101 protein-coding genes, 1 tRNA gene and 2 pseudogenes (2 of these 104 running past the window's edge) are annotated in these 115343 nt (G+C 73.1%); 31 read left to right on the plus strand and 73 right to left on the minus strand.

Annotation, left to right across the window (positions count from 1 at the left end):
* Together CO540_RS07060 and CO540_RS07065 are read left to right on the plus strand one after the other, a co-directional pair.
* Positions 1 to 751, plus strand: the 3' portion of a protein-coding gene (locus tag CO540_RS07060; protein WP_099161412.1) for a helix-turn-helix domain-containing protein. Its footprint begins 494 nt before the window's first position; only the last 751 of its 1245 coding nucleotides appear in the window; the start codon falls outside the window, past its left edge; it ends in the stop codon at positions 749 to 751.
* 12 nt (positions 752 to 763) lie between these two features.
* Positions 764 to 1645, plus strand: a complete 882-nt coding sequence (locus CO540_RS07065; protein ID WP_216642348.1) for a GNAT family N-acetyltransferase — start codon at positions 764 to 766, stop codon at positions 1643 to 1645.
* Between the two features lie 52 nt (positions 1646 to 1697).
* Here CO540_RS07065 and CO540_RS07070 read toward each other — a convergent pair whose 3' ends face one another.
* Positions 1698 to 2975, minus strand: coding sequence for an amino acid deaminase (locus tag CO540_RS07070; protein WP_091576575.1), 1278 nt, complete (start codon positions 2973 to 2975; stop codon positions 1698 to 1700).
* A 269-nt stretch (positions 2976 to 3244) separates the two neighbouring features.
* Here CO540_RS07070 and CO540_RS07075 point away from each other — a divergent pair, with 269 nt between their 5' ends.
* Positions 3245 to 4156: a TauD/TfdA family dioxygenase gene (locus CO540_RS07075; protein ID WP_099161414.1), complete on the plus strand. Its 912-nt coding sequence runs from the start codon at positions 3245 to 3247 to the stop codon at positions 4154 to 4156.
* Positions 4157 to 4368: 212 nt separating this feature from the next.
* Here the strand turns inward: CO540_RS07075 and CO540_RS07080 are convergent, their stop codons facing one another.
* From CO540_RS07080 to CO540_RS07090, 3 genes are read right to left on the minus strand one after another with little or no spacing between them, the layout of a single operon-like run.
* Positions 4369 to 5313: a GNAT family N-acetyltransferase gene (locus CO540_RS07080; RefSeq protein WP_099161415.1), complete on the minus strand. Its 945-nt coding sequence runs from the start codon at positions 5311 to 5313 to the stop codon at positions 4369 to 4371.
* Positions 5314 to 5317: 4 nt separating this feature from the next.
* Positions 5318 to 6571 (minus strand): ATP-grasp domain-containing protein, encoded by a 1254-nt coding sequence (locus tag CO540_RS07085; RefSeq protein ID WP_099161416.1) that lies wholly within the window; start codon positions 6569 to 6571, stop codon positions 5318 to 5320.
* 40 nt (positions 6572 to 6611) lie between these two features.
* Complete coding sequence (locus CO540_RS07090) at positions 6612 to 7508, minus strand: TauD/TfdA family dioxygenase (RefSeq protein ID WP_216642349.1); 897 nt, start codon at positions 7506 to 7508, stop codon at positions 6612 to 6614.
* Positions 7509 to 7761: 253 nt separating this feature from the next.
* Here CO540_RS07090 and CO540_RS07095 point away from each other — a divergent pair, with 253 nt between their 5' ends.
* On the plus strand, positions 7762 to 9015 hold the full coding sequence (locus CO540_RS07095; protein WP_157779070.1) for an MFS transporter: 1254 nt from the start codon (positions 7762 to 7764) through the stop codon (positions 9013 to 9015).
* Positions 9016 to 9017: 2 nt separating this feature from the next.
* Entirely contained in the window at positions 9018 to 10265 is a 1248-nt protein-coding gene (locus CO540_RS07100; protein WP_099161419.1) for an ATP-grasp domain-containing protein, read from the plus strand.
* Positions 10266 to 10307: 42 nt separating this feature from the next.
* Here CO540_RS07100 and CO540_RS07105 read toward each other — a convergent pair whose 3' ends face one another.
* From CO540_RS07105 to CO540_RS07120, 4 genes are all read right to left on the minus strand, one after another.
* Positions 10308 to 12254, minus strand: coding sequence for a translation factor GTPase family protein (locus tag CO540_RS07105; RefSeq protein ID WP_253866523.1), 1947 nt, complete (start codon positions 12252 to 12254; stop codon positions 10308 to 10310).
* 179 nt (positions 12255 to 12433) lie between these two features.
* Positions 12434 to 13372, minus strand: a complete 939-nt coding sequence (locus CO540_RS07110; protein ID WP_157779072.1) for a hypothetical protein — start codon at positions 13370 to 13372, stop codon at positions 12434 to 12436.
* Between the two features lie 282 nt (positions 13373 to 13654).
* A complete protein-coding gene (locus CO540_RS07115; protein ID WP_099164637.1) occupies positions 13655 to 14290 on the minus strand; it encodes a M23 family metallopeptidase in 636 nt (211 codons plus the stop codon).
* A 137-nt stretch (positions 14291 to 14427) separates the two neighbouring features.
* Positions 14428 to 16089 (minus strand): right-handed parallel beta-helix repeat-containing protein, encoded by a 1662-nt coding sequence (locus CO540_RS07120; protein WP_253866525.1) that lies wholly within the window; start codon positions 16087 to 16089, stop codon positions 14428 to 14430.
* A 290-nt stretch (positions 16090 to 16379) separates the two neighbouring features.
* On the opposite strand from CO540_RS07120, the gene CO540_RS07125 reads away from it, so the two are divergent.
* Together CO540_RS07125 and CO540_RS07130 are read left to right on the plus strand one after the other, a co-directional pair.
* Positions 16380 to 16736: an SCP2 sterol-binding domain-containing protein gene (locus CO540_RS07125; RefSeq protein ID WP_099161422.1), complete on the plus strand. Its 357-nt coding sequence runs from the start codon at positions 16380 to 16382 to the stop codon at positions 16734 to 16736.
* Between the two features lie 5 nt (positions 16737 to 16741).
* The gene (locus tag CO540_RS07130) at positions 16742 to 18790 is read left to right on the plus strand and encodes a glycogen debranching N-terminal domain-containing protein (RefSeq protein ID WP_099161423.1); all 2049 of its coding nucleotides are present in this window, start codon (positions 16742 to 16744) and stop codon (positions 18788 to 18790) included.
* Between the two features lie 41 nt (positions 18791 to 18831).
* Here CO540_RS07130 and CO540_RS07135 read toward each other — a convergent pair whose 3' ends face one another.
* The 3 genes from CO540_RS07135 to CO540_RS07145 are packed head-to-tail and all read right to left on the minus strand — an operon-like array spanning position 18832 to position 20990.
* Entirely contained in the window at positions 18832 to 19035 is a 204-nt protein-coding gene (locus tag CO540_RS07135) for a helix-hairpin-helix domain-containing protein (RefSeq protein WP_253866706.1), read from the minus strand.
* Between the two features lie 36 nt (positions 19036 to 19071).
* Complete coding sequence (locus CO540_RS07140; RefSeq protein ID WP_099161424.1) at positions 19072 to 19740, minus strand: response regulator transcription factor; 669 nt, start codon at positions 19738 to 19740, stop codon at positions 19072 to 19074.
* Entirely contained in the window at positions 19737 to 20990 is a 1254-nt protein-coding gene (locus CO540_RS07145; protein ID WP_099161425.1) for a sensor histidine kinase, read from the minus strand. The genes CO540_RS07140 and CO540_RS07145 overlap by 4 nt, the downstream gene beginning before the upstream one ends.
* Before the next feature lie 187 nt (positions 20991 to 21177).
* Here CO540_RS07145 and CO540_RS07150 point away from each other — a divergent pair, with 187 nt between their 5' ends.
* Positions 21178 to 21852 carry an ABC transporter ATP-binding protein gene (locus CO540_RS07150; RefSeq protein WP_099161426.1) on the plus strand — a complete coding sequence of 225 codons (675 nt, stop codon included), beginning with the start codon at positions 21178 to 21180 and terminating at the stop codon, positions 21850 to 21852.
* The gene (locus CO540_RS07155) at positions 21849 to 24146 is read left to right on the plus strand and encodes an FtsX-like permease family protein (RefSeq protein ID WP_099161427.1); all 2298 of its coding nucleotides are present in this window, start codon (positions 21849 to 21851) and stop codon (positions 24144 to 24146) included. The genes CO540_RS07150 and CO540_RS07155 overlap by 4 nt, the downstream gene beginning before the upstream one ends.
* Before the next feature lie 36 nt (positions 24147 to 24182).
* Here CO540_RS07155 and CO540_RS07160 read toward each other — a convergent pair whose 3' ends face one another.
* Complete coding sequence (locus CO540_RS07160; RefSeq protein ID WP_099161428.1) at positions 24183 to 25652, minus strand: hypothetical protein; 1470 nt, start codon at positions 25650 to 25652, stop codon at positions 24183 to 24185.
* Positions 25653 to 25807: 155 nt separating this feature from the next.
* On the minus strand, positions 25808 to 26635 hold the full coding sequence (locus CO540_RS07165; protein ID WP_099161429.1) for an SAM-dependent methyltransferase: 828 nt from the start codon (positions 26633 to 26635) through the stop codon (positions 25808 to 25810).
* A gap of 100 nt (positions 26636 to 26735) precedes the next feature.
* On the opposite strand from CO540_RS07165, the gene CO540_RS07170 reads away from it, so the two are divergent.
* Together CO540_RS07170 and CO540_RS30825 are read left to right on the plus strand one after the other, a co-directional pair.
* Positions 26736 to 27185, plus strand: a complete 450-nt coding sequence (locus tag CO540_RS07170) for a DUF421 domain-containing protein (protein WP_253866527.1) — start codon at positions 26736 to 26738, stop codon at positions 27183 to 27185.
* Between the two features lie 73 nt (positions 27186 to 27258).
* Positions 27259 to 27391 (plus strand): annotated as a pseudogene (locus CO540_RS30825) (dehydrogenase); the annotation flags it as partial.
* Between the two features lie 151 nt (positions 27392 to 27542).
* Here the strand turns inward: CO540_RS30825 and CO540_RS07175 are convergent.
* A complete protein-coding gene (locus CO540_RS07175; RefSeq protein ID WP_099161431.1) occupies positions 27543 to 28556 on the minus strand; it encodes an SDR family oxidoreductase in 1014 nt (337 codons plus the stop codon).
* A gap of 151 nt (positions 28557 to 28707) precedes the next feature.
* Here CO540_RS07175 and CO540_RS07180 point away from each other — a divergent pair, with 151 nt between their 5' ends.
* Complete coding sequence (locus tag CO540_RS07180) at positions 28708 to 30465, plus strand: glycoside hydrolase family 15 protein (protein ID WP_099161432.1); 1758 nt, start codon at positions 28708 to 28710, stop codon at positions 30463 to 30465.
* Between the two features lie 6 nt (positions 30466 to 30471).
* Here the strand turns inward: CO540_RS07180 and CO540_RS07185 are convergent, their stop codons facing one another.
* From CO540_RS07185 to CO540_RS07295, 22 genes and pseudogenes are all read right to left on the minus strand, one after another.
* A complete protein-coding gene (locus CO540_RS07185) occupies positions 30472 to 30912 on the minus strand; it encodes a PPC domain-containing DNA-binding protein (protein WP_098745225.1) in 441 nt (146 codons plus the stop codon).
* Positions 30909 to 31277 carry a hypothetical protein gene (locus tag CO540_RS07190; protein ID WP_157779073.1) on the minus strand — a complete coding sequence of 123 codons (369 nt, stop codon included), beginning with the start codon at positions 31275 to 31277 and terminating at the stop codon, positions 30909 to 30911. The genes CO540_RS07185 and CO540_RS07190 overlap by 4 nt, the downstream gene beginning before the upstream one ends.
* A gap of 1 nt (position 31278) precedes the next feature.
* The gene (locus tag CO540_RS07195) at positions 31279 to 32367 is read right to left on the minus strand and encodes an enolase C-terminal domain-like protein (protein WP_099164640.1); all 1089 of its coding nucleotides are present in this window, start codon (positions 32365 to 32367) and stop codon (positions 31279 to 31281) included.
* On the minus strand, positions 32364 to 35441 hold the full coding sequence (locus CO540_RS07200; protein WP_099161434.1) for an FAD-binding and (Fe-S)-binding domain-containing protein: 3078 nt from the start codon (positions 35439 to 35441) through the stop codon (positions 32364 to 32366). The genes CO540_RS07195 and CO540_RS07200 overlap by 4 nt, the downstream gene beginning before the upstream one ends.
* Positions 35438 to 37204, minus strand: a complete 1767-nt coding sequence (locus tag CO540_RS07205; protein WP_099161435.1) for a thiamine pyrophosphate-dependent enzyme — start codon at positions 37202 to 37204, stop codon at positions 35438 to 35440. The genes CO540_RS07200 and CO540_RS07205 overlap by 4 nt, the downstream gene beginning before the upstream one ends.
* Before the next feature lie 152 nt (positions 37205 to 37356).
* Positions 37357 to 37848, minus strand: coding sequence for a DUF421 domain-containing protein (locus CO540_RS07210; RefSeq protein ID WP_099161436.1), 492 nt, complete (start codon positions 37846 to 37848; stop codon positions 37357 to 37359).
* Between the two features lie 15 nt (positions 37849 to 37863).
* On the minus strand, positions 37864 to 38046 hold the full coding sequence (locus CO540_RS07215; RefSeq protein ID WP_099161437.1) for a hypothetical protein: 183 nt from the start codon (positions 38044 to 38046) through the stop codon (positions 37864 to 37866).
* 55 nt (positions 38047 to 38101) lie between these two features.
* Positions 38102 to 39556: a potassium/proton antiporter gene (locus CO540_RS07220; protein ID WP_216642351.1), complete on the minus strand. Its 1455-nt coding sequence runs from the start codon at positions 39554 to 39556 to the stop codon at positions 38102 to 38104.
* A 95-nt stretch (positions 39557 to 39651) separates the two neighbouring features.
* On the minus strand, positions 39652 to 41055 hold the full coding sequence (locus CO540_RS07225) for an NADH-quinone oxidoreductase subunit N (RefSeq protein WP_099161439.1): 1404 nt from the start codon (positions 41053 to 41055) through the stop codon (positions 39652 to 39654).
* Entirely contained in the window at positions 41052 to 42533 is a 1482-nt protein-coding gene (locus CO540_RS07230; protein ID WP_099161440.1) for a NuoM family protein, read from the minus strand. The genes CO540_RS07225 and CO540_RS07230 overlap by 4 nt, the downstream gene beginning before the upstream one ends.
* A 3-nt stretch (positions 42534 to 42536) precedes the next feature.
* Complete coding sequence (locus tag CO540_RS07235; RefSeq protein WP_099161441.1) at positions 42537 to 44456, minus strand: proton-conducting transporter membrane subunit; 1920 nt, start codon at positions 44454 to 44456, stop codon at positions 42537 to 42539.
* Positions 44453 to 44746 carry an NADH-quinone oxidoreductase subunit NuoK gene (nuoK, locus tag CO540_RS07240; RefSeq protein ID WP_369700202.1) on the minus strand — a complete coding sequence of 98 codons (294 nt, stop codon included), beginning with the start codon at positions 44744 to 44746 and terminating at the stop codon, positions 44453 to 44455. Before nuoK ends, CO540_RS07235 begins: the two co-directional genes overlap by 4 nt.
* 8 nt (positions 44747 to 44754) lie before the next feature.
* Positions 44755 to 45276: an NADH-quinone oxidoreductase subunit J gene (locus CO540_RS07245; protein ID WP_099161442.1), complete on the minus strand. Its 522-nt coding sequence runs from the start codon at positions 45274 to 45276 to the stop codon at positions 44755 to 44757.
* Between the two features lies 1 nt (position 45277).
* On the minus strand, positions 45278 to 46159 hold the full coding sequence (locus CO540_RS07250) for an NADH-quinone oxidoreductase subunit H (RefSeq protein WP_099164641.1): 882 nt from the start codon (positions 46157 to 46159) through the stop codon (positions 45278 to 45280).
* Positions 46160 to 46197: 38 nt separating this feature from the next.
* The gene (locus CO540_RS07255; RefSeq protein ID WP_216642352.1) at positions 46198 to 47451 is read right to left on the minus strand and encodes a hypothetical protein; all 1254 of its coding nucleotides are present in this window, start codon (positions 47449 to 47451) and stop codon (positions 46198 to 46200) included.
* A complete protein-coding gene (locus CO540_RS07260) occupies positions 47442 to 47789 on the minus strand; it encodes an NADH-quinone oxidoreductase subunit A (protein WP_099161443.1) in 348 nt (115 codons plus the stop codon). Before CO540_RS07260 ends, CO540_RS07255 begins: the two co-directional genes overlap by 10 nt.
* 67 nt (positions 47790 to 47856) lie before the next feature.
* Positions 47857 to 49536: a cytochrome c oxidase subunit I gene (gene ctaD / locus CO540_RS07265; RefSeq protein ID WP_099161444.1), complete on the minus strand. Its 1680-nt coding sequence runs from the start codon at positions 49534 to 49536 to the stop codon at positions 47857 to 47859.
* A 188-nt stretch (positions 49537 to 49724) separates the two neighbouring features.
* Positions 49725 to 51299: an ANTAR domain-containing protein gene (locus CO540_RS07270; protein WP_099161445.1), complete on the minus strand. Its 1575-nt coding sequence runs from the start codon at positions 51297 to 51299 to the stop codon at positions 49725 to 49727.
* Between the two features lie 532 nt (positions 51300 to 51831).
* Positions 51832 to 52524: pseudogene (locus tag CO540_RS31290) on the minus strand (sigma-70 family RNA polymerase sigma factor); the annotation flags it as partial.
* A 221-nt stretch (positions 52525 to 52745) separates the two neighbouring features.
* Positions 52746 to 53960: a cation:proton antiporter gene (locus tag CO540_RS07285; protein ID WP_099161447.1), complete on the minus strand. Its 1215-nt coding sequence runs from the start codon at positions 53958 to 53960 to the stop codon at positions 52746 to 52748.
* A 49-nt stretch (positions 53961 to 54009) separates the two neighbouring features.
* The gene (locus CO540_RS07290) at positions 54010 to 54444 is read right to left on the minus strand and encodes a ChaB family protein (protein ID WP_253866531.1); all 435 of its coding nucleotides are present in this window, start codon (positions 54442 to 54444) and stop codon (positions 54010 to 54012) included.
* Positions 54445 to 54466: 22 nt separating this feature from the next.
* Positions 54467 to 54901 (minus strand): phage holin family protein, encoded by a 435-nt coding sequence (locus tag CO540_RS07295; protein ID WP_099161448.1) that lies wholly within the window; start codon positions 54899 to 54901, stop codon positions 54467 to 54469.
* Positions 54902 to 55040: 139 nt separating this feature from the next.
* Between CO540_RS07295 and CO540_RS07300 the strand changes: the two genes are divergently transcribed.
* Positions 55041 to 56327, plus strand: a complete 1287-nt coding sequence (locus CO540_RS07300; protein WP_157779075.1) for a low temperature requirement protein A — start codon at positions 55041 to 55043, stop codon at positions 56325 to 56327.
* Positions 56328 to 56492: 165 nt separating this feature from the next.
* A complete protein-coding gene (locus tag CO540_RS07305) occupies positions 56493 to 57173 on the plus strand; it encodes a hypothetical protein (protein ID WP_216642353.1) in 681 nt (226 codons plus the stop codon).
* A 241-nt stretch (positions 57174 to 57414) separates the two neighbouring features.
* Here the strand turns inward: CO540_RS07305 and CO540_RS07310 are convergent, their stop codons facing one another.
* Positions 57415 to 58254 carry a L,D-transpeptidase family protein gene (locus tag CO540_RS07310; protein WP_099161450.1) on the minus strand — a complete coding sequence of 280 codons (840 nt, stop codon included), beginning with the start codon at positions 58252 to 58254 and terminating at the stop codon, positions 57415 to 57417.
* A gap of 115 nt (positions 58255 to 58369) precedes the next feature.
* Between CO540_RS07310 and CO540_RS07315 the strand changes: the two genes are divergently transcribed.
* On the plus strand, positions 58370 to 59578 hold the full coding sequence (locus CO540_RS07315) for a DUF2254 domain-containing protein (RefSeq protein ID WP_157779076.1): 1209 nt from the start codon (positions 58370 to 58372) through the stop codon (positions 59576 to 59578).
* Between the two features lie 66 nt (positions 59579 to 59644).
* Entirely contained in the window at positions 59645 to 60040 is a 396-nt protein-coding gene (locus CO540_RS07320; RefSeq protein ID WP_099161452.1) for a DUF4190 domain-containing protein, read from the plus strand.
* A 3-nt stretch (positions 60041 to 60043) separates the two neighbouring features.
* On the opposite strand, the gene CO540_RS07325 is transcribed toward CO540_RS07320, so the two are convergent.
* From CO540_RS07325 to CO540_RS07335, 3 genes are read right to left on the minus strand one after another with little or no spacing between them, the layout of a single operon-like run.
* Positions 60044 to 60475 carry a hypothetical protein gene (locus tag CO540_RS07325; protein WP_157779077.1) on the minus strand — a complete coding sequence of 144 codons (432 nt, stop codon included), beginning with the start codon at positions 60473 to 60475 and terminating at the stop codon, positions 60044 to 60046.
* Positions 60472 to 60843, minus strand: coding sequence for a DUF1330 domain-containing protein (locus CO540_RS07330; protein ID WP_099164645.1), 372 nt, complete (start codon positions 60841 to 60843; stop codon positions 60472 to 60474). Before CO540_RS07330 ends, CO540_RS07325 begins: the two co-directional genes overlap by 4 nt.
* A gap of 29 nt (positions 60844 to 60872) precedes the next feature.
* The gene (locus tag CO540_RS07335) at positions 60873 to 61142 is read right to left on the minus strand and encodes a BON domain-containing protein (protein WP_099161454.1); all 270 of its coding nucleotides are present in this window, start codon (positions 61140 to 61142) and stop codon (positions 60873 to 60875) included.
* A gap of 228 nt (positions 61143 to 61370) precedes the next feature.
* Between CO540_RS07335 and CO540_RS31180 the strand changes: the two genes are divergently transcribed.
* A complete protein-coding gene (locus tag CO540_RS31180; RefSeq protein WP_099161455.1) occupies positions 61371 to 63089 on the plus strand; it encodes a serine/threonine-protein kinase in 1719 nt (572 codons plus the stop codon).
* A gap of 30 nt (positions 63090 to 63119) precedes the next feature.
* On the opposite strand, the gene CO540_RS07345 is transcribed toward CO540_RS31180, so the two are convergent.
* Both CO540_RS07345 and CO540_RS07350 read right to left on the minus strand, forming a co-directional pair.
* Positions 63120 to 64217, minus strand: a complete 1098-nt coding sequence (locus CO540_RS07345; protein ID WP_099161456.1) for a PP2C family protein-serine/threonine phosphatase — start codon at positions 64215 to 64217, stop codon at positions 63120 to 63122.
* Positions 64210 to 65013, minus strand: a complete 804-nt coding sequence (locus tag CO540_RS07350; protein ID WP_098746563.1) for a potassium channel family protein — start codon at positions 65011 to 65013, stop codon at positions 64210 to 64212. Before CO540_RS07350 ends, CO540_RS07345 begins: the two co-directional genes overlap by 8 nt.
* 14 nt (positions 65014 to 65027) lie before the next feature.
* Here CO540_RS07350 and CO540_RS07355 point away from each other — a divergent pair, with 14 nt between their 5' ends.
* The 3 genes from CO540_RS07355 (at position 65028) to CO540_RS07365 (ending at position 67411) form a co-directional block, all read left to right on the plus strand.
* Entirely contained in the window at positions 65028 to 65549 is a 522-nt protein-coding gene (locus CO540_RS07355) for a MarR family winged helix-turn-helix transcriptional regulator (RefSeq protein WP_099161457.1), read from the plus strand.
* 120 nt (positions 65550 to 65669) lie between these two features.
* On the plus strand, positions 65670 to 66116 hold the full coding sequence (locus CO540_RS07360) for a CBS domain-containing protein (RefSeq protein ID WP_091573785.1): 447 nt from the start codon (positions 65670 to 65672) through the stop codon (positions 66114 to 66116).
* A complete protein-coding gene (locus tag CO540_RS07365) occupies positions 66113 to 67411 on the plus strand; it encodes an ArsB/NhaD family transporter (RefSeq protein WP_099161458.1) in 1299 nt (432 codons plus the stop codon). Before CO540_RS07360 ends, CO540_RS07365 begins: the two co-directional genes overlap by 4 nt.
* On the opposite strand, the gene CO540_RS07370 is transcribed toward CO540_RS07365, so the two are convergent.
* Positions 67393 to 68718, minus strand: coding sequence for a sodium:proton antiporter (locus CO540_RS07370; RefSeq protein WP_253866533.1), 1326 nt, complete (start codon positions 68716 to 68718; stop codon positions 67393 to 67395). The two genes, CO540_RS07365 and CO540_RS07370, sit on opposite strands and share 19 nt — an antisense overlap.
* A 233-nt stretch (positions 68719 to 68951) precedes the next feature.
* On the opposite strand from CO540_RS07370, the gene CO540_RS07375 reads away from it, so the two are divergent.
* The 4 genes from CO540_RS07375 to CO540_RS07390 all read left to right on the plus strand — a co-directional run bounded on the left by CO540_RS07375 (position 68952) and on the right by CO540_RS07390 (position 73596).
* On the plus strand, positions 68952 to 70313 hold the full coding sequence (locus tag CO540_RS07375; protein WP_371682292.1) for a TrkH family potassium uptake protein: 1362 nt from the start codon (positions 68952 to 68954) through the stop codon (positions 70311 to 70313).
* Entirely contained in the window at positions 70306 to 70983 is a 678-nt protein-coding gene (locus tag CO540_RS07380; RefSeq protein ID WP_172967805.1) for a TrkA family potassium uptake protein, read from the plus strand. The genes CO540_RS07375 and CO540_RS07380 overlap by 8 nt, the downstream gene beginning before the upstream one ends.
* A gap of 124 nt (positions 70984 to 71107) precedes the next feature.
* On the plus strand, positions 71108 to 71995 hold the full coding sequence (locus CO540_RS07385) for an ABC transporter ATP-binding protein (RefSeq protein ID WP_099161460.1): 888 nt from the start codon (positions 71108 to 71110) through the stop codon (positions 71993 to 71995).
* Positions 71992 to 73596, plus strand: a complete 1605-nt coding sequence (locus tag CO540_RS07390; protein WP_099161461.1) for a polyketide antibiotic transporter — start codon at positions 71992 to 71994, stop codon at positions 73594 to 73596. The genes CO540_RS07385 and CO540_RS07390 overlap by 4 nt, the downstream gene beginning before the upstream one ends.
* A gap of 14 nt (positions 73597 to 73610) precedes the next feature.
* On the opposite strand, the gene CO540_RS07395 is transcribed toward CO540_RS07390, so the two are convergent.
* Complete coding sequence (locus CO540_RS07395) at positions 73611 to 74060, minus strand: GbsR/MarR family transcriptional regulator (protein WP_099164646.1); 450 nt, start codon at positions 74058 to 74060, stop codon at positions 73611 to 73613.
* An 82-nt stretch (positions 74061 to 74142) separates the two neighbouring features.
* Between CO540_RS07395 and CO540_RS07400 the strand changes: the two genes are divergently transcribed.
* Together CO540_RS07400 and CO540_RS07405 are read left to right on the plus strand one after the other, a co-directional pair.
* Positions 74143 to 75057 carry an ABC transporter ATP-binding protein gene (locus CO540_RS07400; protein WP_099161462.1) on the plus strand — a complete coding sequence of 305 codons (915 nt, stop codon included), beginning with the start codon at positions 74143 to 74145 and terminating at the stop codon, positions 75055 to 75057.
* Positions 75050 to 75838: an ABC transporter permease subunit gene (locus CO540_RS07405; RefSeq protein ID WP_099161463.1), complete on the plus strand. Its 789-nt coding sequence runs from the start codon at positions 75050 to 75052 to the stop codon at positions 75836 to 75838. The genes CO540_RS07400 and CO540_RS07405 overlap by 8 nt, the downstream gene beginning before the upstream one ends.
* A gap of 192 nt (positions 75839 to 76030) precedes the next feature.
* Here CO540_RS07405 and CO540_RS07410 read toward each other — a convergent pair whose 3' ends face one another.
* Complete coding sequence (locus CO540_RS07410) at positions 76031 to 76612, minus strand: type 1 glutamine amidotransferase domain-containing protein (RefSeq protein WP_099161464.1); 582 nt, start codon at positions 76610 to 76612, stop codon at positions 76031 to 76033.
* A gap of 229 nt (positions 76613 to 76841) precedes the next feature.
* Between CO540_RS07410 and CO540_RS07415 the strand changes: the two genes are divergently transcribed.
* The gene (locus CO540_RS07415) at positions 76842 to 77684 is read left to right on the plus strand and encodes an aldo/keto reductase (RefSeq protein WP_099161465.1); all 843 of its coding nucleotides are present in this window, start codon (positions 76842 to 76844) and stop codon (positions 77682 to 77684) included.
* Between the two features lie 143 nt (positions 77685 to 77827).
* On the opposite strand, the gene CO540_RS07420 is transcribed toward CO540_RS07415, so the two are convergent.
* From CO540_RS07420 to CO540_RS30840, 4 genes are all read right to left on the minus strand, one after another.
* Entirely contained in the window at positions 77828 to 78841 is a 1014-nt protein-coding gene (locus CO540_RS07420) for a mechanosensitive ion channel family protein (RefSeq protein ID WP_253866535.1), read from the minus strand.
* A gap of 72 nt (positions 78842 to 78913) precedes the next feature.
* The gene (locus CO540_RS07425) at positions 78914 to 79573 is read right to left on the minus strand and encodes a DUF1345 domain-containing protein (RefSeq protein WP_253866537.1); all 660 of its coding nucleotides are present in this window, start codon (positions 79571 to 79573) and stop codon (positions 78914 to 78916) included.
* 95 nt (positions 79574 to 79668) lie between these two features.
* Positions 79669 to 80844, minus strand: a complete 1176-nt coding sequence (locus CO540_RS07430; RefSeq protein WP_099161466.1) for a zinc-dependent alcohol dehydrogenase — start codon at positions 80842 to 80844, stop codon at positions 79669 to 79671.
* Complete coding sequence (locus CO540_RS30840; protein WP_253866539.1) at positions 80841 to 81743, minus strand: SRPBCC family protein; 903 nt, start codon at positions 81741 to 81743, stop codon at positions 80841 to 80843. The genes CO540_RS07430 and CO540_RS30840 overlap by 4 nt, the downstream gene beginning before the upstream one ends.
* 425 nt (positions 81744 to 82168) lie before the next feature.
* Between CO540_RS30840 and CO540_RS07440 the strand changes: the two genes are divergently transcribed.
* Entirely contained in the window at positions 82169 to 82969 is an 801-nt protein-coding gene (locus CO540_RS07440; protein WP_157779078.1) for a hypothetical protein, read from the plus strand.
* A gap of 772 nt (positions 82970 to 83741) precedes the next feature.
* Here the strand turns inward: CO540_RS07440 and CO540_RS07445 are convergent.
* Positions 83742 to 84416 (minus strand): GNAT family N-acetyltransferase, encoded by a 675-nt coding sequence (locus CO540_RS07445; RefSeq protein WP_099161468.1) that lies wholly within the window; start codon positions 84414 to 84416, stop codon positions 83742 to 83744.
* 559 nt (positions 84417 to 84975) lie between these two features.
* Here CO540_RS07445 and CO540_RS07450 point away from each other — a divergent pair.
* Positions 84976 to 85317 carry a hypothetical protein gene (locus CO540_RS07450; protein ID WP_157779079.1) on the plus strand — a complete coding sequence of 114 codons (342 nt, stop codon included), beginning with the start codon at positions 84976 to 84978 and terminating at the stop codon, positions 85315 to 85317.
* A gap of 464 nt (positions 85318 to 85781) precedes the next feature.
* The gene (locus CO540_RS07460) at positions 85782 to 86369 is read left to right on the plus strand and encodes a GIY-YIG nuclease family protein (protein WP_253866541.1); all 588 of its coding nucleotides are present in this window, start codon (positions 85782 to 85784) and stop codon (positions 86367 to 86369) included.
* 295 nt (positions 86370 to 86664) lie between these two features.
* Here the strand turns inward: CO540_RS07460 and CO540_RS07465 are convergent, their stop codons facing one another.
* The 15 genes from CO540_RS07465 to ald form a co-directional block, all read right to left on the minus strand.
* Positions 86665 to 87612, minus strand: coding sequence for a hypothetical protein (locus CO540_RS07465; protein WP_253866543.1), 948 nt, complete (start codon positions 87610 to 87612; stop codon positions 86665 to 86667).
* 144 nt (positions 87613 to 87756) lie between these two features.
* Positions 87757 to 89286: a tetratricopeptide repeat protein gene (locus CO540_RS07470; protein ID WP_099161473.1), complete on the minus strand. Its 1530-nt coding sequence runs from the start codon at positions 89284 to 89286 to the stop codon at positions 87757 to 87759.
* 328 nt (positions 89287 to 89614) lie between these two features.
* The gene (locus tag CO540_RS07475) at positions 89615 to 90199 is read right to left on the minus strand and encodes a hypothetical protein (RefSeq protein WP_099164650.1); all 585 of its coding nucleotides are present in this window, start codon (positions 90197 to 90199) and stop codon (positions 89615 to 89617) included.
* A 115-nt stretch (positions 90200 to 90314) separates the two neighbouring features.
* Entirely contained in the window at positions 90315 to 90773 is a 459-nt protein-coding gene (locus CO540_RS07480; RefSeq protein ID WP_099161474.1) for a hypothetical protein, read from the minus strand.
* Positions 90774 to 91221: 448 nt separating this feature from the next.
* On the minus strand, positions 91222 to 94053 hold the full coding sequence (locus CO540_RS30125; RefSeq protein ID WP_157779080.1) for a right-handed parallel beta-helix repeat-containing protein: 2832 nt from the start codon (positions 94051 to 94053) through the stop codon (positions 91222 to 91224).
* A complete protein-coding gene (locus CO540_RS07490) occupies positions 94050 to 95243 on the minus strand; it encodes a hypothetical protein (protein WP_157779081.1) in 1194 nt (397 codons plus the stop codon). The genes CO540_RS30125 and CO540_RS07490 overlap by 4 nt, the downstream gene beginning before the upstream one ends.
* Positions 95244 to 96081: 838 nt before the next feature.
* A tRNA-Pro gene (locus CO540_RS07500) sits at positions 96082 to 96155 on the minus strand.
* A 154-nt stretch (positions 96156 to 96309) separates the two neighbouring features.
* Positions 96310 to 97719, minus strand: coding sequence for a ribosome biogenesis GTPase Der (der, locus tag CO540_RS07505; protein WP_371682274.1), 1410 nt, complete (start codon positions 97717 to 97719; stop codon positions 96310 to 96312).
* Positions 97720 to 97765: 46 nt separating this feature from the next.
* Positions 97766 to 98446 (minus strand): (d)CMP kinase, encoded by a 681-nt coding sequence (gene cmk, locus CO540_RS07510; RefSeq protein ID WP_099161476.1) that lies wholly within the window; start codon positions 98444 to 98446, stop codon positions 97766 to 97768.
* Between the two features lie 174 nt (positions 98447 to 98620).
* Complete coding sequence (locus CO540_RS07515; RefSeq protein WP_091577834.1) at positions 98621 to 99391, minus strand: pseudouridine synthase; 771 nt, start codon at positions 99389 to 99391, stop codon at positions 98621 to 98623.
* Positions 99378 to 100397, minus strand: a complete 1020-nt coding sequence (gene scpB, locus CO540_RS07520; protein ID WP_099161477.1) for an SMC-Scp complex subunit ScpB — start codon at positions 100395 to 100397, stop codon at positions 99378 to 99380. The genes CO540_RS07515 and scpB overlap by 14 nt, the downstream gene beginning before the upstream one ends.
* 4 nt (positions 100398 to 100401) lie before the next feature.
* The gene (locus CO540_RS07525; protein ID WP_099161478.1) at positions 100402 to 101436 is read right to left on the minus strand and encodes a ScpA family protein; all 1035 of its coding nucleotides are present in this window, start codon (positions 101434 to 101436) and stop codon (positions 100402 to 100404) included.
* Positions 101437 to 101477: 41 nt separating this feature from the next.
* Positions 101478 to 102401 carry a ParA family protein gene (locus CO540_RS07530; RefSeq protein ID WP_013285595.1) on the minus strand — a complete coding sequence of 308 codons (924 nt, stop codon included), beginning with the start codon at positions 102399 to 102401 and terminating at the stop codon, positions 101478 to 101480.
* Positions 102402 to 102566: 165 nt separating this feature from the next.
* Positions 102567 to 103541, minus strand: coding sequence for a site-specific tyrosine recombinase XerD (locus CO540_RS07535; RefSeq protein ID WP_099161479.1), 975 nt, complete (start codon positions 103539 to 103541; stop codon positions 102567 to 102569).
* A gap of 11 nt (positions 103542 to 103552) precedes the next feature.
* The gene (gene ald / locus CO540_RS07540; protein WP_091577845.1) at positions 103553 to 104668 is read right to left on the minus strand and encodes an alanine dehydrogenase; all 1116 of its coding nucleotides are present in this window, start codon (positions 104666 to 104668) and stop codon (positions 103553 to 103555) included.
* 188 nt (positions 104669 to 104856) lie between these two features.
* Here ald and CO540_RS07545 point away from each other — a divergent pair, with 188 nt between their 5' ends.
* The gene (locus CO540_RS07545) at positions 104857 to 105210 is read left to right on the plus strand and encodes a TM2 domain-containing protein (protein WP_091577847.1); all 354 of its coding nucleotides are present in this window, start codon (positions 104857 to 104859) and stop codon (positions 105208 to 105210) included.
* Between the two features lie 83 nt (positions 105211 to 105293).
* Here the strand turns inward: CO540_RS07545 and CO540_RS07550 are convergent, their stop codons facing one another.
* The 8 genes from CO540_RS07550 to steA all read right to left on the minus strand — a co-directional run.
* A complete protein-coding gene (locus tag CO540_RS07550; protein WP_098745293.1) occupies positions 105294 to 105899 on the minus strand; it encodes an NUDIX domain-containing protein in 606 nt (201 codons plus the stop codon).
* Positions 105896 to 107626: a CTP synthase gene (locus CO540_RS07555; RefSeq protein ID WP_098745294.1), complete on the minus strand. Its 1731-nt coding sequence runs from the start codon at positions 107624 to 107626 to the stop codon at positions 105896 to 105898. The genes CO540_RS07550 and CO540_RS07555 overlap by 4 nt, the downstream gene beginning before the upstream one ends.
* A 307-nt stretch (positions 107627 to 107933) precedes the next feature.
* Entirely contained in the window at positions 107934 to 110411 is a 2478-nt protein-coding gene (locus CO540_RS07560; RefSeq protein WP_099161480.1) for a hypothetical protein, read from the minus strand.
* A complete protein-coding gene (locus CO540_RS07565; protein ID WP_099161481.1) occupies positions 110411 to 111544 on the minus strand; it encodes a glycosyltransferase family 4 protein in 1134 nt (377 codons plus the stop codon). Before CO540_RS07565 ends, CO540_RS07560 begins: the two co-directional genes overlap by 1 nt.
* Positions 111541 to 113238 carry a murein biosynthesis integral membrane protein MurJ gene (gene murJ / locus CO540_RS07570; protein ID WP_099161482.1) on the minus strand — a complete coding sequence of 566 codons (1698 nt, stop codon included), beginning with the start codon at positions 113236 to 113238 and terminating at the stop codon, positions 111541 to 111543. The genes CO540_RS07565 and murJ overlap by 4 nt, the downstream gene beginning before the upstream one ends.
* Position 113239: 1 nt before the next feature.
* Positions 113240 to 114103 carry a hypothetical protein gene (locus CO540_RS07575; protein ID WP_099161483.1) on the minus strand — a complete coding sequence of 288 codons (864 nt, stop codon included), beginning with the start codon at positions 114101 to 114103 and terminating at the stop codon, positions 113240 to 113242.
* Between the two features lie 61 nt (positions 114104 to 114164).
* Positions 114165 to 115106 carry a copper transporter gene (locus CO540_RS07580; RefSeq protein ID WP_099161484.1) on the minus strand — a complete coding sequence of 314 codons (942 nt, stop codon included), beginning with the start codon at positions 115104 to 115106 and terminating at the stop codon, positions 114165 to 114167.
* Positions 115107 to 115134: 28 nt separating this feature from the next.
* Positions 115135 to 115343 carry the 3' end of a putative cytokinetic ring protein SteA gene (steA, locus tag CO540_RS07585; RefSeq protein WP_099164652.1) on the minus strand. It continues 970 nt past the right edge of the window, so 209 of the gene's 1179 nt are visible here — the last part of the coding sequence; its start codon lies off the right edge, out of view; it ends in the stop codon at positions 115135 to 115137.

Consider the following 115343-nt stretch of genomic DNA (forward strand, 5'->3'; position numbering starts at 1 on the left):
GGCCCACGAGTACGCCCAGCGGGCCGTCACGCTCTCCACCGAGCTCGCGCTGCCGGACCGGACGGCCGCGCTGCACGTGCTGATCTCCACCGAGGCCGAGGCGGGCCGACTGGGCGAGGCACGCCGGCACGCCGACCTGCTGTGCGCCCTCACCGAGGGCACGCCGGGGACGGCGTACGTTGAGGCGTTGTGGGCGTCGGCGACGGTCAGCATGCGCCAGGGTGACCACCGCGCCTCGCAGGAGGTGCTGGAACGGGCGTTGCGGCTGCTGGACAGCCACGAGGATCTCAAGCTCTGGATGCGCCTGCGGTTCGCCGCCGCCTCCCTCTACCTGCAGAGCACGCCGGCCCAGGCCGCCGCGGCGCGGGCGCGCCTGGACGAGGTCGCCCCCGTGGTGGAGATGATCGGGTCCGAGCTGCACCACCAGGAGCTGCTCTCCCTGCGGGCCCACCTGGCGTTCGAGGAGGGGCGCTTCGCCGAGGCCCGGGAACTGGCCGGCCGGATCGACGACTCGGGCGGGCGCCTGTCCTTCCGGGACCAGTTGCGGATCGAGGTGCTGCGCGGCCGCCTGAGGATCGTCGAGGGCGACACCGAGGCCGGCATCGAGCACCTGCAACGGCTGGCGCAGAGCGCGACCGCCGCGCACAACCTGGAGCTGGCCGCGGAGACCTGGCGCAGCCTGGCCGAGACGCTGTCCGCTCCGGCCCGGCTGCGGGAGATGACGACGCGACCGCCGGCGAGCGCCGGCTAGGAGGGACGGAACGTGGCGCAGCCGTGGGTCAGGCCGATGCGGGTCGAGGACGTGCCGGCCGCCGAGCGCGCCTCGGCGGTGACCTTCCTGGAGGGCGACCGGCTCAGCCGCCGGGTGAGCGAACCGGAGGTCCGGCCCCGGTCCGCCGCGGTGGGCAAGCAGTGGATCGACCGGATGTCGTATCTGGTGGAAACCGATCCGGGTGGCTGTTGGGTGGCCGTGGACGGCGAGGACCTCGTCGGCTTCGCGATCTCCCAGAACCGGGGACGGGTCTGGTACCTGGCCACCTACGGCGTGCTGCCCGGACACCAGGGACACGGGCTGGGCCGGCGGCTGATGGACGCCGTCCTCGCCCACGCCGACGGCCGGCCGGGCCTGTTCTCCTCCACCGTGCACCCCGGGGCCACCCGTCGCTACCGGTTGGCGGGCTTCCTGCTGTATCCGCAGATGCGGATGGTGGGCACGGTGGACCGGTCCACACTCCCGGCGGTCCCCGGACTGAGCGAGGGGGACGGCATCGACATCGGATGGATGGATCGGCTCGACGAGAGCCGCCGCGGCGCCGGGCACGGCCCCGACCACGAGTACATGCTCCGACGGTTGCGGCTGGTGGTGTCGCGGCGGCCGGGCCGCCTCGGGTACGTCTACCTCGACGAGGAGACCGGGCAGCCGAAGCTGCTGGCGGCGCAGGACCCGCGGACGGCGTCCGCGCTGCTGTGGGAGGCGCTGGCCGCGTCGCGCGGGCCCACGCTCGTCAACTGCATCACGACCGCCAACCACTGGGCGGTCGACGTCGGGCTCGCCGCCCGGCTCGACCTCGGGCAGGAGGGCTACCTGGCGCTGCGCGGCCTGCCGGAGCCCGCGCCGTACCTGGCCAGCGGCCACTTCCTGTAGGAGGCCCGGCGGGGCGGCGACGCGTCGACACCGCCCCGCACCGGCCGGGTGGTCAGAAGTAGGTCCGGACGAAGTCGACCACGGTCTCCCCCCGTACCACCGGGATCAGCTGCCACTTGTCGAAGGCCGTGCACGGGTAGGACAGACCGAGCCGGACCCAGTCCCCCACCGCGAGCCCGTGCCCGGCGGCCAACGTGATGAAGGCGTGCTGGTCGTTGACCGCGCTGACGGTGCAGTCGGTCAGCTCCCGGATCTCGCCGTCGGCGCCGCGGACCAGCTGCGGCTCCGGCGGCCAGGCGTCGAACGACAGGTCCCGCTTGCCGGCGGTCAGCAGCGCCAGCCCGGGCTCCGGCAGCGAGGTCACCCGCGCCCACAGCTTCAGGGCGGGTCGCAGCGAACCGTTGCCGGCCTCTCCCCGGGAGAACGGGGACATCCACCGGTAGAAGCCGTCGTCGTGCGTGACGTAGCACCCGCTGCGCAGGACGGTGGTCACGGACATGCCCGGCCACGGGCCGGCGAACACGTCGGCGACCTGGTCGAAGAAGCAGCTCCCCCCGGCCGTGAGCAGGATCTCGTCGGTCTCGAACAGCCCCTCCCGGTGCAGCGCGACGGTCAGCTCCCGCATGCGGCGCAGGAACTCGTCGACGACCGAGACGCTGTGCGGGGAGGGATCGTTGACCAGCACGCCCTCGTAGCCGCCCACCCCGACCAGGCGGAGCAGCGGGCTGGCCGCCGCCGCGCGTGCCACCGCCGTCGCCTCGGCCGTCGAGCGCGCCCCGGCTCGGCCCGCCGTGCGGCCGACCTCCACCACGACGTCCACAGGCGCGGCGCCCACCTGCCGCAGCGAGTCCTCCATCCGGGCCACCCCCTCGACGGAGTCGACGAAGCAGGTGAACTCGAACCCGGGGTCGGCGGACCGTTCCTCGTCGACCCAGCGCAGCCCGGCCGGGTCCACCAACTCGTTGGCGAAGATGACCCGGGACACCCCGAACGCGCGGTACACCCGCAGCTGGGCCGTGTTGGCCGCGGTCAGGCCGTAGGCGCCCGCCTCGATCTGGCGCGCCCAGAGCTGCGGCGCCATCGTCGTCTTGGCGTGCGGGGCCAGCTGTACGCCCCGGTCGGCGCACCACTTCGCCATCGTGGTCAGGTTGTGACTCAGGGCGGCCTCGTCGAGCACCAGCACCGGCCCGAGGAATCCGTCCTCGAACAGGTTGAGCCCGCGCTCCGCCGCCTGCGCGACCGTGCACCCGTCCAGCGCCACCGGCAGCCCCTTGTATCTCCAGGTGATCGGCTCCTGCCGGATCGCCGCCACGGCCTCGGTATCGATCATCTCCAGCCCTCCCACGACACGGTTTGCCTTTGCCAGAGCTTGCCAGATGTGGCAAGTGCTCGCCAACACCGTGGCCGGCTCGGGATACGCCGGCCCGACACATCGTGCGCCTGCTGCGGATTCCGGCATTGCCAGCGATGGCAATAGTTGGCAATATGGGTCCCACGGCCGGCGGCATCGGGCGTGCGTCTCCCCACCCGCGGCGCGCCACGCACCGTCCCCAGCCCCGCACGGGCAGGCGCCGGCCCCGACGAGGAAGGGCAGGAACAGTGACTCAGACCATCGAGAACCCCACCGCGACCCGGGTCCGGATCCGGCAGGTGGCGGGCAACATCGGCGCCGAGATCCTCGGGGTCGACGCCGGGGCGCAGCTCAGCGACGAGGTGATCGGCGAGCTGCGGCAGGCCCTCCTGACCCACAAGGTCATCTTCCTTCGCGGGCAGGACCTGGGCTACGACCAGCTGGTGGCGTTCGGCAAGCGGTTCGGCACCCTCACCCTGGGCCACCCGATCTACGGGGGCCCCGAGGGCAAGCCGCTGCTGCGGGAGATGGACTCCCGCGGCGAGGGCACCCGCGCGAACTACTGGCACGCCGACTTCACCTACATGGACAACCCGCCGGCCTTCGCCTTCCTGCACAACGTGGTCTGCCCCGAGGTGGGCGGCGACACGATCTGGGCCAACACCGGGGCGGCGTACCGGGACCTGCCGGAGGGACTGCGCACGCTGGCCGACGGGCTGCGGGTCATCCACTCCAACGACTCGGACTTCACCGACGCCACCTACGACGGCGACGTACGGACCAAGTACCTCAAGAACCGGTTCGCGGCCGAGCACCCGGCCGTCCGGGTGCACCCGGAGACCGGCGAGCGCTGCCTGCTGCTGGGCGGGTTCGCCCGGGCGGTCAACGGCTACACCCCGCAGGCCGGTCGCGACCTGCTCCGGATCCTCACCGAGTACGCCACCAAGCCCGAGTACACGGTGCGGTGGAAGTGGCAGAAGGGCGACCTGGTGATCTGGGACAACCAGGCCACCCTGCACTACGCGATCAGGGACTACACCGAGCACCGCCGCGGTGAGCGGGTCACCGTCGCCGGCCCCACCACGGTGGGTGTCGACGGGGCTCCCGCCGTCACCCTGCAGGGCAACACCTCCGAGTTCGTGGCGGGCACGGGCATGTAGCCCTCGTCGGCGCGAGCGATCCCGTTCCCCGGTCGCACACCGGTCCACCGGTGCGCGACCGGGGAACGCGCGCGTTGCGCCCCGGTCGCGCCGCGCGCCCGCGACGGGGCGGCCACGATGGATGGTCGGCGCACAACGGCGACGGCTCCCGGCAGAAACCGGGAGCCGTCGCGTCGTGGGGTGGGGCCGAGGCCGTGCGGGTGCGGTGCCGCTCAGGCCGGCGGGACCGAGGCGACCCGCTCACCGGGCGGCACCACCGTCACCCCGTCCAGGAACGGCGCCGCCATCGGCTTCACGTCCACCGGCTCGGCGCTGATCACGTATCCGGTCAGCTGCCGCTCGTGCTGCCGGCCGGGGGCGTACCCGAGCATCAGCCCGGGCCCGCTCAGGTGCGCGCCGGTCAGGATCAGGTCGGCGAGGTCCCGGCCCTCCGGGTCGTGATTGTCCTGCGACGGCACCGGGTGGAAGCCCATCGCGACCTTGAACGGGAACAGGCCCGCCTTGGTCAGGTGGCCGTACAGGTTGGGCTCGTCGCCCAACGTCACCCACTTGAACCCCTTGTCGCGGGCGACCCGCATGGCCGCGAAGTAGAGGGTGCGGGCCAGGCTGGCCCGGCGCCACTCCTCGGTCACGGCGGAGAAACGGATACGGGCCATGTCCTCGTCCGGGCACTCACGGACCAGGCATCCGCCGGCGATCTCCTCGCCGTCCATCGCGAACACGCCGTAGTACTTGTCCGGGCCGTGCAGCATCGCGTCCCGGTACCGGCACGCGATGGTGATCCCGTACGTCATCTGCTCCACCCGGGAGCGGTAGAGGTCCAGGAACCGGTCGAGCAGCGACGCCGGCAACGTGTCGTGGACGGTCAGGGTGAGCGCCGCCTCGGCCCGGTGCCGGGCGCGACGGATGTCCTGACGCGGTTTGGTGGCCAGCCCGGCCAGGAACTCCTCCTCGCCCGGGCCGAGCTCGGCGCGCCACGACAGCAGCTCCGGTTTGTGGACGAAGCCGAGCCCGGTGAGTTCGGGCAGGAGGTCGGCGGGCGGGTCCGGCAGGCGCACCACGTCGATGTGCCGGTCGTCGCCGCGCCACGGCCGCAGCGCCAGCTCGTCCGGCTCCATCTCGGCGACGGCCAGCCCGTGGTGGTCACTGATGCGCACGGTCTCACCCCCTCGCCTCGGCCGGGACGGCCAGGTCGGCCTCCCCGGCCGACGTGGCGGCCACCTCGATGCGGTACCGGCGCGCCACCTCGGCGCACCGCTCGGACACCTGCGCCTCGGTCGCGGCCCGGATCAGCACGATCCCGGCGTAGATCGAGGAGTCCAACGGGCCGGCCAGGTGGTCGCCGACCTTCGTGGTGATCTCCGCGTACTCCACCCCGGGCGCGGCCCGCAGCTCGGCGGCGGTGCTGATCGCGGTGACGGTGCCGACCGGCCGGGGCAGCATGTACTGGATCATGTGGTCGGACCGGGCCGGCACGTCCAGGTCGACCGGGTCGCCGATGGACGTGGCGATGAGGGCGTCGGTGGTGTCCACGCCGTACTGGTGCTCCAGTTGCAGGGGGATCCCGCCGCCGGCGGTCCGGCAGGCGACCTCGCCGACCAGGTAGCCCCGCGCCGACTTGAGGATCTCCAGATGGGTGACGCCGTCGGGCAGCCCCAGCGCGGCGACCACCCGGTCGTGCAGGTCGCGGATGAGGCGGCCCTCGGGGTCGTCGTCCGGCAGGGTGTACGAGCCGATCACGCCGCCGAGGCTGTCGAGGACCGGGGCGAAGTACCGGGAGGCCGCGGCGAACACGGCCGTCCCGTCGACCACGACCCCGTCGCAGTGGAACTCGGTCTCGATGTCGACGAACTCCTCGGCCAGCATCGGGCTGTCCAGGTCGCCGAGCCGGGCCAGGACCTCGCCGTCCATGATCGACCGGGCGTGCGCGGCGTCCCGGACCACGAACACGTTCTCCGAGCCGCCGCCGAAGGCGGACTTGAGCACGTACGGCCAGCCCAGCTCGTCACCGACGGCGACGAGCTGGCCGACCGCGTTCACCCGGCGGAACGTCGCCACCGGCAGCCCGGCCGCGGCGACCTTCTGCTTCATCACGAACTTGTTGGAGAACGCGTTCGCCACGTCGAAGCTCGGCCCGGGAATGCCGAAGTAGGAGCGGACGAACCCGCCGGCCGGGACGCTCCACTCGGACGGGGCGACCACGTGGTCGAAGGGGTTGCGCTCCCGGATCCGCAGGGCGGCCTGACGGACCAGGTTCAGGTTCTCGATGGTGTCGACGACCTCCAGGTCGGTGCCCGCGTCGTACCAGTCGAGGTAGCCGGGCATGGAGATGACCGACAGCCGGATGTCGTCCCGCTCCTGCAGGGCGCGGGCGACGGCTTTGCGACCCGAGTTGATCAGTAGCACGTTCTTCATGTCGCAGCCTCTTCCTTCGCAGCGGACGTGGGCCCCGGCGTCAGCGCAGTCCGGCGCTGTACGCGGAGGTGTCGCCGGCGAGGGTGACGCTGGGCCGCCCGTCGACCCCGACCGGCGTCCGGCCGATGGTCGTCAGTCGCTCACCGCGTCGGCGCTCCCGGCCGTAGTCGTAGATCGCGTAGTGCATGGTCGCCTGGTTGTCCCAGATCACCAGGTCACCGACGCGCCACTGCCAGCGGACGGTCTGCTCGGGCCGGGTCACGTACTCCTGCAGCACCCGGATCAGGTCGCGGCCGGCGGCCGGGGCCATCCCCACGACGCTGCGGGCGAAGCCGCCGAGCAGCAGCGCGCGCTCACCGGTCTCCGGGTGCACCCGCACGGCCGGGTGCTCCGCTACGTAGGGGGTGGCCACGTAGTCGTCCCGGTGGTCGACGGTGTCGTCGGTGAAGTCGGAGTCGTTGCTGTGCACGACGCGCAGCTGGTCGGCGAGGACGCGCAGCGGCTCCGGCAGGGACTGGTACGCGGTGACGCAGTTCGCCCACATCGTGTCCCCACCCACCGGCGGAATGATCTTGGCGTGCAGGAGGCAGAAGGCGGGCGGCCGCTCGATGAACGTCAGGTCGGTGTGCCAGTGGTTGGCCTTGGTCCCGTGGGCCGAGTCCATCTCCCGCAGCGCGGGACGCCGCTCCGGCGCCGCGTAGATGGGGTGGCTCAGGGTCAGCTCACCGAGCCGCTCGGCGAACGCCCGCTGGGTGTCGTAGTCGAGCTTCTGGTCCCGCAGGAAGACCACCTTGTGCGCGAGCAGGGCGGCGCGGACCGCGGCGACGGCGTCGTCGCTGAGCGGTCCGCTGGTGTCGACGCCACCGATCTCGGCGCCGATGTTGCCCGCGAGCCGGGTGACGGTGACGGCCGGTGGGGCCACGAGGGTCTGCGCCACGGTACTGCCTCTCTCTCGGATGATCGTGCGCGTGGACGACCTCCCGACGCGCCGACGTTGCCAGATCCGGCAGCGCGGGGAACATTCCATCGCGCCATCATCGTGACCTCATTGCCAAGATTTGGCAAGGCGTGGCAACATGGCAGCGATCGGACAGCGCGCCGCCCCGAACCGACGAAGCTCGTCACCCCCGACCCGGCCCTGCCCGACACAGCGAGAGCCGCACCCCGGCCGCGACGGCGATGGGAAGATCATGAGAAAATTCTGGTTGTACACCGGAGCGACGGCCATCTCCATGGCCGGAAACACGTTCCTGTACCTGGCCGTGCCGTGGGCACTGCTCGAACACACCGGATCCGGCCTGCTCGCGGTCACGAGCATGGCCGCTCAGACCGCACCCTTCCTGCTCGCCCCGCTCCTCGGCGCGTTCATCGACCGGCACGACCGGCGCACCCTGTTCATCGCCGGCGAGATCGTCCAGTGCGCCGCCGTCGCGATGATCCCGCTGCTGCTCATGCTCCACCAGGTCGCCCTGGTCTTCGTCATGCTCGCCGTCATGGGCCTGGCCAAGGTCGTCTCGGACGTCGCCGGCGACTACGGCCTGATCCCCGCCCTCGTTCCTCGCGAGCGGCTCGACCAGGCCGCCAGCTGGTTCAACTCCGCGCAGCTCGTCGCCCGGTTCGCCGGCCCGGCACTGGCCGGCCTGACGATCGCCGCCGCCGGTGTCACCTGGGCCCTGCTCATCGACGCCGGCAGCTTCCTCGTCACCGCCGTCGCGGCCCTGTTCCTGCCCAGGGTGCGCACCGCCATCGAACAGCACGGCCCCACCATGCGCGAACAGATCCGCGCCGGGATCGCCTACTTCCGGGCCCGCCCCGACCTACGCCGGCTCACCGCCGCGGTGGCGCTCTACAACCTCGGCGCCGGCGCCGTCGAGCCCACCATCCTCACCATCGGCACCGACCACTGGAAGTGGTCCCCCGGCGCCCTCGGCATCGCCGTCTCCTTCGGCGCCGTCGCCGCCGCCGTCGGCTCCTGGGTCAGTCCCCTCGCGCCCCACGGCCCGCACCGCCGCCACCTGCGCGTGGGCGTGTGGCTCGGCGTCGCGGCCCTCGGCTCACTCGGCCTGCTGTTCGTCGCGCCCATCCTCGTCATCATCGCGTTCTGCCTGCTCTGCTTCGGTGAGGGCGGCGTCAACGCGACGACCATGGCCTACCGTCAGGCCGAGATCCCCGCCGAACTCTCCGGCCGGGTCAACGCCGTCATCCGCACGTTCATCACCGGGACCGTGCCGCTGTCGTCGCTCCTGCTCGGCCTCACCGTCGGCTTCACCGGCTCCTTCCTCGTCTTCCTCCCCGCCGCCGTCACCGCCGTGCTCGCCGTCGTCATCTGGACCACGTCGCCCACCCGCGCCAGCAGCGCGCCGGATCCGGCGCCCACACCCGGGCCCGTCCCCACCGAGACCCCGGCCATGGCTCACGCCGTGCCGCAGGAAGCGGCGCGGTGACCATGGCCGGCGTGCTGCTCGTCAACTCCAACTGCCGCACCGGGGCCCGGCTCCTGCAGGACCGCCCCGACGTCCGGCTCTCCGTCATCACCATCGAGAAGTACCGGCACTTCTACGACCCCGGCACCGACGTCGAACTCGTCGACTCGGTCGCCGACCTCACCGGGGTGCGGCTCGCCGCGCTGCGGATCCGCGAGCGGCACCCCTTCGACTGGGTCGTCGCGCCCTCCGAGTGGAGCGTCCAGGCCGGCGGCTACCTCCGCTCGTACCTGGGCCTGCCCGGCCCCGGATACGAAGTCGCCAACGCGTTCTCGAACAAGTTCGTGATGAAGCAGAAACTGGCTGCGGCCGGCCTGCCCGTCACCGCCTTCCGGCGCCTCGAGGCCCTCGGCGACACGGTCGAGGCCGCCCGCCACCTCGGCTGGCCCGTCGTCGTCAAACGCGTGTGCGGCGGCGGCGCCGGCTACGTCGTCGTCGTCCGCGACGCCGACCACCTGCGGGAGGTCTTCGCCGAGGACAGCCGCGCCGCCATGCGCACCGCGCCGTTCCCGCTCATGGCCGAGCGCCTGGTCGACATCGAAGCCGAATACCACTGCGACGGTGTCGTCGTCGACGGACAGGTCAGGTTCGCGGCGGTGTCCCGCTACTTCGCCCCCGTCCTCGACAGCGTCGGCGGCGTCATCGGCTCGTACACGCTGCCCGACCACGACCCCGAGGCACGCCTCATCGCCGACCTGCACACCCAGGTCGTCGACGCCCTCGGGCTGCACGACGGCGTCACCCACCTCGAGGTCCTCAAGAGCCCGAGCGGCTACCTCATCGGCGAGATCGCCTGCCGTCCCGGCGGCGGCGGCATCACCGACCAGATCCGCCACCAGTACGGCGTCGACCTGTGGGACACCTTCCTCGACCTCGCCACCGGCATCGGTGTCGACGTGGCCCGGGCGCCCCGCGACGATCACATGATCCAGTACATGCTGCCCCGGCCCGCCGGGACGGTCACCGCCATCACCAGCCGCGACGAGCTCCTCCGCCTCGACTGCGTCGTCGACGCCAGCATCACCACCCGCGTCGGCGACACCGTCCGCGGCCCGGTCGACTCCTCCACCTACGCCGGCGTCGTCGTCATGCGTGCCGCCACGGCGGGGGACATCGACCGCAGCATCGCCGCCGTCGACGCCGCCTTCCACATCGACGTCACCGACCCCGCCCGCACCACCGTCCCGGCCGGAGGCGGGCCCACGCCCTGACCGGCGGACGCCGGTCCGGGCACCCGCCGTCGCCGCGGCGACCTACCGCGGTACGGCGCGGAACCACGCCTCCCGGTCGCCCGGATCGGGTCCGCGCCGCGGCGCCGTCGGTGACTCCTCGGCCGTCACCGGCGCGTAGTGGTCGAAGGTGGTGCTCAGGACGGCCTCGCCACCGGTGAGGTCGGGCAGCGCGGCGACGACCTGTGGCACCCGCGCGGACGGCAGGGTGCCGCTCACCTCCAGGTACCCGCCGGCCAGTGTGGTGTCGTGGACGACCGCGCCCAACCGGCCCAGCAACGCCATCACCGTCTCCACGGCGCGCTGCGGAAGGTTGACGTCGAACCGCTCGACCGGCTGGCACACCCGGGTGCCCGCCCGCCGCAACGCCGCGGCGACCACGACCGGGGCGAGGTTGCGGAAGTCCGCCGCCACGCTCGACATGGACTTGGCGAACTTCTGGTGCGAACTGCTCTGTCGCGGCCAGTACCGGGAGGCGGTCATGGTGACCGTGCAGTCGGTGACCGGCCAGCCGTACCGGCCCTGCCGGAGGGCGGCCCGCACGCCCTCCTCGGTGGCGGCGACGAACGCCGGCGGCAGTCGGCCGGGCTCGACCCCCGGCCGGAACTCGATGCCGTGCCCGACCGGGGCCGCCTCGATCCGCAGACCCAACCCGGCCAGGTAGGGATTGCCGCGCTCGTTCGCCCGTTCCTCGGCGGTTCCGGTGCCGGCGACCCGTTCGATGCAGGCCGTCGACGTGCCGGAGAACCGCACCCGGACGCCGTAGCGGTCCGCCATGAGGGCGGCCAGCACCTCCTTCTGCACCTCGCCGTGCAGGCGGATCACCGCCTCCGCCTCCCGCTCGTCCAGACGCAGGTCGACCAGCGGGTCCTCGTCGGCCAGCTCGGCCAGCCCGGCGAACATCGCCAGGCGCTGCTCCGGTTCGACCGGCTCGACGACGGCCTGTCTGGTCGGGGGTGGGAACCGGTAGACGTGTCGCCGCGGCGGGTCCCCGATGTGCTGGCCGATCCGGGCCGACACGCCGCGCACCGCGGCGATCTGTCCGGCGGAGACCGAGGGACGCACCAGGACGCCGGCGGGCTCGATGACGGCGATCTGGGTCACCGTCTGCGGGCGGCTTCCGGCCAGCTGCACCCGATCCCGCACCTGCAGCCGCCCGGACCACAACCGCAGCCAGGCCCGCCGGCCGTGCCCGTCCCGATCCACGGCGAAGACCGTGCCCGCCAGCGGGCCGTCCCGCTCGGCACCGCGCGGCAGCAGGTCGGCGAGGAGGTTACACAGCTGCCGTACGCCGGCTCCGGTGATCGCCGAGCCGCACGCCACCGGGGTGAGCTCGGCGCGGCGTACCGCGCTCCGGATCGCCCGCCGGACGTCGCGGACGCGCACCGGCTCGTTCGTCAGCCACCGCGCTGCCACCGGGTCGTCGACCTCCGCCACCGCCTCGATCACCGGCTCGGCGTCGAGGCCCACGGCCCGCACCCGGGCCTCGGCACCACCCTGCCCGGTGACCGTGGTGAGCAGGACCGGACGTGCCCCGAGCCGCTGGCGCACCTGGGCCAGCACCCGGTCGACGTCGGCGCCGCGGCGGTCCACCTTGTTGAGGAACACCACCGTCGGCACACCGATGCGGCGCAGCGCCCGCCAGATGGCGACGGTCTGCGGCTGGACACCCTCCACACTCGACACCACGAGCACGGCGGCGTCGAGCACGGCCAGCGAGCGCTCGACCTCCGCGATGAAGTCGGGGTGGCCGGGGGTGTCCAGCAGGTTGATGCGCAGATCACCGATCGTGATGGACGTGACGGCCGCCCGGATGGTGATGCCGCGCCGGCGCTCCAACTCCATCGAGTCGGTCCGCGTCGTGCCGGCGTCGACGCTGCCCGGCCGGGACACGGCGCCGGCCTCGTAGAGCAGGCGTTCGGTCAGGCTGGTCTTGCCGGCGTCAACATGGGCGACGATTCCGAGGTTCACCAGGGCCAAGGCAGGACTCCACGGTCAGACGGTCAGGGGTCCGGAGCGTGGAAGCTGCTCGCACTGTCACTCCTCGTCGTGGTCGTCGTGGCCGAACTCGCGGCCCGCCCGGTACGGCGGCGAGCAGTCTCCAGGTTGGCACGACCGGCCCGCCGCCGCCACCGGAATCGGTCCCCGGGTCATCGCGCGGCGGCCACCCGGAGCGTGCGCCGCGCCGTCCTGAGCTCACCGGCGCTGGGCCAGGGGTAGATGGTGACGCGGTTGCCGAGCGCGGCCAGTCGGGCGGCGGCGCCGGGCAGGTCACCGGCGAGCCGCAGGACGTACGAGAAGCTGCACTCCGCCTGGACCCAACCGTGCACCGGCCGGTGGTCCGGGTGCCCGACCGAACGGGCCACGGCGCCGCGGATCTCGTGGAGCACGGCCGGCGACCGCAGGTGCGCGATGCCCGACTCGTACGCGAACTCCAGGTGGGCGTCGGCGACGGCCGCCGCGTTGAGCGATCCGGGCGGCGCTGTCTCGGCGCAGTGCCGGGCGAAGCCGAGCAACCGGTCCAGCGAGCCGCCCCACTTCGGACACAGCTGCTGGACGTGGGTGAGCTGGGCGAAGAACGGATCCGGCCGGGCCTTCGCGGCGCGCTCGTACCGACGGTTCGCCTCCGCCTGCCCCATCTCGAGACCCCGGGCGGTGCGCAGCCGCGCCGTCCACGCGGCGATGTTGCCCGGCTCCTCCGCGGTCACCTCGCCGAGCACCCGCTCGGCCTCGTGCAGGATCTGGTGGAAGGACGCGAACTGGCCGCGGCTGGTGTAGCGGGCGCGCGCCGACCCCCGGGCCTGCCACGCCATCCACACCAGCCGGGCGCCGAGCAGCGTTCCGGCCAGGGTGGACTCGGCCGGTCCGCCTCCCGCCACGCGCAGGAACGTCTCCACGCCCCTCGTCTCGGCGACCATCGCGGTGGCGACCGTCGGGTCGTCGTGCTCCGGCAAGCGGTCGAAGAAGGCGACGACGGCCGGCCAGTCCCTGGCGCGCAGCGCCCGCCGCAGCGGCGCCAGATCGGCGTAGTGGTCGACGAGGTCGTAGCTCGGCACCCCGAGCAGTGAAGGGATCTTGGGGAGACGCACGCCGGAGAGCATAGGAGCAGACGGCCTACCGCCGGGTACACCGATCGGGCCGGGAACCGGATCGAACCGAACCTCCGATCCGTCCCCGGACGTTCGGCCGGACCGCTGTCGCGACTGTCCGACGGCGGAACGACCCATCGAGATGTGGATGCCAGTGCGGAGCCCGCCCTCGGCTACGGCCTGAAGACGGCCGAAGGATTCGGGCGCACACACCTCGGCCCGATCGGGAGGTCCCGCAGCGACCACCCGCGGTGAGCCCGCATACGCGCCGATCCGGTCGGATCAGCGCCGGGTCGGGGGGCAGTTCGCGCTGGTGAGCCGGACCGTGTACGCGCGGTCGTCGGAGGTGATGCCGGACGGCACGCCGTCGAAGTGGGTCTCCACCTTCTCCCAGCCCCGACGCTGCTCGTAGTGCAGGTGCGGCGCGCCGGAGTTCCCGGTGCTGCCGACCCGGCCGAGCTGGTCGCCCCGGGCCACCCGCTGGCCGGCCCGCACCGACGGCGGTTCGAGCAGGTGCAGATACTGCGTCTCCCACCGTCCGCCATGATCGATCTTGACCCAGTAACCGCCGCCCCGCCCCCTCGGCCCGTCCGGGTCCTGCGGGGTACGACCGCCCAGGGAGCCGTTGATCCCCGCCACGGTGACCGTGCCGGCGGCGGACGCCAGCACCGGGCGGCCCCACGCCTCACCCGTGGTCGGGAACAGGTCGACGTCGTAGTCGTCGTGCCCGGGATAGGTGGACAACCGCCACGTCTCGCCGCAGGCCACCGGCAGGTGGAAGGCCGGCCGGGGACCCGGCCGCAGCAGTGGCACCACGACCACCGCGGCGGCGACCAGCGCCGTGAGCACGCCGACGACCGACGCGACGCGGACCGCGCGGCGGCGCGGCCGGGAGTCGTACGGTCGCTCGGCGGTCATCACGGCGAGCATGTCACGCGCGAGCACGGTCGTCGCCGCTCCCCCACCCGCCGTTGCGGCCGGCCGACCGGTCTCGGGCCGGACCGCCGTCCGACGCCGGCGTCACCGCGGCGGTGACGCCGGCGTCGTCGGCCCGGTCAGGGGGTGACCACCCGGCCGCCGAACGTCACGACCAGGCGGCCGTCGGCCGCGAAGGACCAGCCCAGGGCTCCGGTGTACGAGGAGCACCGGGATCCGTTGGTGCCGGACCAGAACTGGTTCGAGCTGTCGGAGTTGCCGACGATCCGGTCGTTCGAGCCGCCGTCGCAGGAGGTGTTGTTCCGGAACACCGAGGAGCCGCCGTCGAAGGTGAAGTTGCGCTCGGTGTTGTCGATGCTGGCGTTGTTCGACACCGTCATCGCGCCGAGGTTGCGGTTGTAGGTGAACCCGTGCTGGCCGTTGCGGTAGGCGATGTTGCCCCGGACGGTGTGGTTCACCCCGATGTCCTCGCCGCCGAGCTTGAAGCCGTTGCGGTCACCGTTGCCGGCCTGGCCGCCGTTGCTCAGGGTGCCGTTGTCGTAGGCGAGGGAGGACTCGATGGTCACCGGGCCGATCGCCCCGGTGTCGCTCTTGGTGTAGAGGTCGTAGCCGTCGTCGATGTTGTGGTGGGACACGGTGTAGCGGAAGACGTTGCCCGGGCCGACGGTGAGCTTCGGGGCGAACCCGTCGGCGTCCTCACCGTCGGAGTCGACGTTGTCGTGCGACTCGGTGCTGACGACGAGGTTGTTCGAGGGCCACTGGTCGCGGGGGGCGTCGGCCACCAGTCGGGACAGCTGCAGCCCCGAGTCCCGGTTGTGGCGGGTCACCACCCGCTCGATGATGTTGTTGTTGCCGGCGAGCAGGATGCCGTTGTCCCCGGCCCGTTCGACGACGAGGCCGCGGATGTGCCAGTACGACCCGCCGATCTGCAGGCCACGGTTCGCCGGGGCCTCGCTCTGGGCCGAGAAGTTCAGGACCGGGGTCTCACCCGGGTAGGCGAAGATGTTCTTGCGCGCGCTCGACGTGCCGTTGTTGCCCTGGCCGATGGTGACGGTCTGCGCGTAGCGGTAGGTGCCGCCGCGCAGCCAGATCGTGCCGCCGGCGGCGATCCGGCCGATCGCGGAGGTGAGCGTCGTCGGGTTCGCCTGCGTGCCGGCCGCGCCGTCGGTGCCGGTCGGCGCCACGTACAGCGCGCCGCTCGACGGTGGCGGCGTGCTCGGCGGCGGTGTGGTCGGCCCACCGGTGGGCGGCGGGGTGCTCGGCGGCGGGGTGGTCGCCCCGGGGGCGTACGTCTCGAACTCGGCGACCCTCGGCGTCCCGGTCGCGCTGGTGATCTCGAAATTGATCTTTCGGAGGGAGGTGGCGGCGAACGTGACGGCCCCGGCGCCGGCGCCACTGGCCAGGACGGCCCCGGTGTCGTTGTTGACGACCCGCCAGGAGCCGATCACCCCGACCGCGCCGGCCGCCTCCCGGACGGCGACCGAGGCCACCGTGGTGGCGGAGCCCCACTTGACCGAGATGCGCCCGGTCGTGCCGACCGGCGACCAGTAGGTGCCGAGGTCGCCGTCCACCACATTGCCGTAACTGGTGCCGGCAGCCTTGCTGGAGCCGTCGGCGCCGGCTCCGATACTGAGATTCGTGGCATTGGCGGTGATCGATGTTGAATTCGCTGCGTCGAGCGCGCCCGACGCGTACGTCATCGGCAGCACCGCGGCGACCGCGGCGGTGGCCGCGGCGGCGGTGAAGCCGGCAAGAAATCTGTGTCGCACTACGCTTCTCACTACGTCTCCTCGGGATTCGACACGGCCCGGACCTGCGCACGGTCCGGCGCCGCGCATGGCTTCGCGCGCGCACCCTCGGCCCTGGTCAAGAACCGAAACATCGATGAAACACAGGCTAAGAAAGCGCTTACCGCTAAGGCAACAGTTGAGATGTGCAGGTTTGTTGCACCGCAATCCACCCGCGTCCGACTTCCGCCGCGCGGCGAGCTTCCCGGAGCAGCAGGCCGGCGTTAGCGCCGCCACCAGACGGGTAGGCGACGACCCCGCAGAGTGGTAGCGAGGAGGCACGGGTGACGTCGATCGACGCCTTCTTCGACCGTCTGCGCCGCGACGGCGCGGACGACCGTCTCGTCCGGGTCAGCGGCAGCGTGCGGTTCGACATCAGGGGAGAGCGGGGCCTGCGCCACTGGCGGCTCGACATCGACCGCGGGCGGCTGCGGGTCACCGAGGACGACGGCCCCGCCTCGGCAGTGATCAGAATGTCCGAGCAGACGGCCGAGGCGCTGGTGACAGGAGAGATGAACGGACTGGCGGCGATCAACCGGGGGGAGATCATGGTCGACGGGGACCTCGCGCTGGCACTGCGGCTCGGGCGACTGCTACCCGCGCCGGCGGCGAACGGCCGGCACCGTGGAGGCGGCGCGTGAGGGACGTGCCCGGCACGGTGTCGTGCATCGACGGCAACACCTTCGTCGTCTCCGACAGCAGTGGGGACATCGAGGCGTCGTCGGCCGCGCCGGTGGGTCTGTTCGCCGCCGACACGCGGTACCTGTCGCGCTGGGTGCTCACCGTCGACGGCGAGCGGATGACCGCCCTCTCCGTGGACGACAGCCAGTACTTCGAGGTGGCGTTCTTCCTCGTGCCCGGCGGCCGGATGGACTACGTCGAGGCCGACGTGTCCGCGATCCGACGACGCCGCATCGGCGCCGACCTCGTGGAGGTCGTCACCGTCTTCAACTACGGTGAGTCGGATCTGGACCTGTCCGTCCGTCTCGAGGTGGACTCCGACTTCGCCGACATCTTCGAGATCAAGTTCGACGTCGGCACGAAGGTGGGCGAGCGCTACGCCCACGCCGCGCCGGACGAGCTGCGGCTGGGCTACCGTCGGGGCACCTTCCAGCGGGAGATCGTCCTCACGGCCAGTGAACCGGCGACCTTCACACCGGAACACCTCCACTTCCCGATCCGGCTGGCCGCCGGATCCAGTTGGACCGTCGAGATACGGGCCGAGATGAGGGCGCTGCGGCCCGACGGCGTCGACCTGCGGTCCGGGCCCCGGGCCCTCCGGCCCGACGCGTCCACCCTGCCGGACAGCGCACGGGCCTGGGTGTCGGCGGCGCCGACGCTGGACACCGACAGCCCGGTGTTGCGACAGGTCTACGAGCGCAGCCTGGTGGACCTGGCCGCGTTGCGGTTCGCGCCGCTCTCGCTCGGCGGCGCCACCGTTCCCGCCGCCGGGCTGCCCTGGTTCATGACCCTCTTCGGCCGGGACAGTCTGCTGACCTGCCTCCAGACGCTACCGTTCACGCCGTCCCTGGCACCGACGACCCTGCGGATCCTCGCCTCGCTGCAAGGGGCGCGCACCGACGACGTGCTGGAGGAGGATCCCGGTCGGATCCTGCACGAACTGCGGTACGGCGAGTCTGCGGCCTTCGAGGAACAACCGCACTCGCCGTACTACGGGACCGTGGACGCCACCCCGCTCTTCCTGGTCCTGCTCGACGAGTACGAGCGGTGGAGCGGTGACGCGGCCCTGGTGTGCGAGCTGGAACAGGAGGCGCGCGCCGCCCTCGACTGGCTCGACCACCACGCCGACCTGACCGGCACCGGCTACGTCTCGTACGAACGCCGCAACCGGTCCACGGGCCTGGACAACCAGTGCTGGAAGGACTCCTGGGACAGCATCTCCTACGCCGACGGCCGGCTGCCGGGTTTCCCCAGAGCGACCTGTGAGACCCAGGGTTACACCTACGACGCCAAGATCCGCACAGCCCGGCTGGCGCGCACCTTCTGGGGCGACCCGGCCCTGGCCGAGCGCCTGGAGGGCGAGGCGGCGGCGTTGTACGACCGGTTCAACCGGGACTTCTGGTTGGCCGATCGCGGCTACTACGCGCTGGCGCTCGACGGCGACGGCACTCCGGTGGACAGCCTGTCCTCCAACATCGGGCACCTCCTGTGGAGCGGCATCGTCCCACCGGAGCGCGCCGGACGAGTCGCCGAACACCTGATGAGTCCGGCGCTGTTCTCCGGCTGGGGCGTCCGTACGCTGGCCGAGGGGCAGCGCCGCTACAACCCGCTCGGCTACCACACCGGCACTGTCTGGCCCTTCGACAACTCCTTCATCGCCTGGGGCCTGCGCCGCTACGGCCTGACCGACGAGGCGGGGCGCATCGCCGAGGGCATCATCCAGGCGGCGGGCTACTTCGAGGGCCGGCTGCCCGAGGCGTTCGGCGGTTTCGACCGCCGGACCACCCGGTACCCGGTCCGCTACCCGACCGCCGGCAGTCCGCAGGCCTGGTCCAGCGGCGCGTCGCTGCTCCTCATCCGGACGATGCTCGGTCTGGAGCCGCACGAGGACCACCTCGCCACCACTCCGGCGCTCCCGCCCGCCTTCGAGCGGATCACCCTGCTCGACATTCCCGGCCGGTGGGGCCGGCTCGACGCGTTCGCGCGCCACCGGCCGGATCGTGCCGAGTCGTGACCGGGGAGCGCACGGCCCGGGATCACGCGCGACGTCGCGTCCTAGCCCAGACTGAGGTGGTGCTGCTCGAGCGCGTGCTGGATGGTCCGTAGCGCCTTCGGCCCCATGCCGTGCAGCGTGGCCAACTCCGCGCGCGGCACCCCGGCGAGCTGACGCAGAGCCGTGTAACCGGCGTTGTTCAACGCGCGCGTCGCCGGCGCACCGATCTTCGGCAGCGTGTCCAGGGGAGAACTCACGCTCTCCATCATGGCCGACGACGAGGCCACGTACGCGTTCCTGGTTCAGTCGTCCGGCGAACCCGGGCTGACCAGGCCCGTCTCGTAGGCGACCACCACGGCCTGGACCCGGTCGCGCAGACCGAGCTTGGCGAGGATCCGGGCGACGTGGGTCTTCACGGTCGCCTCGGACAGGTGCAGCGCGCCCGCGAGTTCGGCGTTGCTCAGACCACCGGCGAGCAGGCGCAGGACCTCCGTCTCGCGGGGGGTCAGCGTGGCCAGATCGCGGTGCACGGTCGCCGTGTGCGGATCCGGGCGGGCGAAGCGGCGCACCAGGCGGCGGGTGATGGCGGGCGCGAGCAGCGCGTCACCGTCCTGCACCATCCGTACGGCCGCGACCAGGTGCTCCGGCGTCACGTCCTTGAGCAGGAATCCGCTGGCGCCGGCCGCGAGCGCGGCGTAGACGTACTGGTCCAGGTCGAAGGTGGTGAGGATGATGATCCTCGGCACCGCGGCGGCCCCGGTGAGGATGCGGCGGGTGGCCTCCAGCCCGTCGAGCTCCGGCATGCGCACGTCCATCAGCACGACGTCGGGCCGGGTCCGCCGGACCGCGTCCACCGCCTCCGCGCCGGTTGCCGCCTCGGCCACCACGTCCACCCCGCCGGCGGCGAGGATCATGCGGAACCCGGTGCGCACCAGCGCCTGGTCGTCGGCGACCACCACCCGCACCGTCATGTCGCCTCCCACGGGATCAGGGCCTCGACCTGGTAGCCGGCGCCCGGCCGGGCCCCGGAGCGTAGCGTCCCGCCGTAGACGGCGAGCCGCTCCCGCAGCCCGATCAGGCCACGCCCACCCGTCGGGCCGGTCACGGCCGGGATGTCGGGCTCGGTGTTGCCGACCTCGATCCGCAGGTTCTGCGGCGCGTACTCGACGACGACCGTGCCGGCGGCGCCGGGCGCGTGCCGGACCATGTTGGTCAACGCCTCCTGCACCACCCGGTAGGCCGTCAGGCCGACGCCGGAGGTGACCGGCCGCCGCTGGCCGGAAATGGTCAGGCGCACCGGCACACCGGCGTCACGCACGCGTTCGATCAGCTCGGGCAGCCCTTCGATCCCGGGCTGGGGGTCCTCCGGGTCACCCGGTTCGGGCTGGGCCAGCAGGCCCATCACGTGCCGCAGCTCGGTCAGCGCGGACCGGCCGGTCGACTCGACGGCGAGCAGCGCCTCCCGCGCCTGATCCGGTGCGGCGGCGAGCACCGTGCGGGCTGCGCCGGCCTGGATGACCATCACGCTCACATGATGGGTCACGACGTCGTGCAGTTCGCGGGCGATGCGGGCCCGCTCACCGGCCACGGCGTCGCGCAACGCCTCCTCGTGGGCGCGGGCCTCGGCGGTGAGCCGCTGCTGGTCCTCACCCGCGCGGCGTCGCCACACGTGGTGACCACCGGCGGCGGCCACCAGCGGAGCCAGCAGGACGAACGGCAGACGGTCCGCCGGCACCGGGACGAGCATCAGCTCCCGCAGGGCCATGGCGAGCAGCGCGGCCACCGGGACCGACGCCAACGCCGGCAGCCGGTACGGGCTGTGCGCCGCCGCGCTGTAGACGGCGACAAGGCAGGTCAGCACCACACACGGGAACAGGTTCGGCTGCCGGGCCCCGTCCGTCGCCAGCACCAGTGACGCGGCGGCCATCGTCGCCCAGAGCACCGCGAGCGGATACCTGCGACGCAGCACCAGCGGCGCACACATGACGAAGACCAGCAGCAGCGCCCCGAGACTCGATCCGGGCTCCGCCGGCCGCACCTCCGGCAGGGTCCCCAGCGGCGGCAACGGCGGCGGCAGCGGCGGCGGAACTCCGGCGTCGTCCGTGGCGGCCTGGAAGCACACGAGCCCGAGCACCGCCGCCAGCGCGGCGTCGAGCAGCAGCGCCCGCCAACCCGGCCGCGGCAGCGGTCCCGTCGCCACGATGCCCCTCACACGCGACATTCTCGCCGCCGCGTGCCGTTTCCGGCATCAGCCACGGTGTGCAGGGCGACTACATCGCAGGGATGACCCGGGGCGAAGATCCCACCCCGGCGGTACGGCCGATGCGTCGCCGGACCGATGCCCGAGCCTCGGACCCGCCCCTAACGTCACGACGTCCGTACGACCGGCCTGACCCGAGGGGCGACACATGACCGAACCGGTGATCCAGCTGCGCGGGGTGACCCGCCGCTACGGCGAGGGCCCGCCGGCGCTGCGGGACGTGTCGCTGACCGTCCACCCCGGCGAGTCCGTCGCCGTGCTCGGACCGTCCGGCAGCGGGAAGTCGACGCTGCTCAACCTGCTCGCCGGGCTGGACCGGCCGGACGCGGGCACGGTGGCCGTCGCCGGAACGCGCCTGGAGAGCCTCGGTGAGGCCGCCACGGCCCGTTTCCGGCGCGCACACGTGGGCCTGGTCTTCCAGTTCTTCAACCTGCTCGACGACCTGACCGTCCTGGACAACGTGCTGCTGCCCGCCCAGCTGGCCGGCGCCCCGGCCCGCGCGTCCCGCGACCACGCGGCCCGCCTGCTGGACTCGCTCGGCATCACCCGGCACGCGCACACGTATCCGGGACGGCTCTCCGGCGGCGAGCGCCAGCGCGTCGCCGTCGCCCGCGCCCTGATCAACCGTCCCGCGCTCCTGCTGGCCGACGAGCCGACCGGCGCGTTGGACACCGCCTCCGGCGAGGACGTGCGGCACCTGCTCGACGAGCTGCACCACAGCGGCCAGACGATCGTGCTCGTCACCCACGACCTGCGGCTGGCGCAGGCGTGCGCCAGCCGCACCGTCCGGCTGCGCGACGGCCGGGTCGAGGGGGACGCGTGAACGGCCTCGGTCGGGTCGTCCGGTCCGGCCTACGGCGTCGCCGGGTGCAGACCGCCGTCATCGGGCTCGTCACGGCGGCCGCGGTCACCGCGACGGTGCTCGGCGCCGGGCTGCTGGTCGCGTCGGCGGCGCCCTTCGACGACGCGTTCGCGACCCAGCGGGGAGCCCACCTGACCGTGCGGGCGAATCCCGGCGCGGTGACCGAGACGCAGCTCGCCGCCTCGGCCTCGGCGACCGGCGTGGTCGCCGCCGCCGGACCGTACCGGGTGCTGGTGGTCACCTTCACGGATCGCGGCGGGATGCGGCTGCCCCCGCTGAGCGTCGTCGCCCGCGCCGACCCTGCCGGCCCGGTCGACCGGGTCGAGCTGGCCGACGGACGGTGGCCGGCCCGCCCGGACGAGATCGTGCTGGCCGGCGGCGCCGTCCGCCTTCCGCCCGGCTCCCATCTGGCCACGCCCGCCGGCGCCGACTTCACCGTGGTCGGTACGGCGCGGTCGGTCAGCGACACCGCCGGCGCCTGGGTCCTGCCGTCCGCCGTCGATGTGCTGGACGGGCCGGGGACGGCAGGCGGCTACCAGATGCTCTACCGGTTCGCCGACGCGCGCACCGCGGCGGAGGTCGGGACCGGCCGCGACGCCGTGGTCGCCACGTTGCCGTCCGACGCGGTCGCCGGCACCCGGTCCTGGTTGGACGTGCGACAGCACGCCGTCGAGGACGCGGCCGTCTTCGTACCGTTCCTCGTCGCGTTCGCGCTGCTCGGCATCGTGATGGCCACGCTGGTGGTCGGCACGGTGGTCGCCGGGACGGTCGGCGCGGCCACCCGCCGCATCGGCATCCTCAAGGCGCTCGGCTGCACGCCCGCCGGCGTCGTCCGCGCCTACGTCGCCCAGGCGCTGGTGCCGGCCACCGTCGGCACCGTCGCCGGAACCGTCACCGGCAACCTGGTCGCGCTGCCGGTGCTGGCCGAGACCGAGCAGCTCTACGGCTCGGCCGACGCCACGATCGCCTGGTGGGTGACCGCCCTGGCCGCCGCCGGGGTGCTGACCGTGGTGGCGGTGACCGCGTGGGCGGCCGCGTTGCGGGCCGGCCGGCTGCGCACCGTCGACGCCATCGCGGTCGGACGGGCGTCCGGCCCCGCGCGGGGTCGGTGGGCGTCACGCGTGGCGGCGCGGCTGCCGGTGGCCAGGCCGGTGGGCCTCGGGCTGGCCCGCCCGTTCACCAGACCGGTGGCCACGGTCGCGATCCTGCTGGCCGTCGCGACGGGCACGGCGGCGGTGACGTTCGCGACCGGACTCGGCGCGTCGCTGCTGCGCATCCAGACCGCCCTCGACCAGAACGTCGCGGACGTCACGGTGGGCGGCGACCGCGCCGCAGGACCCGGCGCCCCGCTCACCGCCGACCCCGCGGCGGTGCTGGCGGCGATCGACGCCCAGCGGGACACCCGGGCCAGGTACGGCCTCGCCCAGGCACCGGGCACGGTGGTGGGCATCTCCGAGCCGGTCTCCGTCACCGCGATCACCGGGGACGCGACGTGGGACGGCTTCGAGATGGTGTCGGGACGCTGGTTCACCGCGCCCGGCGAGGCCGTCGCCAGCGGTCCCCTGCTGACGGCGACCGGAGCCCGGATCGGCGACACCGTCACGGTCCACGTCGAGGGCACCTCGGCGCGCCTGCGCATCGTCGGTGAGGTCTTCGAGTCCACCATGGCCGTGTTCGCCGACACCACCGCGTTCGCCGATCGGAAGCCGGCCGAGTACCGGATCGCCCTCACCCCGGGCACCGACGCCGGCGACTACGCGCAGCGGCTGACCGCTGCGCTCGCCGCGCAGGCCCTGACCGCACAGCCGACCGGCCTGGAGACCGACCCGCTCCTGGTGGTCGTGGAGGGACTGACCGCCACGCTGACCCTGCTGCTCCTCGCGGTGGCCGCGCTCGGTGTGCTCAACATGCTCGTCCTCGACCTGCGCGACCGGGTCCACGACCTCGGCGTCCACAAGGCACTCGGCATGACGCCGGGCCAGACGATCGCGATGGTGGTCGCGTCCGTCGCCGGGGTGGGGCTGCTCGGCGGGCTGCTCGGCGTACCCGCCGGCATGGCGATGCAACGGCTCGTCGTCCCCGCCATGGCCGCCAGCGGCGGGCTGCGCCTGCCGGAAACGCTGCTCGACGTGTACGGGCCGGTCCTCCTGACGGCGTTGGCGTTGGGCGGGCCGGTGACGGCCCTGCTCGGAGCGCTGCTGCCGGCCGGATGGGCGGCCCGGACCCGGACGGCGACGGCGCTGCGCACCGAGTAGCGGGATCGTCCAGGATCGGGGGCCCCGCGACGCGGGTCAGCCGAGGCCGGGCCAGGCGGCGAGGTAGCCGCCGCCGGCGCCGAGGGACGGACCGGGCCCGCGCCAGAAGCCGGCCCGGTCCACCTGCGCCGCCGCCGCCGCGACGCCGCCGGCCACGGCCACCCCGCGCACCACGCCGGCGCCGCCGTCGGTGAACACCACCCAGGTCAGCCGCCGCCGCAGGTCGGCGGAGAGCACCAGCACCCAGGCGTCACCACCGGCGTACGGGGCCAGCCGCCGGCCGCCGAGCGTCACCTGGGCGCGGCCGGCGATCTGGTAAGCGGACACCCCGCCGGCGTAGATCCGACCGGACTCGTCGGCGGTGACCGCGAGCGGCGTGATGGTGTTGCCCCGGTCGCCCTTGCTGTCGATGCGGCTGATCACCACCTGACCGGCGAGCTGGCGTCCCGAGGCGGGATCGAGGCGCGCGAGGTAGGTGTAGTGCGCGTTTCCGGTGTTGCTGGCCCGGCTGAAGTCGTCGGTGACCACGTTCGGCGCGGGCCGCCCCACGTCGGCGGCCGAGCGCGCGAAGACCGTGTTCCCGCCGGCGGTCTCGCCGGCCACGTACAACCGCCCGTCCCGGCCCATCGCCACGCGGTCGGCGCGGCTGTCCGCGCACAGGTCACCCAGCCGGTCCACGGGATGGTCGTACGCACGCCAGCGCAGCGTGCCCCGCCGGTCGTAGGCGTGCACGTACGCGATCTGCACCGGCACGCACCGCGCGCCGCCGGTCTGCCGGAAACCGCTGACGAAGACCAGGCCGCTGCGGTCGTCCACGGCGACGTCGCTGACCGTGCGGCCGTCCAGCGCGACCCGGGCCAGCGTCGCGCCGCCCAGGTCGTACACCGTGACGGTGGAACCGCTCAGGGCCGCGACCGTGCCGGCGGAGCCGACCGCGACCCGGCTGGCCGGCCCGCCGCGCTGCCAGCGCGCCCGCCCGGCGGCCGCGTCCAGCAGCACGGCGCCGCGGTCGGTCGCCACGGCGATCTCCCCGCCGCCGCGGCGTACCTCCAGGTCCTCGACCGCGCCGGCCAGCCGGACGGTACGCAGCAGCCGGCGGCCGGTGCCGTCGAGCAGCAGCAGCGCGCCGGCGCCACCCCGACCGATCGTCGTCGTCGGCCCGCCCGGCAGGCCGGTGAACCGCCCACCGACCACGATCTGGCACGCCGGGGTCACGTCCACGGCGGTCGCCGTGCCGCCGGCGCGCCCCAGGTAGGACCCGGCGGTGGGGCTGAGCCGGTTCGACGACCGGGGCGCCGACCCGGGCCGCGGGCAGTCGACCGGCGCGGGTCCCAGCCCGGCCCGGCCGGCGGACGGGGTCGAGGGCGGGGCGACGCGGTCCGTGCTGACCGTCGTGGGCGCAGCCGCGCCGGTGCGCGCCGGAGGGTCCGCGCCGCACCCGGACGCCAGCAGCACCAGGACGACGCCGACCGCCGTCCGTCGTCGGGACTGGGAGATCGCGCGCACGCCACTTCCTCCATCGGCCGCGGCACCACGTCGGACGCTCCGGCGGCGACGCGCAGAGTAGCAATCCTCCCGATGGCGGGTCCGGGCCGGCATTCGGCGAGTCTCGTCGCGGTCCGTTCCGCCAGAGGCGGGGGCACCGGCGACGTCGCGAGCGCCTACGGCTTGCGGGCGAGCAGTCCGACGAAGGTGTGGTAGGTGTCGGTCTGCTTCGGCGCGGGCGTGCCCGGATCCGGACGCCACTCGGCCAACGGCACCAGCCCCGGCTCCAGCAGCGTCAACCCGTCGGCGAAGGAGAGGATCTCCTCGTCGGTCCGCCACCGGCCGGTGCCCAGCGACTCGTTGAAGACCCGCTCGACCTCGCGGGCCTTCCGGGAGCCCTCCGGGTCCCGCGCACCCGGGTCACGGAAGTGCGAGATCGCCACGTAGCTGCCGGACGGCAGCGCGTCGATCAACTCCGCCGACACGGCTCGCGGCTCCTCGTCGTCGCCGAGATGGTGCAGGATCGCGAAGAGCAACAACCCGATCGGCCGGTCGAAGTCGAGAAATCGGCGGACGTCCGGATCGCCGAGGATCTCCTGCGGACGTCGGATGTCGGCCTGGATCACCGTCGTCGTGCCCTCCGCGGCGAGCAGGGCCCGCCCGTGCGCCAGGACGATCGGGTCGTTGTCCACGTAGACCACCCGGGCGCTCGGGTCGTGCGCGGTGGCGACCTCGTGCACGTTGCCCTGGGTGGGCAGCCCGGACCCGACGTCCAGGAACTGGTCGATGCCGGCCTCGCTGACGAGGAAGCGCACCACGCGGCGCAGGAAGGCCCGGTTCGCCTGACCGGCGGCGGGCCCGTCCGGCGTGATCCGCAGGGCGTGCTCGGCGACCTGCCGGTCGACCTCGAAGTTGTCCTTGCCGCCCAGGAAGTAGTCGTACACCCGGGCCACGCTGGGAACGGTGCGGTCGATTCCGGGGGGTGCGGCCTTGTCTGCGGTCAATGGCCTCTCCATCCGATTCTGGTCAGCGCACGGGGTGCTGAGGGTGGCTCCGGGCTTCGTCCCGGAGTCTAGCGACCGGACGATGTGGATCGTCGCCCCGTTGGTATCGCTCCCAGCCGTCGCCACGCCCACGGTCAACGCGTTCGACTTCGTGGTCACGGTGGCTCTGGGCTCGACGCTGGCCACGATCCTGCTGTCCCGGGACGTCTCCCTGGCCGAGGGGATCCTCGCGCTGGCCCTGCTGGTCGCCCTGCAGTACGCCGCCGCGCTGCTGGCGGTCCGCTGGCCACCGTCGCAGCGGCTGCTCAAGGCCCGACCGACCCTGCTGCTGCGGGACGGACAACTCCGGTACGAGACCATGCGCACCGTCCGGGTGGCGGAGAGCGAGATCCGGCAGGCCGCGCGTAGCCAGGGCACCGGCGACCTCGGTGACCTCGCGGCCGTGGTGCTGGAGACCGACGGGAGCCTCAGCGTCATCACCCGCGGCCGGTTCGGCGACGGCAGCAGCCTCGCCGACGTGCCCGGCGCGTCGCCGCGGCCCGGCGGTTGACCGTTCGTTTCGGCGGATGCCGCGGGGAACGCCGAGACCATGCGCAGACGGACAGGGCGGGCGCGATGAGGAGTTGGTGTTCCGGCCGCTGCCGGGGTTGGGGCGGGCGGAAACCCCGGTCCGGGGGCTGTATCCGGGCAGTGCCGGCGCACCCCGGCGGCGGGGTGCACGGCGGGCCGGGGGCGAACGCGGCGAAGGCGGCGCTGCTGCACGCCGGCGGCGGCCGGTTGCGGGCCGCGGCGGTCCGCCGGATCAGCGCCGGACCGTGGCCTGCTGCCCCCGCCGGTGGCCGACCTGCCCGACGCCTCCGATCGGGGTGGCCCGGTCGGTGGCCCCGGGACGACCGGCGACGGCTGATCAGGCGCGGCGCCAGGCGAGGACGCCGGCGGCCGTCCCGAGCACGCCGGCGGCCACGCTCACCCGGTGTCGGGAGAGCCAGGCCTGCGGGCTGTGGCCGTGCGCCCGGGAGGAGAAGTCGCCCCGCGCGCCGTAGTCGTGACCGCCGGGCCCGTCGAGGGGGTGCCAGAGGTTGTTCGGCCGGTCGTGATCGGCGGGGCGGCCGGTCTGCTGGGACCGGTAGCCGGTGCGAGCCAGGTAGCGGTCCAGCAGCCCGGGTGCGACGCGGTTGCCGAGGATGGTCAGCACGGTGGAGGTCCCGACCCAGTACTCGCGCCGCCGGGGTCGGTCCGCGGCGCCGACGATCGCGCGGGCGGCCACCTCCGGCTCGTAGATCGGCGGCACCGGCTCGGCGTGCCGGGGCAGTCGGGACAGCAGCCAGTCGAACTGCGGGGTGTTCACCGCCGGCAGGTGCACCATGGTCACCCTGACGTTGCTGCGCTCGTGCAGCAGCTCGCAGCGCAGCGACTCGGTGAATCCGACGATCGCGTGTTTCGCCCCGCAGTAGGCCGCCTGCAGGGGGATGCCCCGGTAGGCCAGCGCGGACCCGACCTGGACGATGGTGCCCCGGTCGCGGGGGGTCATGTGGGACAGCGCGACGCGGGTGCCGTGCACGTAGCCGAGGTAGGTGACCTCCATGGCGCGGCGGAACTCCTCCGGCCGGGTCTGCTGGAACGGCGCGAAGACGGAGCTGAACGCGTCGTTGATCCACAGGTCGATGGGGCCCAGCTCCGCCTCGATCCGCCGGCCGGCGTCGACGACCTGGTCGTAATCGGCCATGTCGATCTCGATCGGCAGGGCCCGGCTGCCGGCGGCGCGTACCTCCTCGGCGGCGGCGTCGAGCCCCACGCGCCCGCGGGCCAGCAGCGCGATGGCGATACCGCGCCGGGCCAGCAGCCGTACCGTGGCCCGGCCGACTCCCGCACTGGCTCCGGTCACGACCGCCACCTGGATGTCCTGCCGCCGCATGCCCATCTCGCCTCCTGTCGTCGGGTCCTGCTGCCCGCACTACCCGCGGCCGGGCGACCCAGTCGCCTCGGCGCGTCTGATTCGCGCGGCCCCGACGTGTCGGCGCGGGACGATCGGGTACCGCACGCCACGGACGCCGAGGGGAGGGACGACAGCCATGGACCAGCCGGCCACCGGCACCACGCCGGCGGTGCTGCGGGACTACGCGCTGCTCGCCGACGGGCACCGGGGCGCGCTCATCGGCCCCGGCGGGGACGTCGCGTGGCTGTGCGCGCCCGGCTGGTCCGACCCGGCGGTGTTCAGCGCGCTACTCGGCGGGGCGGGCCGGTACCTGGTCGCGCCGGCGGCGGACCGGTTCGTCTGGGGCGGGCACTACGAGCCGGGCTCGCTGATCTGGCGCAGCCGGTGGGTCACCGGCGACGGGATCGTGGAGTCCCGGGAGGCGCTGGTCTTCCCCGGGGAGGCGGGCCGGTTGGTGCTGTTGCGCCAGGTTCGCGCGTTGCAGCAGCCGGCGCGGGTGCGGGTGGTGCTGGACCCGCGGGCCGGCTTCGGCCGGGAGCCGGTGCGGGACGTGACCCGGGACGGCGAGCGGTGGTCGGCCCGTACCGGTGGGCTGCACCTGCGGTTTCAGGGCGGTGGCCGGCTGCGCCGCGACCGGCAGGGCTTCCTGGCCGGTGAGCTGACGGTCCCGGCGGGCGGCCGGCACGACCTGGTGCTGGAGCTGGCCGCCGGCCCGCTCGACCAGCCGTGCGAGGCCCCCGGGGAGCTGTGGCGCACCACCGAGCACCACTGGGCGTCGGCGGTCCCGACGCTGTCCGGGCCGGCCGCCCGGGACGCCACGCTTGCCTACGCGGTGCTGCGCGGGATGACCCGCCCTGGTGGCGGCATGGTCGCCGCCACCACCACCGCACTGCCGGAGCGGGCGATGGCGGGGCGCAACTACGACTATCGGTACGCCTGGATCCGCGACCAGTCCTTCGCCGGCCAGGCCGCCGCGCTGGTCGGGCGGTACGACCTGCTCGACGACGCCGTCGCGTTCCTGACCGGTCGGGTGCTCGCCGACGGCGACGGGCTCGCGCCGGCGTACACGGTCGGCGGGGATCCGGTGCCGCGGGAGCAGCCGTTGGACGGCCCGCCCGGCTATCCGGGCGCGAGTGCCCGCACCGGCAACTGGGTACGCGGCCAGTTCCAGCTCGACGCGTTCGGCGAGGTCCTGATGGTGCTGGCGGCCGCGCAGCGCCACGACCGGCTCGACAGCGACGGCCGACGCGCGATGCGGGTGGCCGCCGAGGTGATCGAGCGGCGCTGGGCGGAGCCGGACGCCGGGATCTGGGAGCTGCCGCCCCGGCAGTGGACGCACTCGAAGCTGACCTGCGTGGCCGGGCTGCGGGCGGCGGCGCGGGCCGCGACGGCTCGCCCGGCCGCGCGCTGGTCGGCGCTGGCCGACCGGATCCTGGCCGACGCCGCCGCGCACGGGTTGGCAGGGGACGGGCACTGGCGCCGCGCGTACGACGACGACCGGGTCGACGCCGCGCTGCTGCTGCCGGGCATCCGCGGGGCGCTTCCGCCGCAGGACCCGCGCACCGCCCGGACCCACCAGGCGGTCGTCGCGGACCTGGCCCAGGACGGCTATCTCTACCGGTTCCGTCCGGACCGTCGGCCGCTCGGCGACGCCGAGGGCGCGTTCCTGCTGTGCGGGTTCGCCGCCGCGTTGGCCGCGTGGCAGGCGGGCGACGCGGTGGGCGCCAACCGGTGGTTCGAACGCAACCGGGCCGCCTGCGGCCCCCCGGGCCTCTACACCGAGGAGTACGACGTGCGGCAACGCCAGCTCCGCGGCAACCTGCCCCAGGGGTTCGTGCACGCGCTGATGTTGGAGACCGCGGTGACGCTCGGCCAGGTCGACCCCTGCCGCTGACCGGGTCTACCGGCCGGCACCGGCGATGAGCGCCAGCCCGGTCTCCGGGTCGACCCGCTTGGCCAGTTCCGGGGCGACCTCGGTGACGATCACCTCCAGCGTCGGCCACACCCGGGCCCAGAGCAGGTGCCCGCCCACCGTGCTGCCGTCGGATCGGCCGAGCACCGCGTGCACGTGCAGGGCCGGCTCGCCGTCCCGGGCGGCCACGTCCCCGACCAGCGACAGCACCTCCACCTGCTCGCGGACCGGGATGTGCCGGTAGTCGCCCTGCTCCCGGTCGAACCAGCCGACCTCGGCCTCCCGGAAGCCGCCCACGGCGGTGACCCGTCCGGCGCGCAGGTCGTGCCGGCGCAGCGCGTCGCCGAGCGCGGTCACCGGTTCGTCGCCCTTGTCGCAGACGACGACCAGCACCCGTCCGGTCGGCTGGTGCAGTTCCTCGGCCCTCATGACTCCTCCTCGTGTCGTGCCGTGGTCGCGCCCAGCACCGCCCAGACGGCGGCGACGGCGGTGTCGGCCAGCGCGGCGTGCCGTTGCCGCCGATCGACGGCGGCGAGAGCGAGCGTGCTGAGGGCGTGGACGGCGTCGACCGCCGCGCCGGCGAGGAACGTTCCGGGTGCGGGCCGGCGCACGGTGACAGCGGCCTGGACCAGGTGCCGGGCGCCGAGTACCCGAAGCGTCGCCAGGGCGGCGGGGGTGGCCGGTCCGACCGGCCGCAGCAGGGCGCCGGGAGCGACCAGCAGCAGAGCGCCCCAGGCCACGCGGCCGGTCAGTGCCGCGCGTCGCAGCGCTCGTCCCGGCGGTCGACCTGTCATGTCAGGCCACCCGGAACCGCTGGGCCTGCTCGGCGCGGAACGCCAACCCGTTGCCCGGCCGGTCGAGCTGCACCGGCACCGCGCCGCCGGTCGGCGACTGCGCCCCGTCGAAGAGCATCGCCTCGATGCGGACGTGGTCGTGGAACCACTCCAGATGCCGCAGGTTCGGTGTGGCGGCGGCGACCGGCAGATGCTGGTGCGGCGCGCAGTGCCCGGACACCTGGATCCCGGCGGCGTCCGCCACCGCCGCCGCGCGGAGGAACTCGCTGATGCCGCCGCACCGGGTGACGTCGATCTGAAGGCAGTCGACGTACGGGGCCATCCGGTGGAAGTAGACCAGGTCGTAGCCGTACTCCCCCGCCGTCACGTCGGCCGCGACCCGGTCGCGGACCAGGGCGAGGCCGGGTAGGTCGTCGGAGCTGACCGGCTCCTCGTACCAGCGCACGTCCAGGTCCGCGGCGGCGTGCGCGACGCGGACCGCCTGTTTGCGCTGGTAGGCGCCGTTGGCGTCGACGAACAGCTCCGCGTCGTCGCCGATGGTGCGGCGCGCCTGCCGCATCCGGTCCAGGTCGCGCTCCACCGCGGTGCCGCAGGACTCCCCTATCTTGATCTTCACGCGGGGGATGCCCTGTTCGTGCACCCAGCCGGCGAGCTGCCGGTGCTGCCGCTGGGCGTCGTAGGTGGTGAAGCCACCACTGCCGTAGACCGGCACCTCCCGGCGGGCGGCGCCGAGCAGCCGGGCCAGCGACAGCCCGTGGCGGCGCGCCTTCAGGTCCCACACCGCGCAGTCGGCGGCCGACAGGGCGAGCCCGGCGACGCCGGGGCGGCCGGCGTTGCGCAGCCGGCGGCGCATCCGGTCCCAGGCCGCCGGCACGTCGTCCGGGTCGAGGTCGGTGAGCACCGGCGCGAGCAGGTCCGCCACCACCGCGACCACGGCGGTCGGGCCGTAGGTCCAGCCGATCCCGGTGTGCCCGTCGGCCCGCGCCCGGACCAGCACCAGCGTGGTGGCGGTCCAGGCGAGGGTGCCGTCGCCCTCCGGGGCGTCGGTGGGGATCCGGTACGCCTCGGCGGTGAGACTGACGCCGGTCACCGCGACCACCGGCGCGCCAACGCGGCCGCCGCGGCCAGCCCGGCGGTCGCCACCAGACCGGCCGTCGCCCAGCGGGTGATCGGGCCGGGCGGTCGGGGCCGGTCACCCCAGCCCTGTTCCGGGCGCCGGGGAACGGTGTCGTTGTGCATGGCCGCCCGCAGCAGCTCGGCCAGGTGGAGCGCGGAACGGCCGGCGGAGGCGCTCTGCTCGACCTGGGTACGGCAGCTGAATCCGTCCGCGAGGATCACGTCCGTGTCGGCGGCCTCCCGGACTGCGGGGAGCAGCACCCGTTCCGCGCACGCCTCGGACACCTCGTGGTGGCCCTGCTCGAAGCCGAAGTTGCCGGCCAGGCCGCAGCAGCCGGAGTCGAGGAACTCGGCGTCGACGCCGGCAGCGGACAGCACGGCCTGGTCGGCGGCGGTGCCGAGGATCGCGTGGTGGTGGCAGTGGGTCTGGATCAGGGCGTGCGCGTCCAGGCGGGGTGGCTGCCAGCCGGGGCTGTGGTCGTGCAGCAGCTCGGCGAGCGTGACGGTCTGCTCCCGTAGGCGGGTGACGTCGTCGTCGGCCGGGAACAGCTCGTGGGCGTCGCTGCGGAACACCGCTGTGCAGCTCGGTTCCAGCCCCACCACCCGGGTGCCGGCGCGCAGGTGGGGACGGAGCGCGTCGACGCTGCGCCGCAGCACCCGCTTGGCGACGTCGAGCTGACCGGTGGAGATCCAGGTCAGCCCGCAGCACACCGGGCCGTCCGGCACGCGTACCCGCCAGCCGGCGGCCTCCAGCACCTCGACGGCGGCGCGGGCGACGGCCGGATGGAAGTGGTTGGTGAAGGTGTCGGGCCAGAGCACGACCTCGCCCCGGGCGCCGTCGCCGGTCGGGGTACGCCGGGCGAACCAGTGCTGGAACGACTCCGCCGCGAACAGCGGGATGTCCCGGCGCCGGTCGATCCCGCCGACGACCTTGGCCAGGCGGCCGAGCCCGGGGGCGTGCGCGAGGGCGTTGACCGTGCGGGGCAGCCGGGCGGCGACGGTCGCCACCAGCGGCAGCCAGCCCATCGAGTAGTGCGCGCGGGGGCGCAGCCGGCCGGCGTAGTGGTGGGACAGGAACTCGGCCTTGTAGGTGGCCATGTCCACGTTGACCGGGCAGTCGGCCTTGCAGCCCTTGCAGGCCAGGCAGAGGTCGAGCGCGTCGCGCACCGCGTCGGAGCGCCAGCCGTCGCCGATGGCGCCGCCGCGGGCCGCGCCGTCGAGCATCTCGAACAGCAGCCGGGATCGGCCCCGGGTTGAGTGCTCCTCCTCCCGGGTCACCATGTAGGACGGGCACATCACCCCGCCGGAGTGCCGCCGGCACTTGCCGACGCCCACGCACCGCAGCACCGCGTCGCCGAAGCTGCCCCCGTCGTCCGGGTAGGCGAAGGTGGTCGACACGGCGCCGTGGTCGTAGTCGACGCCGAGGCGCAGGTGGCTGTCGAGCGGGTAGGGCGGCATCACCTTGCCGGGGTTCATCCGGTCGTCCGGGTCGAAGATCGCCTTGACCTGGCCGAACGCTCGGATCAACTGCTCGCCGTACATCTTCGGCAGCAGCTCGCCGCGGGCCTGCCCGTCGCCGTGCTCGCCGGAGAACGACCCGCCGTAGGAGACCACGAGGTCGGCGGCGCGTTCGACGAAGGAGCGGAAGTCGCGGACCCCGTCGGCGGTGCGCAGTTGGAACGGGATCCGGGTGTGCACGCAGCCCTGCCCGAAGTGCCCGTAGAGCGAGGCCTGCTGGTAGCCGTACTCGCGGTAGAGCGCCTGCAGGTCGCGCAGGTAGTCGCCGAGCCGGTCCGGGGCGACCGCGGAGTCCTCCCAGCCGGGCCAGGTGTTCTCGGAGTCGGGCACGTGGGCGGTGGCGCCGAGCGCGGACTCGCGGACCCCCCACATCCGTTTCTCGTCGGCCGGGTCGGCGAACTCGTGCACGCGCGGCCCACCGTCGCGACGGACGGCGGCGATCAGCCGGTCGGCGGCGGCCCGAGCCTGGTCGGGTGTGTCGCCGCCGAGCTGCACCATGAGCCACGCGCCGCCCTCGGGCAGCTCGTGCAGCGCGTGCGGGTGCAGGTTCTTGCGCCGCTCGAAGCTGACCAGCTTGTCGTCGATGCCCTCCAGCGCGATCGGTTGGTGTTCCAGGATCCGCGGCACGTCGTCACCGGCCGCGGCGATGTCCGGGTAGCTGAGGAACACCATCGCGTCGGCCTTGACCCGGGGGACCAGTTTCAGCCGGGCGCGCAGCACGGTGACCAGCGTGCCCTCGGAGCCGACGAGGGCCTGGGCGACGTGGAAGTTCTTCTCCGGCAGCAGGCTGTCCAGGTTGTAGCCGGAGACCCGGCGGGGGATGTGCGGGTAGCGGGTGCGGATGTCGGCCAGGTACTCGTCGCGCAGCGCCCGTAGCCGCCGGTAGATCTCGGCCTTGCGGCCGCCGTCGCGCTGGATGCGGGCGTACTCCTCGTCGCTGGTCTCCCCCACCCACATCCGGGTGCCGTCGTACAGCAGCACCTCCAGTTCGACGATGTTGTCGACCACCTTGCCGGTGCGCTGCGCGGTGGCGCCGCAGGAGTTGTTGCCGATCATGCCGCCGAGCGTGCAGTGGTTGTGCGTCGCCGGGCGCGGCCCGTACTCCAGGCCGGTCGGTTCGAGTCGGGCGTTCAGTTCGTCCAGCACGATGCCGGGTTCGACCAGGCAGGTGCCGGCCCGCTGGTCGACCTCCAGCAGTCGGTGGCAGTACTTGGACCAGTCGAGGATCACCGCGGTGTTGGTGCACTCGCCGGCCAGGCTGGTGCCGCCGCCGCGCGAGGTCAGCGGCGCGCCGTGGCGGCGGCAGACGGCCACCGCGGCCACCGCCGCCTCCACGGTGCGGGGCACCACCACCCCGAGCGGCACCTGGCGGTAGTTGGAGGCGTCGGTGGAGTACGCGGCGCGGGAGCCGGCGTCGAAGCGGACCTCGCCGTCGACCTCCGCCCGCAGGTCGGCGGCGAGCGCGGTCAGGTCGACGTCACGGGTCGGCTCGGGTGGACGCAGGACCGGGTCGGGGAGCACCTCGGTCATGAGCGCAGCTCGTTGATCTTGTCGCGGGCGACGGACGCCACGGTGGCGACCTTGTGCGGTTGACCGCGCAGGAACGCCTCGGTGAAGTGTTTCGCCTGGTCGTATTTGATCTTGCCGGGCATCGGCGGCTCGTTCGGGTTCACGTCGCAGTCGACCAGCGCCGGTCCGGGGTGCGCGAGAGCCTCCCGGATCGCGCCCGGCAGCGCCTTCGCGTCGGTCACCTTCACGCCGAACGCGCCGCAGCCGCGCGCCCAGGTGGAGAAGTCCGCCTCCGGCTGCCGGTGCCGCACCGCGTACTCGGGGTAGCCGAGGATGATCTGCTCCCAGAGGATCTGCCCGTACGAGTTGTTGTTGTTGACCACCACCTTGATCGGCAGGTCGTGCCGGACCGCGGTGAGGAACTCGGCCATCAGCATCGCGAACCCGCCGTCACCGACGAACGCGATCACCTGCCGCCCCGGGTAGGCGTGCTGCATGGCGATGGCGTACGGCAGGCCGGGCGCCATCGTGGCCAGGTTGCCCGACAGGTAGAACTCCCGGTCGCCGCGGATCGTCCAGTGCCGCGCCGACCAGGTGGCGATGGTTCCCGAGTCGCAGGTGAGGATCGCGTCGTCGGCGGCGGCGGAGTCGACGCAGCCCATCAGGTACTGCGGCGCGATCGGCGACCGCTCCGGATCCACCAGGCTGCCCATCTCCGACCGCCAGTCGTTCATCTTGCCCTGGTACTTCTCCAGGAACGACCGGTCCGGGGCGTGGTCCAGCATCGGCAGCAGGTCCCGCAGCGCCAGGCGGGCGTCCGCGCAGACCGGGGCCTCGACCGGCAGCCGCATCCCGATCAGGCTGGGGTCGGCGTCGATCTGCACCACCTTCGCCTGCCCCGGGCCGGGCAGGTACTTCCCGTACGGGAAGGAGGTGCCCACCATCAGCAGCGTGTCGCACTCCTCCATCAGTTCCTCGCTCGGCGCGGTGCCGAGCAGGCCCAGCCCGCCCGTGGTCAGCGGGTGGTCGTCGGGCACCACCAGCTTGCCGGGCAACGTCTTGACGATCGGGCTGGCCAGGGCCTCGGCCACCGCCAGCACCTCCTCGCGGGCGCCCCGTGCGCCGACGCCGACCAGCATGGCGACCTTCCGGCCGGCCCTGAGCACCTCGGCCGCCTTCGCCAGCTCCCGCGGGTCGGCCGGCAGCCGGGGGTACGACACCGTGGCGGCGCTCATCGGCGGCTTGCCCGGGCTCACGTGCCGGTACGGGTCGTCGGAGGCCGGCGCCACCTGAACGTCGTTGGGGAAGGTCAGGTGCGCCACGGTCCGCTTGCTCATCGCGTCGCGGATCGCCAGGTCCACCACCGCGGGCATCTGCTGCGGGTTGGTCACCATCAGGTTGTACGAGGCGACGTCCTGGTAGAGCTGGGTGGTGTGCACCTCCTGCTGGTAGTGCGAGCCCAGCACCGACGTCTCCTGCATGCCGGTGAGCGCCAGCACCGGCACGTGGTCGAGTTTGGCGTCGTAGAGCCCGTTGAGCAGATGGATCGCCCCCGGCCCGGAGGTGGCGCAGCAGACCCCCAGCCGGCCGGTGGCCTTGGCGTAGCCGGTGGCCATGAACGCCGCCGCCTCCTCGTGGTGCACCAGCACGAACCGCAGCTTCTCCCGCTGCCGGCGGAATCCCTCCATCAGGCCGTTGATGCCGTCGCCCGGCAGGCCGAACACGGTGTCGACCCCCCACTCCACCAGGCGGCGGGCCAGGCTCTCGCCCACGATCTCCTGCACGTCGTCCTCCTCTTCCGGGGTTCACCCGTCCTTGTCCGCGTCAGCGGGGTTTCACCTGCCCCACCGGACAGTGCGGACCAGGGCGGACGGGGCGGCGGCTACCCGGCCTCCCGGACCGCAAACCCACCAGGATGGCCGGTTCCGGGCCGCCGTCACCCGCGCCCGGTGTCCCCGGGCAGCACGGACAGCCGTCCCCGCCCCTCCAGCACGGCGAGGTGCACGGCGTCGACCTCGCCCACCCCGTGCTCGCGCAGCAGTCCGTCCAGGTCGGCCCGGGTCAGGCCGGCACGGTGCAGGTTGCCGGTGAGCACCCGTCCCTGGGCGACCACCACCACCGGCCCCTTCTCGATCAGCCGCCGGCCGGTGGGCCGCAGACGCACCCAGGTGATCAGCGCGTGGGCGGCCAGGATGGCCACCAGTGTCACCGCGCCGGACAGGTAGCTGGCGTCCGGCGCGCTGGGCAGCCGCCCGACGACCGCGCCCACCGCGACGGCCGCCACGAAGTCGTACGCGGACAGCTCGGCCAGCGTCCGCCGACCGCCGAGGCGCATCGCGAACACGGCGGTCAGGTAGAGCAGGAACGCCTTCACCCCTACCCAGACCAACCAGCCCGGGTGGCCGACGAGAGCGGTGACGGCGTCCATCCCCGACCGCCGGGCTCAGGACCGCCGCATCGACCGTGCCGCGAGAAAGCCGAGGAACGCACCGACGGTCAGCGTCACCAACCCGCGCGCGGTGAGCGCGGAGCGCAACCGGCCCAGGCCCGCCTTCGGGTCCACCACGCTGCCGGCCACGTCGCCCGCGGCCCCCACCACCACGTCACCGAGCTTGCCGCGGTCCATGGCCCACCCCCTTGCCGAGAGCCGCCGGCTACCCGGTGGGACGCCCACCAAACGTTCACTCGTCCCGACCGGTGAAGACCCGCTCCGCCGCGGGCTGCTCACCGCCGGCCACCAGCACCTCGTCGCCGGCGCGCAGCACCGTCGCCCGACCGAGCCGGAGCTGCTCGCCGTCGCGGCTGACCAGGCTCACCCACACGCCCTCGTCCCGGCTCAGCTCGAACAGGGGCCGGCCGTCGGCCGGGGCGCCGGAGGCGATCGTGTAGTGGCGCAGCCCGACCGGCTCGCCCTGCACCCGGATGCCGACCACCCACGGTTGCAGCGGCGTGGTCCGCATCGGCACCCGGCACCACCGGGCCACGAGGGGGACCAGCCCGCCCTGCACCACGATCGAGAACGCGACCACGGCGAAGACGATGTCGAACAGCCGCAGGTCCTGTTCCAGGTCGGCGGTGAGGATGAACGTGCCCAGCAGGATCGGCACCGCGCCCTTGAGGCCGGACCAGACCACGAAGATCCGCTCACCCCAGCGCAGTCGGACCGTGCTGAGCAGCCCACCGACCACGATCGGCCGGATCACGAACGTGAGCAGCACGGCCAGCGCCAGGCCGGTGAGCCAGGCGCGCTCGGTCACCATGCTGCGCAGCGACACGATCAGGCCGAGCAGGCCGAACGCCAGGATCTCGCCGAGGCTGGCCAGCGCGCCGTGGAACCGCTGGATCTCCCGCTTGAACGGCGCTCGGGCGTCGCCGACGACGATGCCGGCGAGGAACACCGCGAGGAACCCGGAACCGCGGGCCAGCGTCGCCGCGCCGTAGATCGACACGGCGGCGAACACCACCTGGAGCGGGTAGAGGCTCTCGTCCGGCAGGGACACCCGGCGCATCAGCTGCAGGATGAGCCACCCGCCGGCCAACCCGACCACCGAACCGACCACCAGTTGCAGCGCGAACTCCCCCGCCCCGGAGGCGACCGCCGACCAGCCGCCGGCGGTCCCGGCGGCGAGCAGGCTCGCCATCAGCGCGATCCCCACCGGGTCGTTGGCGCCCGACTCGCCCTCCAGGATCGTGCCGCTGCGCCCCACGACGGTGCGTCGCCCCAGCACGGAGAACACTGCGGCCGGATCGGTCGGGGACAGGGCGGTGCCGACCAGCAGCGCGGCGAGCCAGTCGAACCCGAACACCCAGCGCAGCACCAGCGCCAGCGCGCCGGCGGTCAGCAGGGTACCGAGCACACCCACCAGCGCGACCGGCCCGAGCGACGGTCGTAGCCGCCGCCAGCCCATGCTCATCCCACCGCTGAACAGCACCAGCACGAGCGCGATCTCGACCAGGTGCCGGACCGCGTACAGGGACAGCTCGTTCAGCTTCGGAAACAGGTCGGAGACGATCGCGGCGGCGAACAGGAACAGCGCCGGCGCGGGCAGCCGCAACCGGTCGGCGAGCCGGTTGGACAGCACGGCCAGGACCGCCACCGCGCCCAGCGCAGCGACGTAGAGCGCGAAGCCCGTCACCGCCACCCCATCCCGGTCCGACCCGCCGGGTCCCCCGCGGATCCCGTGCGCTGCCGCTACCCGCCCAGGCCCGAGTTAACCGGGCCGGCACCCGATCAGTGGGCGAGCACCTGGGGCACCAGCTGGTAGAGCGGCACGGTCAACACCGCGCCGACCAACGCCACCCCGGCCGCCGACGCAGCCGCCACCGTGCCGCTCCGGCCGTCGGTGGCCGGGCACCGACCCGCCGGGGTGTACGTGGGCACCAGCCAGCGCAGGTAGTAGAAGAGACTGGCCACGGTGTTGACCGCGGCGACCACGACCAACCAGGCCAGCCCGCCGTCCCAGGCGGCGGTGAACACGGTCAGCTTGCCCGCGAAGACCGCTGTTGGGGGCGTGCCGACGAGTCCCAGCAGGCAGATCGTCAACGCGGCGGCCAACCACGGTCGACGTCGGGCCAGCCCCCGGTAGCCGTCGAGGGTGTCGTGCGGCTCGGCGGCCAGCACCGCGAACGCGCCCAGGTTCGTCACCGCGTACCCGACGAGGTAGACCAGCAGGGCGGGCAGCGCGCGCTCGGCGCGGCCGGCGACCGCGACGGCCATCAGCAGGTAGCCCACCTGCGCCACGGTGGAGTACGCGAGCAGCCGGCGCGGGTCCGCCTGGCCGAACGCGGCGAAGTTGCCCAGCGTCATGGTGACCGCCGCGAGCACCGCCACCAGCAGCGGCCAGTCCACCACGTCGGCGGGCACCGCCACGGCGAACAGTCGGTACGCCGCCAGCAGGCCGCCGAGCTTCGGCACGGTGGTCAGCAACGCGCCGGCCGGGACCGACGCGCCCTGCACCGCGTCGGGCACCCAGAAGTGCCCCGGCACCGCGCCGATCTTGAACAGCAGACCGGCGAGCACCCCGACCACCCCGACCGCGACGGCGGCGGGCGGGGCCCCCGCCAGTCCGGCGCCGAGCCGGCCGTAGTCGCTCGTCCCGCCGCCGAGCGCGGTCAGCAGCGCCGCGCCGGCCAGCAGGCCGACCCCGGCCAGCGCGCCCATCAGGTAGACCTTCAGCGCCGCCTCGGCGCCCCGCCGGTCCCGGCCCCAGCCGGCCAGCCCGGCCAGCGGCACCGACGACAGCAGGTACGCCACGGCGAGCAGCAGCAGGTCCGACGCGCCGGCGAGCAGCACCGCGCCGAGCACGGCGAGCAGCGTCAGCACGTAGAACTCGGTCTCCCGCCGGTTGCCGGCGACCCGGCCGGCGGCGATCGCCACCACCAGCAGCCCGGCCAGCGGAATGAGCAGCCGCGCGGTGGTGGTGGCCGGGTCGAGGGCGTAGCTGTGCGCGTAGACGGTGGTCCGCTCGCCGAACGCGGGCAGCGTGGCGACCACGGCCGCGAGCAGCGCGCCGGCGGCGACCAGCCGGGCCACCCACTGCCGGTCGCGGGGCAGGAACGCCCCGGTCAGCAGCGTGGTGACCGCACCGGCCAGCAGGAGCAGTTCCGGCAGCAGCGCGAGCGGACGCTCGTTCACCGGGCCACCAGGTCGGTGATCACGCGCGCGGCGGGTTCCACCACGTCCAGCAGCAGTCGGGGAAACACGCCGATCAGCAGCGCGAGCGCCAGCAGCGGCAGCACCGCCGCGGTCTCGGCGGTGGTCACGTCGGCGGTCGCCGACAGGCGGTGCCGGGCCGGGCCGAGGAAGACCCGGTGCAGCGCCCACAGGAACAGCCCGGCGGTGACGAGGATGCCGGGCAGCGCGATCGCCACCGCCACCGGCGCGGAGCCCAGGCCGCCGGCGAAGATCTGGAACTCGGCGACGAACCCGGAGAAGCCGGGCAGGCCGAGGCTGGCGAACGCCGCCACCGCGGTCAGCGCGGCGAACCGGGGGGTGTCGCCGGCCAGCCCGCCGTAGGCGTCCATCCGGTAGGTGCCGCCCCGGTCGTAGAGGACGCCGGCGAGCAGGAACAGCGCCGACGTGATGAGCCCGTGGCTGACCATCTGGGTGACCGCGCCGGCCACCGCGACCGCGCGGGCCTGCGCGTCCGAGCCGGCGACCAGGCCGGCCGCGCCGACGGCCAGCACCACGTACCCCATGTGGTTGACCGAGGTGTACGCGATCATCCGCTTGAAGTTGGTCTGGGCGAGCGCAACCAGCGCGCCGTAGAGCACGCTCACCACGCCGACCACGACGACCACCCCGGCGTAGCGCCGCCAGGCGTCCGGCAGCATCGGCATGGCGATCCGGACGAACCCGTAGGTGCCCATCTTGAGCAGGATCCCGGCCAGCACGGCCGACCCGGCGGCCGGGGCGTCGGTGTGCGCCGGCGGCAACCAGGTGTGGAACGGGAACGTCGGCGTCTTGATCGCCAGCCCGAGCAGGACCGCGAGCAGCACCAGCGCGCCGGCCACGCCCTCAGTCGGCGGGTCCCGGGTCAGCGCCACCATGTCGAAGGTGTGCGGGCGGGCGGCGACGAAGAGGCCGATGAAGCCCAGCAGCAGCGCCAGCGAGCCGAGGAACGTGTAGAGGAAGAACGTCAACGCCGAGCGGCGGGCCTGCGGGCCGTGCCCCCAGCCGGCGATCACCGCGTACATGCCCACGATGGACAGGTCGAAGAAGACGAAGAACAGGATCAGGTCGAGCGCGACGAACAGCCCGAGGCAGGTGGTCTGCAGGGCGAGGAAGAGCGCGGCGAACTGGCGTGGCCGGTGCTGGCGGCGCAGCGAGTACACCGCGCAGGCGGCGAAGACGACGGTGGTGAGCGCGAGCAGCGGCAGCGACAGCCCGTCCACCCCGACGTGGTAGCCGGCCCCGGCGCCCGGGATCCACGGCCGGTCCACCTCGAACGCGAAACCCTCCCCCGGGTACGCCCACCACAGGCCGAGCACCGCCGCGACCTCGACGCCGGTGACCGCGATCCACACCCACGACACCGCCCGCGCCGGCAGGCCGGGCCAGAGCAGCAGGAGCACGGCCGCCGCCAGCGGCGCGAAGACGATCAGGGACAGCACCGGTCACCTCGCCAGGAGCAGGATCAGCACGGCGGCGCCCAGCACGAGGACCACCTGGACGTAGTACTGGTGGATCAGGCCGGTCTGCGGCCGGCGGGCCAGCGCACCGAGCCGGCGGGCCGCCCGGGCGAGCCGACGCACCAGGGCGTCCACCCCGTGGTCGTCCGCCCGGGCCAGGGCCTCCGCCGCCCGCCGGGTCAGGACCGGCACCGCGGCGACCCCCCGACCGAGGACGGCGTCGTCGAACCGGGCCAGCCCCCGCGCCGCACCGAGGGCCGCGCCCGGCACGGCGTGCACGGCCCGGTCGAGCACCCGGTCGTCGAACCGGGCCAGCCCGCGGGCCAGCGCGAGCGTCGGCCGGACCACCAGCAGCCGGGCCGCCGGGTCGAGCCCCAGCCAGGCCCGGGCCCAGGCCGGGGCCGGCAGCCGGGTCGGCGCGGCGACCGCCAGCGTCACGCCGGCGACCGCGAGCAGGCCGGACAGGGCCAGGTCGGCGCCCCGGACCGGGGGCGCCGCACCGGCTCCGACGGCACCGGCCACCGCCCCCGACAGCGGCGGGAGCACCAGCGCGCCGAGCACGGCCGCGCCCACCGCCAGCGGCACCAGCGGCACCCGCTGACCGGCGGCCACCTCGCGGGTGCCGGCGCGTTCGGTGTCGTACCCGGCCTCGGCGCCGGGCGGGACCGGGCGCAGCACCAGGGCGAGCGCCCGGCCGGCGTAGAGGGCCGCGAGCAGCGCGCCGGCCAGGCCGACCAGGTAGAGCACCGGGGACCGCTCGCGGGCGCCGGCGAGCACCTCGTCCTTGGTGGCCCACAACGCCAGCGGCGGCACACCGGCCAGCGCCAGGGCGCCCACCGCGAACCCGGCCCCCACCAGCGGGTGCCGGCGGCCCGCGCCGCGCAGCGCGGACAGCCGCCGGGTGCCGAGCGCGGTCAGCCACGCCCCGGCGGCGAGGAACAGCAGCGCCTTGGTGGCCGCGTGCCCGATCAGGTGCGCGACGGCGCCGGCCGGGGCGACGGCGGCGCCCAGCACCACGTACCCCAGTTGGGCGCTGGTGGAGGCGGCCAGCAGTTGTTTCAGGTCGCTCTGGGCCAGCGCGACCGCACCGAGCGCCAGGGCGGTCAGCGCGCCGCCCCAGGCGGCCACGTCCACCGCCCAGCCGGTCGCCACGAGCAGCGGGTGCAGGCGGACGAGCAGGTAGCCGCCCATCGCCACCATGGCGGCCGAGTGCAGCAGCGCGCTGACCGGGCTCGGGCCGAGCATGGCCCGGGACAGCCAGAACGAGAACGGCAGTTGGGCCGCCTTGCCGAAGCCGGCGGCCAGCACGCCGGCGACGGCCAGGTCCCGCCAGCCGGTCGGCAGCGCGGCGAGCCCGGTCAGGTCGAGGGTGCCGCCGGCCAGTCCGGCCCCGGCGGCCAGGTAGAGCCCGAGGTCACCGACGCGGGTGGTGAGGAACGCGGTGCCGCCCGCCGCGACCGCGTCGTCGCGTCGCCAGTGGAACGCGATCAGCGCGTACGACATCGCGCCCATGATCTCCCAGCCCAGCAGCAGCACGGGCAGTGTCGTCGCGGTGGCGGTGAGCAGCACCGCGGCGAGGAACACCAGCATCAGCCCGTGGAACCGGGACCGGTCGGAGCGGATCTCGGCGGCGGCGTACGCCAGCACCAGCAGCGCCACGGCGGCCACCGCCGGGACGACGAGCGCGGCGAGCCCGTCGACGGCCAGGCCCCAGCGGGCGCCGGCCAGGAACGGCGCGTCGACGGACGGCCGGGCCGGCGCCACCGCGACGGCCAGCCCGGCCACCAGCGCGGCGACGGTGAGCGCCAGCGCCGGAGCGACCCGCTCCGCCCGCCGCCCGACCAGCAGCAGCGCCCCGCCGGCGAGGGCCGGGAGCACGACCAGGGCCCACAGCGCCGCGCTCATCCCCGCAGCTCCCCCGCCATGTCGGTCATGTCGGCGTCGCTCGACCGGAACAGCAGGGTCACCACGGCGAAGCCCATCGCCATCTCCACGGTCATCGCGGCGATCACCACCAGCACCAGGACCTGCCCGTCGGGCTGCTGCGGGGCGAGGAACCACCAGAGGGCGGCGGCGGCCACGATCACCCCGTTGATCATGAGTTCGAGGCCCATCATCACCATCACGGCGGCCTGCTGGCTCAGCGCGCCGTACAGGCCGACGCTGAACAGCGCGGAGGCGAGCAGCAGGAACATCGGCAGTGTCACGGCCGCTCCGGAGAGTCCGGACGGTCGTACCGGCCGCGGGCGGTGGCGAGCACCAGCGCGGCGACCATGGTGGCGAACAGCACCGCCGAGACCGCCATCATGACCAGCATCTTCGAGCCCATGACCGCCTCGCCCAGGGCCCGGGTCGGGTCGGCGGGCGGCTCGCCGCGGCGGGTGGGCCACGGCACGAGCACGGAGCCGGCGGCCAGCACGACGAAGACCCCGACCGAGACCGCCAGCGCGCCCCGGCGGTTGTGCAGCATCGACATGGGCATCAGGCCGGCCGGGTTCATCATGAACATGACCATGAAGACCGCCATGATCGCCATCTCCATGACCATCATCAGGACGGTCACCACGCCCAGGTAGCCCAGGTCGAGCAGGAGCAGCTCACCACCGACCGCGACGAACGACAGCGCGAGCGCGAACGTCGCCCGGGCCATCGAGTCCACCGTGAACACGGCGACGCCGGACGCCACGGCGACCACCGCCAGCACGACGAAGGCGACGACCGCCACCTCAACCCCTTCCTACCACGATCACCGCCACGACGAGCACCTGCAGCAGCGTGGCGGGCAACGCCACCAGCCAGGCCACGCGCATCAGCCGGTCCGCCCGCAGCACCGGCACCCGGCCGCGCACCGCCACCAGTGCCACCAGCACGGCCAGCGTCTTCAGCAGGCTCCACAGCCACGTCGGCAGCAGCGGCCCCGACCCGCCGCCGAGGAACAGCGCCACCGCCGTCGCCGCGCCCGCCGCCAGCAACGCGTACCGGCCGGCGAGCAGGACCAACCGGTCCACGCCGGACGGCTCGGCCAGCACGCCGCCGGCCACGTCCCGCCCGTCCGGATAGGCGAACGGCCCGGACATGCTGAACGCGAGCACCGCGCCGAGGAGAACCAGGAACGCCACCGGCATCCACACCACGAACCACAGCGCCCGCTGCGCCGCCACCACGTCGGCGATCCGCAGGCTGCCGGCCGCCACCGCCGGGGCGGTCAGCGCGAACATCAGCGGCAGCTCGTAGCCGAGCGCCTGGGCCAGGAACCGGTAACCCCCGACCAGGCCGTGGACGCTGTTGCTCCCCCACCCGGCGAGCCACACCGCCGCCCAGAGCAGCACGTCCATCGCGTTGAACCAGACCACCCCGACCGGCAGGTCGGCCACCACTCGGTCGCCCAACGGCACCACCACGACCATGAGCAGCGCCACCACCAGCGGACCGGCCAGCCCGAGCCGCCACAGCAGCAGATCCGCCGCCACCACGCGTCGCCGTCGCTGCCGCAGCAGCCGGGCGGTCTCCCACAGCGGCCGCCCGGCGCGGTGCGCGAGCGTCGGGCCGCCGGCCGGGTCGAGCAGGCCCGCCAGCACCGCGGCGGCCAGCGCGAGGCCGAGCACCATCCCGGCGGCCGGCACGACGCCCCACCACGGACCGGCGGTCACGATCGGGTCCCCGCGGCCAGCACCCCGTCAGGGTCGGGGTCGAACGAGGCCAGCACCACCCGGGCCGCGGCCAGGTCGAGCCCGACCATGAGCCGGGCCGCCAGCTCCAGCACCGCCGCCGCGTCCGGCGCGGGACCGGGTTCGCCGCCGGCCAGCAGCCGGTCCGTCTCGGCCAGCCGGTGCCGCCACCGGGCGGTCGCGTCGCCGCAGACCGCCGCCGGGGCCGCCACTCCGGCGCGGGCCGCCGCGACCGGCGACAGCACTCCCAGGCCGTCGGTGGCCAGGCGCAACCCGCGGGAGCGCCGGGCCCGCCGGTCCAGCGCGGCGAAGCCGGCGTACGCGGCGGCGAGCGGCACGTGGTCGACGAGCGCGTCACGCAGCCGCCGCGCGTCGGCCGCGCCGGCCGGCCAGCCCGCGACCGCCCAGAGCCGGCCCAGCGAGTCGAGGTGCGCCACGGCCTGCCGGCGCCGGCACAGCCCGGGATGGTCCACGTCCGGGTACGGTCGCACGGCCGACGGGTCGGCCGGGGGCAGCACGCGGGCGTCGGCCGACTGCACCAGGTCGCCCTGCACGGCCACCTCGACGACCAGGCCGGCCGGCCAGTCCGCCAGCACCGGACCGAGCGCCAGGTGCAGCACGTCCAGCTTCAACCCGTCGCGGTCCTCGGCCCGCTCGGCCATCATCAGCCCGCCCGGCATGGACATCCCGTCGTGGTCACCGTGGCCGGGCCGCTCCGACCCGCCACCGTGCCGCCCGTGACCCGCCTGCCGCGCGCCGCTCGCCTCCTGCCCGTGGCGCGTGTGCTCCCGATGCCCCGCGCCCGGCCCGTGTCTTCCCTCCTGGCCGTGCCCTTCCTCCTGGCCGCGCCTTCCCTCCTGGTCGGCCGAGGAGCCGCCCTCCCGCGCACACCCCGGCCCCGGGTCCGGCGGCTTGCCGCCCGCCCCGGTCAACCGGGCGACCGCTGTGCGCAGCGCGGGCGCCGCCCCGGCCGGGTCGGTGATCCGCGCCCGGGCCCGAGGGCCCGGAAGCTGCTCCCACACCCGCTCGATCGCCGCCGCCAGCGCCGGACCCGGGTCGCCGGTGACCACCAGCAGGTCGGCTTCGGCGGGGGAGGCCGCGAGCGGCCACCCGGCCCGGTCGGCGTGCGCCTCCACGGCCAGGCGGGCGCCGGTGGCGCCGGGCACGGCCGCGACCAGCAGGTGCGGCCGGCGGGCCGCCCAGCGGGCCAGCACGTCGTCGATCAGGCCCACCGCAGCGCGCCCTCCCGCCAGGCGTAGACGACACCGACCATCAGCAGGCCGAGGAAGACGAACATCTCCGCCACGGCAGGTGTGCCGATGTCGGCGACCACCACCGCCCACGGGTACATGAACAGCATCTCCACGTCGAAGGCGAGGAAGAGCAGGCTGATCGCGTACCAGCGGACGTGGAACCGGGAGACGGCGTGCTCGTGGGGCGGTAGCCCGGACCGGAACGCGGCGACGGTGGACGGCGCGCCCACCGCCGTCCGCAGGTGGGCCAGGTACAACGTGCCCACTCCGGCGGCGGCCAGACCGAGCATGGCCAGCACCGGCGCGTACCTTCCCATCCGTCCTGTTCCTTCCGAATCGGTGCTTCCACCCTGCCAGCCCGCCGGCGTTCCCGCCCGGTATCGGTCAGTCCGCCGCGGCGCGGGGGTTGGGCAGCGCCGCCGCGGCCCGTTCCTGCCGCAGGTCGTACGCGGGCCGCTCGGATCGGATCCGCGGCATCCGGTCAAAGTTGCGCAGCGGCGGCGGCGAGGACGTCACCCACTCCAGTGCGAGACCGTGGCCCCACGGGTCCGGCTCGCGCACCACAGGACCGAACCGGTAGGAGTGCCAGACGTTCCACAGGAACGGCAGCATCGAGATGCCGAGCACGAACGACCCGACGGTGGACACCGTGTTCAGCGCGGTGAAGCCGTCCAGGGCCAGGTAGTCGGCGTACCGGCGCGGCATGCCCTCGGCGCCGAGCCAGTGCTGCACCAGGAAGGTGGTGTGGAAGCCGATCATGGTCAGCCAGAAGTGGATCCTGCCGAGTCGCTCGTCGAGCATCCGGCCGAACATCTTCGGGAACCAGAAGTAGACGCCGCCGAAGACGGCGAACACGATGGTGCCGAAGAGCACGTAGTGGAAGTGCGCCACCACGAAGTACGAGTCGTGCACATGGAAGTCCAGCGGCGGGCTGGCCAGCAGCACCCCGGTGAGCCCGCCGAGCAGGAACGTGACCAGGAAGCCGAGCGCGAACAGCATCGGCGTCTCGAACGTGATCTGCCCGCGCCACATGGTGCCGATCCAGTTGAAGAACTTGATCCCGGTGGGCACGGCGATCAGGTAGCTCAGGAAGCTGAAGAACGGCAGCAGCACCTGGCCGGTGGCGAACATGTGGTGCGCCCACACGCTCATCGACAACGCCGCGATGCCCAGCGTCGCGCCGATCAGCCCCCGGTAGCCGAAGACCGGCTTGCGGGAGAACACCGGGATGATCTCGGTGATGATGCCGAAGAACGGCAACGCCACGATGTAGACCTCGGGGTGCCCGAAGAACCAGAACAGGTGCTGCCACAGCATCTGCCCGCCGGTGTCGGCGTCGTAGACGTGCGCGCCGAGCTGCCGGTCGGCGAGCGCCGCGAGCAGCGCGGCGGCCAGCAGCGGGAACACCAGGATCACCAGGACCGCGGTGACCAGGATGTTCCAGGTGAGGATCGGCATCCGGAACATGGTCATGCCCGGAGCGCGCAACGTCAGCACCGTGGTGATCAGGTTGACCGCGCCGAGGATCGTCCCGAGCCCGGAGATCACCAGGCCGATCAGCCACAGGTTGGCGCCCGTTCCCGGCGAGTGCGCGGGCCCGGCGAGCGGCTGGTAGGCCGTCCACCCGAAGTCGGCCGCGCCGCCCGGTGTGGCGAACCCGCCCAGCACGAGCAGCCCGCCGAACAGGTACAGCCAGTAGGCGAACGCGTTCAGCCGCGGGAACGCCACGTCGGGCGCGCCGATCTGCAACGGCACCAGGTAGTTCGCGAAGGCGAACACGATCGGGGTGGCGAACAGCAGGAGCATGATCGTGCCGTGCATGGTGAACAGCTGGTTGTACTGCTCGGGCGAGAGGAGCTGCATGCCCGGACGGGCCAGCTCGGCCCGCATGAGCAGTGCCAGCAGCCCGCCCACCAGGAAGAAGCCGAACGCCGTGGTCAGGTAGAGGACGCCGATCTGCTTGGCGTCGGTGGTGCGCAGCAGGCGCGCCAGCGCCGAGCCGCGTACCGGCCGGCGGACCGGGCCCACCACCGCGGGCGGCCCCGGAGCCGTCCAGAGGTCCATCCGCTCCCCCTTCCCTGTGCGCCTGCGATGTCCGGCCGGACCGGGCCGGAAACCTCGACGCGCCGCCTCGTGCAGACGCTGAGGTGTATCGCGGAGAGCGGGCGCCATCCGCCGCCGAGGGGCGGTCGACCCGAGCGGACCCGCGGGCCAGGACGAGCCACTGGCGGAACCGACCAGGCGCGGCGACGTCAGCGGCGGGCCACCGCGCCGTGCACCTCGGCCACCCGGCCGTCGGGGTCCACGACGGGCTCGGCGACGAGTCGCACCGGCCATGCCGCACCGCGTCGACGGACGGAGAACTCCACTTCGGTCGGCTCGGCCCGCTCCACCAGGGCGCGCAGCGCCGCCCGCACCCGGGGCGCGTCCGACGGCGTCGCCCAGCGGTGCAGGGCGCCCAGCGGCAACGGGCCGTCGGCCGGGTCCCGGCCGAGCACCCGGTAGGCACCCGACGACCAGGCGACGGCGTCTCCGCCCAGGTCCCACTCGACCCAGCCGACGTCACCGGCCCGCTCCAGCCGGGCGGACCGGTCCGCGGCCCGCCGCTGCTCGTCGTGGTAGTGCCAGCTGGCGAGCAACCCGTCGCCGAACGGGACGGCGCGGAGGCTGAGCAGCACCCGGGTCGGCCTGGCGCCGCCGGCCCGCCACGCCGGGCCCGGGCCCCAGTGGAACGGACGCCCGTCGTGCAGGGCGCGGGCGCAGCCGGCGACGATGCCGTCGTCGGCCGCCGACGGGTGCAGTTCGAGCAGCCGAAGACCGGTGAGCGCGTCCCGGCCGCGCTCCGCGCCGTCGGTCGCGTCCGGGCTGCACCGGTCGAGGCGGAAGTCGACGACCCTGCCGTCGTCGTCGCGGACCGGGCACCAGAACGCCACCGACCCGGGCAGCGCGTCGAGCACCGCCTCCAACCAGTGGGCGGCCGGCGCGTCCCCGGTTGCCCCGGACAGCGCCGACAAGCGCCGACCGGCGGTCTCGGCCAGAGCGCTCAGATACGCCCGTTCCCCGTCGTCGAGATCCCGATGGGTGTCCCAGCTGATCGCGGCCACCCCGATCGTGTGGCCGGCCCGGCGCAGCGGGAGGCAGACCCGCACGGCTCCGCCGCCGATGAAGTCATAGCCCCGACGGCGGGCCTCGTCCCGGGTCAACCACAGCGGGTCGCCGTCCACGGCCGCGCGCAGCAACGCCATGTTGACCGTGCCGGGCGCGCGTTGCCACAGGCTCGCCACGGATCGAGGCAGCCCGTACGAGCCGACCAGCCGGACCGCGCCGTCCGGTTCGAGCAGACCGAGCAGCGTCGAGTCGGCACCCAGGTGGCGTACGGCCTCCGCCAGCATCTCGGCCAGCGCGTTCGCGTCGCGGGCGGTCGCCATGGCGGCTCGGGCCAGATGGTAGCGACCGGCGGCCTCGGCGGTCAGGGGCACCGGCCTGCCGGCGGCCGGCTCCGGCGGGGGCGCAAGCGGGCGCAGGTAGCGCTCCGGCCGGAACGCCTCCGGCGGGGGCGGCGGGGCCACGGGCGGCGGGGCGACGGCGCCGAGCAGGCCGGCCGCCACGTCCACCAGCCGGATGTTGCTGTGCTGCGAGATCCGCCTCAGCTGCGTGAACGCCTCCTCCGGCGAGCAGCCCTGCCGAGCGATCAGCAGGCCGGTGGCCTGTTCCACCACCGCGTGCGCCCGCCGCTCCCGGCGCAGCGCGTCCAGTTCGCGTTGCAGGCGCTGCACGGTCGCCACCAGGGGCGGTGCCGGGGCAGCCGCGGCCCGCCGTCGCGTCATACGTTCTCCCCGCCGTGGGTCCGTCGTCGCGACTCGACCCTATCTCCGCGGGTGCCCGCCGGCACGGCGGCGACATCCGGTCCGCCTCGGCGGCCCCCGGCCCGACCCGGGACTCGCGGGTGCCGGTGCCCCGGACCGGGAGGCAGGGAACCAGTCGGGTCAGGCCCGCCCGCCGCAGCAGGCTCATCCCGTTCGGCGGCAGGTTGACCAGCGTCAGCCGGGCCCGCACGTGGGCGCAGGCCCGGCGCAGGTCCAGGACCGTCCGGGCCAGGCGGGGCGACTCGACCGACGCCCGCCGCAGGTCCACCACCAGCGCGCGGGGCCGTTCGGTCAGCGCCATCCGGGTGAGCCGGTCGCGCAGCAGGTCCACGCCGTCGTCGTCGAGGACCCCCGTCACGGACGCCACGGTGGTGGTGCCGGCGCGGCGGAACACCACGCGGACCCGACCGGCGTCGGCGGGCTCCTCGGCGGTCATCTCCCGCCGCAGCAGCCCGATCGCCCGGCGCAGCAGGCGCGACACGTGCATCTGCGAGATGCCGAGCAGATCGCCGATCTGCTCCTGGGTCTGGTTGCCGTGGAAGTAGCGGATCACCACGCCCCGCTCCCGCTCCGGCAGGTGACGCAGCGCCGCCAGCAGGTCGAGCCGGTCGCAGAGGCCCTCCACCCGGGAGTCCCGCTCGGCCAGCAGGTCCTCCCGCTCCCCCGCCTCGTCGTCCCCACCGGCCGGCCGGTGCAGCGACACGTTGCGATACGCCCGCCCGGCGGCCAACGCCTCCACCACCACGTCGACCGGTACGCCCAGGTGTCCGGCGACCTCCTCGGCCCGCGGCACGCGCTGCGACCGGCGGGTCAGTTCGGCCTCGGCCGCGTGCACCAGCAGGTACCGCTCCTGCAGGCCGCGGGGGACCCGGACCCCCCAGCCGTGGTCCCGGAAGTGGCGCTTCAACTCGCCCAGGATGGTCGGGGTGGCATAGCCCGCGAACGGCACCCCGCGCCGCGGGTCGTACGCGTCGACCGCCTTGAGCAGGCCGTAGCAGGCAACCTGAACGAGGTCGTCGAGCGGCTCGCCCCGGTGGGCGAACCGCCGGGCCAGCGCCACGGCGAGCGGGCGGTGCACCTCGACCAGGCGCTCGCGGGCGCGCCGGGCGGTCGGGCCGACGGCGTCGTGCAGCAGGGCGAACAGTTCGTCGACGCCGGCGTCGGGGCGCAGCACGGACATGGTCATGGGAGTCCTCCACGGAAGGCGGCGGATCAGCGGTCACGGGGGGCCGGCCACTGCAGCGTCGTGACACGCGTGCGGGCAGGGACGAGCCCCGGAGGTGCGCGCTGAGCCGTCAGGGTGGACGTGGTCGTCCTGGTGCCGTTCGTCGACACCGCGGCTGCGAAGCGCGAGCTACCTCGATCGCTTTCCGGGGAGGTCGCCGGCAAACGCCGGCGGGTCGACCGTTACCGCTTCGAGATCTCGTGGTGTCCGGCGGCATACCAGCGGCGGCCCGGCATCGCGGTGGCGCCGTGCACCACGACGCTGAGCGTGACGACGAGGCTGCCGGCGGTCCAGAGCAGCGGATCCCGCGCGCCCTCGTCGGCACTGAAAGCCAGGTAGAACAGCGCGGACACGCCGATCGGGCCGAACCAGCCGAGGAAGACCAGCTCCCGCCAGGGCAGCCCGAGCGGCTTCCGGAGCGCCAGCACCACCGGCAGCCGCCGCAGCAGCAGGACCGCGACGGCGAACAGCGGCAGCCGCCAGCCGGCGTCGAGCCAGCCGCGCCACGGCAGTTCGACGCCGAGCAGGAAGAACAGTGGCAGCACCAGGTATCGGGTGAGCGAGTCGTCCAGCTTCTGCTCGGCGATGCGGGGCTGGTCGCCGACGACCCAGTTGTAGGCCAGCCCGGTGACGAACGCGGCGAGGATGCCGTCGGTGTCGAGCACCCGCGCGACCCCGAGCGCGGCGATGCCGAGCAGCACCGCGAAGACGAGCAGCGAGCCCTGGTCGAGGGTCTCCCGGCGGCTCGCCGCGCGGACGGCGTGTCCGGCCAGCCAACCGAGCAGCACGCCGACGATCACCGCGCCGAGCACGCCCCACACCGCCGCGGTCACCTGGTCGGCCCACGGCTGCGCGCCGATGCCGGCCAGGGCGAGCACGACGAGAGGAAACGCGAGCCCGTCGTTGCCGCCGGACTCGCCGCTGATCACCTGCCGGAGCCGGGCGGGCAGTTGCCGTTCGGCCGGGCCGCCGGAGACGATGCTGGAGGCCAGGACCGGGTCGGTGGGGGTCAGGCAGCTGCCGAGCAGCGCGGCCAGGCCCAGCGGCATGCCGAGCACGAACCAGGACAGGCCGGTGCTGAGCAGCGCCATTCCGAGCATGCCGGCGGAGAGCAGCACGAGCACCGGGCGCAGCACGGCTCGGTAGCCGGCGAGCGGGAAGCGCAGCGCGACCGCCATCAGCGACACCGCCAGCAGGGCCCGGCTCACCTCACGGTTCAGCTCGGCGCCGAGCCGGTCACCGACGTCGACCAGACCGAGCACCGGGCCCGCCAGTGCCCCCAGGGCGAGCGCCAGCAGCGGCTCGGACAGCACGGTCCGGCGGATGGCGCTCGACCAGAAGGCGAGCAGGACACCGAGACCCCCGACGAGGGCGTACGCGAGCAGCAGCGGATTCATGCCCGCCCGCTACCCGTCGCGGCATCGCCCACTCGGCCGTCTCGCCGCCTCACGTGCGCCGGGCGCGGGCGGTGGCCCGGGCGTTGGCCTTCTCGATCGCCTCGACCAGCTCACCCTTGTTCATGTTCTCCGGGTCGTCGATGCCGACCCTGCGGGCCACGTCGTCCAGGTGCCCCTTGCCGGCGTTGGCGTCCACCCCTTGGGCGGTGGGCCGGTCGCGGTCGCGCGAGGCCGGGGTGCCCTGGGCCGCCTGCGGGTCGGAGGGACCCTTGTGTTCCTTGGGTTCCCAGTGGTCGCCGACCTTCTCGTGGGTGTGCTTCAACGACGCGTAGGCGGCACGGTGCGCCCGCTCGCCGTCGCCGTAGCTCTCCTCGGCCGACTCCAGCGTCTTCTTGTACGTGCGAACCGCCTTGTCGTCCGAGCGCGCGATGGTCGACGGGACGTCGTCGCGCATCTCCTCGGCCTGTTCGTGCTTGTCCGGCATGTCGCTGCCTCCTGCTCCGGTGTCACCTGTCCAGTTCGTCGCGGGCGGCGTCGACGCCGGCGGGCAGCACCCGACCGGCGGTCTCGGTGACCATGTCGCGCACGTCGTCCGCGAGCCGCGCCGAGGGACCTCCGGCCGCCCGGAGCTGCGCCAGCCCCGCCCGCCCCAGCACCACGGCGGCGACGAGGTAGCCGGCGGTGAGACCGGCGGCGGCAAGCCGGCGCGGGAGCATCGTCTCCAGCACGCGCAGCACCGTGGTCGACGCCGCGCCGGCGCCGAGCACCAGACAGCCACCGGCGGCAGCCAGCAGGACGACGCCCACACCCGCCGGTCGGGCCGCCTCGCCCACCTGCGCGCGTACGGCTCGCACCTCCTCGCGGACGACGTCGGCCACGTCCTCGGCGAGTCGCTCGGTCGGGCTCCGCCGTCCGTCCCCTCCGACGGTCCCCTCGCTCATCGCACCTCCCACTGCGCCGCCGCGTGCCCCGCCGCGTACCCGCGGAGACGCGCCGCACACCGCGATGCCGCAGCTTCCAGTCGGTGGGTGCGACGGCAAAGGTGGGACTCCGCCGCGCCGGATGCCCGAGACTGGCCGGATGAGCAGCCCGCCGCGCCTCCGCCGGTCCCGGTGGCTGATCCCGGTGGCGCCGGGCAGTCGGGTCACCCGCCTGGAGCTGTTCTACGACCTGATCTTCGTCTTCGCGTTCCTCAACGTCACCGGACTCGTCGCCCGCGATCTGGCGGCCTCCCAGGTGGCGGCCGGCATGGTGGTGGTGGCGCTGCTGTGGTGGTGCTGGACCGGCTTCGTCGCGCTCGGCAACGTGGTCCGCGCCGACCACGGCGTCCTGCCGGTCCTCGGCTTCGGGATCATGGCCGCGGTGTTCGTGCTCGCGATCGCGATCCCCCAGGCCTTCGTCGACCAGCCCGACGACCTGCCCGGCCCGCTGGTGTTCGCCACCTCCTACCTGATCGTGCGAGCCCTGACCTCGGCCGGGTTCCTGTTCGTGCTCACCCGCGCCGGGCACACCCGCGTGCAACTCGCCGCCGTCACCGTCCCGCCGGTGCTGGCCGCCGTCCTGATCGGGCTGTCGGTCGCCGCGCCCCGGTGGGTGGCCGCCGACGCGGTCCTGGAGACCCGCCTGGTCCTGTGGACCGCAGCCCTGCTCGTCGAGTACTCGGTGGGGCTCTTCCTGCCCTACGCGCACTGGTCGCTGCCGTCGGCCGGGCACTGGGCCGAGCGGCACGGCCTGATCGTGCTCGTCGCCCTCGGCGAGGTGGTGATCTCGCTGGGCATCGGACCGGGCCGGTTCGACCGGTTGGCGCTGACCACCCGGGTCATCACCGCGTCCGTGCTGGGCATCGCGCTGGTCGCCGCGCTGTGGTGGCTGCACTTCGACAGCCTGGCCGCCGGTGTGGAGCAGATCCTGCACGGCGTGCGGGATCGCGTCCGGGTGCCGCTGGCCCGCGACGTCTACACCTACCTCCACCTGCTCACGATCCTCGGCGTGGTGACCACCGCCCTGGGCCTCAAGCTGCTGCTGGAAGCCGTCGCCATGCGGCACTCCCCGCTGTCCGGTCCGGTCAGCGCGGTCCTGCACGGTGGAGTCGTGATCTACCTGGTGAGTCAGGCGGCGATCGCCCGGCGCGCCTTTCGTCGGACGAGCCGCTCCACCCTCGTCGCCGCCGTGCTGATCGCCGCGCTGACGGTGCCCGGCGCGCACGTCGCGCCGCTGGCCGCCTTGACGACGCTCGTCGTGGCCTGTGGTGTGCTCGCGGTGTTCCAACGGATGACCGGCGAGCGCAGACGGATCAAGGCATCGCTGCGTCGCGAGGAGCACGCCGTCGAGGAGGCGGTCAGCGCATGGCGGAAGGAGTATCTGTGAGGCGCTCGCACTGCGGAACCGCTCTCCGGTAGTCCCATCGCACCTCGCTCGTGGCACCTACCTCGTGTCCACTCGTGCCGGGAGCGTCCGCGTGCCTGTTCGCCGGACGTCGCGCGTGTCGCGAGCGGCCGTTCCCGGGTCCGGGCGCGGGTAGGCTACGGCAGGGTGAGCGACGATCCCGGCCGGCGACGACGTGAGGACGACGCCCGCCTCAACGGCCTCGCCCACCGGCTGGACAAGCCGATGGGCGTCCTGGGGCTGCTCTTCCTGTTGCTCGTCCTGGCCCAGGCGTTCGTCCACGACGAGCCGCTCAGCACGGTGCTCACCGTCACCAGTTGGATCCTGTGGGCCGTTTTCGTCGCCGAGTTCACGCTCCGCGCCTGGACCGCCCGCCACCGCGCCGGCGAGTTCTGGAAGCACAACTGGTGGCAGCTGATCTTCCTGGCCGTGCCCTTCCTGCGGTTCCTGCGGGCGGCGAGCTCGCTGCGGGCGGCCCGGGGCGGCGGCGTGGTCGCCGCCGCGATCCGCGGGTCCCGGTCCGCCGGCCGGCTGCTCACCGACCGGCTGGCCTGGCTCGCCGTGGTGACCATGGCCGTGATCCTCGCGGCCGGGCAACTGCTCGTGGTCACCGGCTCCTACCGCAATCTTCCCCGTGCCCTGCACGACGCGGCCTACGCCACCATCACCGGTGAGCCGCTGCGCGTGAACGACACGTTCGCGCAGATCCTGGAACTGGTGCTGGCCGCGTACTCGGTGGCGGTGTTCGGCACCCTGGCCGGCGCGCTCGGCGCGTTCTTCCTCAGCCGCGAGCGGGCCGAGGAGCAACGCCGCCAACCGGAGGAGTGAGGGCCGACCCGTCAGTCGAGGTGGTCGTCGTGGGGTCGCAGGCCGAGCATGACGCGGAGCAGGAGCAGCGGCGTGGCGGATCCCCCAGCCGGTGAACATCTCCGGACCGAGCAGGTGGTCGGCGACGTCCCGGGCCCGGTCGTCATCGACGATGCCGCTCCACGAGGGCGTCCATGCCGCCACAGCAAGAGGGGCCGTTCCTTGTGGACGAAAAATGTCCGACAGTTGCCCGCCCGAGCGTTCAGTACACCCAGACCTGGGTCTTCTTCGGGAGCACGTCCTGGGCCCACAGCCAGTCCATCGCCGGCAGCGTCACCCGCACGCAGCCGTGCGACGCCGGATACGGCGGGACGCTGGTGTAACCGTGGATGGCGATCCCCTGCTCCTGGAAGTACTTCGGCCGGTACAGCCGGCCGAGCGGGCCGTCGCGCCAGCCGTCGACCTGCCAGTCGATGGTCCACCGGCCGCGCGGGGTGTCGGCCAGGTAGGTCTCGCCCTGGTACGTGTAGTGCTCGAACGTGCCGGTCGAGGTGTTGAAGATCCGGCTCACCTCGCCGTCGTCGACGATCATCAGCAGCTGCCGGTCCAGGTCCACCTCGGCGAGATGGCCGTCGGTGCTGCGGGCGTCCGGGCGCTTCCCGCCGTCGAGCGCGGCCCGGGTCTTCGCGCCGACGATCCCGTCCGGGCGCAGGCCGGCGGCCTTCTGCAGCGCGTAGACCGCCTGCTCGGTGAGCAGGCCGTACGTGCCGTCGGACTCGCCGACCCAGTATCCGAGCCGGTCCAGCCGCTCCTGCAGTGCCCGGACCGCGTCGCCGGTGTCGCCACGACGTAGGGCCTCCCGCGCCCCGCCGTCGGGCGTGCCCGACGGCGACGGACTCGACGGCGAAGGCGACGCCGTGGTCGAGGCGGGCGTGGGCGTCGCACCGGTCGTCGGGGCGGTCGGCGGGGCCGGTGGCGGTGTCGACGTCGCCGGCCGGCTCGGACCGGACGAGGCCGGCTCCGGATCCTGCTCGGCGCCGCAGCCGGCCGCGAGCACCAGCAGGGCGGCGGTGACGGCTGCCGTGACGTGTCGGTTCCTCATGATCAGCGTGCCGGGTTCCGGCCCACTCCTCTCGTGCGTCCGGTCGGGATCCCCCTCCAGGTAAACAGACCCGCCGGCAGGTATGCAAAAGGCGCGTACCGGGGACTACGGGGGAATGAGCGGCACTCCGCGTACCCTCCGGTCCCGCCTGGCGGCGGCGTGGTCGGGGTTCTGGCTGGTGCCGGCGGCGTTCGCCGCCGGAGCCGTGCTGCTGGCCCTCGGCCTGTCGGTGGCCGAACTGCGGCTGGGCCTGCCGACCGGCGGGTTCCTGCCCAGCAGCGTGGCCGGCGCCCGGTCGCTGCTGTCGTCGATCATCACCGCGATGATCTCGTTCACCGCGCTGGTCTTCTCCATCACCGTGGTGGCCGTCCAGCTCGCCAGCAGCCAGTACTCCCCCCGTGTGCTGCGGACCTTCCTGCAGGACCGGATCACGCAGGCAGCTCTCGGCACCTTCCTGGCGACCGCGCTGTTCGCCATGGTGGTGCTGGCGGCACTGCCGGCCGGCTCCGACGCCCGGCTGCCGGAACTCTCGCTCGCCGTGACGATGACCCTCGTGCTCGCCAGCAGCGGGTTGTTCGTCTACTACCTGCACCACGTCACCACCGTCATGCGGGTCTCACACATCATCGCCGCGGTCGGCGCCCAGACCCGCCGGGTGATCGAGGAGCAGTATCCGGTCGGCCCGGCCGCCGGGCCCGTCGCGCCGCTGACCCCGCCGGTGCAGGTGATCACCGCGGCGCAGCCCGGCATGATCCAGCACGTCGACCTCGGCCGGCTCGCCGCGCTGGCCCGCGAACACGACTGCGCCCTGTCGGTCCTGCCCGCGCCGGGCGACTTCGTGGTGGCCGGGCAACCGCTGATCGCGGTCCATCCGATGCCCGGCGGACCGCTCCCGGCGACCGTGCCGGAGGCGCGGGCGTGCGTCGCGGTGAGCCTCGGCGTGGAACGGACCCTGGGTCAGGACGTCGGGTTCGGGTTCCGGCAGCTGACCGACATCGCCGAGCGGGCCCTGTCACCCGGGATCAACGACACCACCACCGCGGTCCGCAGCGTCCAGGAGATGCACGACCTGCTGCGTCGTCTGGCCGGCCGCCCGGGTCACCGGCTTCTCGTCGACGACCCTGACGGCACACCACGGGTACGGGCGCGGGCGCAGGACTTCGACGGTTTCCTCGCGGTCGCGGTCGACGACGTCCGGCGGGCGGGACGCGACCAGCCGCGGATCACCCGCCTCCTGGACGATGTGCTGGCCGACCTGCGTTCCGTGGCGCTGCCGGAACACCTGCCCGACATCGCCGGCAGGACCGAGAGCAGGCAGGCATGAGTCGACGGTGACGGGGGAAGCGGCCGGCACAGGCCGGCGCCACACGGCGTGGCGGAGGGGAGTGCCATGACCGCGTCCAGCGAACCGGCCCGCGGGGCCGGCGCCTCGACCCGCTCCCGCCGGGCCCGAGCCGGTACGGCGGCCAAGACCAGCACGGCCGCCGCGCTCGCGCTCGTGTTCGGCGTGTCCGCGCTGTTCAGCGTGCTCACCGCCATCCTCGCCTGGATCGGCGTGGTCCTCGCCATCGTCGGCATCGTCCTGGGCATCGTCGGCCTCAAGATGGCCGCCCGGCCGGGAGTCACCGGCCGCGGCGTGGCGATCGGCGGGCTCGTGCTCAGTGTGATCGCCCTGCTGCTCGGGCTGGCGCTCGGCGCGGGCATCACCACGTTCCTCAACAACGAGGGCGCGGTGGAGCGGCTCCAGCAGCAGGTCGACGACCTGCGTGACCGACTCGACAACTGACCGTCAGTTCCAGCCGGTCACCTTCTCGGCGGCGAGCGCCCGACCGCCCTCGAAGTCCCGGTACGCGCCGGCGGGCCCGAGCCGGTAGCGGTCGGACAGGTCGCGGTAGGAGAAATCGACGACGGTGCCGCTCACGGTCACCAGTTGCGGCGGTTCCGCGCTGACCGGATCGACGGACAGCACGAGCAGCGTCCCGTCGGTGAAGTCGACGTCGCGCACCACGAAGGCGGTGCCGGTGATGACGCGATCGACCGTTGCCGTCACGGTGAGACGCGCGCCCACCTCGGCTCGGGCGACCGTGCCCAGCCGGACCGTGGGGGTCGGCTCCGGTGACGGCCGCGGGTGCTCCGGTTCGCCGGCGCAGCCGGTGGCGAGCAGGACCGCCGTCGACAGGGCCGCCAACTGCCTCCGCCGTCGCGGCTGGGTCGGGCTCACCCCTCGGTCCAGGGGACCGTGGGTTGCAGTACGGCCTCCTCCAGTGCCGCGGTCCGCCACCGGGTCACCTCCTGGTAGTCAGGGTCGGCGACCATCCGGCTGAACGCCGCCCGGCTCGGATAGCGCACCAGCAGCACCGCGTCCCACGCCTGCCCCTCCTCCGCCACCAGCGCCGGCCCGCCGTCGCCGGCGTAGAGCACCTCGCCGCCGTAGCGGGGCAGGAACGTCTCCCACAGGGCGGCGCCGTACCGCTCGTAGGACTCCCGCCCGCCCTCGGCGAAGCGCAGCAGGTTGAGCATGACCACCGGAGCGTCGGGATCGGCGGCGAGGAACGCCTTCAGGTCCCGACCGACGGGATCGACTGCCATGATCCGTTTCTCCTGTCCCGCCTGCGGCGTCACACCACGTACACCCGGACGTTGACATCCTGCACCCCGGACACGGCCCAGGCGAGTGCGCGCGCACGGGCCAGCGCTTCGGCCGAACCGACCCGTCCCTCCAGGATGACCACCCGGTTCTGCGCCTCCACGCAGATGCGCTCGTGGCGCAGCAGCGGGTCACGATTCATCTGCTCGACCACCTGGCAGGCCAACCGGGTGTCGTTCGCCGCCGGGCCGTCGTGGAACGCCGACGGCAGTCCCTCCGGGAAGAACCACGGGTAGGTCATGACGCGTCTCCTCACCTCTCGATAGGCGTTCTTCACGCCCTACCCCGAGTGTTCAACCGGCAATACGACAGGTCCATGACGATCCGCACCCGCCTTCGTGACACCTGGCGGTCTGACCGTCCGACCCGCACGGGCGGCTGTTTTTCCTGCTGGAGAGCCGGGTAGGAGGCCGAACTGTCACCGCGTTCGGAGCGGGACGGCCGGCGCGACCACGGAAGGAGGTCCGCGATGCGGGTGTTGGCGGGACGCTACCGCCTGGAGCGACAGGTCGGCCGGGGCGGCTCGGCCGTCGTCTGGCAGGCGGTCGACCAGTTGCTCGACCGGACGGTCGCGGTCAAACTGCTCGCCCCCGGCCCGGCGGAGGACCCCCGATGGCGTGGGGCGGTGCGGAACGAGGCGCGAGCCGCCGCGCGGCTGGAGCACCCGAACGTCGCGGCGGTCTACGACTACGGTGAGGCCCGGCTGTCAGGGCTGCGCCGGGTGCCGTTCCTGGTGCTGCAGTACGTCGACGGCGAGACGCTCGCCGACCGGCTGCGCCGGACCGGTCCGCCCGGATGGCCCGACGGCGGACGAATCTGCGCGGAGGTCGCGGCCGGGCTCGCCGCGATCCACCAGGCGGGGTTGGTCCATCGCGACGTCAAGCCGGGCAACGTGCTGCTCGCGCCCGAGGCAGCGAAGCTGGTCGACCTCGGTGTGGCGCTCGCCGTCGGCTCCGCCACGGTCGACGGCCGCGGTGAGATCCGCGGCACGCCCTCCTACATGGCACCGGAGCAGCTACGCGGCGAGCCGGCCGTGCCCGCGTGCGACGTCTACGCCCTCGGCCTCCTGCTCACCGAATGCCTCACCGGACGACGTCCCGCTCTGCCGGACCGGCACGGCCGCGACGAGCACGAGGCGACGCTCCGGATCGACGGTGTGCCCGAGGCCGTCGACGATCTGCGTCGTCGCTGCCTCGTACCCGATCCCCGCGAGCGGCCGGACGCGGACACCGTGGCGCGGTCGCTCGCCATCGCCGGCGCCCCCGACGCGGTGCGGGTGCGGCCGGCCGCCGGTGCGCGCCCGGACCCCCGGCCCACGACTCCCGAGTCGCCGGGGAGGCGCCGGCGGACGAGGCTGCGACGCGCGGCGCTGGCCGGCGGCCTCCCGGCGGTCCTGGCGGGCGCGGCACTCGTCGCCCAGCTTCCCGGCTCCGGTTCGATGCAGGACGCCTACGGCGCGCCCGAGACGACGCCGAGCGCGGCCTTCGGTTGCACCGTCACCTACTCCGCCGAACGTGCCGGCGGCACGTTCGGCGCGGAACTCACCGTGGAGGTGACCGGGGGGCAGCCGACCGGACGGCCGGTGCTGCTCTTCCGACTCTCGCCCGGCCAACGCCTGGGCGCGCCGATGGACCGGTGGCAGTCGGGGCGGCTGGTGCGGCTCCCCCTCCCGTCGGACGCCTCGTCACCGGTCCGGGTGCCGCTGCGCGGCACCTACACCGAGCCGACCCGGTCCGGGCCGGACGGCTTCACGCTCGCCGGCGTGCCCTGCCGCCGGTCGGCCGCGCTGGTCACCATCGCGGGCGGCGACAAGCCGCGGTCGGGCGCGCCGACCACGGCCGCACCGCGTACAACTGCCGGCGAGCCGGCGGCGCCAGGCACCACCGGGCGCGTGACGCCGCCGCCGCGGCCCGCGGTGGACGAGACTCCGGCGAGCCCGCCGCCCTCGACCGGGAAGCCCATCGCAGGCAACACACCGTCGGCGCCGTCGTCGCCGTCGGCCACCACCTCCGGGCCGACGACCAACCCGACCGGATCCGCCGACTCGACCACGAGCCCGTCCGCCTCCGCCCCGGCGCCGCCCGGCCCGGATGCTTCCGCCCCTCCGGCCGCTCCGACCTCGGCGGCCCCGACCGCCGCCCCCGCCCCGACCTCGGCCGCCCCGACCGGCACGGATGTCCCGGTCTGACCTGCCGTCCTCGGCGGACCGGCCGGAGCGTCACCGACCCCGACCGACGTCGGCATCGTCATCCGGCAGTCGTTCGATCAGCAGCAGCGCGAGATCGTCGCGGGGCTCACCACCGACGTGCGTGCGCACCGCGCGCCAGATCGCGTCGAGCGCCTTCGGCAGGGAGGAGGCGGACAGCGGACGGTCGAGCAGCCCCAGCGGGAAGAACCGGCCGGCCTCGTCGCGCGCCTCGATCAGCCCGTCGGTGTAGAGCAGCAGGCGGTCGCCGGTCGCCCAGCTGTGGTGCGCCGGCGGGGTACGTCGGCCCCCCAGCCCCAGCGGCCGGTCCGGCTCGTTCTCGTGGAGCGGAACGGGGGTACGCCCGGGGTGGTGCCGCAGCGGCACGGGATGCCCGCAGCTCATCACCCACAGGTCCGGCCCACGGACCTCCAGCAGCACGGCCGTGACGAAGGTGACCCCGTAGGCGGGCCGCGGTTCCCGGGCGACCAGGGCGTCGAGATCCGTGGCGACCTCCTCCAGCCGGTCACGCACGATCGCGGACTGCCGGAAGGCGCCGATCACCGCCGAGGCGAGCTGCACCGCCGGTAGTCCCTTGCCGCACACGTCGCCGATGATGACGCGCACCCGGTCCGGTCCCGGCACGACCTCGTAGAGGTCGCCGCCCACCCCCGCACCCCGCTGCGCGGAGACGTACCGGGCGCCCAGCGCGACGTCGCCGATCCTGGGTGGGACCTCCCGCAGGATGGCCTTCTGGGTGACCCGCACGATCTCGCTCATCCGCCGGATCCGCTCCTCGCGCAGTGTGCGGGCCCGGGCCACGTACAGTGCCGCGACGCTGACCGCGATGACCACCGCGACCCGCAGGACGTGGTCGAGGCTGCCCAGGGTCTGGCTCGGCAGGCCGGCCAGGACGGCGGCGGCCGTCGCCGCGGCGGACGCGACGGCGGTCCGTCTCGGCGTGTCCACGGCGGCGGCCAGCAGCGGGGCCAGGGCCAGGAAACCGATGAGTACGGCGTGTGCGGCGGCCGCCACGTCGACCAGCAGCACGACGGCGATGAGCGCCAACGCCGCGGGCAGTCCGAGCCACGACCGGTGACCGGAGTCGGCGGAACGCCCCGGCTCAGTCATCGACGGCGAGCCGATCAGGCACCCCGGCGGCGGAGGACCCCGATTCCAACCTCGCCCGCAGCGCGGCGATCTCGTCCCGCAGCGCGGCGACGTCGGCGGCCGTGGCCGGCTCCGGTCGGTTCCGGTCGGCGACCCGCTCGACGATCCAGGTCGCGAGCGACCCGGTCACGAAACCGATCAGACCGATCCCGCCGACCATGAGGCCGAGCGCGACCAGCCGTCCCGCCGTGGTCACCGGGAAGAGATCGCCGTACCCGACCGTCGTGATCGTCACCGCGGCCCACCAGAGGGCGTCGGTGAACGAGGTGATCGAGGCGTCCGGCGCCGCCCGTTCCGCGTCGAGCACCGCCAGCGCCGACACGACCACCAGCAGCACGGTCGTGGCGCTGACGTACAGGGCGAGGCGGCCACGGGCCCAGTCGGTGGTGCGCCGGGTCAGGTTCAGCACGACGGTGACCAGCCGGAGGGCCCGCAGCGGACGCAGGAACGGCAGCACCAGCACGGTCAGGTCGAACAGGTGGGTACGCAGGAACCGCAGCCGGTCACCGGCGAGCGCGAACCGCACCAGCAGGTCGACCCAGAAGAGCAGCCAGATGGTCAGACCGGTGGCCTCGCAGGCGACCACCCACCGGCGGGAGAGCTGCGGCACGAGGATGGGCCACGCGTACGCCACCAGGAAGACCACGGACAGCAGGGTCAGCGGGGCGGCGCTGAGCTGCTCCCAGCGCCCGATCGCGCGCCGTCGGAATCCGTCCCGCTGGTCGAGGACCACCCCCGCCACCTTTCCTGTATCCATGCAACCATTGTGCGGTGGAACTCTACGTGCCGCCCGAGGCGCCGGTGACCGACCCCGAGTCGGCCCTCGTCGCCCGACTCGCCGCGCTGAGCCGGGTGATGGTGGGCTTCACCGCGCGGACGCTCGCCGGCCTCGACACGGAGCTGACCCTCTCCCAGTACCGCACGCTGGTGCTGCTCGCCGCACGCGGACCGCTGCGGACGGTGGACCTCGCCACCGTCCTCGGGGTCCACCCGTCGACCGCGACCCGCGCCTGCGACCGGCTGGTCCGGCGCGACCTGGTGGCCCGGCGGCAGGGCACCACCGACCGGCGGGTGGCCTGGCTGACCCTCACCGAGGCCGGACGCGACCTGGTCGGGCAGGTGGTCCGGGGACGGACCGAGCGGATCCGCGACCTCGTCCGCGCCGCGGGCGTGGCCTCCTCCGCGGACGCGGCGAGCCTCGTCACCGCCCTGGTGGCGGCTGCCGGCGAGCCCACCGAGGACCAGTGGTGGCGGGAGTGGGCCGGCAGCGTCGGTCGCGAGCCCGGTGTCTGAGCGTCCACCCGGTCACGGAGCGCCTCCAGGCTCCCGCACCCCCCGGGCTGGATGATCATCGGAGCACCGACGTCCGGTCGGCCCACCCACCGTCACGTCCACCGAATCCCAGGAGTTGTCGTGCGAGCCCGAGACCTGGCCGTTCCCTTCCCGACCATCACCGTCGCCACCTCGGTCCTGGAGGCCGCCCGCCTCCTGGCCGGACACAACCTGCCCGGCCTGATCGTGGTCGACGCCGCCGGGCGTCCGGTGACCGTCCTGCCCGGCACGCAGGTGCTGCGACTGGTGATCCCCGGCTACTGCCGGGAGGACCCGACCCTGGCCCGCATGATCGACGAGCCGGCCGCCGACATGTTCCTGCGGGGAGCCGAGGGCCGGTCGGTCGCGGACCTGCTGCCACCGGAACGGCTGGCGCCACCTGTCGTCGGCCCGGAGGCCACCGTCCTGGAGGTGGCCGCGGTGATGGCCCAGAAGCGCAGCCCCCTGGTCGCGGTGGCACCGCCCCGCGAGCCGATGATCGGCGGCATCACACTCGACGCCCTGCTCGACCGGATGCTCGCCGCATGACCGCGACTGCCTGGACGGCGGTGGCCGTCTTCACCGTCGCGTACGTGCTGATCGCCACCGAGAAGATCCACCGGGTGGCCGCGGCGCTGGGCGGGGCGGCGGTGATGTTCCTGATCGGCGCGACCGACACCGCGCACGCGTTCTTCTCCGAGGACGCCGGCGTCGACTGGAACGTGATCTTCCTGCTGATCGGCATGATGCTCATCGTCGCCGTCCTGAAACGCACCGGCGGGTTCGAGTACGTGGCGGTGTGGGCGTCGAAGCGGGCCCGAGGCCGCCCGTACCGGGTGCTGGTGATCCTGGTGGTGATCACGGCGGTGGCGTCGGCGGCGCTGGACAACGTCACCACCGTCCTGCTGATCGCGCCGGTGACGTTCCTGGTCTGCGAGCGCCTCGGCGTGCCGGCCGTGCCGTTCCTCATCGCCGAGGCGATGGCCTCGAACATCGGCGGCACGTCGACGCTGGTCGGCGACCCGCCGAACATCATCATCGGCAGCCGGGGCGGCCTGAGCTACAACGACTTCCTCATCCACCTGGCCCCGTTCGTGGCCCTGCTGATGGTGGTGTTCCTGGGCCTGTGCCGGGTGCTGTTCCGCGACGCGTTCCGGTACGACCCGGAGCGGGCCGCCCAGATCGCCGCCCTGCACGAGGGCGATGCCATCCGGGACCGGCGGCTGCTCGTCCTCGGCCTGGCCGTGCTCGGCGCGGTCACCGCCGCGTTCGTGCTGCACACCACCCTGCACCTGGAGCCGGCGGTGGTGGCGCTGCTCGGCGGCCTGCTGCTGCTCGCGCTCTCCCGCCTCGACGCCGGCGAGATCAGCCGTGACGTCGAATGGCCCACGCTGGTCTTCTTCGCCGGTCTGTTCATCATGGTGGGGGCGCTGGTGAACACCGGCGTGGTCGAGCAGATCTCCCGCGCCGCGATCGACGTCACCGACGGTCGCCTGCTACCCGCCTCGATGGTCCTGCTGTGGGGCTCCGCCGCGCTGTCGGCGCTCGTCGACAACATCCCGTACGTCGCCACCATGAGTCCGGTCGTCGCCGACCTGGTCCACGCCCAGGGCGACGCCGGGCAGTCCCGCGTCCTGTGGTGGGCCCTCGCCCTCGGCGCCGACCTGGGCGGCAACGCCACCGCCGTCGGCGCCTCCGCCAACGTGGTGGTCCTCGGGCTCGCCGAACGGGCCGGGCAGCGGATCAGCTTCTGGCAGTTCACCCGGTACGGCCTGGTGGTCACCGTGGTCACCGTCGGGCTCGCCGTGCCGTACCTGTGGTTGCGCTACTTCGCCCTCGCCTGAGGGTCCGTCGTCGCGCTGTCGTCCCGCCCGGTCCGGTCGGTGTCCGCCGCGTCCGCGCCGACCACGACCCGGTGCCGCGGAGCGGCGTCGGCGCGGCGGACCCGGCGGGCGCGGCGGATCCGGCGCAGCACACCGTGCCAGTTCGGCGTCTCGGCGCTGTCGTCGAACGCCCGGGCGATCACCACGTCGGTCGAGGAGTGGGCCAGGATGGAGATGACGATGGTCAACGCGACGAGGTGGAACACCTCGTCCGCGGCGCCGATGCCGGCCTCCAGCACGAGCAGCCCGTAGACCACCGAGGCGAAGCCCTTCGGGCCGAACCACATCGCCGCGGCCTGCTCGCGCAGGCTCAACCCGGAACGCAGGAACGACACCCACAGCGCGAGCGGCCGGGCCACCACGATCGCCAGCAGCGCGAACACCCAGCCCGTCCAGGGGATCTCGCCGAGGAACCCGGGGGAGATCAGGGCCCCGAACACCAGCAGCGCGGCCAGTTTCAGCAGCTCCGCGACATTTTCCCCGAAGTGCTCGAACGCGGCGCGCTCCCGCGGCCCGAACGTCGCCACCGTGATACCGGCGGCGAACGCGGCCAGGAACAGGTTGCCGTGGGTGGCCTTGCCCAGCGCCAGCACCAGCAACCCGATCGCCACCCCGTTCAGCGGCGCGTACGCCGCCGACGCGGCGAAGAACCGGGTCCGCTCCAGCGCGATCGCGAGCAGCGGCACCAGCACGCCGATCGCCAGGCCGACGGCCAGTTCGGTCGACAGCTCCCCCAGGTGCAGGTCGTCCGAGCCGGCGGCGACGGCCAGCAGCACCACCACGAACGGCAGCGCCAGCCCGTCGTTCACGCCCGATTCCACGTTGAGCAGGTGCCGCAGCCGGGCCGGCACCTTGTCGTTGCCGACCAGCGCGGCGGCGAACACCGGATCGGTCGGTGCCAGGATCGCGCCGATCAGCAGCGCCTCGGGCCAGTCCAGGCCGGCCACGTAGTGCGCCAGCACGGCGGTGACCAGCAGGGTCAGCGGCAGGCCCCAGCCCAACGCCCGGCCGGGCAGCCGCCACGCGCTGCGCAGGTCCGCCCAGCCCACGCGCATCCCGTCGGTGAACAGCACCGCGAACAGCGCCAGCTCCGCCAGCTGCGCCACGATCGGCGAGTCCGCCTGCAGGTGCAGCACTCCGGTGGTGCCCTCGCCGAGGGCGAAGCCGGCGACCAGGAACAGCGCGGCGGTCGACAGGATCGTCCGCTTGGCCAGCGCCGACACCAGCACGGCGGCGAGCAGGACGGCGGCGAAGCAGAGCAGCAGCACGGGGACCTCCGGCGGGCACGGCGAAGCAGGGTGCCGACCAGACTTCCCGGCGCTCCACGGATCCGGCCGATCATAACGGGCCCGCGCCCGGGCCGCCTTCGCACGTCACCCCGGGGCCGACGCTGATGATCGCCACCGCCGCCGGCATGACAGGATCCAGGCGTGACGCGGGCAGGACAGGTGGAGCGGACGAACCCGGCGACAGGACCGGGGCGGGCGGGCCCACCGTGGCGCTGACCGCTCGACGGCCCGTCTGGCAGCGCCGGAGCGCCCGTTTTCGACATCCGGCCCAGGTGATCTCCGTCGGGTTCGGCGCGGCCATCGCGCTGGGCACCGGTCTGCTGTCGCTGCCGGTGGCCACCGCGTCGGGCCGGCGAGCGCCGCTGGTCGACGCGCTGTTCACGGCGACCTCGGCGGTGTGCGTCACCGGCCTGGCGACCGTGGACACCGGCAGCTACTGGTCGCTGTTCGGGCAGGTGGTCATCCTGCTGCTGATCCAGGCCGGTGGCCTGGGCATCATGACGCTGGCCACATTGTTCACCGTGCTCGTGTCGCGCCGGCTGGGGTTACGGGCCCGGTTCCTCGCGCAGGCGGAGACGAAGAGCCTGGACCTCACCGACGTACGGGGGGTGGTGCGGCGCATCGTGCTGTTCAGCCTCGCCGCCGAGACAGTCGTGGCAGTGGTGTTGACGCTACGGTTCGCCCTCGGGCACGGCGAAGCGGTCGGGGCGGCTGCGTATCACGGCGTGTTCCACGCGGTGTCGGCGTTCAACAACGCCGGCTTCTCCACCAACGCCGACAGCCTCGTCGGCTATGTCACCGACCCCTGGATCACGCTGACGATCTCCGGGGCGGTGATCCTCGGCGGCCTGGGTTTCCCGGTGGTGTTCGAGCTCGCCCGGTGCTGGCGCCGGCCCGCGGCGTGGTCGGTGATGACCCGCCTGACCGTCACCCTCACGGCTGCCCTGCTGGTGCTGGGCACCGTCGTGCTGACCTTGGCGGAGTTCACGAACCCCGCCACGTTGGGCCCGCTCGGCGGTCCGGAGAAACTGCTGGCCGGGTTCTTCGCCTCGACGATGACCCGCACGGCCGGTTTCAACAGCCTGGACATCGGCGCGATGCGTCCGGAGAGCCTGCTCGCCAGTGACGTGCTGATGTTCATCGGCGGCGGCAGCGCCGGCACCGCCGGCGGGATCAAGGTCACCACGTTCGGGCTGCTCGCGTTCGTGCTCTGGTCGGAGATGCGCGGCGAGACCCACGTCCACGTCGGGAACCGGCGCATCCCGGCGAGCAACCAACGGCAGGCGCTCGCGGTGGCGTTGCTGAGTGTCGGCGCGGTGGCCGCCGCCACGTTCACCCTGGTGGTGATCACTCCGCACGGACTGGACCGGGCACTGTTCGAAGCGGTGTCGGCATTCGCCACCGTCGGGCTGTCCACCGGGATCACCGGCAGCCTGCCACCGCAGGCGGACCTGCTGCTGATCGTCCTGATGTTCGCCGGCCGGATCGGGCCGTTGACCCTTGCCTCCGCGCTCGCACTGCGGGAGCGGACCCGACGTTTCGAACTGCCCGAGGAGAGGACGATCGTTGGCTGACCTCAACGAACCCGTGGTGGTCATCGGCCTGGGCCGGTTCGGCTCCGCGCTGGCCCTGGAGCTGATCAGCCGCGGCACCGAGGTCCTCGGCATCGACCACCGGCCGAAGGTGGTCCAGGCTCTGTCCGGCCACCTCCCGCACGTGGTCACGGCCGACTCCACCGACATCGAGGCGCTGCGACAACTCGGCGTCGGGGAGTTCCGGCGCGCCGTCGTGGCCATCGGCACCGACATCCAGGCGAGCATCCTCACCACCAGCCTGCTGTCCGAGATCGGTGTCCCCGACATCTGGGCCAAGGCGGTCAGCGACCAGCACCGGCACATCCTCACCCGAGTCGGCGCCCACCGGGTCGTCGCGCCCGAGCACGACATGGGCGAGCGGGTGGCCCATCTGCTCTCCGGCCGGATCCTCGACTATGTCGAGGTCGACGCCGACTTCGCCGTGGTCAAGACCACCCCGCCGCGCGACGTCGTGGGCGTGCCGCTACGCGAATGCCGGCTCCGCAGTCGCTGGGGCGTCACCGTGGTCGCGGTCAAGCCGCAGGCTCCGCCGCCCGGCGTGAGCGCGGAGTTCAGCCACGCCACCCCGGACACGGTGCTCGCCTACGGCGACCTGATCCTCATCGTCGGGCCGATCGACAGCGTGGAACGGTTCGCCGCCAGCGAGTAGGCCGTCTGCGTCGGATCGATGACGGGCAGCCCTTCCCCGGTCACCGGATCGTGGGTACGGTGGCCGCTGGTGTGCCGGGAAGCCTGGTCGGCGTTCGTGATCGTCGTCGACCGGAAGGCCCCTGATGACCGCACCTGCCATCCGCACCGACCAGCTCACCAAACGCTACGGCCGGCTCCTCGCCCTGGACGGGCTGGACCTGACCGTCGACGCCGGTGAGGTGTTCGGGTTCCTCGGCCCCAACGGCGCCGGCAAGTCCACCACCATCCGGTTGCTGCTCGGCCTGGCCCGACCCACCGCCGGCCGGGCCCGGATCTTCGACGTCGACGCCGGCGACGTGGCCGCCGCGCACCGACTGCTGGCGTACGTGCCCGCCGACGTCTCGCTGTGGCCGCAGCTCACCGGCGCGGAACTGCTGGACCTGCTCGCCGCCACCGGCCCGGGCGTCGACGTCGCATACCGCGCCGATCTCGTCGCCCGCTTCGACCTCGACCTGTCCCGGCCGGCCCGGACCTACTCCACCGGCAACCGGCAGAAGGTGGCGCTGGTGGCCGCGTTCGCCACCCGCGCTCCCCTGCTGGTGCTCGACGAACCCACCAGCGGACTGGACCCGCTGATGGAACTGCAGTTCCGCCGTGCCGTCGCCGAGGCGCGCGACAAGGGACAGACCGTGTTCCTCTGCTCCCACCAGCTCGCCGAGGTGGAGGCGGTCTGCGACCGGGTGGGGATCCTGCGGGCCGGCCGGCTCGTCGACGTCGCGACCGTGCCCGAGCTGCGGCGGCTGCACCGCAGCGAGGTCACCGCCCGGTTCACCGGCCCCGCACCCGACCTGGCGGGCGTGCCCGGCGTCGACCTGCTCGACCAGTCGGACGGGACGCTGCGCTTCACCCTGGCCGGCCCGCCCGGTGCGGCGCTGCGCGTGCTCGCCGCCGCTGAGGTCACCGCCCTCACCGTACGCGAACCCAGCCTGGAGGAGATCTTCCTCGACTACTACGGACAGGCCGACCGGTGAGCGCCGCCGCGCCCACCGCGCCGGGCCGCGCGGTCACCCGCCTCGCGGCCCGTCAGGTGCGCCGCCCGGCGCTGGTCGTCGCCGCGGTGACCGTCGGCGTGTCCGCCCTCGTCGTCGCCACCTACGCCCGCACCGTGGGCGACCCCGCGGCGGCGCAGGCGCTGGCCGCGCTCGCCGGAAACCCGGCCGTCCGCACCCTGTTCGGTGAACCCGTCGCCCTGGACACCGCCGGCGGGTTCGCCGTCTGGCGCACCGGCACCGTCCTCACCGTCCTGCTCACCACCTGGGGTGCGCTGGCGACGACCCGGCTGACCCGGGGCGAGGAGGAGGCCGGCCGCTGGGACCTGCTGCTGGCCGGCCGGCTGACCCCGGCGGCCCTGTTGGGCCGGCACCTCGCCGTGCTCACCCTGGCGATGGCGTCGACCGGGCTCCTGCTCGCCGGGGCGCTCACGGCCTTCGGGACGCCGACGGGCGGGGCGCTGCTGCACGCCACCGGACTCGCCCTGGCCGGACTGACCGCGGTCGCGGCGGCGGCCTGCGCCGCGCAGATCTTCCCCACCCGCGCCGGCGCCACCGGCGCCACCCTGGCCTTCCTCGGTGTCGGGCTGCTGGCCCGCATGGTCGGCGACGGCGTGTCCGCGCTGGCCGGGCTGCGGTGGCTGCCCCCGTACGGGCCGCTCGCCCTGAGCCGCCCCTACCATGACGACAGCTGGACTCCCCTGCTGGCGCTCGCCGTCACCGCGGCGGCGCTGGCCTGCGTCGCGCTGGTCCTGGCCGGCAGGCGCGACGTCCGGGCCGGGCTGCTGCGTCCGCCGGCGGGTCGGGCGCCCCGACGATGGCTGCTCGGCTCCGTCGGCGCCTTCGCGGTCCGGCGCGCGGTACGCCCTCTCACGGGTTGGTCGACGGGCATCGGCGTCTACTTCCTGCTGATCGGCCTGCTGGCCGAGTCGCTCACCGGCTTCCTCACCGACAATCCTCGGTTCGCCGACCTCGCCGCCCAGGCCGGCTTCGCCGGTCTCGGCACCGTCGAGGGATACACCGCCACCCTCTTCGCGCTGCTCGCCGTTCCGGTCGGCGCCTTCGCCACCGCCCGCCTGACCGCGTTCGCCGCCGCCGAGAACACGGAACGGTTGACCCTGCTGCACGCCGGACCGGTCAGCCGCGTCCGCCTGCTGACCGTCGAGGTCGTCGCCACCGTCGCCGGCACCGCCGTCCTCGTGGCCGTGGCCGCCGTCGCCACCTGGGCCGGTACGACGACCGTCGGCGCCGGACTACCGCTCACCGCCGCGCTGGCCGGCACCGTCAACGTCCTGCCGGTGGCGCTGCTGAGCGCCGCGGCCGCCACCCTCGCGGTCGGACTGGCGCCGCGGGCGGTGGCGACGATCGGCATGCTGCCCACCGCGGGTGGGTTCCTGCTCACGGCGACGGTCGACAGCGTCCACGCCCCGGCCTGGGTCGGCTCGCTGTCCCCGTACGCGCACCTCGCCGCCGTGCCGGCCACGGCACCGAACTGGACGGCAGCCGGCGTCATGGTCACCGGTGCCGTCGCCGTGATGTCAGCGGGAAGCTGGGCCTATGCCCGGCGGGACCTGCGGCTCTGACGGCCGGCACGACCTCAGCGACGCCGGCCGTCCCGCCACCGGTCGATCAGGACCGGCAGTTCCCGCCAGAGGTAGTCGTAGAAGTCGCGCATCTCGGCGAGGCGGGCGCCGGCGACGCTGTCCGCGCCGGTCGCGGTGATGCCTTCGTCGGCGGCTTCCCGCATGGTTCCGATCATCGCGTTCTGACCGGACATGAGCGTCGCCCACGCGCCCTCGCGGAGCCGGAAGTGCTCCCGACGGCTGCCGGGGGCGGGCACCCGTTCGATCAGCCCGACGGTCGACAGCGACTTGAGCGCGGTGGACACGCTGCCGGAGCTGATGGTGAGGGTGTCGGCGATCTCGCCGGCGGTCATCGTCTCCCGCTCGGTGAACAACAGCGCCGCCAGCACGCGGGCGGTCATCCGTTGCAGGCCACCCTCGGTGAGGGCCAGCGCCAGCCGCTCCGCCGGATCGCTGAGTGCCATCCGCATCCTCCCTACTCGATCGGCCGGATCGTAACATCTTGCACTCTTCAGAATTCTTTGAAACTTCGGTACTCTGCAAGATATGGGCGACGTGATCCAGCTGGAGAAGCTGACCAAGACGTACGGCCGCCGCAGGGGCCTGGTGGACCTGGACCTCTCGGTGGCCGAGGGTGAGGTGTTCGGCTATCTGGGCCCGAACGGGGCCGGCAAGTCGACCACCATCCGCGTGCTGCTGGACCTGATCCGACCGACCAGCGGCCGCGCGCTGCTGTTCGGCGACGACCCGCGCCGGCACGCCGTGTCCCTGCACCGGCGCGTCGGCTACCTGGCCGGTGACTTCGTCGTCAACCCGCGGCAACGGGTGGCCGAGTGCCTGACCTTCCTGGCCGGCCTCCGCGGTGACACACCGAGGGCCCGCATCGACGAGCTGGCCGGGCGGCTGGAGCTGGACCTGACGGCGCGCATCGGCGCCCTGTCGAAGGGGAACCGGCAGAAGGTCGGCCTGGTGCAGGCGTTCATGCACCGCCCGGCCCTGCTGATCCTGGACGAGCCGACGTCGGGGCTGGATCCCCTGGCGCAACAGACCTTCCTCGACCTGGTCCGCGAAGCCAGAGCCGCCGGGCAGACGGTGTTCATGTCGTCGCACATCATGAGCGAGGTCGAGGCGGTCGCCGACCGGGTCGGCATCATCCGGGAGGGCCGCCTCGTCGCGCTCGACACGGTGGCTCGACTCCGCGACCGCAGCGTGCACGAGTTCCAGGTCACCTTCAGCGGCCCGATCGACAGATCCGCGCTCGCCGCCCTCCCGGAGGTGTCCGACCTGACCGTCGACGGACCGACCGCGAGATTCCAGCTCGCCGGCAGCCCCGACGGACTCATCCGTGTCCTCGCGCGGCACCGGGTCGCCGCGCTGCGCGCCACCGAACCCGACCTGGAACAACTGTTCCTCACCTACTACCAGGCCGACGCCGCGAGCAAGGAGACCACCCATGCCTGACGTCCTGACCAAGACCCTGTGGGACGGCCGGCGCGGCCTGGCCGGTTTCGCCGCCGGCACCGCCCTGATCGGCGCCGCGTACGCCGGCTTCTACCCGCAGGTCGCCGACGGCGCGATGGGACAGACCGTCCAGGGCTTCTCCCCCGCGCTACGCGAGGCGCTGCGGATGGACGACCTCGCCTCCGCCGCCGGGTACCTCGGCTCCAGCGTCTTCGGCATCATCGTGCCCCTGGTCGCCGTCATCTTCGGCATCACCACCGGCACCCGCGCCATCGCCGGCGACGAGGAGGCCGGCTACCTCGACCTGCTCCTCGCCCACCCGGTCGGCCGAACCCGACTGCTGCTGCACCGCTTCGCCGCGCTCACCGTCGGCGCCGCCCTCATCGCCGGAGTGGTCCTGCTGGCCATGCTCGCCGTCCGGCCCGGCGCCCGGCTCGACAGCATCAGCGTCGGCCAGTTCACCGCCCAGTGCCTCGCGCTGGCGCTGCTGATCGTCGTCTTCGGGACGGTCGCGATGACCATCGGCGCGGCCACCGGCAGCCGGCCCGCCGCACTCGCGGGCACCGCAGGCGTCGCCGTCCTCACCTACGCCGCCGGCACCGCAGCCACCCAGCTCGACGCCGACGCCCTCCGTTACGCCTCCCCCTTCCACTACTACATCGGCGGAGAGCCGCTCCGGAACGGTTTCCAATGGGCCGACCTGGGCGTCCTGACCGCCGTCGTCGCGGTGCTACTGAGCATCGCGGTGAGCACATTCAACCGGCGCGACCTCACCAGCTGAGACGGTCGAAGGACAAGTTCGTCGCTGTCGTGGAACCCGTCCGATGATGGACGCGCGCTGCGGCGATCTGCATCGCGCTGTCGCCTCCCGTCACCGACCGGGCAGCCGAGCGCGCCGGATCCGGTCGGCGTGACGTCTGCCGGTCCGGGGCTCCGGGCCGCGCTGATCCTGCCGCTCCGGAGCCCCACCGGGTCACGCCGTCGTCATCTGACGAACGCGTTCGCCCTTTGCGAACTCCTCGACCATCGTGGCGCAGAAGGCCGGAAGGTCGCTGGGGTTGCGGCTGGTGATCAGGCCGTTGTCGACCTGCACCTGTTGATCCACCCAGTTGCCGCCCGCGTTTCGGATGTCGGTGCGCAGGCTGGGGAACGAGGTTACCGTCCTGCCGTTGACCATCCCGGTCTCGACCAGTGACCAGGGGCCGTGGCAGATCGCGGCCACCGGCTTCTGTTGCTCGAAGAACGCCCGGACGAAGTCCATCGCCTGCTGGTTCATCCGGAGCCGGTCGGGATTGACCGTCCCACCCGGCAGCAGCAGCGCGTCGTAGTCGGCCGCATCGGCCTCGTTCACGGTCCGGTCCACCCGGTAGCGGTTGGCCGGGTTGATGTCCTGGTTCATCGACTGGATCTCGCCGGAATTCAGCGAGACCAGGTGGACCTCGGCCCCCGCCTGCTCCGCGGCGGCCCTCGACTGGGTGTACTCCACGTCCTCCACCCCATCGGCGGCGAGGCAAGCAACCCGCTTGCCGGTCAGTCGCTGCTGGCTCTGTGCCATTTTCTGCGGCCCCCCTTCGCGGTGCCGCCCGGTCGGCGGCACATCGTTCGCTCGCGGCCGCCTTCCCGGTGTCGGGACCGCAAAACGGGCCGCCGCACGCCGTCCGAGGGCGGACAATGCGCACATACGATCGCCGCTGCGCGGAAAAAGGGCCCCGCTTGGAGAGTGCTTCCTGTCCCAGCGGGAAGGCATTCAACCCACTGGCTTCCAGGCTCCGGAAAGGCACGACATGACCCTCGCCGCCGACGCGATCGAACTGCCGTCCGGCCAGACGATGCCCGTGCTCGGTCAGGGCACGTGGTACCTGGGTGAGCGCCCCGAGAGGCGGCGGGACGAGCTGGCCGCCCTGCGCACCGGGCTCGACCTGGGCATGACCATGATCGACACTGCCGAGATGTACGGTGACGGCGCTTCCGAGGAACTCGTCGGCGAGGCGATCGTCGGACGACGCGCCGACGTGTTCCTGGTCGACAAGGTCGTGCCGTCCAATGCCAGCCGACGGGGAACCGTGCAGGCCTGCCGCCGCAGCCTGCGACGACTCGGCGTCGACCACATCGACCTCTACCTGCTGCACTGGCGCGGCAGCCATCCGCTCGCCGAGACGATCGAGGCGTTCGGCGAGCTCGTCGAGGCCGGCGACATCGGGCAGTGGGGCGTGAGCAACTTCGATCTTTCCGACATGCAGGACCTCCTCGAGGCGGGCGGAAGCGCCTGCGCGACCAACCAGATCCTGTACAACCTCACCCGCCGCGGTCCGGAATTCGATCTGCTGCCGTGGCTGCGCGAGCACCAGATCCCGGTGATGGCCTACTCGCCGATCGAGCAGGGCAGGCTGCTCGGCCACCCCCAGGTAGCCGAGGTCGCCGCCCGGCACGAGGCCACGGCTGCTCAGGTCGCGCTGGCCTGGCTGCTGCGGCAGGGGCGGATAGCAGCCATCCCCCGGTCGTCCAACCCCGAACACACCCGGGAGAACGCGGAAGCGCGCGACCTGTATCTCGCTGAGGAGGATGTCGCGGCACTCGACACGGCGTTCCCCGCGCCGGCCGGCCCGCAACCGCTGGAGATGCTGTAACGGCCGGGAGATCCGGCGGTGGAGCGCGAGTTGTCGGTGGCGTCCGGTTCGGCCAGCCCGCACCCGCCTCCGGGACATCGCGGCGCAGTGGCTGGCGAACCGAGTCTCAGCGCGCTCGCGGGGCCGACGGCGCTGGTGTGGGCTCAGGGGTGGAACTCCCCGCGGGTGCGGGGCAGCCACTCGGGGTGGTGGTCACGCAGGTAACGGATGAGCCCCTCACGCACGTCGCAGCGAAGGTCCCACGCGCTCGGTCCGTCGGCCGCCGATGCCTGGACCTGGACGACGACGGTCTGGGGCGTCGCATCCACCATCTGCAGCACCCACTGGTGCCGATCCCACAGTGGTGACGACTCGACGATCCGCCTGGTCTCGGCGCGGAGGTCGTCCAGAACGGCGGTGTGATCGACGTGGATCCGGGTCTCGCCGACCACCCGCGTCTCGTGCCGGGTCCAGTTCTGGAAGGGGTGCTCGGTGAACCAGGTGGTGGGCAGGATGAGCATCCGGTCGTCCCACAGCCGGATGACCACGTTGGTCAGCTTCACCTCCTCGACGCGTCCCCACTGCCCGTCGACCACGATCACGTCCCCCACGTGGAGTCCGTCGGCGAACGCGACCTGGATGCCGGCGAAGGCGTTGCCGAGCGCGGTGCGTGCGGACAGTCCGAGCAGCGCGCCGACGACACCCGCCGAGGTGAGCACGGACAGCCCGATCGTGCGCACCGGAGGGAACGTGGTGAGGGCCAGGCCGATCGCCACGACCGTCACCACGACCGAGGTGAGGCGCCGTACCGGTCGGATCTGGGTGCGGGCCCGGCGGATCCGGCGGTCGGCCCGCGTCTCGCCCGGCAGCCGGCTGAACGCGGCCCTCTCGGCGATGTGCAGGGCGCGGAGCACCAGCCACGTCACGCTCGCGATCAACAGCACCACGACGACGCGTCGAACGATGTGGGGTCCCGTGCCGGGGTACGCGCGGATTCCGACATACAGCCCCGCGAGAAGTAACACGGCGGCGGCGGGGCGGCGGGATGCGCGGTACAGCGGCGCGAGCAGCCAACGGTAGCTACGACCACCGGCGCGACGCTGGACCAGCACGCCGGCCAGCAGGCCCGCTGCGACCACCACAGCCACCGCGACCACCAGGACCGTCCTCGTGGTCACCAACCGACTTTCCTGCCACCGGCGACCGTCATCGGCACTCCCATCCGGCACGCGCAGCACATGCCCCGTGGGTCACGACTGGCCCAGGTTGGTGACCAGGTTGACGGCGACGGCCAGGATGCCGGTCCCGAAGGTGTACGAGAGCAGCGCGTGTCCGAGCGCCACCCGGCGCATGCGGTTACTGGTCGGTTCGTTCTCCCCCGGGGCGTAGGACATGCCGACCGTGAAGGCGACGTATGCGAAGTCGGCGTACGCGGGAGGATCGTCCCGCCCGAAGTCGATGCCACGGCCGTCGCCGCGGTAGTACATCCGGGCGCACTTGAGCGTGAACACCGTGTTCACCAGCATCCACGCCAGCACCACCGCGACGACGCTGAGGATCACCAACGTGACAGCCACCATGTCCTGCTGGTCCGAGGCGCGGACGAGCGCCTCGGCCACGGCGACGAGACTGACAACGGACGCGATCAGGATCGCCGAGTCGGTGGAACGGGAGCGCTGCTCCGCCTCGGCAAGCTGCTCGGTACGCTGCGGGCTCGCCGACCAGCAGGACCGCCACACCCACACGAGGATCGTGCCCGCCGCGATCGTCCAGATCACCAGCAGCGTCAGTTCCGGCGCCCCGGCCAGCGCGGTGACCGTGCCGGCGACGACACCGACGACCAACGACCACACGGCACGCCTGACCGACAGCAGGCGCCCCAGGTCCCGTCCTGCCGATCGCTGCTCCATCCGTTCAGCGTTCCGGCCAGGCCGGGTGGGGCACGGGAAACCTGGAGCTATCACCGGATCGGGCGTGAATCCCGGTGGCCGGATGTGTCTACTCGTCAGGCTTTGAGCACCACCTTTTCGCACTGGTCCTGCTTGTTCTTGAAGATCTCGAAACCACGTTCCGCCTCTTCGAGCGGCAGGGTGTGAGTGATCACCCGAGTCGGATCGATCTCGCCGCGCTCGATGCGCCGCAGCAACGGCTTCATGTAGCGCTGCACGTGGCACTGCCCCGTCCGCAGGGTCAGCGCCCGGTTCATCCACGCGCCGGCGGGGAACTTGTCGAGGAAGCCGCCGTACACGCCGATCACCGATATGATGCCGCCGCTGCGGCACGACATGATCGCCTGGCGTAGCGCGTGGGGGCGCTCGGTCTCGGAGCGGACCGCCTGCTTGACCCGGTCGTAGGCGTGGACGTGCGCGGCACCGTGGGTGGCCTCCATGCCGACCGCGTCGATGCACTTGTCCGGTCCCCGCCCGCCGGTCAGTTCCAGCAGCCGGGACCGCACGTCGACCTCGTCGAAATTGATCGTCGTGTGGCCCGCCCGTTCCGCCATCTGCAGCCGGTACGGCTCCTTGTCGATGGCGATGACCTTCGCGGCGCCGAGCACCCGGGCGCTGTCCATGGCGAACTGGCCGACCGGTCCGGCACCCCACACCGCCACCACGTCGGTCTTCTGAATGTCACACAGGTCGGCACCCATGAAGCCGGTGGGCAGGATGTCGGAGAGGAAGAGCACCTGCTCGTCGGTCAGGTCGGACTCGATCTTCAGCGGACCGACGTCGGCGAACGGCACCCGCGCGTACTGCGCCTGACCGCCCGCGAAGCCGCCCGTCAGGTGCGAATAGCCGAAGATCCCGGCTACCGGATGGCCGAACATCTTCTCGGCGATCCCGGCGTTGGGGTTGGAGTTCTCGCAACAGGAGTACAGCTCGGCGGCGCAGGCGCCACAGTTACCGCAGGCGATCGGGAACGGCACGACGACCCGGTCGCCGACCCGGAGCTTGTTCAGGGGTACGCCCGAGCCGACCTCGACCACCTCGCCCATGAACTCGTGGCCCATGACGTCGCCGTCCTGCATGGTGGGCACGTATCCGTCCACCAGGTGCAGGTCGGAGCCGCAGATCGCGGTGGAGGTGATCTTGACGATCGCGTCGCGATTGTTCAGGATCTTCGGGTCCGGTACGTCACGGACCTTGACCTTGTTGCGGCCCGCCCAGGTGTTCGCCCTCATGCGTCCGCTCCCTTCGCCAGCTCGGCGTCCGACAGCGGTTGCGCTGGACGCTGCGGGAACTCCCTACGGGCCCGTTTGCCCCACGGGGCGCCATCGGAGCGGACCACCTCGCCGGTCTCGAGCACCTGCTTGAGCCGGCGCAGATCGTCGTCGAGTTGCTGGTGCGGCTCCTCGCCGAAGTACTTGGCGACCGCCTTGCCGAGCGCGCCGCCGGGGATGTCGTAGGTCAGGAGCACGTGCACTTCCGTGCTCACACCGTCCGGGGCGGGCAGGAACCGAACCGTACCGGCGTTCGGCACGTCGGCGTTCCCGGTCGACCGCCAGGCGATCCTCTCGCCGGCCACGTCGCCGATGATCTCGGCGTCCCACTCGACGTTCTTGCCGAACGGAGCGCTGGCGGACCAGTGGCTCGTCCGGTCACCGGTGGGCCGGACCTCTTCGAGATGAGCCATGAAGCTCGGCAGCTTGCCCAGGTCGCGCCAGAATGCGTAGACCTCCGAGGGGGGCTTGCGAACGGTTGTCGTGGCTGTCAGCTCCATGGGTCCTCCTCTGCGTGCGCCTCGTGCCGTCGGCCCGGAGCCGGCCTCCTTCGCCCTGGTGGCGTGCACGGCGGTCAGGAGATCCAGCACCGTGATCCCGAGGACAGCGCCGGTGACACCGACGAGCCGCCGTCGGCGGCGCCCGCCCCGGTGGGCGAGGGCCAGTCCGAGCGAGGTCAGGTCCATCGCGTCGCCTACGACCCGGGTCCACGCCCAGAAGCCCTTCCGCCGGCTCGTCAGGAGCCCGGCCGCGTGCACGAGTTCCCGCGCCCCGACGAGCGGCACCATGACCCGAGATGCCGGGGAGTCGTCCACGCCGCTGATCCGGCGCACCGTGTCCGGTGCCGCCAGCTGCGCCACGCCCAGACCGGCACTCATCCAGCCGAGCCCGCGCCCCCGCCGCCGCACCTCCTCCTGCCTGGTCTTCGCTACCTCTCTGACCGCGAGTCGTGTCACGGATGGCCTCCCTGTCCGGTCGCGCCTGGCCGAGCATTTCGGTCCCCTTGGGAACGGGGCGGCGGATTGGCGGGGCCGGCATACCCCCGCGGAGCGCCTGAACCCTGCCGGATCGGCCGTTGCCCAGATCGCACAGCAGGCGCCGGCGACGGTCTACGCGACCAGCGCCACCGGCGCAGGCAGCCGATCTCGCCAACACCGCTGAGCCGTTTGACGCCTCGGCACACGGGTAGACCGCGACCCGGTCCGAGGGGGTGGACCGAGGATCGGAGCCACAGATGGTGGGCTCCGTCCGGTCCGCATGCCGGGCGAGGACCGAGGAGTGCGGGATGGCCGAACCGGAGAACCGGAACAGGGACGCACGGGAGTCGCCCGCGCAACCGCGCGACCACATGGATCCGCAGCGCGACGCCGAGGAGGGCGTCGACGTCTCCGTTCGGGGCCAGAACCTCGGCGCCACCGGCGGGCCGACGGGTGCGAGGCCGGGGGGACACCCCGCCCCACAGCGTGGCGAGCGCGACCTGCCCCGGCCGACCGGCGGACGCAGCAGCAAGACGATGTCAGACCCGGACGTCGTCCTCCAGATCCCGCAGGCCAAGGTCGAACAGATCTACGTCGAGGTCGACAACCTGGACGCCTCCGTCGCACTCCGAGCCCGCCTGGGTAGCCTGCTCCAGCTCGACGTGGGCGTTCAGGCGCAGCTCGGCACGGTGAAGATCGACATCAAGGGCGTCGAGGCCGAGGCGATGCTCGAGGTTCGACTCGAGGAACTCCGCGGCATTCTCGACAGCGCCCTGCACACCATCGAACGCAACCCACAGATCATCGAGTCGCTGGTCAAGACCGTGGACACCGCCGTGAACCAGGTTGGACAGACAGCTCAGCAGGCGCTCGGGCCGCAGGGGCCACTGGCGCGGACGCTCGACCACGTCGGGCAGACGGCGCAGGAGGCGCTGGGGCCCGAGGGACCGCTGTCGCAGACGCTGCACCAGACCGTCGGTGGTGGCCCGGGCGGATCTCCGACCCGAGCCGCCTGGCAACGGATGAAGAGGATGGTCAACAGCAGCCAGCCACTGAGGCACATCACGGCGCGCCTGGTAGGACCTCAGGGGCAACAGCAGCAGAGCTGATCGACATCGATCGTGGTGCATGAACCCTGTGTCAGGTCCTCGGCCGAGCAAAGCGGAGATCCATTCGGATGGGCGATGTCGTGCCAGGACAGACCCAACGCAACCCGATCGTCGTCCGGACCGGCCGCCGGCCGGCCAGAGGACGACGCCTGCCTGCCCGGATTCTCCACCGGGCAACCGATCCGATGCGCCTCCGCGAGCACCCGAGCGATCACCGGACGCGGCCAGGCCGAGGATGACACCCCGGCCCGTCGACCGCGTCGGCTCGAGAACCTCGTCGAACCCGAACAGGTCGGCATCCTTCACCGAAGCCGTCCCGCTCGAAAGCATGGGCGCCCAGGTACCGGGTATCCCCCGGCATGGGTAGCCAACAGCGCAACAAGCATGACAACGGCGGCGAGTCGGCGCGGGGCCGCCGACACCCCGGCAGCGGAGCACGAGGCCGGCAGGGGGCCACGGTGGAGCACTCGCCGAATCAGCGGCACGAGCGCACCGCGACCGGACCAGCCGGCACCGAGCGCGACCACGGTCGGTCGAAGGCGGCCCGGGAAGGGCGGGTCAACCGCCAGGGTACGGGCTGAAACCCCCAACGACGCGATCTTCGCCTCCCGATGACGCACCTGGCTCTCCCTCAACAACATTCGCCACCGGTGGCGCCAGGCCCGCGCCGAAGCCGATTCGGTTGCCGTCGCTCGTCATCCACGCCTGCCGGCCAACTCGGCTGCACCGATGGCCTACAGCCCAACGGACGTGCGGCCACGGGCAGCGGCCATCACCGGGATGCGGCCCGCCTCACGTCCATCAGCTCAAGCACCTCGTCACCGAGTCCGTGGATCGCGATGTCGTCACGCCGGCTCTCCCACCGTTCGCGGTCGAGCACCAGGTTGATCTGCTCCTGGCGGGCACCGTCGAAAGCCCGGATCGTGGTGCCGTTCGACTGATAGCCAAGCGACCACGAGACTCCCAGCGACGGTGCGTTGGTGGACCAGGCGGCGGACTCGGCGCGATCCGCTCCCAGCCCGGCGAACGCGAGATGCAGGATGGCGGCCCGCATCTCCTTGCCGTAGCCACGCCGCTGGAACCGCCGCGCGATCCACGACCCCGTCGAGACGGTCCTGGTGATCCCAAAGTCCTGCGCGCCGATCTCCTGCACCCCGACGCACGCGCCATCGACCTTCACCGCCATGACCAGGTTCCATCTGCGCGGCCGCCAGTCCGCCAGGGACGCCCAGTAGTACCGCAGAAACGACCACTCGGCCTGGGGAGACGGTCCCGACTCCCATCCCGCTACGGGTGAACGCGCCAGAAAGCGGCTCTGCGGATCGTAGATGCCGGCTGCCGCATGGATCGCCAGTTCGGCAAGCTCGTCCTCGCCCGGCACAGCCAGCTCAAGCACGGACGTCGTCACCCGTAGACGGCGCACGGGCCAGACCTCGGCCAATGTCATCCGAGCATCATGCCCTGTCCTGCCCGTCTGCCGTCGCCCGAAGGCGTTGGCGGATCTCGGAGGAGGGCCGGGGTTCGGGGCAGAGCCCCGAGGTCTTCATGGTTCTGGTCGTCCGTCGGCGTGGCCGGGCCGGCGAGGCCCCTTTTGCGGGCCGCCCTGATCCAGAAAGCGAACGATTCGGCAGCCATCCCGGCTGGACACTTCAGACTTGACCCTCGGTCAAGCAGCGCTGGGAACGCTTCACCGTGACCGCGTACCGAGACCCCCCACACGTGGGCGAGTCTCGACGGTCTGACCTTCGCCACGCGCGGCTTCGTCTCCTATAGCCACTGGCTCTCCAGCCCGACGATCGTGCGCAACCGACCACTGACGACTGGTGTCGCCAGTGGGGAAGCTACCCGAGTCGCAGCCGATGATGGCTCCATCGATCTCACCCTGCATCCGCTCATGCCGCTGACCGCGCGCCAGGTCAACGTCCGATCATGCCGGTGAGCGCGCACCGGGAAGGCTGCACGCCGGTATGCTGCGCGCGACGCGAGGGACTTCGGCAGGAGAGGCTGTGACGGGCACTGACACTGGTGTCGTTCGCATGGAGCCGGAGTCCGGTGTGGTCATCGACGAACCCTCGGAAGACGTGATCTTCGAGGCGATGGGCGACCTTGACAGCCGCGAGAACACGTTCCTCACGATCGAGCAGGCTGGCAACGGCCAGGAGTGGTACGTCGTCATCAGCATCGTCGACACATGCGGCTTTGAGATCGAACTGCGCGATGCCAAGACCCGTGAACACGAGCTGTACGTCTCGAACGACCGCAGCAGGATCGCCACGGACGTAACGGTCTGGGTTGCCGGTCGTCCGGCATTCGCCCAGCAACGTGCGGATCGTCTCGAATCCTGGTGAGAGCCGCCGTCGAAGCCAGCCGTGCGCAGCACCCAGATGGCCTCGATCGGGTTTCGCGGATCTACCGCCGACAGCGCGCCGCCCTACCGGCTATCCGCGCAAGTTCCGTCCCTCGGGCTCCATCGACCGCAGCACGTCCAAGGGTGTGCGGCCGGTTGCCCCGGCCAGAGCAGTGATCGCCGCCGCGGCGAGGGCGGTGAGGGTCAACGCGTGAACCAAGCCGTCGACGCGAACCGCTGCCTCGGTGATGTTGTAGACATCGGCGTCCGCGTCCGTGAGATGAGCAGCGACACCGCTGACCGCAGTTCGGTACGCCTCGTCGCCGGGTCTTCGCCGATCCCGAGTCATGGATCGAGTATCCCCACGATCCCTCCAACACTCACGGAGCGCCCGCTTCTTCCGCCGAATGATCGTCAGGCCTGCACCTGCGAGTCCGGATCCGTCCGGGACCTACGATGGTCTCGATGACCATTCCTGAACGTCGGCCCGGCGACGTCCCCACCGGCGAAGCCCGGGTCGACGAGGCCCTGCGGCTGCTCTCCGGCGTGCCGCTCGAACTCGATGTCGCCGTCAAGCGGCTCAGCCGTGGCAGCGGCCTCTACGCCTGGTGGGCTGCTCCCTCGGTCTTTCCCGACCTTCCCGGGCCGCCGAATGAGAACGTCCCGTCGTTACGGCTGCTGTACCTCGGACGTGCCACCAGCCTGCGGGGGCGGATCCTGCGCAACCATCTGAGGCGTTCGGGCAGCTCGACTCTGCGCCGTACCCTGGCCGGGCTCCTTGTGTCCGAGGGATACCGGACGACCTGGACCGACCGGGTCGTCCTGGTCCCCGAGGATGAGGCGCGGCTGACCAGGTGGATGCACACGCACCTGCGCCTGACGTGGGCGCAAGACGCGGAACCGGCGACCATCGAGGCCGAACTCGTCCGGCGTGTGCACCCCCCGCTCAACGTCCACGGCGTCGACCCCGAGCACATCCAGGCGGCCGTTGTCGCCGCCAAGAACTCGTACGACACCAGCAGCAGCCCGGCCGAGCCTCCGCGAACGCCGTAACTGGTTGCCCGGCATGCGGACGGGTGCAGGTGCGCGCTGAGGTTTCCCCGGGCTGCCGGAGGCAGCGACCGGCCGCGGAATCCGTGAACCCAGCGTGAGCACAGGATGCGCCAGCACCTGCCCGCACTTCGAGGTACCCGCGCCCCTGGGGTACGCAGTTCATCGAACCGCTCGATGAGGCCAGCGATGTCCGACCGCTCCGCTGCGACGAAGGTCCCTGTCGTCGGGGACGTGGCACTCCACGACATGTTCACCCGGCAGATCCCTCGATGATCACGACGACCCGCGCCACACGCTAGTTCTCGTAGGGGTCCCAGTGGGCGGCGTATCGCAGTAGCGAGCGTGCCAGGTCGGGATTGGCTGCCGCCCACCGATTGTCGAACAGGAACCACTGGTCGAAACCGAAGAAGCCGTCGATGTATCGGGCGACCTGCGCGATGTGCGTATCCAGCCGTATCAGCGATTCGGTGGGACGCTCCGCGTGCAGCAGGTCGGTCATCTCCCGGTGAACGGCCTCGTGCGTAGGCATCCGGTCGAGACTGGCAGGTGACGGGGCGTAACCAGGCAGCTGGCCGTAGCGCTCCAACGCCCGACCCACATCGTGCTCCCCGGGAGCGACAAGCGCCCGCAGCAGCCGGACGTCGTGTGGCCATCGGTGGCTGCCGGGGTCGTCGACGGCCAGGTGGGCGGCGAGGTCCGGCAGGCTCACGCCGGGAAACTGGACGGCACCGATCAGATCCAGGTTGCGATACAGGTCAGGCGACTGCCAGCACAGGCGGACCGAGAAGGTGCAGTCCGTGCCGGGCGGGGCCAGCCGGACGGCGCGGACGGGAACGTTGTGACTGAAGGCGGTCTCTGACCTCCCCGCGTCGGTGGGCAGCGGCCACGTGTCGTGCAGGAGGAACGCGAGCCGCTCAGGTGAGGCAGCGGCCGCGTCGTCGTCGACGAAGTAGTAGGCCAGGTCCACCTCGTCGTCATCGGTCCGCACCCTCAGCGCGTGCTCACCGAGCCGAATGAGGTCCCCGGTGTCGTCGCCCTCCACCCACAGGTACTCGGTCAGCAACTGCCGCAGCTCGTCCACCGACTCCGGCGGCGGCAGGTTACGCTCCCCGACCTCCTCGAAGATCGACTCCAAGCCGTACACGTCGCCGCCCAACTCGCTGTCGATCCACTCCTTCGGGTCCTCGTGCTCCCAGCCGCGGCGAAACCAGTCGAGCACGGTCGCATCAGGCAGGGTGACCACTCGCTTACCGAGAGGAGAGCCCTCTCGCCAACGGCACACGAAGTACATGCGGCGACCCTAGGCAGCGGATCCGACAGGATCTTCCCGACCGCACCGGACGGCCACTCCGGAACCAGCACGGGTTGCCGCACGCGGTGGAGTCGCTCAGCCGGAGGCCGAAGCGCCTTGCTGGTACTCCGCCCACAGCTCCTGCGCCTCCCGCGCCATCGCCTGCGCACGGCGTGCCTTCTTCTTGCTGAAGCTTGGCGTGTCCCCGGGCCGTCGAGTCTGCCGCGATCCTCGACCGGACAGTTTGCCGAGCCGTGCCGCCTGATCCTCCAGCGCATACGACAAAATCTTGAGATTGGCGGCCCGGTTACCGGCCACAGCCTCGCGAGCGACCGCGATCGCTTCCTCGCCCATCGCCAACGCCTCGACCGTGCGGCCCGCGTCGTTCAGCCACACCGCCTGTCGCCTCAGCATCTCCGCGTGTCGCGACACCATCGCGGGCCGGTTGACCGCCGCGACCTCACGGTGCAGTTCGAGCGTCTCCTCGCCAACGGCCAGGGCCTCGTCGAGCCGTCCGGACTTGGCCAGGCCGTTAGCCAGGTTCGACAGCGACAGCGCCAGGTTCCCCACGTGCCCGGCCCGGTTGTCCGCAACGAGCTCCCGACGCAGCTGCACAGCTTCCGTCGTGAAGGCGAGGCTTGCCTGTCGATCCTCGGTAGCGGCTCCCAGGTTGCCCACCGCCTCCGCCAGCCCTGACAGGTATGCCTCCCGGTCGACAACGGCCAGTGCGCGATACAGCTCCACCGCCTCACCGGTCGTGGCCGCGGCCTCCGCCCGCCGGCCCATCTCGCCGAGCCGCCCGCCGTACGTGTCCAGGCACGAGGCGAGCAGCGGCTGATGGGTCTCCGGCTGTGCTGCGACAAGTTCACGACTCACCTCGACCGCCTCCGCGGCCGCCGCCAGAGCCTCCCCCGATCGTCGTACTCCCGCCAGGTAAACCGCCTGGTTCTTGAGGGCGATCGCCGGGTAGACGAGACGCCGCGGCTGGCTGCCCGTCATCGACTCACGGAAATGCGTGACCGTCTCGGCGCCGACGTCGACCGCCTCCTCCCACCGCCCTGCCTCGAACAGCCGGTTCGCGTGCAGGCTCAAGACCCTGCCCAGTGCGTCGTGCATTTGCGAGCCGACCGGTTGATCCACAGCCAGCCCGCGCAGCAACTGCAGGGCACGGTCGCTGACCTGCAGCGCCTCGGCGTGCTGGCCGGTCGCCGCCAACGCCATCGCGTAGGGCTCGAGCAGCCGCGACAGCAGCACGTCAGGACATGCATCCACCAACGCCAGCGCCTCACGGCAGGCAGCCAGCGCCTCCGACGCCCGGCCACAACTCATCAGTCGCCTGGCGAGCGCGTCAAGGGCCTCCGCGAACTGCTCCTCGTGACGGCGGTCGATGGTGTAAAGCTCCCGGGCCAGCCGGACCGCCTCCTCGGCACGCTCCAGTGCCTCCACCAGCCGGCCAGCATCCGACAAGTAGTAGGACAGGTTCGTGCATGCCAAAACGAGGGTGGGCAGACCGGCGCCACGGTCCCGCGCTGTCACGCCATACAACATCTCCACAGCCCGGCGACCCGTCTTGACCGCATCGTCGAAACGGCCAGCGCGCGACAGCTGCACCGCCTCATCAACCACCGCCCCGACCTGACGCAGCGAAGCGTCATCCCGCGCTCCCCGCCGCAGCCATCTCCGCCAACCCGTCAACTCCACACGGGCGAATATAAGCGCCAACGATCAATACCCGAGGCCGGTGAAGCCGTCGTCGCACTCAGGGTGTTCTCGTTCGATGGCGCATGCATGAAGGCCGAGCCCATTGGTGCCCGACCTGACGGGTGAAATCCGCATGTTCGGCCCCCGGCGCGGGCCGTAACGGCGCCCACGCTGCGGCATGGCCGGCGAGCCGAAGCACCACGCGAACCGTCACCCTTGCTGATGTATGGGGTGGTCGGCGGTGACGGCGGCCTCACCTCCAGGAGGGGTTCCGGCTCGGCAGCCAAGGACCGAACAGCGACTCGTACTCCTCACCGGTCTCATCGGTGAGGACAAAGCCAGGGGCGGTCCCAGCAACCGCATCACGTAAGCGAGTCAGCAGCACCGGGATAGTTCCCAATTCCAACGACAGCGCCATCGCGAGCCGGCGCCGTTGGGTTTCGGCGTCCGAGCGTTTCCTCAGCTCGTCGCGTTGTAGGTGCTGCGCAGCGGATCGCATGGTCGCCAGATCCCCGCCGCCGGAGAACTTCAGGCAGTCCCGCCAGGACGGCAGCCCGATCATGACCGGCAGCGCTTCGGCCAAGCTCCAGCCGATCAGGCCTGCCTGTCCCTCCGAGTTGGCATACAAGACCGGACGGACCGGGCGGCGTTCACCGCACAGGAAGAACCTCCCGCCCGTGAAGTCACCCGCTACGCCTTCCAGAGGCTGCCTCGACGACAGCCGGACAGCCTGACCGTGATCACCACGCGTGAGGTCGAACTCGCAGACTTCTGACAGCAGCTCCGCAAGACTCGGATCACAGCGGACCGATTCCAGGAGCTCGTCATCGCTCTTCACGCGGCGCACGGTAACAGTCCGCCGGGTCCGCGGGTTCCATCGATCTGCGTTCTCGACATCCCGCTCACCGACGCGACCAAGGACAACCTCGACCGCTCATCTCGAGGAGGTGCGCTCAGACCTGTTCCAGTTCGATCGTGAGGCGCCGGGGGGCCCGTACGCCGGCCAGCGCCCACGCCCAGCCGGGAAGGCCGAGAGCCGCGGCGAAGAAGTCCTCGAGAGGCATGCCGAAGGACCACAGGACACTGGACCCGAGCGCTTCGGTCTCGGCGCTGGGAATCCATTGGAAAGTACATCGCAGTTGCCAGATCACATCCCGGTCGGCGGAGTCGATGAACTGCCGGGTGAGGTCGGCACAGAACTGATGCACCCCGTCGAGGTCGAACGTCCCGCTCTGGGCGAGGACCCCGTCACCGTCCTCCTCGGGCGACACCGAGTCATCGACCGGAACGGAGGCGAATCGCTGAAAGACCTCGACCGTCGTACGCACGGCGTCAGCCGGGATCTCGCCAGGGCGTACCCCGGCGAGGTCGAGCATCGACGTCAGCAGCGACTTCGTTTCGCTGATCAACACGATCCCATCATGGGCTCGAAGGGCAATGCTGATGAGGCCAGGCCCGACAGGGCGCGATCAGGCAGAGCGCCAGCCGGTCAACAGAGGCCGTTGACGGCGTTCAGGACGCGGCGTAGCTCGACTGGTTCGGGACAGCAGGCGAGGACGCCGCAGCCGTAGGCCGGATCGAATAGCCGGTGGTAAGGGTCCCGCAAGAGGCGAGCCCTTGCGTCGAGGGCCTCACGTGCTGCCCCGGGCCATAGCCGTGTTCGCTCCAGTTGGGCGATTGCGGCGCGGCCGCGTGTACTGAGGCCGGGGAGTCCGGGAACGGGCTGGTCGAGGTCACGCCACGCGGTCGCCGGCCACCCGAACCTGCCGGCCCACGTGCGTCGCGTCTTACTCGCGGATTCGAGCGAGTGGGTGGAGCAGGCCAGATGAGTTGCGGAATCAGGTGCAACAAGCTCTTCGATCATGAAGGCGGGGCGTGGGCGCCGGGCTCGCCTGGCGGGGCGTCGAGGGCCAGCCTCAGCGCCGCCTCGACCGGATAGACCGGGCAGTACAGCGGAGTGTCTGTGGCCGGCGGGGCCGCGTCCTTCGCCTCGAACGCCTTGCGGGCCCGGCCGAGGTCCGCGAGCAGGTCGGCCACTGACGGTTCCTTCTTCGGCTCCGGGGGCGCCGCCTCGACGGGTGCCTCCGTCTCCGGCGCCGTGATCGAGACGCCGAGCGCCGCCGCGGCGGCGTTGAGCCCGTCCTTCGGCATCGCGGCGGCCAGCGCCGAGAGGCGGCCGACGGCCTGGTCGGCGTACGCGGCGTCGACCGGCACCGCCGGCAGCTCGAACCGGGTTCCGGTCTGAGCGCCGAACGGGGCGTCGCGGAACACCCGGTCGCGGTTCTCGGCGTCGACGAGCACGTGGCGGCCGTCGTGGACGTCGGCGTACAGGTTGGCGGCGAGCACGTTCCCGTCGAGCAGCAGGTTCTGGTCGGGCACGGTCGCGCGGACGGCGATGCTGTCGGCGAAGGCGAGCACGTTGGCCTCGACCCGCATGACACCCCGGCCGGAGATGTCCAGCAGGCAGCCGGTCGTGGACCGCCCGGTCGAGGCCCGGCCGGTGGGGTCGGCGGCGAACAGGACCGTGTTGCCGCGGATGGTCCAGGGGCCCGCGCCGGGCGCCTGGATACGGACGGCGGTGCCGCTCGTGTTGACGACCACGTTGTTCTCGAACGTCCCGTACGCCGCACTGAGCTGCACGGCGCAGTACGCCGCGTTGGCGAAGACGCAGTTGCGCACGGTGATGCCACCGCTGCCGCCGCGCAGGTCGAGCAGCGCCGCCGACTGGGAATGGCCCGCGTCGAGGGCGCCGCTGTCGGCGTACGCGTTGTAGGTCGCCCCGTCGAACATGAACCCGTCAAGGATGAGGCCCTCCCCCGAGTCCTCGCCGGTGAGCACCGGATCGCCGAAGATGCCCTTCGCCTTGGTCTCCGGAGTGAGCACGAAGCGCACGGGGTGTCGCCAGGGGTCGCGCGCGGCGAACTCGGCGTCCCACCCGCCCAGCAGCGTCAGGTTGCGTACGGGGATGCGCCACGTGCCCGACCGCAGGCGGCCCGTGTACTCACCTGCGGCGACGAGGATGCGGTCGCCCTCGGCGGCCTTTTCGAGGGCCTGGAACGGGTCGCGGAACGGCGCCTCGCGGCTGCCGTCCCCGCCGGAGGATCCGGCCCGCACGAACCAGTCGCGGCCGGCCGGCCGGGGCGGATCGGGGGCCGTGACGTCGAGCACGGGCGCGAGGGAGTCGAGGACGATGGTGGCGCTCTGACGCCCGCCGGGCGGCGTGAGGCGATACGTGCCACGGAGCAGGTACGTGGACTCGACGTCGAGGCCGCGCGAATACCGTACGGCCTCCTCAGTCTGGTGATGGACGAGGCCGTAGCGCGGGGCGAGCGCCCACCACGGGCTGTTGTCGGTGCCGGGCTCGTAGACGGCGACGCCGATGTGCGTCTCCGCGAGCTCGGGGAGGATCTGCGTGTTCTGGTCGAAGCCGACCCCGGCCCGCACCTGCACCGGGGCCCCGGCGAGCGCCGGGTCGGCCTCGTAGAGCCGCGCCCAGTCGACGGCCTGGTACGCCGGACCGGCCGGGAGCTCGGTGAACGGCTCCGGCGCCGCCAGGTCGGCGGGGTGCGCGCCCGGCGCCGCGCCGACCGCGAGGGCGAGCACCTCGGCCGGGGCGAGCCGGCGCATGACGGGCCGCTGAACGTCACGGTCTGATGTGGACGACAACTCGCCGAGGCCGGCCGATTTCCGCAGCGCGTTGAGGGCGGCGATCGGCGGGCGCTCGTACGTGACGGCGACGTCCACCGTGTACGTGTCGAGCCACGCCGCCGGGAGCCCGGTCAGCTGTGGGTCGCCGACGGTGTTGCCGGCCGCCGAGCGCAGGCCGACGTCTTCGAGTTCCGCGGCGTACTCCTCGGTGAGCTCGGCCTCCGCGCCCGACACCCGGCTGCGCACGATGTCGCGCGGTGTGGCGAAGAACAGGTTGCGGTCGATGGCGATCTGCCCGACGTCGCGCAGGCAGGCGACGGCCGCGTTGCCGCAGCCGACGAACACGTTGTCGGCGATCGCGGCAGCGCCGTTGACCCGTACGCCGACGGCCCGGTCGGCGCCGGAGCCGCGCGGCGGGTCGGAGTCGTCGTGGGCGAAGGCGAAGGTGTTGCGGCTGACCGCGGCCGGGGTCTCGGGGGCGCCGTCGCGGACGGTGAGCAGGCTGAGGCCGACGCAGTTGACGACGATGTTGTTCTCGAAGACCACGGAGTCGCCGCCGAGCTCGACGGCGCCGGAGCTGCCGTTGGCGAAGCAGCAGTCGCGGACGGTGATGCGCTCGCCGCGCAGGCTCACCAGCGGGCCGTCCCCGTAGGAGGCGCGCTGCAGGCCGCCCTGCTCGTCGTAGTCGTCGCGCCCGGCCCCGTCGAAGAACAGCCCGTCCAGGACGAGGCCGTCGTGGCCGCCGATGCCCTGGAGCATGTTCGGCTCGTTCGGGACGCGCAGGCCGGTCTTTGCCGCGAAGACCGTCGGTGTCTGCCAGGGGGTACGGCGGGCGAAGTCGGGGCTGTATCCGCCGAGCAGGGTCAGCTCGGGGGTGTCGACGACCCACGAGGAGCGCTCGCCACGCCCGGTATAGGTGCCCGCCGCGATGTGGATGCGGTCGCCGGGCGCAGCCTGCCGCAGCGCGAGCCACGGGTCGTGGAACGGCCGGGCCCGGGTGCCGTCGCCGACCGGGCCGCCCGCCGCGACGAAGAGGTCGGTCATGACTTCTTCACCTCGTCGTCGGCTTCCTCCGTCTTGTCCGCGAGCAGCTTGAAGCCCACCTTGACCGCGTCTCTGACCTGTGCGAACGCGGCGAGGCCCGTCTGCTTGTAGGGTCCCTCGGCCAGGTCCTTGACGTATTCCTCCTCGGTCGCCAGCAGCGACTCCAGGGATTCCGAGGCCTTCTTCAGCTCCTCGTTGAACTTCGCCAGCGTGCCCGGATCATCGGTCAGCTGGGCGAAGGCGTTGGTGCTCTCCTCCACGAGCGTGGGGAAGAGCTCGTCGTAGAGCTTGCTGGACTGCTCCTTGGCCGCCTCGGCCCGCGTGTCGAGCCCTCGGTCGAGGACGTTCTCCTTCATCCAGTCCCAGTCGGTGGCCCGGTAGTCGCCGGACGCGCCGATGCCGCGCCAGTTCCCCGCCGCCTCGGCGCCGCGGGCGAAGAGCTTGTCGATCCAGTCCTCGTCGAGCTGTTCGCGGGCCGCGGTCAGCAGCTTGATGTTGTCGACCACCGTCTGCTTCGCGGCACGCTTCTGCTTGGCGGCCATGAGGTTCTCCGCGGTGAGCTTCTCGAAGTTCTTGATCGCCTCGTTGGCGGCTTCCTTGGACGACGGGTCCTTCATGAAGAGGACGATCAGGCGGGCGCCCGAGGTCGGGAGGTATTTGACGAGCAGGCTCTTGACCGTGTCCTGGATGGAGCCGAAGTTCTTGAGGAGCAACTGCTCGACGATCGCGTCGTTGCTGCGCGCGTTCTTGAGGTCCTCCTCGCACTTCTTGATGAGCGCGAGGTCGGCCTCCAGGACCTTGCTCATCAGCGCGGCGACCTCGGGGACGTCGAGCCGGGCGACCTGCGCCCAGATCTTGCGCTCCCCGGCGAGGAAGTCACGCGGGCCGACCGCGGTCCACCGTTCGTCGACGGACATCGCGTTGGCCTGGCTGTCCTCCAGCACCGACCGGATGTCCGATTCGAGGCGCTCCATCAGCGCCTCGGCCTGCTCGCAGTTGGTCTCCCACCGGTCGGTCAGGCCGTCATAGCCCGGTTGCTCCAGCTTGGAGAGCATCTCCTCGAACAGCTTCTCCCGATCGGTGTCGAAGCGTTCCAGCAGATCCAAGACCTTGTCGAGGATGTCCTCCTCGAACCCCGTGGCGCGCATCCGCTGCTCAACGAGCTCGCGGGCGTCATCGACATCTTCCACAAACTTCAGCGTAGGAGCCCTCGGTCACCCGGGGCAGTCGTGAACCCGATCCCTGCCAGATCAAGGATCCGACCTATGCCGCCGCTCGGTGAAGACTGACTCCGGAAGTCGTCGACTCTTCGGGAGTGCACCATGTCATCCCTGTTCAGCGGACCGATACTTGGTGTTCGTATGCGTCACGCAGTCGCAAGTGCTGCCCGGTCTTCGCGGTGAACCGGACGTCCTTCTGGCTCGCGTCGTTGGCGAACGCGCCAGTGGCACGGCAGGCCGGGTGGGATTACCCGCGGCATGGGCCGCCCCTGACCCGCTGACCGGCCGGACCGGCCCGCCGGGGACACCCTCTCCGAGCGGGCCGGTCCTTCTTGTTGTCCGGAACGCGCCTGCAACTGTCGAAATCCCGGCCCGCTCAAGGCATGCTGCCTCTGGGAGGTCCACAGTGCGAGGGCACGGGCGGACGGGAGACTGCCGTGGAAGAGCTTCAGGTGCGCCTCGTGCGGACAGGACATCAAACCCGCCGTCGTCTGCCCGCACTGCGGCGCCCATCAGCCGCAGTGGGCCGAGCACCTGGCCGACATGGATCGGTCCATCGCCGAGATGCAGGCCCGTGACCTACTACATCGCCAAGCCCGTCCAAGCCCCGGACGTGTCCGGCATCCTCGAGCGACTCGGCACCAGCCGGAAGGGGCCGCAGTCACCAGCAGCATGCAACGATGCACACCGATGACGAACTTGGTTGCCGTACCCCGTAAATGGGGGGTTTTCGGGGGGCGGTTCAAAGCTTCATAGAAGAAGATCAAAGCCCTGACCAGCATTCTCGCTGGTCAGGGCTTTTTTCTTGTCGGGACGGCCGGATTCGAACCGACGACCCCTTGACCCCCAGTCAAGTGCGCTACCAAGCTGCGCCACGTCCCGATGCCCCCGCGCGGTCTCCGCCGCGGCAGCCGGTACAGCTTAGCGCAGGATCTTCGCACCGTGCGCGCAGGCCCCTCCCGCGCCACACCCCCTAGAGCGTCCTAGGAGGGTGGCCTGCCGGGCAAGGGCCGGCAGGCCACCTGCGGTGGGAGGATCAGCCGTGCGCCTTGCCTCGGCCGCCCGGGCCGAGCTTCTTGCGGGGGCGTACGGAGATGTCGATCGGGCTGCCCTCGAAGCCGAACTCCTCGCGCAGCTTGCGCTCCACGAACCGCTGGTAGCCGGCGTCCAGCGGACCGGTGGTGAACAGCACGAACCGCGGCGGCGCCACCCCGGCCTGGGTGGCGAACAGGATGCGCGGCGCGCGTCCGCCGCGTACCGGGTGCGGGGTGGCCTGGACCAGCGCGGTGAGCCACTGGTTGAGCTGCGCGGTCGGGATGCGGGTCTCCCAGCTGGCGAGGGCCTTGCGCAGCGCGGGGGCGAGCTTGTCGACGGCGCGGCCGGTGCGCGCGGACAGGTTCAGCCGGATCGCCCAGGGGATGCGGCGCAGCTCCCGGTCGATCTCCTTGTCCAGGTAGTAGCGGCGGTCCCCGTCGACCAGGTCCCACTTGTTGAACGCGATGACGAGTGCCCGGCCGGACTCCACGACCATGGTGAGGATCCTCTGGTCCTGCTCGCTGATCACCTCGCTGGAGTCCAGCAGCACCACGGCCACCTCGGCCGCCTCGATCGCCGAGGCCGTCCGCAGGCTGGCGTAGTATTCCGTGCCGCTGGCCTTGCCGACCCGCTTGCGCAGGCCGGCGGTGTCGACCAGCTGCCAGGTCTCGCCGCCGATCTCGACCAGGCTGTCCACCGGGTCGACGGTGGTGCCGGCGACCGAGTCGACCACCGCGCGCTCCTCGCCGGAGAAGCGGTTGAGCAGGCTGGACTTGCCGACGTTGGGTCGGCCCACCAGGGCGACCCGGCGTGGGCCGCGCGGGCGGTTCTCCACGATCTTCGGCGCCTCGGGCAGCGCGTCCAGGATCGCGTCGAGCAGGTCGCCGGAGCCCCGGCCGTGCAGCGCCGAGACCGGGAACGGCTCACCGAGACCGAGCGACCACAGCGACGTGGCCTCCATCTCGATGGTGGTGTTGTCGGCCTTGTTGGCCACCAGGATGACCGGCTTGGCGCTGCGGCGCAGCATCTTCACCGCGGCCTCGTCCACGTCGGTGGAGCCGACCATGGCGTCGACCACGAACAGCACCACGTCGGCGGTGGCCACGGCGATCTCGGCCTGCGCCGCGATGGCGGCGGCCCGGTCCTTGGCGTCGGGCTCCCAGCCGCCGGTGTCCACCACGGTGAACGCCCGGCCGTTCCACTGCGCGTCGTAGGGCACCCGGTCCCGGGTCACGCCGGGGATGTCCTCCACGACCGCCTGCCGGCGGCCGATGATGCGGTTGACCAGTGTGGACTTGCCCACGTTGGGGCGGCCGACCACGGCCACCACCGGCTGCGGGCCGGTCGGCTCACCGGAGTCGACCTCCGGCTCGCGCAGCTCGACCCAGCCGCCGAAATCGTCGTCGCTCACGCCGCGTCACCCTTCGTCCGCGTCTGCGACACCCACGAGAATCCGCTCACGCGACACCCCGCTCGGTGAGCATCTGGCGCAGGCGGGCGACGACCTCGTCGATGCCCAGCTCGGTGGTGTCCAGCACCACCGCGTCGGGCGCCTGCTGGAGCGGGTTTACCTTGCGGGTCGAGTCCAGCCGGTCCCGGCGGGCCAGGTCGGCGGCGGTCGCCGCGACGTCGGCGGCGTCCTCGGCGCTGCGCCGCTGGGCGCGGGCCGTCTCGGAGGCGGTCAGGTAGACCTTCAGGTCGGCGTCGGGCGCCACCACAGAGCCGATGTCGCGGCCCTCCACGACGATCCGGCCCGCCTCGGCGATCATGCGCCGCTGCCGCTCCACGAGCAGCTCGCGGACCGCGCCCACGGCGGCCACCGCGGAGACCGCGCCGGTCACCTCCGGGCCGCGGATGTCGGTGGACACGTCGGTGCCGTCGACGGTCACCGCGTACCCCTGGGGGTCGGTGCCGAGGCGCAGGTCGGCCTCGCCGGCGACCTTGGCCACCGACTCGGCGTCGGTCAGCTCCACCCCGGAGCGCAGGACCGCCCAGGTCAGCGCCCGGTACATGGCGCCGGTGTCGAGATAGCGGGCGCCCAGGCTCACCGCCAGTCGCCGCGACACGGTGGACTTCCCCGAACCGGACGGCCCGTCCACAGCGACCACACATCGCCCGGCCGGTACGTTTTCCTCCACCGTTGTCCTCCTCAGCCCGTACCTCGCGGGTCGCCGGTGTCTCCGGCGCCGTTGAGCGGATGTCTTTCGTCGTCAATCATGCCCGCGCCGCGCGGGCGTCCCGCCGGGCGGCGCGTGCGCCGGCCCGCGGACCGCGTCGAAGCCTACCGGGAGCCGTACCCCGGTCGTCTCCGGTCAGTCACCCACGGCCTTGAACAGGGCGGCGACCTCCGCGTTGGTCAGCCGCCGCAGCCGCCCGGTGCGCAGGTCGCCGAGCTTGATCGGACCGATCGAGGTACGGATCAGCCGGGACACCGGGTGTCCCGCCTCGGCCATCAGGCGCCGGACGATGTGCTTGCGCCCCTCGTGCAGGGTCAGCTCCACCTGGGCGGTTTTGCCCAGCGTGTCGACCACCCTGAACCCGTGGACCTTCACCGGCCCGTCCTCCAGCTCGATGCCGGCGGTCAGCCGCTTGCCCAGGTTGCGCGGGATCGGCCCGGCCACCTCGGCGAGGTAGGTCTTGAGCACCTCGTACGACGGGTGCATGAGCTTGTGGGCGAGGGTGCCGTCGTTGGTGAGCAGGAGCAGGCCCTCGCTGTCGGCGTCCAGTCGGCCGACGTGGTAGACCCGCTGTTCCAGCCGCGCGCCGATGAAGTCGGCGAGCTCGGTGCGGCCCTTCTCGTCGGCCATGGTGGTGACCACTCCGCGCGGCTTGTTCATCGCCACGTAGACCAGGCGGACGTCGGCCTGGAGCCGCTCCCCGTCGACGACGATCACGTCGCGGGTCGGGTCGGCCTTGTCGCCGAGCTGCGCCACCCGCCCGTTGACGGTGACCCGACGCCGGAAGATCAGGTCTTCGCAGGCGCGCCGGGAACCCACCCCCGCGGCGGCGAGCACCTTCTGCAGGCGCTCGGCGCTCTCGTAGACGGGGGCGTCGGGCTTCGGGGCACGGTCATCGCGTCGCATCGGCAAGCTCTTCTACGTCGTCGGGAAGGAACGGGGCCAGGGGCGGCAGGTCGTCCACCGAGTTGAGCCCCAGCTTCTCCAGGAACATGGTGGTGGTCCGGTAGAGGAACGCACCGCTGTCCGCTTCGGTGCCGCACTCCTCGACCAGGCCGCGACCCACCAGGGTACGGAGCACCCCGTCGCAGTTCACACCCCGGATGGCGGAGATGCGGGAACGGGTCACCGGCTGCCGGTAGGCGACCACGGCGAGGGTTTCCAGCGCGGCCTGGGTCAGCCGGACCGACTGCCCGTCCAGTACGAACCGTTCCACGTAGGTGGCGTATTCCGGCCGGGTGTAGAGACGCCAGCCACCCGCGGCCCGGCGCAGCTCGAACCCGTGCCCGGCGGCGGTGTAGCCGGCGGCGATCTCGTCGAGCATCGCACCGACCCGCTCCGGGGCCTGTTCGAGGACCTCGGCCAGGGTCAGCTCGCTGACCGGCTGGTCGACCACCAGCAGGATGGCCTCCAGGGCGCCGCGCAGCTCCGCGTCGTCGAGCACCGGCGCGGGCGCCGGTTCCGGCGCCGCCCGCCGCCGCCCCCGCTTCGGGGGTACGCCGTCCGTTGCCGCTTCCCCACTCCCCTGGTCCGCCGCGTCCCGCTCGGACGTGCCGACGTCCGCCCCGCTTCCGCCAGAGATCTTGGTACGGTCCCGCCCCTCCGGGGGCGCCCCCGTACCAAGATCCGGCCCGGTTGTGGCGATCTTGGAAGGATTCGGCCCCTCTGGGGGCCCTTCGCTTCCAAGATCTCTGGACGGCTCTGCGGTGGGGTCGAGATCGTGGGCGGTCTCGGTTCGTGGCGAGCCAGAAGTGTCCGAGATCTCGGGTTCCGCCTGCCCGGCGGCCGAGCTGGCGTCGTCCGGCTCGGGCTCGGGGTCAGGCTCGGCCTGGGGCGGAGACGGACGCTGCCAGGGAGGGATCCAGGCAGCAGCCTGATCGGCCAGCGAGTCGTGGCGTTCCTCGTCGCTCATCCCTCTACTCCTGCGTCGGTACGGGTTCGTCCGCAGCGTCGGTCGGCACGACGGCGTCGGATGCGGCCACGACCGGATCGCCCGGCGCGGCGGCGCCGGCGGATCCGGCGGCATCGCCGTCGGCCGGCGCGGCGGGGGTGGATGTGGTCGTGGATTCGGGGGTGCCGGCGTACTCGTCGACGGTCAGCTCGGCCTCGCCCTCGGCCGGGCCGGTCCAGCGCACCGTCAGCTCCTCCAGCGCCTGCTCCTGCACGAACGCGACCAGCCCCTGCCGGTACAGCTCCAGCAGCGCCAGGAACCGCGCCACCACCTCCAGCGTCATCTCGCAGTCGGCGCAGAGCAGCGAGAAGGTGGCGACGCCGGCCCGGCGCAACCGGTCGGCGATGATGCCGGCGTGCTCCCGGACGCTGACCCGGACCATGTGCACGTGCGCGATGGACACCTCGGGCACCGGCTTCGGGCTCATCGCCTTCAGCGCGAGCTTGAGCAGGCGCTGCGGGCCGATGCCGAGCACCAGGTCGGGCAGCGCCTCGGCGTACCGGGGCTCCAGGGTGACCGCCCGCGGGTAGCGCCGGCCGCCGACCGCCTCCAGCTCGGCGATGTGCGCGGCGGCCTCCTTGTACGCCTTGTACTGCAACAGCCGGGCGAAGAGCAGGTCCCGCGCCTCCAGCAGCGCCAGGTCCTCCTCGTCCTCCACCTCGGCCGAGGGCAGCAGCCGGGCCGCCTTGAGGTCGAGCAGGGTGGCGGCGACCAGCAGGAACTCGCTGGTCTCGTCCAGGTCCCACTGGTCGCCCATGGCCCGCAGGTAGGCGATGAACTCGTCGGTGACCTTGTGCAGGGCGACCTCGGTGACGTCCAGCTTGTGCTTGCTGATCAGCTGGAGCAGCAGGTCGAACGGGCCGGTGAAGTTGTCCAGCCGGACCGTGAAGCCACTGGTCTCCGGGTTGGCGGACACCCCGCCGTCGACCTCGGCGGCCAGCTCCGCGGCGGCGGCGGGGTCGCCGGTGCCGTGCGGCGGGTCGAGGGGCGGTGCGGTCACCGGGAAACCGTAGTCGACGCGGTGGGCGGGCGGCCTGCGGCCTACCGGTCCGCCTGGGCGGCGATCACCTCTCGGGCGAGCTGGCGGTAGTTGCGCGCGCCGGAGGAGGCCGGGTCGAGGGTGGTGATGGGCGCGCCGGCCACCGTCGACTCGGGGAACTTCACCGTCTTGGTGATCACGGTCTGGTAGACCTTGTCGCCGAACGCCTCGACCACACGCTGGAGCACCTGCCGGCAGTGGGTGGTGCGACTGTCGTACATGGTGGCGAGGATGCCCTCGAGCTCCAGGTCGAAGTTGAGCCGCTCGCGCACCTTGTCGATGGTGTCCAGCAGCAGCGCGACACCGCGCAGGCTGAAGAACTCGCACTCCAGCGGGATGAGCACGCCGTGCGCCACGGTCAGCGCGTTGATCGCCAGCAGCCCCAGCGAGGGCTGGCAGTCGATCAGGATGAAGTCGTACTCCTTGCGGATGGTCCGCAGCACCCGGGCCAGGGCCATCTCCCGGGCGACCTCGTTGACCAGCTGGATCTCGGCGGCGGAGAGGTCGATGTTGGCGGGCAGCAGGTGCAGCCCGGCCACGTCGGTCTTGATCAGGACGTCCTCGGCGGTGACGTCGTCCTGCATGAGCAGGTTGTAGACCGAGAGGTCGAGGTTGTGCGGGTTGACGCCCAGGCCGACGGAGAGGGCGCCCTGCGGGTCGAAGTCGACGAGCAGCACCTTGCGGCCGTATTCCGCGAGCGCGGCGCCCAGGTTGATGGTGGTCGTGGTCTTGCCGACGCCACCCTTCTGGTTGGCCATCGCGATGATCCGCGCGGGGCCGTGCCGGTCGGTCGGCATCGGCTCGGGGATCGGCTTGCGCATGGTGTAGGCGGCCGGGTCGGCGGGGCCGAGATCGGCGCCGAGCGTCGCCTGCTGCTCACGGAGCTCCGACGTCCAGGTCTCGGCACGGTCACCGTTTCCTGCCATGTCCTCGTTGCCCCCTCCCGACGACCACCCGGCGTCGGAGCCGTCCGACGTCCCTCGCGGCGCCGCTGCGCACCCCCGGTCCGTCGTACCTGGAGGCCCGCGCCGATGCCGACTGTACGCCACCGGCCAGCAGCACGTTCGGTAGCGGGTCGGCGTGTCGGCCGCTCATGCGAGGGCGCGCGGGTGCGCGGTGGCGTACACCTCGCGCAGGCGTTCCACGGTGACCAACGTGTACACCTGGGTGGTGGTCACCGAGGCGTGGCCGAGCAGCTCCTGCACCACCCGCACGTCCGCGCCGCCGTCGAGCAGGTGGGTGGCGTACGAGTGGCGCAGGGTGTGCGGGGAGACCGCGTCCGGGCCGTCGACCGGCAAACCGGCCCGGCCGGCGGCGGCGCGCAGCACGCCCCAGGCGCCCTGCCGGGTGAGCGGGCCGCCACGGGCGTTGACGAACAGCGCCGGGGTGCCCCGGCCGGCGGCGAGCAGCGCCGGGCGGCCGCGGACCAGCCAGCCGCGGGTCGCGTCGGCGGCGTACCCGCCGATCGGCACCAGCCGGGCCTTGCCGCCCTTGCCGCGCAGCAGCACCGTGCCGGCGTCGAGGTCGAGGTCGTCCACGGCGGCGCCGACCGTCTCGGAGATGCGCGCGCCGGTGCCGTACAGGAATTCCAGCAGCGCCCGGTCGCGCAGCGCGCGGGGCGCGGCGTCGCCGGTGGCCCCGGCCGGACCGGCGGCCTCCAGCAGCCGCAGGACGGCGTCGACGGGCAGCGCCCGGGGCAGCCGCCGCGGCGGCGTCGGCGGGCGGACGTCGCGGCCGGGGTCGGCGCCGGCCAGACCCTCGCGCAGCGCGAAGCGGTGCAGGCCGCGCACCGCGCTGGCGGCGCGGGCGGTGGACGAGACGGCCAGCGGCGGGTGCGTGTCGTCGCCGGCGCGCAGCCGGGCCAGGTGCACCTCGACCTGGGTGGCGCCGGCGGCGGCCAGGTCGGTCACCCCGACGTCGGCCAGGGTGGCGAGGTAGCGGTCCAGGTCCCGACGGTACGAGGCGAGCGTGTTCGCGGACAGTCCACGCTCGACGGTGAGGTGGTCCAGGTAGCCCCGGACCGCGCGGCGCAGGGCCGGCGCGGGTTCCACGCCGGCCCGGTCCACCGTGGGGTCGGTCAGCTGAGCACCTCGGCCAGCGGCAGCACGTCCATGCCGTGCGCCTCCGCCACCGGGCCGTAGACGACCTTGCCGGCGTGGGTGTTCAGGCCCAGCGCCAGCGCCGGGTCGCTGCGCAGCGCCTGCTGCCAACCCTGGTTGGCCAGTTCGAGGGCGTACGGCAGGGTGACGTTGGTCAGCGCGTAGGTGCTGGTGTTCGGCACCGCGCCGGGCATGTTCGCCACGCAGTAGAAGATCGAGTCGTGCACCTTGTAGACCGGGTCGGCGTGCGTGGTCGGCCGCGAGTCCTCGAAGCAGCCGCCCTGGTCGATGGCGATGTCGACGAGCACGCTGCCCGGCTTCATCCGGGAGACCAGCTCGTTGGAGATCAGCTTCGGGGCCTTCGCGCCGGGCACCAGCACCGCGCCGATGACCAGGTCCGCGTCGAGCACGGCCCGCTCGATCTCGTACGCGTTGGAGGCGACGGTCTGCAGGTGGCCGCGGTAGATGGCGTCGGCCGAGCGGAGCCGGGCCACGTTCTTGTCCAGCAGCAGCACCTCGGACTGCAGGCCGAGCGCGATGGCGGCGGCGTTCAGGCCGGACACGCCGGCGCCGATGACCACGGTCTTGGCCGCGTACACGCCGGAGACGCCGCCGGGCAGCACGCCCCGCCCGCCGCCGGTGCGCATCATGTAGAAGGCGCCCACCTGCGGGGCGAGCCGGCCGGCCACCTCGGACATCGGGGCGAGCAGCGGCAGCGACCGGTCGGGCAGCTCCACCGTCTCGTACGCGATGCCGGTGACCTTGCGGTCGACGAGCGCGTCGGTGCACTCGCGGGAGGCGGCCAGGTGCAGGTAGGTGAAGAGCACCTGCCCCTCGCGCATCCGGTGGTACTCCTCGGCGATCGGCTCCTTGACCTTGAGCACCAGCTCGGCGGTCTCCCAGACCTCGTCGGCGGTGGCCAGGATCTTCGCGCCGGCGGCGGCGAACTCGTCGTCGGTGATGCTGGAGCCGACCCCGGCGCCGGCCTCGACGAAGACCTCGTGGCCGTGGCGGGTGAACTCGTTGACGCCGGCGGGCGTGATCGCCACCCGGTACTCGTGGTTCTTGACCTCGCGGGGGATTCCGACCTTCACGATGCAGACACCTTCCTCCGGGGCGGCTCACCCCCGACTGAACGGCGCCGCGACGGCTCCGTTGCCGACGCGGTCCACCGGTCCCGCCGGCGGCAGTCTAGGCGCGTGGGAGGCCCGGGGACGCCAACACAGTGACATCCGGTGCCCGGTGGTGCTGACGATCTGTCAGGCGTGGACCGGGCTGCCCGGTGGAGACGACCTCAGCCGACAGGACAGACTTCGGTAAATATCTTCCCACCGGCGGGTGCCGATGCGGACAGGACGCGAGTGGATCACTATGGTGTCCGCTCATGACCACTCCTTACCAGCAGTACCCGCAGGGCGTCTCGGACAAGAGCAAGGTCGTCGCGGGCGTCCTCGGCATCCTGCTCGGCTTCTTCGGCGCCGGGCGGTTCTACATGGGCGACACCAAGACCGGCGTCCTCCAGCTCGTGGTGAGCGTCGTGACCTGTGGCTTCGGCGCCCTCTGGGGCACCATCGACGGCATCCTGATCCTGGTCAACGGTGGCGTCGACGGGCAGGGTCGCCCGCTGCGCGACTGAGCGCCGACACACGCCAAGGGGCCGCGCGGTGCGTCGCACCGCGCGGCCCCTTCGTCGTCGCTCCGGGAGTCGTCGCTTCCGGATCAGCGCGGCAGCGGCGCCTCGGGGCGGCGCAGCTCGGTGAAGCCGGTCTCCCGGGCCCGGGCGGCGGCGAGCAGCCCGGCCACGCAGGACGCGTTGGTGATCTCGCCGGCGAGCACCATCCGGACCGCCTCGTCGAGGTCGACGCGGACCACCTGCAGGTCGGCCTCCTCGTCGTGCCGGTCGTGTCGCTGCTCGGCCGGCACGTCGCCGAGGTCGCGGGCCAGGAAGACCCGGACCACCTCGTCGGAGAAACCGGGCGAGCTGTGCAGGTCGACCAGCACGTCGACGCGTCCCGCGGTGAGGTCGGCCTCCTCGGCCAGCTCCCGTGCCGCCGCGGCGGCCAGGTCCTCCCCGCTGACGTCCATCAGACCCGCCGGCAGCTCCCACAGGTGCCGGCCGACCGGGTGCCGGTACTGGCGGATCAGCACCACCTGGCCGGCGTCGTCGAGCGCCACCACGGCCACCGCGCCCACGTGCCGGACGTAGTCGCGCGCGGCGGTGCCGCCGCCGGGCATGGTCACGTCGTCGCTGACCACCGAGAAGATCCGGCCGGACCAGACGTCCCGGCGCGCGGTCACCTCGTACCGGTGCTCCACCCCGCTCACTTGGCGGACGCCTTCGCCGCGCCGCCGCGGCCGGTCTTCTTCGCCGTGCCGTCCAGGTCCACCGGGAGCTGGTCGGCCTCGGAGTACGCGACCGCGGCGCCGACGAACGCGGCGAACAGTGGGTGCGGCCGGGTCGGGCGGCTCTTCAGCTCCGGGTGCGCCTGGGTGGCCACGAAGAACGGGTGCAGCTCGCGGTCCAGCTCGACGAACTCGACCAGCCGCCCGTCGGGCGAGGTGCCGGAGATGGTCAGGCCGGCCTTGGTGAGCTGGTCGCGGTAGGCGTTGTTCACCTCGTAGCGGTGCCGGTGCCGCTCGCTGACCTCGGTGCTGCCGTACGCCTCGGCGACGATCGAACCCTCGGCCAGCTTCGCCGGGTACGCCCCGAGCCGCATGGTGCCGCCCAGGTCGCCCCGGCCCGCGACGATGTCCTCCTGGTCGGCCATGGTGGCGATGACCGGGTGCACGGCCTCCTCGTCGAACTCCAGGGAGTTCGCCCCGTCCAGGCCGGCCAGGTGGCGGGCCACCTCGATGGTCATGCACTGCAGGCCGAGGCAGAGGCCGAGCAGCGGGACGCCGTTCTCCCGGGCGTACCGGGCGGTGCCGACCTTGCCCTCGATGCCGCGCACGCCGAACCCGCCGGGGATGACGATGCCGTCGACGCCGGCCAGCGCGGCGGCCGCGCCGGCCGGGGTGACGCAGTCGTCGCTGGGCACCCACTTGAGCTGCACCCGGGCGCGGTGGCCGAAACCGGCGGCCCGGATCGCCTCGCTGACCGACAGGTACGCGTCGGGCAGGTCGACGTACTTGCCGACCAGCGCGACGGTGATCGTGTGGCGGGGCTGGTGCACCCGCTCCAGCAGGTCGTCCCAGCTGGTCCAGTCCACGTCGCGGAACGACAGGCCGAGCCGGCGCACCACGTACGCGTCGAGGCCCTCGCGGTGCAGCACCTTCGGAATGTCGTAGATGCTCGGCGCGTCCGGGGCGGCGGTGACCGCCTCCCGGTCGACGTCGCAGTACAGCGACAGCTTCTCCTTGACCTTGTCCGGGATCTCCCGGTCGCAGCGCAGCACCAGCGCGTCGGGCTGGATGCCGATGCTGCGCAGCTGCGCCACCGAGTGCTGGGTCGGCTTGGTCTTCAGCTCGCCCGAGGGCGCCAGGTAGGGCACCAGCGACACGTGCAGGTAGAAGCAGTTGTCCCGGCCCAGGTCGTGGCGGATCTGCCGGATCGACTCCAGGAACGGCAGCGACTCGATGTCGCCGACCGTGCCACCGACCTCGGTGATCACCACGTCGGGGACCTGGCCGTCGGCGTCCGGGTCGGCCATGCCGAGGATCCGGGCCTTGATCTCGTTGGTGATGTGCGGGATGACCTGGACGGTGTCGCCCAGGTATTCGCCGCGTCGCTCCTTGGCGATCACCGCCGAGTAGATCTGCCCGGTGGTGACGTTCGCCTTGCCGGAGAGGTCCCGGTCGAGGAACCGCTCGTAGTGCCCGACGTCGAGGTCGGTCTCGGCGCCGTCCTCGGTGACGAAGACCTCGCCGTGCTGGAACGGGTTCATCGTGCCGGGATCGACGTTCAGGTACGGGTCGAGCTTCTGCATCACCACGCGCAGCCCGCGCGCGGTCAGCAGGTTGCCGAGGCTGGAGGCGGTGAGGCCCTTACCCAGCGAGGAGGCGACGCCCCCGGTGACGAAAATGTGCCTGGTCGTCCGTGCTGAAGGGGCCAAGGCCTGCTCCCGTGTCGTCCGTAGCGGTCGTGCGAACCGCCGTGCCGATCAGCCAAGTGATCACGCGATCCACGGGATTCCACGGTAACACCTTCCGGACGGTGAGCCGGCGTCGCACCCGCTGTCGGTGCACGTGGGGCCGCATCCGCCCGCCGCGGACCCTCCCGGACGACCTGCTTCACCCAAGATCCACACCGGTACGCCGGAACGGCGGGGTCACACCCCGCCGGACACCGCCACCTCGCCGAGCTGGCGCGGCCGGACCCGACCGGACCGGACCGGACCGGACGAACGGGAGCCGGGCGGGTCAGGTCGCGGGCACCTCGGTGGGCGGCCCGGTCGGCTGGGAAGGCAGTCGGGGGTCGGCCGGCCCGCCGGGCGCGGCGTCCTCCCCCGCCGCCGACGGGCCACCCCGGGCGACGCCTCCCGGCGACCCGGCCGGCCGGTCCGCGTCACCGGCAGGGCGGGGGTCGCCCGACGGGACGTCGACGGTGGGAGCCGCCGCGCCGCCGCCCGAGCGGGTCGCGCCGCCCCTCGAACCGCCGCCGGCCGGGCCACCACCATCCGACCCGACGCCGGCTTGGTCACCGCCCGCGCCGTCGCGGGCTGGGTCACGACCCGCCGCGCCGCCGGCCGGCCCGCCGCCGGGCGGGGTCGCGCCGACCTCGCCCCCGGGACGTCCGCTGTCGGGCCGGGTGCGGTCGGTGGAGTGGTCGAGCACCCGGAGCGCGGCCAGCGCCGCCATCGGCACCACCAGCGCCCCCGCCGCCCCGGCCACGTCCAGCGCCGCGCCGCCCAGCACCCCGCCGAGGCCGGCCGCCACGCCGGTGCCGGCCATCGCCGCCCGGATCGCGGGGTAGATGCCGAACAGCCGCATCAGCCCGCCCCAGGGCTGGAGCAGGGCCAGCCAGACCAGCGCCGCCCCGGCCAGGGCCAGCACGGTCAACGGGCTGTTCACCAGCGTCTGGAAGTTGGAGGTGCTGGACCGGTGCACGGTGAGCCCGCCGGTGCCGTCGCCGAGCGCGGCCAGGAACCGGCCCAGGCTGCCCCGCTCCACCGCCGGCCGGCCCAGGTCGACCAGCGCGAACCCGATGGTGACCGCCAGCCCGGCCATGGTGGCCCAGGCCAGGCGGCTCACGGTCAGCCATCCGCCGGTGCAGATCGCGGCGGCGACGCTCACGCCGGCGGTGAGCGCGATCGCGCCGATCGAGTCGGCGCCCAGATAGGGGCTGCCGACGATCACCACCGCGAGGCCGCCGACCGCGACCATGACGAACGGCCGCCAGCCCCGCCGGAAACGTTGGGCCAGCCAGCCGCCGCACAGCAGCGACCCGGCGATGAACACGCCCAGCCCGACCGTGCCCAGCCCGGCGTACCGGCCGCCCTCCAGGGCGGAGTAGCCGACCACGCCGTTGAGCTGCAACCGGGAGCCGGTGAGCACGTCCACGCCGACCACCAGCGTGGCCAGCCCGGCGACCGCACCCAGCGGCCCGAGCGTGCGGTCGTGCCCGGGGGTGAACCGGACCGCCGCCGTGCCGCCGACGATGAGCAGGCCGGTCACCGAGGCGAACCACCAACCGGCGTGGTGCCCACGCCACCAGGGCGCGGCGTCGGCCAGCAACGCCGCCGGCACGGCCAGCGCGGCGGCGATCAGCAGCAGCTCCACCACGGCGACCACGCGCCGGGACACCGGTGCGGGCCCGTGCGGGCCGGCCAGCCGGCGGGCCCGGCGCAGCAGCGGCAGCACCGCCACCGCCAGAGCCAGCTGGGCGGCGGCCAGCAGGGTGAAGAACCAGCCGGCGACCCGCCGCTGGGCGGCGGCCTCCCGGTCGGCGTCGGCGGGCGCCTCGATCGCGGTCCGCAGGTCGTCGGGCCGGTCGTCGACCGTCACCGCGGGTCGGCCCAGGAACGCCCGTTCCGGCATCGGCCGGCCGAGCGCGGCGAGCGCGGTCGGCGCCAGGTCGACCAGTTGCAGGTAGCCGGCCCGAGCGGTGCTCGCGGAGGTCAGCCACCCGCCGTCCCAGCCGGGACCGTCGGCGACCGCGACGTGCAGCCGCGCCGGCGAGTCGGTGTCGGAGACGCCGGCGACCAGCACCAGCGAGTTCGGCGGCCGGGCGGCGAGCACCCGGGCCAGCCGGGCGTCGGCCTCGCGCGCCTGACCCGCGCGGACGACCGGGTCGTCGTCGTCGACGGTGCCCACGTCGACGATGCTCAGCACGCAGGAGCCGAGCAGTTCCGCCGGGTCCTCGGGCAGCGCCGGCGCGTACCGGTCGACCCGGCCGAACGGCCGGGCGGCGGCCACGGCGGCGCCCGGGCCGACCGCCACCGAGCAGCGCACCGACTCGGCCAGCGCCCCGGGCGTCGCACCCCAGGCGAGCTTGTCCTGGTTGTACGCGACGACGGACTCCTGGTCGGGCAGGTTGGCGCCGATCCGGTCGGGCTGCTCGACGCTCACCCCGGTCGCCGGGCAGCCGCCGCCGGTCCGAGGGCCGTTCCAGGCGGCGAAGTTGCCGGCGCCCAGGGTCAGCCACCCGTCGACCGGGCAGGTGGGGCGGTGCGCGGAGCGTACCGAGAGGGAGCCGATCGCGCCCTGCTCGGCCATCCGCCACAGCGTCGGGGTGTTCTGCGGGTCGACGTCGTCCCAGCGGAGACCGGCGGCGCCGACCAGCACCACGAAGTCGGCGCTGCGCCGGGGCGCGCCGTTGTCCGGGCGGGCGGCCAGCGCGGTGACGCCCAGCGCCACCACCACCAGCGTCAACAGCACCGGGACGAGTCGGCGCAGCATCAGCGGTTCCCCGTCGAGTGCTGGGGCGTCAGCTCCGCGTAGAGGGCGGCGAGGGCGGCCACGGTGTCGGCCTCGGTGGGCCAGGTCGCGGACCGCGCCGCGCCGCGCCGGCTCAGCTCGGCCCGGCGCGGGGCGTCGTCGAGCAGCTCGCGCACCGCCGCGTCGACGGCGTCCACGTCACCGGGCGGCACCAGGGCCGCGGCGTCGCCGACCAGCTCCGGCAGGCCGCCGACCGCGGTCGCGACCAGCGGTACGCCGGCCCGCAGCGCCTCCTGCGCGAACAGCTGCCGTGCCTCCCAGTCGCTGGTGACCACGGCGAGGTCGGCGCCGGCCAGCAGGTCCGCCACGTCGGTGCGGTGCCCGAGCAGGGTCACCGGCGCCCGGGCGGCCGAGATCCGCGCGGCCAGCGGCAGGTAGGCGGGCCCGCTGCCGGCGATCACCACCGCCGGGGCGGGGATCCGGGTCCGCCACCGGGCGGCCGCGTCGATCAGCACGTCGTACCGCTTCTGCGGATGCAACCGGCCCACCGAGAGGATCAGCGGGCGGTCCCCGGTGACCCCGAACTCGGCCCGCACGGCGGCGCGACGGCGGCGCGGCGCGGGCAGCGCGGGCGCGGCGACCGGCGCGAGGCGGGCGTCGGTGGCGCCCAGAGCGGCGGCCCGCTCGACCAGGTCGGCGGAGGCGCCCAGCGCGACCCGGACGGAGCGGGCGACGACCCGCTCGACCAGCCGGGACACGGTGCCGCGCAGCCCACCGGCGAGCACCGCGTTGTGCCAGGTCACGACCAGCGGAGCGGCGGGACGGGCGAGCGCGGCGACCAGCCCGGCGCGTAGGCCGTGCGCGTGCACCACGTCGACCGGCGTCTGCGTGAGCGCCCGGCGCAGCGCGGTGACCGCGCGCGCGTCGCCCGGGGTGGGGCTGGCCGGGATCTCCACCGGCGTGAACCGGGCGCCGGCCCCGGTGAAGTCGAACTGGTCCTGGGTGGCGGCCGGGCCGCAGACCAGCACGGCGGCGCCGGCCTCGGTCAGGCCCCGGGCGACCGAGCGGACGTGCTGCCCCACCCCGCCGGTGCTGGAGGCGAGCACCAGGGCGACCGACCCGGGCCAGCGCGGTGCCGGCGAGGCGTCCGTCATGAGGAAACGGTCTCCTTTCCGTCGCCCCGCTCGCCGGGGTGTTGGTCGGTCCGCGGGCCGTCGGCCCCGCCGGCCGGGCGCCGCCGGCGTACCCGGCGGGCCAGGGCCGCGAGCAGCGGCCGCAGGTCGCGGGCGTCGGTCAGCCAGGCGACGGCGAGGAACAGGACACCGACCACGACCCCGGACAGCATGCCCTGCGCGAGGGCCGCGAGTGTCGTCGGGGTCCCGTCGCCGAGCCCGGCGAGTCCCCTGGCGGTGGCCACTCCGCCGCCGGCGGCGACGGCGGCGGCCAGCAGCCCGGCGGCCCCGGACCGGCCGACGCCGGCCAGCGCCTCCCGGCCGGCGGACCGGCCCACGGCGGCGAGCAGCAGGCCGCCGAGCAGCACCATCCCGGCGGAGGTGGCCAGCGTCACCGCGAGCACCCGGTCGGCCAGCGGCAGCGCCTGGCCGAGCAGGACCGCGAGCACGGGCACGCTCAGCCAGCCCACCGCGGTGGCGACGCTTGCCGCGCGGGTCTCGCCGCGGGCGTAGAGGGCCCGGGTGAGCACCGCGAACAGGCCGTAGCCGAGCAGGCCGGGAGCGAAACCGGCGATCCCGACCGCCGCGGTCCGCGCGTCGAGCGGGTCGCTGAAGAAGAAGTGCCCGACCGGGATGGCGGTGCCGACCAGCGCGGCGGTGCCGAGCAGGCTGAACAGCACGATCCCGCGCACCGCCGGCGCGAGGGTCTCCCGGTAGCCCCGTTCGTCACCGCTCGCCCGCGCCGCCACCAGCGTCGGGTACGCGGCGACCGCGAGCGGCACCGCCAGCACCGCCCAGGGCAGGAAGTAGACCGTCTGGGCCAGGTTGTAGACGCCGACGTCGGCGACCCGGCCGTAGGTGACCTGGTTGAGCGTGACGGCCAGCGCGATCTGCTGGGCGGCGACGGTGACCACGCCGGCGCCCACCAGCCCGCCGACCCGGGCCCGGGCGTCGGCCGGGAACCGGTAGCCCGGCCGGATCGGCAGCCGCAGCCGGCGCAGCGGGATCAACAGGGACAGCGACAGCACGACCACGCCGAGCGTGGTGCCGCCGGAGAGCAGCAGCTCGCCGCCGCGCCCGGCCACGCCGATGGTGGCCAGCCGGCCCTCGACGGCGGTGAAACCGAGGTAGACCGCGATGACCGTGACGCTGGACAGCAGTGGCGCGATGACCGGCCAGGCGAACCGCCGGTGCGCCTGGAGCACGCCGGTGAGCACGATCCCTACGCCGTAGAGCGGCAGCTGCGGGGCGAAGACCCGCAGCATCCGCGCGCCGGAGGCCTGCCGGACCTCGCCCAGGCCGTGCCCGAGCAGGCCCATCAGCGGGTCGGCGAACAGCGCCACCAGCACCGCCAGCGGCACCAGCAGGCTCAACGTCCAGGTCAGCAGCGCGCCGGTGGTGGCGGCCACCGCCCGCCGGTCACCCGCCTCGACCGCGCCGGCCAGCAGCGGTACGACGAGGCTGGCCAGCGCCCCGCCGGCGACGATCTCGAAGATGAAGTTCGGGACGTAGTTCGCCACCAGGTAGGCGCCACCGAGGTCGGTGGGGGCCAGCGACCAGGTGAACACGGCGGTGCGGCCGAACCCGGCGAGCCGGCTGACCACGGTGAGGACGGCGATGAGGGCGGCCGCGCCGGCGACGCGGCCGGCGGCGGCGAGGGGTGCCGGTTTCGTCACGTCAGTCGGCGAGCCGGCCCAGCTCGTCGAGGTGTCGCAGCCCCGGGGTCCGCTGGATCACCTGGGTGAAGCTGACCTTCTCGCTGGCCGCGGTCAGCGCGGCGAGCACGGCCAGCACGGCGGCGCGCCCGAGCGGCCCGGTACGCGCGGCGAGGCTGACCCCGAGCACCGCGCCGAGCGCGTTGGCGCCGCTGTCGCCGAGCATCACCCGCTCGTCCAGGTCCTCGCGGACCAGGCCGGCGGCGGCGCCGACGGCTCCCGCCGCGATGCCGCCGTAGGGGCCGGTGGACAGCGGCGCGCCGAGCAGCATGCCGGACTTCAGCGCCCGGCCGGGGCGCAGGTCGAGCAGGTTGACCAGGTTGGCGGTGCCGGCCACCACGCCGGCGCCGAGCAGCACGTCGAGCCCGCGCCCGAGCGCGCCGGCCCGCTGGCGACGCGGGTGGGCGGCGACCCGCCGGTCGGCGGCGAGCAGCGCCGCGGCGCCGAGCCCGGCCGCGCCCACCCCGGCGACCTTGACCAGCCCGGCGGTGACCTGCCCCTCGCGCAGCGCGGCGAGGTGCCCGGCGAACCCCTTGGCGGCCTTCTGTTCCGGGCGGGCGCCGACCACGTCGTCGTAGAGCCCGACCGCGCCCGCGCCGACCCCGGCGAGCAGGGCGGCCGCGCCGGCCGGCGCGCTGCCGGCGCCGAGCGCGCCCGCGGTGGCGGCGCCGACGGCCAGCGCCGGACCGGCGGCCAGGGTCACGGTGCGGCCCCGGTAGTTGGTGCGCTCCAGCGCGGGCGCGCTCGGCGACATCCGCACCTCGCGCAGCACGTAGCGGGCGGTCAGCACCCCCGCGCCCACGGCCAGCAGCCGACCCAGTCTCACGCGACCCCTCCGATCCGGACTCCGAACGCGGCACGGCACGGACCGGGCGGTCCGGGCGCGTTCACTGGGGCAGTTTAGGCAGCAGGCCGGTGGCGTTGTCGCCCACGCCGTACTGGCCGGTCTTCTTCTCGGTCAGCTGCTGTGCCAGGGCGAGGCTGGTGACCAGCTGGCCCTGCACGGTGTTGGCGTTGTCGACGGTGGAGATGGTCTGCGACAGCACCGGGTCGCCGCGGACCACCGCGACCAGGTTGCCGCCGGTGGAGCCCATGCCGGCGACCACGAGCGCCCCCGCCCGGTCGAACTGCTCGGCGATCTTCACCACCGACTCGTCCTTCTTCGCCGAGTCCTTGTCCACGTACGGCTGGCCGGTGACCAGCACGACGGCCTCGGCGGCGCCGGAGATCTTGTCCTCCGGGGTGAGGTAGCCGGCGGTGGCGTACTGCTGCAGCACGCTGCTCCGGTCGGCGTCGCTGACCGGCGGGCTGCCCGCCGGCCGGTCCACCAGGACGTTGGCCAGCAGCGCGCTGGAGGTCTCCACGCCGTGCCCGTTGCCGGGCAGGTTGGAGGCCGGGGCGCTGTTCGGGCGGGCGGCGGTGACCGCCAGCTCCAGCAGGTTGTTGTTGCTGTCCGGGTTGATGAACTTGTCCTGCACGTCGATCCGGCCGGTGACGTCGGCGCCGGCGGTGCGGAGCATCTTGATGACGCCCTCGGCCTGGTCCCGGCCGCTGGGCAGGGTGAGCACCAGCACCCGGCGGTCGTTGAGCTTGCCGGGCAGGACGACCTGGGCCATCTGGGCGGCGAAGTCCTCCTCGGTCTCCAACTGCTTCTGCATGTCGTTGACCGACTGGCGCATCAGTGAGTTGTCCTTGCGCAGGCCGTTGACGTTCTCCCGGAGCGCGTCGGCGACCGGGCCGTTGAGGGCGGCCGTGCCGACCACCAGGCCGATCGCCAGCGCGAGGAAGACCGCGGTCAGGGACACCACGTGGTAGCGGAAGTTGATCACGCTTGCAGCCTCTTGATCGTCGGGGGAGCTAGAAGAGCTGGCCGAGCTGGAACACGAAATTGTCCCACCATTCGGAGACCACGCCCAAATACGCCTTCCCGACGGTGGAGACCGCCACCGCGGAGGCCATCGCGGCCACCGCCGAGAGGACCAGCAGCAGCAGCGAGGAACCGGAGATGCTCTGCCGGTAGAGCCGGCTGACGCCCTTGGCGTCGACCAGCTTGCCGCCCACCTTCA

Source organism: Micromonospora sp. WMMA2032 (genome assembly GCF_002688545.1).
In the GTDB taxonomy this organism is placed as follows: Bacteria; Actinomycetota; Actinomycetes; order Mycobacteriales; family Micromonosporaceae; genus Micromonospora; species Micromonospora sediminicola.

Bases quoted from the DNA above. Each gene is read 5' to 3' on its own strand.
- CO540_RS07140 (WP_099161424.1), bottom strand. From the start codon at position 19,740: ATGACGGTGCGGGTGGTGGTCGCCGACGACCAGGCGCTGGTGCGCACC.
- CO540_RS07400 (WP_099161462.1), top strand. From the start codon at position 74,143: ATGGGCGACGTGATCCAGCTGGAGAAGCTGACCAAGACGTACGGCCGC.
- CO540_RS07320 (WP_099161452.1), top strand. From the start codon at position 59,645: ATGACCGCGTCCAGCGAACCGGCCCGCGGGGCCGGCGCCTCGACCCGC.
- CO540_RS07430 (WP_099161466.1), bottom strand. From the start codon at position 80,844: ATGAGGGCGAACACCTGGGCGGGCCGCAACAAGGTCAAGGTCCGTGAC.
- CO540_RS07405 (WP_099161463.1), top strand. From the start codon at position 75,050: ATGCCTGACGTCCTGACCAAGACCCTGTGGGACGGCCGGCGCGGCCTG.
- CO540_RS07200 (WP_099161434.1), bottom strand. From the start codon at position 35,441: ATGACCGAGGTGCTCCCCGACCCGGTCCTGCGTCCACCCGAGCCGACC.
- CO540_RS07180 (WP_099161432.1), top strand. From the start codon at position 28,708: ATGGACCAGCCGGCCACCGGCACCACGCCGGCGGTGCTGCGGGACTAC.
- CO540_RS07085 (WP_099161416.1), bottom strand. From the start codon at position 6,571: ATGAAGAACGTGCTACTGATCAACTCGGGTCGCAAAGCCGTCGCCCGC.
- CO540_RS07445 (WP_099161468.1), bottom strand. From the start codon at position 84,416: ATGACATTGGCCGAGGTCTGGCCCGTGCGCCGTCTACGGGTGACGACG.
- CO540_RS07115 (WP_099164637.1), bottom strand. From the start codon at position 14,290: ATGACCGCCGAGCGACCGTACGACTCCCGGCCGCGCCGCCGCGCGGTC.
- CO540_RS31180 (WP_099161455.1), top strand. From the start codon at position 61,371: ATGCGGGTGTTGGCGGGACGCTACCGCCTGGAGCGACAGGTCGGCCGG.
- CO540_RS07100 (WP_099161419.1), top strand. From the start codon at position 9,018: ATGGCCGGCGTGCTGCTCGTCAACTCCAACTGCCGCACCGGGGCCCGG.
- CO540_RS07415 (WP_099161465.1), top strand. From the start codon at position 76,842: ATGACCCTCGCCGCCGACGCGATCGAACTGCCGTCCGGCCAGACGATG.
- CO540_RS07530 (WP_013285595.1), bottom strand. From the start codon at position 102,401: ATGGCAGGAAACGGTGACCGTGCCGAGACCTGGACGTCGGAGCTCCGT.
- CO540_RS07145 (WP_099161425.1), bottom strand. From the start codon at position 20,990: ATGTCGCGTGTGAGGGGCATCGTGGCGACGGGACCGCTGCCGCGGCCG.
- CO540_RS07270 (WP_099161445.1), bottom strand. From the start codon at position 51,299: ATGACGCGACGGCGGGCCGCGGCTGCCCCGGCACCGCCCCTGGTGGCG.
- CO540_RS07560 (WP_099161480.1), bottom strand. From the start codon at position 110,411: ATGCTGCGCCGACTCGTCCCGGTGCTGTTGACGCTGGTGGTGGTGGCG.
- CO540_RS07350 (WP_098746563.1), bottom strand. From the start codon at position 65,013: ATGGATACAGGAAAGGTGGCGGGGGTGGTCCTCGACCAGCGGGACGGA.
- CO540_RS07565 (WP_099161481.1), bottom strand. From the start codon at position 111,544: ATGACGGACGCCTCGCCGGCACCGCGCTGGCCCGGGTCGGTCGCCCTG.
- CO540_RS07295 (WP_099161448.1), bottom strand. From the start codon at position 54,901: ATGAGCGAGGGGACCGTCGGAGGGGACGGACGGCGGAGCCCGACCGAG.
- CO540_RS07285 (WP_099161447.1), bottom strand. From the start codon at position 53,960: ATGAATCCGCTGCTGCTCGCGTACGCCCTCGTCGGGGGTCTCGGTGTC.
- CO540_RS07250 (WP_099164641.1), bottom strand. From the start codon at position 46,159: ATGGTGCTCGGCCTCGCGCTGGCCGCCGCGGTGCTGGCGGGCCTGCTC.
- CO540_RS07235 (WP_099161441.1), bottom strand. From the start codon at position 44,456: ATGAGCGCGGCGCTGTGGGCCCTGGTCGTGCTCCCGGCCCTCGCCGGC.
- CO540_RS07215 (WP_099161437.1), bottom strand. From the start codon at position 38,046: ATGGACCGCGGCAAGCTCGGTGACGTGGTGGTGGGGGCCGCGGGCGAC.
- CO540_RS07460 (WP_253866541.1), top strand. From the start codon at position 85,782: ATGACCATTCCTGAACGTCGGCCCGGCGACGTCCCCACCGGCGAAGCC.
- CO540_RS07395 (WP_099164646.1), bottom strand. From the start codon at position 74,060: ATGGCACTCAGCGATCCGGCGGAGCGGCTGGCGCTGGCCCTCACCGAG.
- CO540_RS07185 (WP_098745225.1), bottom strand. From the start codon at position 30,912: ATGAGGGCCGAGGAACTGCACCAGCCGACCGGACGGGTGCTGGTCGTC.
- CO540_RS07385 (WP_099161460.1), top strand. From the start codon at position 71,108: ATGACCGCACCTGCCATCCGCACCGACCAGCTCACCAAACGCTACGGC.
- CO540_RS07260 (WP_099161443.1), bottom strand. From the start codon at position 47,789: ATGGGAAGGTACGCGCCGGTGCTGGCCATGCTCGGTCTGGCCGCCGCC.
- CO540_RS07315 (WP_157779076.1), top strand. From the start codon at position 58,370: ATGAGCGGCACTCCGCGTACCCTCCGGTCCCGCCTGGCGGCGGCGTGG.
- CO540_RS07300 (WP_157779075.1), top strand. From the start codon at position 55,041: ATGAGCAGCCCGCCGCGCCTCCGCCGGTCCCGGTGGCTGATCCCGGTG.
- CO540_RS07175 (WP_099161431.1), bottom strand. From the start codon at position 28,556: ATGGGCATGCGGCGGCAGGACATCCAGGTGGCGGTCGTGACCGGAGCC.
- CO540_RS07335 (WP_099161454.1), bottom strand. From the start codon at position 61,142: ATGACCTACCCGTGGTTCTTCCCGGAGGGACTGCCGTCGGCGTTCCAC.
- CO540_RS07290 (WP_253866531.1), bottom strand. From the start codon at position 54,444: ATGCCGGACAAGCACGAACAGGCCGAGGAGATGCGCGACGACGTCCCG.
- CO540_RS07330 (WP_099164645.1), bottom strand. From the start codon at position 60,843: ATGGCAGTCGATCCCGTCGGTCGGGACCTGAAGGCGTTCCTCGCCGCC.
- CO540_RS07440 (WP_157779078.1), top strand. From the start codon at position 82,169: ATGGCCGAACCGGAGAACCGGAACAGGGACGCACGGGAGTCGCCCGCG.
- CO540_RS07095 (WP_157779070.1), top strand. From the start codon at position 7,762: ATGAGAAAATTCTGGTTGTACACCGGAGCGACGGCCATCTCCATGGCC.
- CO540_RS07365 (WP_099161458.1), top strand. From the start codon at position 66,113: ATGACCGCGACTGCCTGGACGGCGGTGGCCGTCTTCACCGTCGCGTAC.
- CO540_RS07345 (WP_099161456.1), bottom strand. From the start codon at position 64,217: ATGACTGAGCCGGGGCGTTCCGCCGACTCCGGTCACCGGTCGTGGCTC.
- CO540_RS07515 (WP_091577834.1), bottom strand. From the start codon at position 99,391: ATGCGACGCGATGACCGTGCCCCGAAGCCCGACGCCCCCGTCTACGAG.
- CO540_RS07070 (WP_091576575.1), bottom strand. From the start codon at position 2,975: ATGATCGATACCGAGGCCGTGGCGGCGATCCGGCAGGAGCCGATCACC.
- ctaD (WP_099161444.1), bottom strand. From the start codon at position 49,536: ATGGACCTCTGGACGGCTCCGGGGCCGCCCGCGGTGGTGGGCCCGGTC.
- CO540_RS07425 (WP_253866537.1), bottom strand. From the start codon at position 79,573: ATGGAGCAGCGATCGGCAGGACGGGACCTGGGGCGCCTGCTGTCGGTC.
- CO540_RS30125 (WP_157779080.1), bottom strand. From the start codon at position 94,053: ATGACCGACCTCTTCGTCGCGGCGGGCGGCCCGGTCGGCGACGGCACC.
- CO540_RS07135 (WP_253866706.1), bottom strand. From the start codon at position 19,035: ATGGAGAGCGTGAGTTCTCCCCTGGACACGCTGCCGAAGATCGGTGCG.
- CO540_RS07190 (WP_157779073.1), bottom strand. From the start codon at position 31,277: ATGACAGGTCGACCGCCGGGACGAGCGCTGCGACGCGCGGCACTGACC.
- nuoK (WP_369700202.1), bottom strand. From the start codon at position 44,746: ATGTTCCTGCTGCTCGCCTCCGCGCTGTTCAGCGTCGGCCTGTACGGC.
- CO540_RS07410 (WP_099161464.1), bottom strand. From the start codon at position 76,612: ATGGCACAGAGCCAGCAGCGACTGACCGGCAAGCGGGTTGCTTGCCTC.
- CO540_RS07210 (WP_099161436.1), bottom strand. From the start codon at position 37,848: ATGGACGCCGTCACCGCTCTCGTCGGCCACCCGGGCTGGTTGGTCTGG.
- CO540_RS07310 (WP_099161450.1), bottom strand. From the start codon at position 58,254: ATGAGGAACCGACACGTCACGGCAGCCGTCACCGCCGCCCTGCTGGTG.
- scpB (WP_099161477.1), bottom strand. From the start codon at position 100,397: ATGAGCGACGAGGAACGCCACGACTCGCTGGCCGATCAGGCTGCTGCC.
- CO540_RS07150 (WP_099161426.1), top strand. From the start codon at position 21,178: ATGACCGAACCGGTGATCCAGCTGCGCGGGGTGACCCGCCGCTACGGC.